The 94976-nt window shown below is 57.7% G+C and carries 87 protein-coding genes, 1 tRNA gene, 1 rRNA gene, 1 other RNA gene and 8 pseudogenes; 40 read left to right on the plus strand and 58 right to left on the minus strand.

The window, feature by feature from the left end:
- Positions 1 to 9 precede the first annotated feature (9 nt).
- Positions 10 to 1119: an S-type pyocin domain-containing protein gene (locus HBN68_RS20195; RefSeq protein ID WP_169964596.1), complete on the minus strand. Its 1110-nt coding sequence runs from the start codon at positions 1117 to 1119 to the stop codon at positions 10 to 12.
- A 120-nt stretch (positions 1120 to 1239) separates the two neighbouring features.
- Between HBN68_RS20195 and HBN68_RS20200 the strand changes: the two are divergent.
- A pseudogene (locus HBN68_RS20200) lies at positions 1240 to 1455 on the plus strand (YiiD C-terminal domain-containing protein); the annotation flags it as partial.
- Positions 1456 to 1566: 111 nt separating this feature from the next.
- Here the strand turns inward: HBN68_RS20200 and HBN68_RS20205 are convergent.
- The 3 genes and pseudogenes from HBN68_RS20205 to HBN68_RS22435 form a co-directional block, all read right to left on the minus strand.
- Complete coding sequence (locus tag HBN68_RS20205; RefSeq protein ID WP_346010223.1) at positions 1567 to 1884, minus strand: pyocin S6 family toxin immunity protein; 318 nt, start codon at positions 1882 to 1884, stop codon at positions 1567 to 1569.
- The gene (locus HBN68_RS22320) at positions 1835 to 2098 is read right to left on the minus strand and encodes a colicin E3/pyocin S6 family cytotoxin (RefSeq protein ID WP_346010224.1); all 264 of its coding nucleotides are present in this window, start codon (positions 2096 to 2098) and stop codon (positions 1835 to 1837) included. The genes HBN68_RS20205 and HBN68_RS22320 overlap by 50 nt, the downstream gene beginning before the upstream one ends.
- Before the next feature lie 6 nt (positions 2099 to 2104).
- A pseudogene (locus HBN68_RS22435) lies at positions 2105 to 2944 on the minus strand (S-type pyocin domain-containing protein); the annotation flags it as partial.
- A 120-nt stretch (positions 2945 to 3064) separates the two neighbouring features.
- On the opposite strand from HBN68_RS22435, the pseudogene HBN68_RS20215 reads away from it, so the two are divergent.
- A pseudogene (locus tag HBN68_RS20215) lies at positions 3065 to 3280 on the plus strand (YiiD C-terminal domain-containing protein); the annotation flags it as partial.
- A gap of 24 nt (positions 3281 to 3304) precedes the next feature.
- Here HBN68_RS20215 and cysQ read toward each other — a convergent pair.
- Together cysQ and nudE are read right to left on the minus strand one after the other, a co-directional pair.
- Positions 3305 to 4126, minus strand: coding sequence for a 3'(2'),5'-bisphosphate nucleotidase CysQ (cysQ, locus tag HBN68_RS20220; RefSeq protein ID WP_169964686.1), 822 nt, complete (start codon positions 4124 to 4126; stop codon positions 3305 to 3307).
- Between the two features lie 2 nt (positions 4127 to 4128).
- The gene (gene nudE / locus HBN68_RS20225; RefSeq protein WP_094993235.1) at positions 4129 to 4695 is read right to left on the minus strand and encodes an ADP compounds hydrolase NudE; all 567 of its coding nucleotides are present in this window, start codon (positions 4693 to 4695) and stop codon (positions 4129 to 4131) included.
- Between the two features lie 87 nt (positions 4696 to 4782).
- On the opposite strand from nudE, the gene yrfG reads away from it, so the two are divergent.
- On the plus strand, positions 4783 to 5445 hold the full coding sequence (yrfG, locus tag HBN68_RS20230) for a GMP/IMP nucleotidase (RefSeq protein ID WP_094993236.1): 663 nt from the start codon (positions 4783 to 4785) through the stop codon (positions 5443 to 5445).
- Positions 5446 to 5543: 98 nt separating this feature from the next.
- On the opposite strand, the gene lysM is transcribed toward yrfG, so the two are convergent.
- Positions 5544 to 5984 (minus strand): peptidoglycan-binding protein LysM, encoded by a 441-nt coding sequence (lysM, locus tag HBN68_RS20235; protein ID WP_169964598.1) that lies wholly within the window; start codon positions 5982 to 5984, stop codon positions 5544 to 5546.
- Between the two features lie 114 nt (positions 5985 to 6098).
- Here lysM and HBN68_RS20240 point away from each other — a divergent pair, with 114 nt between their 5' ends.
- From HBN68_RS20240 to HBN68_RS20255, 4 genes are all read left to right on the plus strand, one after another.
- Positions 6099 to 6986, plus strand: a complete 888-nt coding sequence (locus HBN68_RS20240; protein WP_169964600.1) for a LysR family transcriptional regulator — start codon at positions 6099 to 6101, stop codon at positions 6984 to 6986.
- A 94-nt stretch (positions 6987 to 7080) separates the two neighbouring features.
- A complete protein-coding gene (fdhD, locus tag HBN68_RS20245) occupies positions 7081 to 7920 on the plus strand; it encodes a formate dehydrogenase accessory sulfurtransferase FdhD (protein WP_169964602.1) in 840 nt (279 codons plus the stop codon).
- Positions 7917 to 10265 carry an FdhF/YdeP family oxidoreductase gene (locus HBN68_RS20250; protein WP_169964604.1) on the plus strand — a complete coding sequence of 783 codons (2349 nt, stop codon included), beginning with the start codon at positions 7917 to 7919 and terminating at the stop codon, positions 10263 to 10265. The genes fdhD and HBN68_RS20250 overlap by 4 nt, the downstream gene beginning before the upstream one ends.
- A gap of 438 nt (positions 10266 to 10703) precedes the next feature.
- Positions 10704 to 11744, plus strand: a complete 1041-nt coding sequence (locus HBN68_RS20255) for an RHS repeat-associated core domain-containing protein (protein WP_169964607.1) — start codon at positions 10704 to 10706, stop codon at positions 11742 to 11744.
- A 211-nt stretch (positions 11745 to 11955) separates the two neighbouring features.
- Here the strand turns inward: HBN68_RS20255 and HBN68_RS20260 are convergent.
- From HBN68_RS20260 to HBN68_RS20270, 3 genes and pseudogenes are all read right to left on the minus strand, one after another.
- A pseudogene (locus HBN68_RS20260) lies at positions 11956 to 12240 on the minus strand (transposase); the annotation flags it as partial.
- Between the two features lie 45 nt (positions 12241 to 12285).
- Positions 12286 to 12396: pseudogene (locus HBN68_RS22440) on the minus strand (transposase domain-containing protein); the annotation flags it as partial.
- Between the two features lie 82 nt (positions 12397 to 12478).
- On the minus strand, positions 12479 to 12919 hold the full coding sequence (locus HBN68_RS20270; RefSeq protein ID WP_262373529.1) for an S-type pyocin domain-containing protein: 441 nt from the start codon (positions 12917 to 12919) through the stop codon (positions 12479 to 12481).
- Positions 12920 to 13202: 283 nt separating this feature from the next.
- Here HBN68_RS20270 and HBN68_RS20275 point away from each other — a divergent pair, with 283 nt between their 5' ends.
- Together HBN68_RS20275 and HBN68_RS20280 are read left to right on the plus strand one after the other, a co-directional pair.
- The gene (locus tag HBN68_RS20275) at positions 13203 to 13679 is read left to right on the plus strand and encodes a glycine zipper domain-containing protein (protein ID WP_094993241.1); all 477 of its coding nucleotides are present in this window, start codon (positions 13203 to 13205) and stop codon (positions 13677 to 13679) included.
- Between the two features lie 257 nt (positions 13680 to 13936).
- A complete protein-coding gene (locus HBN68_RS20280) occupies positions 13937 to 14863 on the plus strand; it encodes a hypothetical protein (protein ID WP_094993242.1) in 927 nt (308 codons plus the stop codon).
- A gap of 136 nt (positions 14864 to 14999) precedes the next feature.
- Here the strand turns inward: HBN68_RS20280 and HBN68_RS20285 are convergent, their stop codons facing one another.
- A complete protein-coding gene (locus tag HBN68_RS20285; protein WP_094993243.1) occupies positions 15000 to 15464 on the minus strand; it encodes an Lrp/AsnC family transcriptional regulator in 465 nt (154 codons plus the stop codon).
- Between the two features lie 128 nt (positions 15465 to 15592).
- Here HBN68_RS20285 and HBN68_RS20290 point away from each other — a divergent pair, with 128 nt between their 5' ends.
- From HBN68_RS20290 to HBN68_RS20310, 6 genes and pseudogenes are all read left to right on the plus strand, one after another.
- On the plus strand, positions 15593 to 15928 hold the full coding sequence (locus tag HBN68_RS20290) for a hypothetical protein (RefSeq protein ID WP_094993244.1): 336 nt from the start codon (positions 15593 to 15595) through the stop codon (positions 15926 to 15928).
- Positions 15929 to 16031: 103 nt separating this feature from the next.
- A complete protein-coding gene (locus HBN68_RS20295; RefSeq protein WP_169964611.1) occupies positions 16032 to 17792 on the plus strand; it encodes a GspE/PulE family protein in 1761 nt (586 codons plus the stop codon).
- A gap of 95 nt (positions 17793 to 17887) precedes the next feature.
- Positions 17888 to 18374 (plus strand): annotated as a pseudogene (locus HBN68_RS20300) (stomatin-like protein); the annotation flags it as partial.
- A pseudogene (locus tag HBN68_RS22330) lies at positions 18354 to 18534 on the plus strand (hypothetical protein). The pseudogenes HBN68_RS20300 and HBN68_RS22330, both read left to right, overlap by 21 nt.
- A gap of 67 nt (positions 18535 to 18601) precedes the next feature.
- On the plus strand, positions 18602 to 18916 hold the full coding sequence (locus HBN68_RS20305; protein WP_094993246.1) for a DUF2388 domain-containing protein: 315 nt from the start codon (positions 18602 to 18604) through the stop codon (positions 18914 to 18916).
- A gap of 233 nt (positions 18917 to 19149) precedes the next feature.
- On the plus strand, positions 19150 to 20292 hold the full coding sequence (locus HBN68_RS20310; protein ID WP_094993247.1) for a DegT/DnrJ/EryC1/StrS aminotransferase family protein: 1143 nt from the start codon (positions 19150 to 19152) through the stop codon (positions 20290 to 20292).
- Between the two features lie 53 nt (positions 20293 to 20345).
- On the opposite strand, the gene gcvH is transcribed toward HBN68_RS20310, so the two are convergent.
- From gcvH to HBN68_RS20350, 8 genes are all read right to left on the minus strand, one after another.
- Positions 20346 to 20729 carry a glycine cleavage system protein GcvH gene (gcvH, locus tag HBN68_RS20315; protein WP_169964613.1) on the minus strand — a complete coding sequence of 128 codons (384 nt, stop codon included), beginning with the start codon at positions 20727 to 20729 and terminating at the stop codon, positions 20346 to 20348.
- 62 nt (positions 20730 to 20791) lie between these two features.
- Positions 20792 to 21874: a glycine cleavage system aminomethyltransferase GcvT gene (gene gcvT, locus HBN68_RS20320; protein ID WP_094993249.1), complete on the minus strand. Its 1083-nt coding sequence runs from the start codon at positions 21872 to 21874 to the stop codon at positions 20792 to 20794.
- Positions 21875 to 22030: 156 nt separating this feature from the next.
- Positions 22031 to 23647, minus strand: a complete 1617-nt coding sequence (locus HBN68_RS20325; RefSeq protein WP_169964615.1) for an iron ABC transporter permease — start codon at positions 23645 to 23647, stop codon at positions 22031 to 22033.
- Positions 23648 to 23778: 131 nt separating this feature from the next.
- Positions 23779 to 24780, minus strand: a complete 1002-nt coding sequence (locus HBN68_RS20330; protein ID WP_169964617.1) for an extracellular solute-binding protein — start codon at positions 24778 to 24780, stop codon at positions 23779 to 23781.
- A gap of 118 nt (positions 24781 to 24898) precedes the next feature.
- Complete coding sequence (locus HBN68_RS20335) at positions 24899 to 26116, minus strand: 2-octaprenyl-3-methyl-6-methoxy-1,4-benzoquinol hydroxylase (protein WP_169964688.1); 1218 nt, start codon at positions 26114 to 26116, stop codon at positions 24899 to 24901.
- An 85-nt stretch (positions 26117 to 26201) separates the two neighbouring features.
- Positions 26202 to 27389: a 2-octaprenyl-6-methoxyphenyl hydroxylase gene (gene ubiH / locus HBN68_RS20340; RefSeq protein WP_169964619.1), complete on the minus strand. Its 1188-nt coding sequence runs from the start codon at positions 27387 to 27389 to the stop codon at positions 26202 to 26204.
- Positions 27386 to 28720, minus strand: coding sequence for a Xaa-Pro aminopeptidase (pepP, locus tag HBN68_RS20345; RefSeq protein WP_169964621.1), 1335 nt, complete (start codon positions 28718 to 28720; stop codon positions 27386 to 27388). Before pepP ends, ubiH begins: the two co-directional genes overlap by 4 nt.
- A gap of 29 nt (positions 28721 to 28749) precedes the next feature.
- Complete coding sequence (locus tag HBN68_RS20350; protein WP_094993255.1) at positions 28750 to 29313, minus strand: YecA family protein; 564 nt, start codon at positions 29311 to 29313, stop codon at positions 28750 to 28752.
- A 134-nt stretch (positions 29314 to 29447) separates the two neighbouring features.
- Between HBN68_RS20350 and HBN68_RS20355 the strand changes: the two genes are divergently transcribed.
- From HBN68_RS20355 to HBN68_RS20370, 4 genes are all read left to right on the plus strand, one after another.
- A complete protein-coding gene (locus tag HBN68_RS20355) occupies positions 29448 to 29657 on the plus strand; it encodes a TIGR02449 family protein (RefSeq protein ID WP_094993256.1) in 210 nt (69 codons plus the stop codon).
- On the plus strand, positions 29654 to 29971 hold the full coding sequence (locus HBN68_RS20360) for a cell division protein ZapA (protein WP_047279798.1): 318 nt from the start codon (positions 29654 to 29656) through the stop codon (positions 29969 to 29971). Before HBN68_RS20355 ends, HBN68_RS20360 begins: the two co-directional genes overlap by 4 nt.
- Positions 29972 to 30002: 31 nt before the next feature.
- A non-coding RNA gene (gene ssrS, locus HBN68_RS20365) (6S RNA) lies at positions 30003 to 30180 on the plus strand.
- Between the two features lie 56 nt (positions 30181 to 30236).
- The gene (locus HBN68_RS20370) at positions 30237 to 30872 is read left to right on the plus strand and encodes a 5-formyltetrahydrofolate cyclo-ligase (protein WP_094993308.1); all 636 of its coding nucleotides are present in this window, start codon (positions 30237 to 30239) and stop codon (positions 30870 to 30872) included.
- A 22-nt stretch (positions 30873 to 30894) separates the two neighbouring features.
- Here the strand turns inward: HBN68_RS20370 and HBN68_RS20375 are convergent, their stop codons facing one another.
- Entirely contained in the window at positions 30895 to 31044 is a 150-nt protein-coding gene (locus HBN68_RS20375) for a hypothetical protein (RefSeq protein WP_088500203.1), read from the minus strand.
- 195 nt (positions 31045 to 31239) lie between these two features.
- Between HBN68_RS20375 and HBN68_RS20380 the strand changes: the two genes are divergently transcribed.
- The 4 genes from HBN68_RS20380 (at position 31240) to HBN68_RS20395 (ending at position 36665) form a co-directional block, all read left to right on the plus strand.
- Positions 31240 to 31689 (plus strand): EVE domain-containing protein, encoded by a 450-nt coding sequence (locus HBN68_RS20380; RefSeq protein WP_094993257.1) that lies wholly within the window; start codon positions 31240 to 31242, stop codon positions 31687 to 31689.
- Positions 31690 to 31855: 166 nt separating this feature from the next.
- Complete coding sequence (locus tag HBN68_RS20385; RefSeq protein ID WP_094993258.1) at positions 31856 to 32821, plus strand: HlyD family efflux transporter periplasmic adaptor subunit; 966 nt, start codon at positions 31856 to 31858, stop codon at positions 32819 to 32821.
- Positions 32818 to 35547, plus strand: a complete 2730-nt coding sequence (rbbA, locus tag HBN68_RS20390) for a ribosome-associated ATPase/putative transporter RbbA (RefSeq protein ID WP_169964623.1) — start codon at positions 32818 to 32820, stop codon at positions 35545 to 35547. The genes HBN68_RS20385 and rbbA overlap by 4 nt, the downstream gene beginning before the upstream one ends.
- Positions 35547 to 36665 (plus strand): ABC transporter permease, encoded by a 1119-nt coding sequence (locus HBN68_RS20395; RefSeq protein ID WP_169964625.1) that lies wholly within the window; start codon positions 35547 to 35549, stop codon positions 36663 to 36665. The genes rbbA and HBN68_RS20395 overlap by 1 nt, the downstream gene beginning before the upstream one ends.
- A gap of 96 nt (positions 36666 to 36761) precedes the next feature.
- Here the strand turns inward: HBN68_RS20395 and HBN68_RS20400 are convergent, their stop codons facing one another.
- The gene (locus HBN68_RS20400; protein ID WP_094993261.1) at positions 36762 to 37166 is read right to left on the minus strand and encodes a flagellar basal body-associated protein FliL; all 405 of its coding nucleotides are present in this window, start codon (positions 37164 to 37166) and stop codon (positions 36762 to 36764) included.
- Between the two features lie 185 nt (positions 37167 to 37351).
- On the opposite strand from HBN68_RS20400, the gene HBN68_RS20405 reads away from it, so the two are divergent.
- Positions 37352 to 37693: a bacteriocin immunity protein gene (locus tag HBN68_RS20405; RefSeq protein ID WP_094993262.1), complete on the plus strand. Its 342-nt coding sequence runs from the start codon at positions 37352 to 37354 to the stop codon at positions 37691 to 37693.
- Positions 37694 to 37754: 61 nt separating this feature from the next.
- Here HBN68_RS20405 and HBN68_RS20410 read toward each other — a convergent pair whose 3' ends face one another.
- The gene (locus HBN68_RS20410; protein WP_169964627.1) at positions 37755 to 38438 is read right to left on the minus strand and encodes an energy transducer TonB; all 684 of its coding nucleotides are present in this window, start codon (positions 38436 to 38438) and stop codon (positions 37755 to 37757) included.
- 363 nt (positions 38439 to 38801) lie between these two features.
- On the opposite strand from HBN68_RS20410, the gene glpT reads away from it, so the two are divergent.
- Positions 38802 to 40145, plus strand: a complete 1344-nt coding sequence (gene glpT / locus HBN68_RS20415; protein ID WP_094993264.1) for a glycerol-3-phosphate transporter — start codon at positions 38802 to 38804, stop codon at positions 40143 to 40145.
- Here the strand turns inward: glpT and HBN68_RS20420 are convergent.
- Positions 40142 to 40789: a gamma-glutamylcyclotransferase gene (locus HBN68_RS20420; protein WP_094993265.1), complete on the minus strand. Its 648-nt coding sequence runs from the start codon at positions 40787 to 40789 to the stop codon at positions 40142 to 40144. The genes glpT and HBN68_RS20420 overlap by 4 nt on opposite strands.
- A 240-nt stretch (positions 40790 to 41029) precedes the next feature.
- Here HBN68_RS20420 and HBN68_RS20425 point away from each other — a divergent pair, with 240 nt between their 5' ends.
- Positions 41030 to 41509: a sn-glycerol-3-phosphate transporter gene (locus tag HBN68_RS20425; protein ID WP_169964629.1), complete on the plus strand. Its 480-nt coding sequence runs from the start codon at positions 41030 to 41032 to the stop codon at positions 41507 to 41509.
- A gap of 92 nt (positions 41510 to 41601) precedes the next feature.
- Here the strand turns inward: HBN68_RS20425 and HBN68_RS20430 are convergent, their stop codons facing one another.
- The 5 genes from HBN68_RS20430 to trxA form a co-directional block, all read right to left on the minus strand.
- Complete coding sequence (locus HBN68_RS20430) at positions 41602 to 42570, minus strand: CDP-6-deoxy-delta-3,4-glucoseen reductase (RefSeq protein WP_094993266.1); 969 nt, start codon at positions 42568 to 42570, stop codon at positions 41602 to 41604.
- A complete protein-coding gene (gene ubiD / locus HBN68_RS20435; RefSeq protein ID WP_094993267.1) occupies positions 42570 to 44036 on the minus strand; it encodes a 4-hydroxy-3-polyprenylbenzoate decarboxylase in 1467 nt (488 codons plus the stop codon). Before ubiD ends, HBN68_RS20430 begins: the two co-directional genes overlap by 1 nt.
- Before the next feature lie 88 nt (positions 44037 to 44124).
- Positions 44125 to 46107 carry an acyltransferase family protein gene (locus HBN68_RS20440; protein WP_169964631.1) on the minus strand — a complete coding sequence of 661 codons (1983 nt, stop codon included), beginning with the start codon at positions 46105 to 46107 and terminating at the stop codon, positions 44125 to 44127.
- 122 nt (positions 46108 to 46229) lie between these two features.
- Complete coding sequence (rho, locus tag HBN68_RS20445; RefSeq protein WP_047291176.1) at positions 46230 to 47489, minus strand: transcription termination factor Rho; 1260 nt, start codon at positions 47487 to 47489, stop codon at positions 46230 to 46232.
- A gap of 234 nt (positions 47490 to 47723) precedes the next feature.
- Positions 47724 to 48053 carry a thioredoxin TrxA gene (gene trxA / locus HBN68_RS20450; RefSeq protein WP_016783018.1) on the minus strand — a complete coding sequence of 110 codons (330 nt, stop codon included), beginning with the start codon at positions 48051 to 48053 and terminating at the stop codon, positions 47724 to 47726.
- Positions 48054 to 48328: 275 nt separating this feature from the next.
- Between trxA and ppx the strand changes: the two genes are divergently transcribed.
- Complete coding sequence (ppx, locus tag HBN68_RS20455) at positions 48329 to 49831, plus strand: exopolyphosphatase (protein WP_094993269.1); 1503 nt, start codon at positions 48329 to 48331, stop codon at positions 49829 to 49831.
- A 52-nt stretch (positions 49832 to 49883) separates the two neighbouring features.
- Here ppx and ppk1 read toward each other — a convergent pair whose 3' ends face one another.
- Positions 49884 to 52121, minus strand: a complete 2238-nt coding sequence (gene ppk1 / locus HBN68_RS20460) for a polyphosphate kinase 1 (protein WP_169964633.1) — start codon at positions 52119 to 52121, stop codon at positions 49884 to 49886.
- A 450-nt stretch (positions 52122 to 52571) separates the two neighbouring features.
- On the opposite strand from ppk1, the gene HBN68_RS20465 reads away from it, so the two are divergent.
- Entirely contained in the window at positions 52572 to 53189 is a 618-nt protein-coding gene (locus tag HBN68_RS20465) for a DedA family protein (RefSeq protein WP_094993271.1), read from the plus strand.
- 201 nt (positions 53190 to 53390) lie between these two features.
- Positions 53391 to 54059 (plus strand): isoprenoid biosynthesis glyoxalase ElbB, encoded by a 669-nt coding sequence (elbB, locus tag HBN68_RS20470; protein WP_094993272.1) that lies wholly within the window; start codon positions 53391 to 53393, stop codon positions 54057 to 54059.
- Here elbB and HBN68_RS20475 read toward each other — a convergent pair whose 3' ends face one another.
- The 5 genes from HBN68_RS20475 to HBN68_RS20495 form a co-directional block, all read right to left on the minus strand.
- Positions 54060 to 54512: a YaiI/YqxD family protein gene (locus tag HBN68_RS20475; RefSeq protein ID WP_094993273.1), complete on the minus strand. Its 453-nt coding sequence runs from the start codon at positions 54510 to 54512 to the stop codon at positions 54060 to 54062. It abuts the gene before it with no gap.
- 65 nt (positions 54513 to 54577) lie between these two features.
- Complete coding sequence (locus HBN68_RS20480) at positions 54578 to 56473, minus strand: cytochrome c/FTR1 family iron permease (RefSeq protein ID WP_094993274.1); 1896 nt, start codon at positions 56471 to 56473, stop codon at positions 54578 to 54580.
- A 66-nt stretch (positions 56474 to 56539) separates the two neighbouring features.
- Entirely contained in the window at positions 56540 to 57172 is a 633-nt protein-coding gene (locus HBN68_RS20485; RefSeq protein WP_169964635.1) for a LysE family transporter, read from the minus strand.
- Positions 57173 to 57277: 105 nt separating this feature from the next.
- Positions 57278 to 57835, minus strand: a complete 558-nt coding sequence (locus tag HBN68_RS20490) for a mechanosensitive ion channel family protein (RefSeq protein ID WP_094993276.1) — start codon at positions 57833 to 57835, stop codon at positions 57278 to 57280.
- A complete protein-coding gene (locus HBN68_RS20495) occupies positions 57835 to 59745 on the minus strand; it encodes an ATP-binding cassette domain-containing protein (RefSeq protein WP_094993277.1) in 1911 nt (636 codons plus the stop codon). Before HBN68_RS20495 ends, HBN68_RS20490 begins: the two co-directional genes overlap by 1 nt.
- 50 nt (positions 59746 to 59795) lie before the next feature.
- Here HBN68_RS20495 and HBN68_RS20500 point away from each other — a divergent pair, with 50 nt between their 5' ends.
- Positions 59796 to 60260 (plus strand): TIGR02444 family protein, encoded by a 465-nt coding sequence (locus HBN68_RS20500; protein WP_169964637.1) that lies wholly within the window; start codon positions 59796 to 59798, stop codon positions 60258 to 60260.
- Here the strand turns inward: HBN68_RS20500 and HBN68_RS20505 are convergent.
- Positions 60257 to 61207: an AlgP family protein gene (locus tag HBN68_RS20505; RefSeq protein WP_169964639.1), complete on the minus strand. Its 951-nt coding sequence runs from the start codon at positions 61205 to 61207 to the stop codon at positions 60257 to 60259. The two genes, HBN68_RS20500 and HBN68_RS20505, sit on opposite strands and share 4 nt — an antisense overlap.
- Positions 61208 to 61466: 259 nt before the next feature.
- Between HBN68_RS20505 and HBN68_RS20510 the strand changes: the two genes are divergently transcribed.
- The gene (locus HBN68_RS20510) at positions 61467 to 62132 is read left to right on the plus strand and encodes an FKBP-type peptidyl-prolyl cis-trans isomerase (protein WP_169964641.1); all 666 of its coding nucleotides are present in this window, start codon (positions 61467 to 61469) and stop codon (positions 62130 to 62132) included.
- Between the two features lie 65 nt (positions 62133 to 62197).
- On the opposite strand, the gene rsd is transcribed toward HBN68_RS20510, so the two are convergent.
- The 8 genes and pseudogenes from rsd to HBN68_RS22065 form a co-directional block, all read right to left on the minus strand.
- The gene (gene rsd / locus HBN68_RS20515; RefSeq protein ID WP_169964643.1) at positions 62198 to 62689 is read right to left on the minus strand and encodes a sigma D regulator; all 492 of its coding nucleotides are present in this window, start codon (positions 62687 to 62689) and stop codon (positions 62198 to 62200) included.
- A 192-nt stretch (positions 62690 to 62881) separates the two neighbouring features.
- The gene (locus tag HBN68_RS20520; RefSeq protein ID WP_169964645.1) at positions 62882 to 63409 is read right to left on the minus strand and encodes a disulfide bond formation protein B; all 528 of its coding nucleotides are present in this window, start codon (positions 63407 to 63409) and stop codon (positions 62882 to 62884) included.
- Positions 63410 to 63629: 220 nt separating this feature from the next.
- Positions 63630 to 64871, minus strand: a complete 1242-nt coding sequence (locus HBN68_RS20525; RefSeq protein WP_169964646.1) for a heme biosynthesis protein HemY — start codon at positions 64869 to 64871, stop codon at positions 63630 to 63632.
- Positions 64868 to 65995 (minus strand): uroporphyrinogen-III C-methyltransferase, encoded by a 1128-nt coding sequence (locus HBN68_RS20530; RefSeq protein WP_094993284.1) that lies wholly within the window; start codon positions 65993 to 65995, stop codon positions 64868 to 64870. The genes HBN68_RS20525 and HBN68_RS20530 overlap by 4 nt, the downstream gene beginning before the upstream one ends.
- Positions 65996 to 66011: 16 nt before the next feature.
- Positions 66012 to 66779, minus strand: coding sequence for a uroporphyrinogen-III synthase (locus HBN68_RS20535; RefSeq protein ID WP_169964648.1), 768 nt, complete (start codon positions 66777 to 66779; stop codon positions 66012 to 66014).
- Positions 66776 to 67717, minus strand: coding sequence for a hydroxymethylbilane synthase (gene hemC, locus HBN68_RS20540; protein WP_094993286.1), 942 nt, complete (start codon positions 67715 to 67717; stop codon positions 66776 to 66778). The genes HBN68_RS20535 and hemC overlap by 4 nt, the downstream gene beginning before the upstream one ends.
- A gap of 125 nt (positions 67718 to 67842) precedes the next feature.
- Positions 67843 to 68589: a LytTR family DNA-binding domain-containing protein gene (locus HBN68_RS20545; protein WP_094993287.1), complete on the minus strand. Its 747-nt coding sequence runs from the start codon at positions 68587 to 68589 to the stop codon at positions 67843 to 67845.
- Positions 68586 to 68717, minus strand: a pseudogene (locus HBN68_RS22065) (sensor histidine kinase); the annotation flags it as partial. The gene HBN68_RS20545 and the pseudogene HBN68_RS22065, both read right to left, overlap by 4 nt.
- A 257-nt stretch (positions 68718 to 68974) precedes the next feature.
- Between HBN68_RS22065 and argH the strand changes: the two are divergent.
- Entirely contained in the window at positions 68975 to 70369 is a 1395-nt protein-coding gene (gene argH / locus HBN68_RS20550; protein WP_094993288.1) for an argininosuccinate lyase, read from the plus strand.
- Between the two features lie 94 nt (positions 70370 to 70463).
- Here the strand turns inward: argH and HBN68_RS20555 are convergent, their stop codons facing one another.
- Positions 70464 to 71123 (minus strand): glutathione S-transferase, encoded by a 660-nt coding sequence (locus HBN68_RS20555; RefSeq protein ID WP_169964650.1) that lies wholly within the window; start codon positions 71121 to 71123, stop codon positions 70464 to 70466.
- Between the two features lie 128 nt (positions 71124 to 71251).
- Here HBN68_RS20555 and HBN68_RS20560 point away from each other — a divergent pair, with 128 nt between their 5' ends.
- The gene (locus HBN68_RS20560) at positions 71252 to 71536 is read left to right on the plus strand and encodes a hypothetical protein (RefSeq protein ID WP_094993290.1); all 285 of its coding nucleotides are present in this window, start codon (positions 71252 to 71254) and stop codon (positions 71534 to 71536) included.
- Between the two features lie 8 nt (positions 71537 to 71544).
- Here HBN68_RS20560 and dibA read toward each other — a convergent pair whose 3' ends face one another.
- The gene (gene dibA, locus HBN68_RS20565; RefSeq protein WP_169964652.1) at positions 71545 to 73467 is read right to left on the minus strand and encodes a phosphodiesterase DibA; all 1923 of its coding nucleotides are present in this window, start codon (positions 73465 to 73467) and stop codon (positions 71545 to 71547) included.
- Between the two features lie 150 nt (positions 73468 to 73617).
- Between dibA and desA the strand changes: the two genes are divergently transcribed.
- Positions 73618 to 74802: a delta-9 fatty acid desaturase DesA gene (gene desA / locus HBN68_RS20570; RefSeq protein WP_169964654.1), complete on the plus strand. Its 1185-nt coding sequence runs from the start codon at positions 73618 to 73620 to the stop codon at positions 74800 to 74802.
- Positions 74803 to 74845: 43 nt separating this feature from the next.
- On the opposite strand, the gene HBN68_RS20575 is transcribed toward desA, so the two are convergent.
- The 4 genes from HBN68_RS20575 to gabD all read right to left on the minus strand — a co-directional run bounded on the left by HBN68_RS20575 (position 74846) and on the right by gabD (position 79107).
- Positions 74846 to 76060, minus strand: a complete 1215-nt coding sequence (locus HBN68_RS20575) for a response regulator (RefSeq protein WP_169964656.1) — start codon at positions 76058 to 76060, stop codon at positions 74846 to 74848.
- Positions 76061 to 76204: 144 nt separating this feature from the next.
- Positions 76205 to 77488 (minus strand): 4-aminobutyrate--2-oxoglutarate transaminase, encoded by a 1284-nt coding sequence (gabT, locus tag HBN68_RS20580; protein WP_094993294.1) that lies wholly within the window; start codon positions 77486 to 77488, stop codon positions 76205 to 76207.
- 8 nt (positions 77489 to 77496) lie between these two features.
- A complete protein-coding gene (locus HBN68_RS22335) occupies positions 77497 to 77628 on the minus strand; it encodes a hypothetical protein (protein WP_262373531.1) in 132 nt (43 codons plus the stop codon).
- A 36-nt stretch (positions 77629 to 77664) separates the two neighbouring features.
- Positions 77665 to 79107: an NADP-dependent succinate-semialdehyde dehydrogenase gene (gene gabD, locus HBN68_RS20585; RefSeq protein WP_169964658.1), complete on the minus strand. Its 1443-nt coding sequence runs from the start codon at positions 79105 to 79107 to the stop codon at positions 77665 to 77667.
- A 347-nt stretch (positions 79108 to 79454) separates the two neighbouring features.
- Here gabD and HBN68_RS20590 point away from each other — a divergent pair.
- From HBN68_RS20590 to HBN68_RS20605, 4 genes are all read left to right on the plus strand, one after another.
- A tRNA-Arg gene (locus tag HBN68_RS20590) sits at positions 79455 to 79531 on the plus strand.
- A 242-nt stretch (positions 79532 to 79773) separates the two neighbouring features.
- Positions 79774 to 80292, plus strand: coding sequence for an RNA polymerase sigma factor (locus tag HBN68_RS20595; protein WP_249275345.1), 519 nt, complete (start codon positions 79774 to 79776; stop codon positions 80290 to 80292).
- A gap of 10 nt (positions 80293 to 80302) precedes the next feature.
- On the plus strand, positions 80303 to 81235 hold the full coding sequence (locus HBN68_RS20600; RefSeq protein ID WP_094993310.1) for a FecR family protein: 933 nt from the start codon (positions 80303 to 80305) through the stop codon (positions 81233 to 81235).
- Positions 81236 to 81461: 226 nt separating this feature from the next.
- Positions 81462 to 83798 carry a TonB-dependent receptor gene (locus tag HBN68_RS20605; protein WP_262373540.1) on the plus strand — a complete coding sequence of 779 codons (2337 nt, stop codon included), beginning with the start codon at positions 81462 to 81464 and terminating at the stop codon, positions 83796 to 83798.
- Between the two features lie 70 nt (positions 83799 to 83868).
- Here HBN68_RS20605 and HBN68_RS20610 read toward each other — a convergent pair whose 3' ends face one another.
- The 7 genes from HBN68_RS20610 to HBN68_RS20640 form a co-directional block, all read right to left on the minus strand.
- Positions 83869 to 85347, minus strand: a complete 1479-nt coding sequence (locus HBN68_RS20610; RefSeq protein WP_169964660.1) for a YdgA family protein — start codon at positions 85345 to 85347, stop codon at positions 83869 to 83871.
- A gap of 137 nt (positions 85348 to 85484) precedes the next feature.
- The gene (locus HBN68_RS20615) at positions 85485 to 86129 is read right to left on the minus strand and encodes an NADH:ubiquinone oxidoreductase subunit N (protein ID WP_169964662.1); all 645 of its coding nucleotides are present in this window, start codon (positions 86127 to 86129) and stop codon (positions 85485 to 85487) included.
- A 107-nt stretch (positions 86130 to 86236) separates the two neighbouring features.
- On the minus strand, positions 86237 to 87682 hold the full coding sequence (locus HBN68_RS20620) for an efflux transporter outer membrane subunit (RefSeq protein ID WP_169964664.1): 1446 nt from the start codon (positions 87680 to 87682) through the stop codon (positions 86237 to 86239).
- The gene (locus HBN68_RS20625) at positions 87679 to 88581 is read right to left on the minus strand and encodes an HlyD family secretion protein (RefSeq protein WP_169964666.1); all 903 of its coding nucleotides are present in this window, start codon (positions 88579 to 88581) and stop codon (positions 87679 to 87681) included. Before HBN68_RS20625 ends, HBN68_RS20620 begins: the two co-directional genes overlap by 4 nt.
- Entirely contained in the window at positions 88578 to 88787 is a 210-nt protein-coding gene (locus tag HBN68_RS20630; protein ID WP_047272783.1) for a DUF1656 domain-containing protein, read from the minus strand. Before HBN68_RS20630 ends, HBN68_RS20625 begins: the two co-directional genes overlap by 4 nt.
- Entirely contained in the window at positions 88784 to 90874 is a 2091-nt protein-coding gene (locus HBN68_RS20635) for an FUSC family protein (protein ID WP_169964668.1), read from the minus strand. Before HBN68_RS20635 ends, HBN68_RS20630 begins: the two co-directional genes overlap by 4 nt.
- Positions 90871 to 91302, minus strand: a complete 432-nt coding sequence (locus tag HBN68_RS20640) for a MarR family transcriptional regulator (RefSeq protein WP_169964670.1) — start codon at positions 91300 to 91302, stop codon at positions 90871 to 90873. The genes HBN68_RS20635 and HBN68_RS20640 overlap by 4 nt, the downstream gene beginning before the upstream one ends.
- 441 nt (positions 91303 to 91743) lie before the next feature.
- Here HBN68_RS20640 and HBN68_RS20645 point away from each other — a divergent pair, with 441 nt between their 5' ends.
- Positions 91744 to 92442, plus strand: coding sequence for a GntR family transcriptional regulator (locus HBN68_RS20645; protein ID WP_169964672.1), 699 nt, complete (start codon positions 91744 to 91746; stop codon positions 92440 to 92442).
- A gap of 47 nt (positions 92443 to 92489) precedes the next feature.
- Here the strand turns inward: HBN68_RS20645 and HBN68_RS20650 are convergent, their stop codons facing one another.
- Positions 92490 to 94367, minus strand: coding sequence for a methyl-accepting chemotaxis protein (locus HBN68_RS20650; RefSeq protein ID WP_169964673.1), 1878 nt, complete (start codon positions 94365 to 94367; stop codon positions 92490 to 92492).
- On the opposite strand from HBN68_RS20650, the gene HBN68_RS20655 reads away from it, so the two are divergent.
- Entirely contained in the window at positions 94347 to 94577 is a 231-nt protein-coding gene (locus HBN68_RS20655; RefSeq protein WP_169964675.1) for a hypothetical protein, read from the plus strand. The two genes, HBN68_RS20650 and HBN68_RS20655, sit on opposite strands and share 21 nt — an antisense overlap.
- 100 nt (positions 94578 to 94677) lie before the next feature.
- On the opposite strand, the gene rrf is transcribed toward HBN68_RS20655, so the two are convergent.
- Positions 94678 to 94793: ribosomal RNA gene (gene rrf, locus HBN68_RS20660) — 5S ribosomal RNA — on the minus strand.
- Positions 94794 to 94976 lie beyond the last annotated feature (183 nt).

The raw sequence follows: 94976 nt of genomic DNA on the forward strand, positions 1-94976 counted from the left end.
ACTCCTAATTCACTTAGTTGTGATTCGTCTTTCAGGCTTGGCTTTTCCAGTTTGTTCACCAGTAGTCGCGTCGTACTCCCCTAAGTGGTTTCCTTGTTTGTCATACACTTCCACTGCTCCATGCTGATAATCCCATTCGTAAATTCGCTTTTTGCTTTCCCAGCGCCTGCGCTTTGCTTTGGGAAGGGCGCGGATAGCATCGGGGAAAGCAGGAAGAGTATTCGGTGCAGCGTGGTATTTGATATCACCACCAAAAGGCTTCGCATACACCACATACAGCGACTTCAGGCCCGTATCAGCAGGAAAGACCAGAATACAGTCGTCGAGTGTAATGTCTTCGCCGGGAAGCCCTTCAAGCTGACTGTCGGTGTTCTCCGGGATCGGGTGTACCAGGATGGTGCCCAGCTGCTTGCCGCTTTCGTCGGGGTAAGTCAGTGGCGGCATTCTTGAAGCGCTGTGGGGTGGCGTCCAGAGGAGGGTGATCCCGTTTAGTTCGGCCTCCAACGCCGTCTTGGTTGCGTTCCACTTCACCTGCACGGTGCGTACTGAGTCATCGCCCGACGCGCCGGTGTGAATACCGTAAATCTGCATGACCCCTTCGGCATCACGTCGGAATTGAAAGCGCACCCGTGTAGAGGCTTTGCTCATGCTGCGCAGTTGTTCGTCGGTATGGAGTGTGCCGTCGCCCATTTTGGCGGGGAGCATGCCCATTAGAAAAACGCTGACCGGGCCTCCCGCGCCACGTATTGCCCACGTCATGCGCTGTTGCATGATGCCGCCACCCGCTACACGGGCGAGTCCGGCATCTGCACCGATGGCCAATGCAATGGCCTCTGACGCGGAAGGCAAAAACATGGAGGCAACGACCATGACGTTGCCAAAGTTGGAGGCGGGCTCGGTGTCCGTACCTGCCTCCGTGCTGCACCAGTTTTCAGCAACACAGGATTTGGCGAAGACCACGTCAGTGCGTTGCTTGGGAGATGGCCATTGCTCTTTTGGGATATACACCGGTGCTGGCGCGGCCGGCGTTTGCCATGCAGCCCATGAGGCACCACCGTTTGGACGTTTCGGCTTCCAGAGGGGCTCGAAAAAAGGGTCGTCTTTACCGTCCTTCTTCATGGGACGCGCCTGTCAGCTCATTTGAAGCATGAAGGTTGCAGTCGAGTCCGAGGCCCGGTCAATTTAGCCTCGTAACCGTGTGTTTCTGAGGGCTACGCGAAGCAGGCATTGAAGGCGGGCATCGTGATTCAGGAGGGCCATATCAGCTACCCGCTGCCGGTCACGCAGGACGCGATTGTGCTGTGCGATGCGCCGAACGAGGCAGCATGGAACACGTTTTTGAGCATGTACACACGCCATAGCCGCGCGCGCCTGACACTGCAAACCCGGGTCATCAATACAGACGGCGAAGAAGACGCCGTCCGCTTCAGCGGCCAGTATGTGTTGCATCGTTGACCCTGGAACGAGGGTCAATGCCGGTTAGGTACGGGCAAGCTGCAACAGCGTCTCGCGTTCAACCTTGTAGGCGGTGACACGAAAAGTTGGCGGGGAGACGTTGGTACCCACCTAAAGCAGACTGCTGCGAAGTCCTAAGAAGTAAACCAACTCACTATTCAAGGGGTCACCCAGTATCGCCATAGCCGCGATCGATTGATCTGGCGTTAGTTCATGCTCTCCCTCAGGGACATCACCCAGGGTGGTCCAGCCCATTGCAGCGAGTATTGCTGGCTCTAACTCTTGTGGGACGCTTTTCTTGTACTGCAAAGAGTCGTCTGGGTTGGGCTCTGGATAAAAGCCACTGATTGCAATAAATACCATGGGTGAAACTCCTAATTCACTTAGTTGTGATTCGTCTTTCAGGCTTGGCTTTTCCAGTTTGTTCACCAGTAGTCGCGTCGTACTCCCCTAAGTGGTTTCCTTGTTTGTCATACACTTCCACTGCTCCATGCTGATAATCCCATTCGTAGATTCGTCTTTTGCTTTTCCAGCGCTGTCGATTTCCTTTGCTACGGACATCGACAGCATCGGGGAAAGCAGGAAGAGTATTCGGTGCAGCGTGGTATTTGATATCACCACCAAAAGGCTTCGCATACACCACATACAGCGACTTCAGGCCCGTATCCGCAGGAAAGACCAGAATACAGTCGTCGAGTGTAATGTCTTCGCCGGGAAGCCCTTCAAGCTAACTGTCAGTGTTCTCCGGGATCGGGTGTACCAGGATGGTGCCCAGCTGCTTGCCGCTTTCGTCGGGGTAAGTCAGTGGCGGCATTCTTGAAGCGCTGTGGGGTGGCGTCCAGAGGAGGGTGATCCCGTTTAGGTCGGCCTCCAACGCCGTCTTGGTTGCGTTCCACTTCACCTGCACGGTGCGTACTGAGTCATCGCCCGACGCGCCGGTGTGAATACCGTAAATCTGCATGACCCCTTCGGCATCACGTCGGAACTGAAAGCGCACCCGTGTAGAGGCTTTGCTCATGCTGCGCAGTTGTTCGTCGGTATGGAGTGTGCCGTCGCCCATTTTGGCGGGGAGCATGCCCATTAGAAAAACGCTGACCGGGCCTCCCGCGCCACGTATTGCCCACGTCATGCGCTGTTGCATGATGCCGCCACCCGCTACACGGGCGAGTCCGGCATCTGCACCGATGGCTAATGCAATGGCCTCTGACGCGGAAGGCAAAAGCATGGAAGCAACGACCATGACGTTGCCAAAGTTGGAGGCGGGCTCGGTGTCCGTACCTACCTCCGTGCTGCACCAGTTTTCAGCAACGCAGGACTTGGCGAAGACCACGTCAGTACGTTGCTTGGGAGAGGGCCATTGCTCTTTTGGGATATACACCGGCGCTGGCGCGGCCGACGTTTGCCATGCAGCCCATGAGGCACCACCGTTTGGGCGTTTCGGCTTCCAGAGGGGCTCGAAAAAAGGGTCGTCTTTACCGTCCTTGTGCATGGGACGCGCCTGTCAGCTCATTTGAAGCATGAAGGTTGCAGTCGAGTCCGAGGCCCGGTCAATTTAGCCTCGTAACCGTGTGTTTCTGAGGGCTACGCGAAGCAGGCATTGAAGGCGGGCATCGTGATTCAGGAGGGCCATATCAGCTACCCGCTGCCGGTCACGCAGGACGCGATTGTGCTGTGCGATGCGCCGAACGAGGCAGCATGAAACACGTTTTTGAGCATGTACACACGCCATGGCCGCGCGCGCCTGACACTGCAAACCCAGGTCATCAATACAGACGGCGAAGAAGACGCCGTCTGCTTCAGCGGCCAGTATGTGTTGCATCGTTGAGGGTGGAACGAGGGGCAATACCGGTTACTTATGGACAAGCTCCAACAGCATCTCGCGCCAGGGCGCTTTTTCCGGCAATGCCAAAAACGAGTCATTGAGCAGCGATGCCCGCGCCGGGTAGGTGAACGGCTGGCCATCCAGTTGCAACACCACGCCACCCGCACCTTCGAGCACGCCTTGCGCCGCTGCAGTATCCCACTGTGACGTCGGAGCCAGACGCGGGTAGCAATCGGCCGCACCTTCAGCCAGTAAACAAAATTTGAGCGAGCTGCCGACGCTGGTGAGCTTTAAATCACCCAGGTGTTCACTCAAACCCGCCAACAGTTGCTCTTGCGCCGGGCTGGAATGACGGCGGCTGGCGACGACGGTCAACGGCTCGCCCACAGGCGGGGCCGTGCGCACGTTGATACGCTCGACCTTGTCGCCTTCTGCACGCCATGCGCCGAGGTCCGCACCACCGTAATAGCAGCGGCCGCTGGTCGGCATCGATACCACACCAAACACCACACGGCCGTGCTCGATCAAGGCGACGTTGACGGTGAACTCTTCACTGCCGCAAATGAATTCCTTGGTGCCGTCCAACGGGTCTACCAACCACCAGCGAGACCACCCGGCACGCACGTCCTGGGCGATGTTGGCATCTTCTTCGGACAACACCGGGATGCTCGAGTCGAGCGCTGTCAGGCCGTCGAGCAGCACATGATGGGCTGCCAGATCAGCAGCCGTCACCGGAGAATCATCCGCCTTGGCAATGACCGCAACGTCGGCTCGCCAAAACGGCAAGATGGCGTCACCTGCCTGATGCACCAGTTGAATCACGCCTTGAAGCAGTTGAGGGACAGACAGGCTCACAGCGCAAATGCTCCGCGCTGCGTCAGCAGATCCCGCGCCAGATACAACGCCGCCAAGGCACGACCCTCGGTGAATTGCGGGTTTTGTACCAGCGCCGACAGCTCGCGCAAATTCACTTTCTCGACACGCATGGGCTCCGGCTCATCACCTTCCAGACGCGACTCATACAGGTCGGTGGCCAGCACCACTTGGATCTTCTGGCTCATGTAGCCCGGTGACAGTGACAGCTCGGTGAGGTGCTCCAACTGACGGGCGCCATAGCCCGCTTCTTCCTTCAACTCACGCTCGGCAGCCGCCAGTACGTCTTCGCCCGGCTCGATCAGCCCTTTGGGCAGGGACACTTCGTATTCGTCGGTGCCGCCGCAATACTCTTCGACCAACAGGGCATGCTCGGCATCGATCATCGCCACGATCATCACTGCGCCATAGCCATTGCCGCGCCCCACCAGCCGTTCATACGTACGCTCAACGCCGTTGGAAAAGCGCAGCTGCACTTCTTCAACACGAAACAATCGGCTACTGGCAACAATTTCACGGGCGAGTACGGTGGGTTTTTGGCGCATAGCGGCTCCTCAATATGAACGGGTTACTATACCCCGGCTTTTCCGATTGTCTTGGTCGGATGTTTTCAACTGCGGGAGAAGTTTTGCATGACAGCGTTACCTTGGCGCGACATTGATACCGTTCTGCTGGACATGGACGGCACGCTGCTCGACCTGCATTACGACAACCACTTCTGGCTCGAACACTTGCCCCAACGCTATGCCGAACTGCATGGCATCAGCCGGGCCATGGCTGAACTGGAGCTGATGCCGTTGTTTGAGCGCAATGCAGGCCAATTGCAATGGTACTGCCTGGACTTCTGGAGCGCCGAGCTGAAGATCCCGGTCCGCGAATTGAAACGCGAAACCGCTGACCTGATTGCCCTGCGCCCTGATGCCGATACGTTTTTAGCCGCCATCAAAGAAGCAGGCAAGCGGGTGATTATGATCACCAACGCGCACCGCGATTCGTTGTCCTTGAAATTGGAACGCATTGAACTGGCGCCCTACTTCGAAAGGCTGATCAGCTCCCACGACTACGGTTTCCCCAAGGAAAGCCCGCAGTTCTGGGATGCGCTGCACGCCGATATCGGTTTCGAGCCCGCGCGCAGCCTGTTTATCGACGACACCTTGCCAATTCTGCGCAGTGCACGGGATTTTGGCGTGAGACATCTGTTGGCGGTCAAGCAGCCGGACAGCAAAAAAGGCCCGAAAGACACCAAGGAGTTTGCCGCGCTGGGGGATTACCGCGAGTTACTGGAAGGGCTTTGAGCCAAGGCTAATGAAGCGGATGGGGAATCCCAGCCTCGTGCCTCGGCAGCGACACACGTGCGTGCACACCTGTCATCGCTGCCGAAAACCACCAGGGTTTACTCAGGGATGCGCAATGTCTGACCCGGGTAGATTTTGTTCGGGTCTTTAAGCATCGGTTTGTTGGCTTCAAAGATTTTTTGATACTTGTTCGCGTCGCCGTACACCGTGAGAGAGATTGCGCTGAGGGTGTCGCCCTTTTGCACAACCACAAAACGCGAAGCAGCAACCATCGGACCGGTTACAGTGATGTTGTCTTCAACGCTGGCAACACCTGCGATATTGCCCGCCGCGAGAATGATTTTTTCTTTCTCTTCTTGAGTCGCGACCTCGCCTGTGACGATCACTTTATCGCCCTCAACGGTGGCGCTGATGTTCGGATTGCCCAAACCTACTTTTTCTACGTGCTTCTTGAGTTCTTCCGAGGCGTTGGCTTTGTCCGGTGTCAGCAAGTCGATTACTTTTTCGCCTGCTTCCTTCATAAAGCTAAAAATACTCATCGTTCACGCTCCTAGGGTTGGAATATCCAGACACACAGCGTAGACCAACATTCGACAGGCAGGTTCAGGGATGGGCGCGTTAGAATCCCCCGACGATTTGCGCGTGGAGCGAGCATGGACATCAAACAACTGAAATTCCTGATCGCCCTCGATGAAACCCGTCACTTCGGTCAGGCGGCCGCCCGCTGCCATATCACCCAACCTACGCTGTCCATGCGCTTGCGCAGCCTTGAGCAGGAGTTGGGTTTGCAGTTGGTCAATCGCGGCCAGCGCTTTGAAAGCTTTACTGCCCCCGGTGAGCGCGTGCTGGCATGGGCCAGAACGGTGCTGTCCGCCTACGATGGCTTGCAGGCTGAAGCGGCTGCCTGCCGGGGCAATTTGATCGGCACGTTGCGCCTGGGCGTGGTGCCGTTGTCGAGTTTTGACCCGCTGCCGTTGTTGCAACAAATGCACAAGGCGCACCCCGAACTGCGCTTTGAATTGTCGGCGCTCAGCTCCGAACAGATCTTGGATCAATTGGCCCGCAATCAGCTGGATGTGGGCGTGTCTTACCTCGATCGGCTCGACCATGAGCGTTTCGACTCGCTCACCTTGAACGACACCCGCATGGGTCTTTTATACGACCAACGGCACTTCACGTTCGGTGAACAGCCGTTGAGTTGGGCAGCCTTGATTGAGTTGCCGTTGGCGCTGCTCAGTGGCGGCATGCATTTTCGTCAGTCCATCGATCACAATTTCCACAGCCGCGGGCTGACCCCACAACCCTTGCTGCAAACCGATGCAGTTCATCAGCTGTTGCAGGCCGTTCATGGCGGATTGTGCTGCGCGGTGATGCCGCTTGAAGGCGGCCTTGAAGCCCTGACCGACGACCTGCGCCTGCACCCGATTGCCGACGCGCAAACCCTCGCCCCTCTGGGTTTGATCATGCGCCGCGAAGCACCACGGTCGGCGCTGGCGGAGGCCTGCTTCTCGCTGTATCGGAAATCATCAGCAACTTCATGATCGACGGCATCTATCAATAGATCAGCACTAGCGATTAGACGCGACAGAGTGTCGCGCCTACCCTTATTGCTGAATATTCCGTCGGAACAGCCTTATGAACGCCAAGCGCCCTACGTGCGCGGCGCCCGCCCAGGATTCGCCCGCGCCCGCCGCCAGCCAGAATTATCACTACGTCACGCTGGACCACAGCAGCGGCGCTGAAACTGCCCTTGCCGAAGAGGTCGCGCTGGCGATTGCCTTCAATGGCATCAATCAAGCGGTGATGCTGGTCACGCCCACTGACCTTGAGGACTTCATCGTCGGTTTCAGCCTGGGTAGCGGGATCATTCAAGACCCGAGCGACATTTATGACCTCAAGCTCAGCGGCGCAGGCTCGGCGCAGTATGCGCACGTAGAAATCGCCAGCCGGGCGTTCTGGAACCTCAAACAGCAACGTCGCCAATTGGCAGGCACCAGCGGCTGCGGACTGTGCGGCGTCGAAGCCGTCGAGCAAGCGCTGCCCGACCTGAACGTACTGCCCGGTGCGCCCCTTCCGCCCGCGCAATGGCTGGACGGTCTACGCCAGCGCATCAGCGCGTTTCAACCGCTGGGCCAGCACTGCGGCGCCGTACATGCCGCCGTTTACATGGACGCCAAAGGCCAATTGCTGATGGGTCGCGAAGACATCGGCCGACATAACGCGCTCGACAAGTTGATCGGTGCATTGGCGCGCCAACACATCGACCTGAGCGGCGGCGCGGCGATTGTCACCAGCCGTTGCAGCCTCGAACTGATTCAAAAAGTGTTGCGCGCAGGCATTCAGACCCTGATCAGCCTGTCCTCGCCTACGGGCTTGGCGCTGCAATGGGCTCGCCGCCACAACCTCAACCTCATTCATCTGCCGCAAAAAAGCGCGCCGCGGGTCTATAGCCCGGCGCAGGAGAATCCAGCGTGAGCACTCATCATCAAGCCGACCAAACCCCGACCCCTCGCTACAAGCCCTATAAAGGCCCGGCAGGTGGCTGGGGCGCGCTGATCAGTGTGGCGCACGCCTGGTTGACCAGTGACAACGCCCTGAAAAACTTGCGCATGATGCTCAAGACCAACCAAAACGGCGGTTTCGACTGCCCCGGTTGTGCCTGGGGCGACTCGCCGGAAAGCGGGCTGGTCAAATTCTGCGAAAATGGCGCCAAAGCCGTTAACTGGGAAGCCACCAAACGGCGTGTCGATGCCAAATTCTTCGCCAAACACAGCGTGAGCGCGCTGCTGGAGCAAAGCGATTACTGGCTCGAATACCAGGGCCGCCTGACCGAGCCCATGCGTTACGACGCACCAACCGACCGGTATGTGCCCATCACATGGGATGCCGCATTCGCCCTGATAGCCAAGCACCTGCTGAACCTGACGAGCCCCAATCAGGCCGAGTTCTATACCTCGGGCCGCGCCAGCAACGAAGCGGCGTATTTGTATCAATTGTTTGTGCGTGCGTTTGGCACCAACAACTTCCCCGACTGCTCGAACATGTGCCATGAAGCCAGCGGTGTTGCACTTGCGCAAAGCGTCGGGGTGGGCAAGGGTACGGTCACGTTCGACGATTTTGAACATGCGGACGCCATTTTTGTGCTCGGGCAAAACCCCGGCACTAACCACCCGCGCATGCTTGAGCCCCTGCGTGAAGCCGTGAAACGCGGCGCGCAGGTGGTGTGCGTCAACCCGCTGAAAGAGCGCGGCCTTGAGCGCTTCCAGCACCCACAACACCCGCTGGAGATGCTCACCAACGGCGACCGTCCAACCAACACGGCTTACCTGCGCCCGGCGCTGGGTGGCGATATGGCGCTCTTGCGCGGCATGGCCAAGTTTCTGTTGCAGTGGGAGCGCGATGCCCAGGCGGCGGGCGAACCGGCAGTCTTCGATCACCCGTTTCTTAATGAACACACCACAGGCGTGCTGGACTACATCGCCAGCCTGGATGACACGTCATGGGAGCACCTGATCGAGCAATCCGGCCTGACGCTGGAAGACATCGAGCGTGCCGCGCGCATGTACCTCAAGGGCAAGAACGTCATCATGTGCTGGGCCATGGGCATTACCCAGCATCGTCACTCGGTGCAGACCATTCAGGAAATCGCCAACCTGATGCTGTTGCGCGGCAACATTGGCCGTCCCGGTGCAGGTCTGTGCCCGGTGCGCGGTCACAGTAACGTGCAAGGCGACCGCACCATGGGCATTAACGAACGCCCACCGGTGGCCTTTCTCGATGCCCTGGAGCGTCGTTTCAAATTCAATGTGCCGCGCGAGAACGGGCACAACGTGGTGGAAGCCATCCACGCCATGCTTGAAGGGCGCGCCAAGGTCTTCATCGGGCTGGGCGGCAACTTTGCCCAGGCTACGCCCGACAGCCCGCGCACGGCGCAGGCCCTGCGCAATTGCGACCTGACCGTGCAAATCAGCACCAAGCTCAACCGCAGCCATTTAATGCACGGCAAGGAAGCACTGATCTTGCCTTGTCTTGGCCGAACTGACATCGACATTCAGGCCGAAGGCCCGCAAGCGGTCACCGTGGAAGACTCGTTCAGCATGGTTCACGCGTCTAATGGCCAGTTGCAGCCCTTGTCGAATCAGATGCGTTCCGAACCGGCGATCATCGCCGGGATCGCAGCGGCGACCTTGGGTACGCACCCGATCGACTGGAGCTGGATCGTCGGGGATTACAGCCGCATCCGCGAGCTGATCGCTGACACTATCCCCGGCTTCAAAGACTTCAATACCCGTGTGCAGCACCCGGGCGGGTTCTATCTGGGCAACGCGGCGGGTGCGCGCCAGTGGAATACTCCCTCAGGCCGCGCCAACTTCAAGCCCAACGCTCTGCCTCGGGATCTGGTCGATGCACGCACCCGCGCGACGGGTCGCCTGCCGGACCTGATCCTGCAATCCATGCGCTCGCACGATCAGTACAACACCACCATTTACGGGCTGGATGACCGCTATCGCGGGGTAAAAGGCCAACGTAACGTGCTGTTTGTGAATGAGGCCGACATTATTCGACTGGGCTTCAAGCCGGGGCAATTGGTGGACATCGTGTCTATCTGGGATGACGAACACGAACGCCGGGTTAAAAATTTCACCTTGCTGGCATTTGATATCCCGGCAGGGCAAGCGGCCGCCTACTACCCCGAAGTAAACCCGTTGGTGCCACTGGAAAGCACCGGGGATGGCAGCCACACCCCGACGTCCAAGTTCGTGGCCATTTGCCTTGAGACAGCCACGCCGTCGAAGCTGATCATGGCCAAGGCGAGCTGAGGCATAACGCCTGCAATCTCTAAAGCCACCGCGTCACCGCGTGCAATGAGCACCCGCCAAGTGTCTTATTGCGACTTGAGGACAACCTTGGGGACGGTGACGCTAGAAGTTGGCGGGCAGACGTGGGTGCCCGCCTCGAACAGTTAGCAGCGAAGCCCTAGGAAGTAAACCAGCTCACTAGTGAAGAGGTCACCCAGGATCCCCATAACCGAGATAGATTGATCTTGCATTCAGCGCACTTTCAGGCTCGGATTAATTGCGACTGAAGCGGCCCCCGTGCTCACTTTATATGCGACTGGCGGACCGTCCATCAAACGCTGGTTTGGTGGATTCGACGAGTAGCTTGGGCCCCCGTACCTAACAGATCAACTAGCTATACATAGCTGATAAATGTGCAGATTCTTATGTGCCGATAACTATTTTCATTGAGAAAGGCACATGAGCACACCACGCAAAGCCATCGCCAACCTCTATCTGTATGACCCGTTGGACCGTTTGACAGGCGCTCATTCGGCTCAACGTTTTTATAACGGCACCCGTTTAGCGACCGAGATTCAGGGCCATAGGAGCACGTGTTTTTTCGAACATGATGCCACGCCTCTGGCTGAGTTACACTCCGACGATGCTGTCACTCTACTTGCCACGGATCTGCAAACATCGGTGCTGCACGGCGTCAGTCCTGCAATTAGCCAACCGCAGAGCTACGACCCTTATGGCCATCGTCCAACAACGAACGGCTTACTTAATTTACTGGGTTTTAACGGTGAACGGCCTGATCCTATGACCGGGCATTATTTGTTGGGTCAGGGCTATCGGGCATTTAACCTCATACTTATGCGTTTCAATAGTCCAGATAGCCTTAGTCCATTTGGTCGGGGGGGAGTGAATTGCTACGCCTATTGCCAAGGGAACCCCATAAATAATCAAGATCCTAGTGGACACATTAGCTTTAAAACCATGGCGTTGGTGCTTCTTGCCTCTCGCCGCTTTAAACGAAGTTTATTTACCAGAATCGAAGGCCCCATTACATGGCGTAAACTTCGAAATAGAAAAATTTTAGATCTGGAGCAAGAATTAGATTTTACCCGCAGGAAAATAAAAGATGAGACTGCCCAAGTCTCTGTGGTTACAGGTAAAGAAAGCTTGTCCGGAGTGAGTGATGAACGCACTCTGCATAAATTTGTATTAACTCAAGATCAAAAATTTATCATGGGCAGCTTTCCCGCGGCTGATCAACCCTATCCAAGTCACGCAAGTTTTGCGGAAATTGGCAGTCAGAACCCAGGTGCTAGCAACAATGTCATTGGGGCGGGTTATATTTTTAAAGATAAAGGCCATCTGTATATAAAGAATTATTCAGGGCATTATCGACCAAACTTCAATCAACTGAGGCCCGTCGAAGACCATTTGCAAGGCTTGGGGATTCAAGTAAAAAGTGTGCGCAATGATTACGTGGTTAAACCAAATGACCCACTGTGAAGCCTGTGCAACGTAGGATTTGGCTTCCACGGGAGGACGCAGAAAACGGAGTTTTTATATGCTAAGGATGCTCTGAAGTAGCCGGATTTTTTCCGACTATCGAGTCGTCGGCACTTTTCAAAAAACGACGCTTGTCGAAATTTGCTCAATCATCTTTGTTTTTCAGCCCTTTCGACCGCTGCAAAGTTCGTTGCAGCGGTCGTTTCCTGCATTACACACGCACCTTGCCTGCGTTCGCCAACAAATAACGGCGCGCCATCCACAGGTTTGACAGAGCGAACAACGTCACCATCTGCGCTGTATTCTTGGCCAAACCCCGAAAACGCACTTTTTCGTAACCAAACTGGCGTTTAATTACCCGAAACGGGTGTTCGACCTTGGCGCGAACCTGGGCCTTGGCCTTCTCGATCTTACGTATCGCTTTGTACAAAACACTGCGTTTTCCGTGCTTTTTGTAAGTGCTGCGTCAGGCGGAAATCTGCCAAACGACTTTGCGCATGCTCGACCTTTTTTGTACAAGGTGCCACTGCCAGAAATAACAGTATGCGTACGGATCATGTCCGTTGAATTTGCACGTTTGGATCAAGCTCATCAGCGCCGCTGCACCCTGACCGCTGCGCAGCGAACCTGCAAAGCGGCAGTTCTTACGTCCAGGCATGCAAGGCATCCATTAAGGATATGTGCATGCAATTGATTTCGCGTGCTCACTTTATGCACGTCCATCAAACGTTGGTTCAGGTGTACGGTCCCCACATGAGAGGGTGCGGATAGCATCGGGGGTAAGTCAGTGGCGGTATTCTTGAAGGGCTGTGGGGTGGCGTCCAGAGGAGGGTCATCCCGTTTAGTTCGGCCTCCAATGCAGTCTTGTTCGCGTTCCATTTCACCTGCGCGGTGCGTACTGAGTCATCACCTGACGCGCCGGTGTGAATGCCGTAAATCTGCATTACCCCTTCGGCATCACGTCGGAACTGAAAGCGCACCCGTGTTGCGGCCTTGCTCATGCAGCGCAGTTGTTCGTCGGTATGGAGTGTGCCGTCGCCCATTTTGGTCGGGAGTAAGCCCATTAAAAAAACACTGACCGGTCGCCCCGCACCCCGGATTGCCCAGGTCATACGCTGTTGCATGATGCCGCCACCTGCCACACGGGCGAGTCCGGCATCCGCACCGATGGCCATTGCAATAGCCTCTGACGCAGAAGGCAAAAGCATCGAGGCAGTCAGGTGGCCGGATCGCTATGCCCACATGACGCGGCGCTTTTCTTTTAGACACAAAAAAGGCCGCTTTCCTGAGAAAGCGGCCTGTCCGAACTAATGCTCAGACCGTGCAAAACCTATTAAGTTCCCGTTTAAAAACAATAACTTAGTAAATGGTGTACAACTCGTGTTACTGGTCGGATTTCGATTGTAACCAACCGCGTACAGCCTCAGGATCGCGCCGTCATCCCTTTGAGGCTCACTTATGAAGCTCACCTCGATTCTCTTGTTGTCCCTTGGCCTGGTCAGTGGCGTAGCCTCGGCCGGTGGCACCACCGAAGCCGGTGTAGGCGGCGCATTAGGCGGGGTTCTTGGCGCTGTGGTTGGTCAACAACTCGGCGGCTCGACCGGATCAGCCATTGGCGCAGGCGTAGGCGGCGCGGCCGGTAGTGCCGTAGGTGCCGATAAACGCAGCCGTGGCGAAGCCGCCATCGGTGGTGCACTCGGCGCAGCCGGCGGTAACGTATTGGGCCGCAGCATGGGCGGCAGCACCGGCGGACTGGTCGGCGCAGCAGCTGGCGGTGGTGCAGGCGGCGCGTTGGGCAACTATATGGGTAACAAAAGCGACGCTGATGATCGTCATTACCGTGATCGCGGCAATCGCCGCTATTACCGCGATGACCACCCAGGTCGCGGCCATGCCTATGGTCACCGCAAGAAGAACAAACACCGTCATCATTGATGACACCCATAAAAAACGGGAGCCCCTAACGGCTCCCGTTTTTTATGGGTGTCTTGAATGGCATCTCTCGTGAAATTGTTTCAATGCATTACGCCCGCCTCTTTGCCGCCAATCATGCAACCTGCATGACCAAGCAAATTAATCAGGTTTATAAGTTATTGATTTGTAGATATTTTTTATAAATCACGGCTTGGCACAACCCCTGCAATCACTGAAATGAAGGCTGCACTTCTCACCATTTCAGGAGCACAACAATAATGATCGGGACTACAGAACACTATCCCGCTGCCCTGCAAGACAGCTCTGGCCACTCCGGTGTGTCATGGGCCGCGATCTTTGCAGGTGCCGCCGCTGCCGCTGCACTCTCCCTCTTGCTGCTGATGCTGGGCGCAGGCTTGGGCTTTTCAGCCGTGTCGCCGTGGTCTGGCGAAGGCGTAGGCGCCAAAGGGTTGGGCATCACAGCCATTATCTGGCTGGCCGTGACACAAATTATTGCCTCGGGCATGGGCGGCTATCTGGCCGGTCGTCTGCGGGTCAAATGGGCAAACATGCATGGCGATGAAGTGTACTTCCGCGACACTGCCCATGGCTTCCTCGCGTGGGCTGTGGCTACGCTGGTCACTGCGACACTGGTTGCCGGTTCGGTCAGTAGCATGATTGGCAGCGGCGTACAGGCCGGTGCCAATGTCGCATCAGGTGCAGCCACCGCCATGAGCAGTGCCGCTGGTAACCACGCCAACCAGGGTACGGGCAACAGCTCGGATTACTTCATCGACACGCTGTTTCGCGATGATCGTGGCACCGCTGTCAGCGAAGACGCCGCCCACGGCATCGTGACCCGCATCTTCGTTCGCAGCCTGGGCAATGAAGGCCAACTGAGCGCTGACGACCGTACCTACCTGGCACAAATTGTCGCTCAGCGTACCAACCTGACTCAGCCAGAAGCCGAGCAACGGGTTGATCAGGTCTACGCCAAGGCCCATCAAGCTATTGAAGAAGCCAAAGTTAAAACCAAAGAAGCCGCTGACACAGCCGCCAAGGTCGCTGCCTGGACCACCCTGTGGATGTTCATCACCCTGCTGATCGGTGCGTTCTTCGCCAGCCTGTGTGCCACCTTTGGCGGTCGTCGTCGCGACGCTGTGACTTACATCGACCACACCACGACCACCACGGTTGTCCGTTAATTCTGGAGAATAAAAATGCGCTCATTACTGCTGTTTTTCCTCGGTATCCCAATCCCGATCATCATCCTGATTGCGCTGTTTGTTCACTGACAGCTCATCCACGGCCTTCCTTGTGAAGGCCGTTTTTATTTGTGCGCTACACCGGCAGGCACGTGGTCGATTTGATTTCGGACAGCGCCACAATCGAGTTCACTTCTTGAATGCCCGGCACCATCGACAGTTGCTCGAAGAAGAAACGTTCATAAGCCTCGATGTCCGGGGTCACGATCCGCAGCAAAAAATCCACCGACCCCATCAGCACATAGCACTCCAGTACTTGCGGGAAACCACGGATCGCATCGGTGAATTGGGTAAAGTTGGAGCGCCCGTGGGCATTGAGTTTTACCTCAGCAAAGATCTGCGTGTTCAGGCCGACCTTCTTGCGATCCAGCAAGGTCACTTGCCCCCGAATGATGCCTTCGTCTTTCATGCGCTGAATCCGGCGCCAGCAGGGTGACTGCGACAAGCCCACTTTTTCTGCGATCTGCGCGCTGGACAGTGACGCGTCTTCTTGCAGCAGTGCCAAAATCCTGCGGTCGTAAGCGTCCAGATCACCTTGCATAAAAATTCCCGATTGTTAGCGAAAGATGAATTGATCAAGTCTTAATTGATCAAATTCTGATCATCATAGATAAATAATTTCCTACAGTGCATGTGAATATTTCTCCAGCCGAAAACAGGAGTCATTGCATGCCACATCTTGAAGCCGTACCCGCCTCGACACGCGCCGATGTCTGGGCCGTGAACACGGCGCCTTGCACCGTGCGTTATCACATTGTGGCGGAGGCTGAAGCCGATGTGCTGTGCCGCGCACTGAACCTGTTTGCCTTACAGCAGTTAATTCCGCAGCACGTGGAAGTGATGCGCGAAGACGATGTGTTACGCATTGAAATCATCAGCAATGAGCAAAGCTGGCACCGCGCCCAGGTGATTGGCGAAAAGTTGCGCAACCTGGTGAGTGTCTGTGAACTGGTGATGCATGAGGTGGCGTGCGTCCCGTCCCGCCTGCTAACGCGCTCGCAATAACCCGTATTAATTGGTAGTCGCGCCGCCCAAGTGCGCGGCTAGGCTTGGGTATTCATGGCCAGACAAGGACCTGTCTGCGCTTGTGCATTACTAAGGAGTCTTCATGCACGCCCACCCTGCCGCCGATCGCCCGCTTGACCTTGAACAGCTCCTGCCGGGGCTTGTGGCTCAAGGTTTAATAGCCCGGCCACTGGCCGATCAGGCTTTGAATCGTTATCGCACAACCTGCCACGACCCCGTCCACCCGCTGGTGTACCTGGCGACACAGCAATTACCCGATCTCACCCGCCCCGGCAAAACCCTCACCCTTGAGCACCTCACGGCGTGGCTTGCGCAACAATGCGGGCAGCCCTACGTGCGCCTTGACCCCTTGAAAATTGATGCCGCCAGCATCACCGGGCTCATGTCCAGCGCGTTCGCTCAACGCCATCAAATACTTGCCATTGCAGCCGATCAAACCTCAATCACCGTTGCCAGCGCACAACCCAATGTGAAGGGCTGGGAGGCCGATTTGCGGCAAGCCCTCAATCGCCCAATCAAGCGGGTGATTGCCAACCCGCTTGAGATTGCCAGGCTGGGAACGGAACTGTTCCGTTTGGCCAAATCCGTGACCGGGGCAGCGCTCACTGATCAAAAAACCAGCTCCCTGCCCAACCTTGAGCAGTTGCTTAACCTTGGCGCAGGCAATCAGGAACCCGATGCCAACGATGCCCATATCGTTCATATCGTCGACTGGTTGTTTCAGCACGCGTTCGAACAGCGGGCCAGCGATATCCATATCGAACCCCGGCGCGAGCAAGGGGCCGTGCGATTGCGCATTGATGGCATTCTGCACAACGTTTATCACTTTCCGGTACACGTCACGACCGCAGTGGTCAGCCGCCTGAAAAGCCTGGGCCGTATGAATGTCGCTGAAAAACGCAAACCTCAAGACGGCCGCATCAAAACCAAAACCCCGGCAGGTGCCGAAGTCGAGCTGCGGCTCGCCACCCTGCCCACCGCTTTTGGCGAAAAAATGGTGCTGCGGATTTTCGACCCGCACGTTTTACTCAAGGGGTTTGACCAGCTCGGCTTCAGCGCTGAAGACATCCAGCGCTGGGACCATATGACCCGTCAGCCCAACGGCATTATTTTGATCACAGGCCCCACGGGGTCGGGTAAAACCAGCACGTTGTACGCAACGCTCAAGCAGTTGGCCACGCCGCAGAGCAACGTGTGCACGCTTGAAGATCCGATTGAAATGGTTGAGCCTGCCTTCAACCAGACACAGGTGCAGCCCAACATAGATCTAACCTTTGCCAACGGGGTGCGTGCGCTTATGCGACAAGACCCTGACATCATCATGCTCGGTGAAATACGCGACCTGGAAACCGCTGAAATGGCGATTCAAGCCGCACTGACCGGGCACTTGGTTTTGTCGACGTTGCACACCAACGATGCACCCGGGGCCATTAGCCGTTTACAGGAACTCGGCGTGGCGCCCTATTTGATCAAAGCCACCTTGCTGGGGGTGATGGCCCAACGATTGATACGAATCTTATGCCCGGACTGCAAAAGCGAGCACAGCGTGTCACCCGATGATTGGCACTACTTCGCACCCGACAGTCCCGCGCCCTCCAGCGTTTTTGATGCCACAGGCTGCGATCACTGTCGGGAGACTGGCTACAACGGCCGAGCTGGCATTTACGAAATCATGTTGATGACTGACACGCTCAAGACCTTTATTAGCCATGACACTGATATCAACGTGCTGCGCAGAGCGGCGTGCGCCGAAGGCATGCGCCACTTAAGACTGGCGGCGGCGCACAAAGTGGCGACAGGGGTAACTTCCATGCATGAAGCATTACGCGTCAGCACCGTTTAGTTGAATTATTTTGAACACTATTTAACCGATTCTGGTGTGTGCGCGAGGGATAAAAATTTTTCGAATTTATCTCGAGTCACCTCAAACTTAACGCCGCCCAGGCTGCCTATGAGGTCAACAACCTCGAGCATGCTATTCGCAACCTTCTGCAAACCAACATTCGAACAGTGCTTGGCTCAATGGAGCTGGATGCCATGCTCAGCCAGCGTGACGGTATCAATGAAAAACTGTTGCGCACGGTCGATGAAGCAACAGCTCCATGGGGGATCAAAATTACTCGAATCGAGATTAAAGACATCAGCCCGCCAGCAGATTTGATGGCCGCCATGTCAGGCCAAATGAAAGCCGAACGAATCAAGAGAGCTCTAATCCTTGAAGCCGAAGGTTTGTGCGCCTCTGCAATTTTGACGGCTGAGGGTAAAAAAAAGCCCAAATTCTGGAAGCTGAAGGCGGTCGTCAGGCAGCATTTCTCGCATCTGAAGCCCGTGAGCGTCAGGCGGAAGCAGAGGCGCGCGCCACGCCTCATTCGCTAAAACAAAGAGCTGAGGCATGTGGGAATTCATGCAAAGCCTCAACCACTGGGACTGGCTGGCACTCGCTGCAGTGCTGCTGACCTTAGAGGTGTTCGGTGCCTGGCTTGCCGCTTGTATGGATGGCTGAAGGGCCTGACGCCGAGGTGGGCACTGCCGTTCGGGTGATCGCTCAGAATGGGGTCGTGATTGTCGTGGAAATTGTGACGTAAGGTTACGGAACTCTCTAACACTGACTAGAATCAAAGTTGTTAGTTAATTTATCCGGAGTTTCCCATCATGCGTCTCAAATATGCTGTTGCCGCTGCCGCTTTGTTGACCCTTCCTGTTGGCTCAGCGATGGCCGACAGCTTCTGGCGCAACGTCCTGTCGTCCGGTGCGACCACCGGTTCCACCTACCTGACGTTCAAAAAAGACCGTAAGGTAATCGCCGCTCAAGATGACGCGGGCAGTTTTGTGGCCAGCAACGGCGAGATTCGTGGCCCGTACCTGGAATCCGCCATGCAGCAAGTGCGCGCTGAGAACCCGAACTTGAAAGTCAGTGACATGGACCTGGCCAATGCGATTCTGGCGAAAAATGCGACGGCTGAATAAATCCGGTCTGTAGTCGCTGAGGCACTGCATGCGGGGCTGCGATCACTGAGTAAGTGATTGCAGCCCCGTGCCTCGCCACCAACGTCAGCCGTTAACGCGATGCAATCCAGCGCTTCATTCAGCCTTCATACAGAAATTTCACCTGATGTGATTCATCCTCTGGGTATGATTTGAACCTTGTGCTATTGCTCTATGGTCACTCATTCCTCATTCACATCGGACGTCATGCCTTTATGAGCTCGCTGCCTTTCCTGCCTTTTTCCAAACCAACCATTGATGAAGCCACCATTGCTGCCGTGGGCGACGTGTTGCGCTCGGGCTGGATCACCAGCGGGCCAAAGGTTCAGGCATTCGAGGCGCAATTATCGGCGTACTTTGGCGGGCGCCCGGTGCGCACGTTCAATTCCGGAACCTGCACCATGGAAATCGCCCTGCGCATTGCCGGTATCGGGGCCGGTGACGAAGTCATTACGACACCGATTTCCTGGGTAGCCACGGCCAACGTAATTCTCGAAGTCGGCGCCACACCGGTGTTCGCCGATATTGATCCGATTACGCGCAATATCGACCTGAAAAAAGTCGAAGCCGCGATCACGCCGCGCACCAAAGCCATTATTCCGGTGTACCTCTCCGGCCTCCCAGTGGATATGGATGCGCTGTACGCCCTGGCCAAGAAACACAGCCTGCGTGTGGTCGAAGACGCGGCCCAGGCGCTGGGCTCCAGCTGGGACGGACAGCGAATCGGTGCACGCGGTGATTTTGTGTCTTTCAGTTTTCAGGCCAACAAGAACATCACCTCGTCTGAGGGTGGGTGCCTGGTGCTCAATAACGAAGACGAAGCACGACTGGCGGAAAAATACCGCCTGCAAGGTGTCACCCGTACCGGCTTCGATGGGCTGGATGTTGACGTACTGGGTGGCAAGTTCAACATGACTGACATTGCGGCTGCCATCGGTCTGGGGCAGTTCGCTCATATCGAGGCGATTACCGCGCACCGTCGCGAACTGGCCAGGCATTATTTCGAGTGTTTCGGCGCTGGCTTTGAAGCCGAATACGGCGCGCAATTGCCTGTGGCTGATTTCAGCAATACCAATTGGCATTTGTTCCAGCTGGTATTGCCTGAACGCAAGGACGGCCAACCGGCACGGGCAACGTTCATGAAAGAGATGCAGGCATTGGGAGTGGGCGTGGGCTATCACTACCCACCCATTCACTTGCTGAGCTTGTACCGCGCGCAAGGTTTCAAAGAAGGAATGTTCCCTGTCGCAGAACGCGTAGGGCGACTGATTGTGTCATTGCCGATGTTTACAGCCATGACCAAAGCCGATGTCGAACGGTCGGTTAATGCCGTAAAGACTGTGTTGCAAAACGCGTAACCGGTTTTCGCTGCCGGTAGAGATATCTGCCGGCAGCAAAGGTCCTGTCGGACTTACTCGCCGATGGCGGCTTTGTAACCAGCAGCATCCAGCAGTTTGTCCAACTCAGCGGTATTGCCTGGCTTGAGTTTGAAGATCCAGCTCCCGTAAGGTTCGCTGTTCAGGTATTCAGGACTGTTTGCCAGGTCTTCATTGACGGCTATCACTTCACCCGACACAGGCGCATAAATATCAGAGGCGGCCTTTACCGATTCAACAACGCCTGCCACGTCACCTGCGGAAAAGACTTTGCCCACTTCGGCCAACTCAACGAACACCACATCCCCCAACGCTTCCTGAGCGTGATCACTGATACCTACAGTGACAGTGCCGTCTGCTTCCAGACGGGCCCACTCGTGACTTTCAGCAAAGCGCAACTCAGCAGGGATCAGGCTCATATTCAGTGTCCTCAAGAAGAAATGTCAGCGGCCTGCACACAGCGCAAGCCTGCCGGTAAAGGTTAGATCAAGGCTTTGCCATGACGTACAAATGTGGGTTTCACCACGCGAACCGGGTACCACTTGCCACGAATTTCGACTTCAGCACGGTCAGCCGTAGCGATCGGAACGCGGGCCAAGGCTATCGATTTGCTTAGCGTAGGAGAGAAACTACCACTGGTTATCTCTCCTTCGCCAACATCAGCGATACGAACGACCTGATGAGCACGTAGGACGCCTCGCTCTTCCAATACCAAACCCACCAGTTTCAACTGCACGCCGCCTGCTTTTTCGGCCTCCAGCGCTTCGCGCCCGATGAACGCGCGCGAAGCGGGTTCCCAGGCAATGGTCCACGCCATGTTGGCGCACAGGGGCGAGACCGACAGGTGGATGTCCTGACCATACAGGTTCATGCCAGCCTCAAGCCGCAACGTGTCGCGCGCGCCGAGTCCGATTGGGGAGATACCTGCGCCGACCAGATCGTTGAAGAACGCGGGCGCTTGATCGGCGGGGAGCATGATTTCAAGCCCGTCTTCGCCGGTATACCCGGTGCGGGCAATGAACCAGTCGCCCACGTCCAGCCCTTCGAACGGTTTGAGCTGGTGAATCACCTCGCTGCGGGCCTGACTCACCAGTTCGGCAACCTTGTGCCGGGCCTGCGGGCCCTGAATCGCCAGTAACGCCAGCTCCGGGCGCTCCTGCACCTGCACGTCATAACCTCGGGATTGAGCCGTCATCCACGCCAGATCCTGATCGCGGGTCGCTGCGTTGACCACCAACCGGTAACCGTCGGCCCTGAGGTAAACGATCATATCGTCGACCACGCCGCCCTTTTCATTGAGCATCGCGCTGTACAGCGCACGGCCTGGTGTTTGAAGGCGTTCGACATCATTGGCCAGCAAGTACTGAAGCCATTCCCTGGCCTGCGCTCCGCCGACATCAATCACGGTCATGTGCGAGACATCAAATACTCCACAGTCCCGACGCACCTCGTGGTGTTCCTCCACCTGCGAGCCGTAATGCAAAGGCATGTCCCAACCGCCAAAATCGACCATCTTCGCGCCGAGGGCGAGATGCAGGTCATACATAGGCGTACGCTGTCCCATGGGTTCCTCCTTCCGGGATTGGCGAAGGTGCGGGCAGGCGTGCAAAGCGTTTCAAGCTAGTTAAGTCAGCTTTCTTACGCTGCGCAGGGAACCTGGCCTGATTGACAGACCGCACCGAATGCCGCGCATTGTAGCCGCATGCCGGTGCACTGACACCTAGCCGATTCGATGGGCCGAACGTCGAATCAACCCGATGACCGGCAACAAGCCCACCAGTACCAGTGTCAGGGCGGGCAAGGAGGCGCGAGCCCATTCGCCTTCACTGGTCATTTCGAAGATGCGCACGGCCAGTGTGTCCCAACCGAAGGGCCGCATTAGAAGGGTTGCGGGCATTTCCTTGAGCACGTCGACAAACACCAGCAGCGCCGCACTCAATGTCCCCGGCAATAACAGCGGTAGATACACTTTGAAAAACAGTCGCGGGCCACTTACACCCAAGCTGCGGGCAGCTTCGGGCAAAGACGGACGGATGCGCGCCAGGCTGTTTTCGAGCGGGCCATAAGCGACGGCGATAAAGCGCACCAGATAGGCCAACAACAAGGCTGACAGGCTGCCCAGTAGCAACGGCTTGCCCGCCCCGCCCAGCCAGCCCGAAAGTGGAATGACCAGTTCGCGGTCCAGATAACTGAATGCCAACATGATCGACACGGCCAATACCGAACCGGGCAGCGCGTAGCCCAGGTTGGCAAGGCTCACTCCGGCACGGATAGTCGGTGTCGGCGCCTGACGCCGGGCAAACGCCAGTACCAGAGCCACACAGACAGTGATGAGCGCCGCCATGCTACCCAAATACAAGGTGTGCAGAATCAGGCCTGTATAACGCTCATCGAGGTCAAACCGCCCGCGCAGCCAAAACCACACCATCAGTTGCAACATCGGGATCACAAATGCACAGGCAAACACCAATGAGCACCACCCGCTGGCCAGCCAAGCCTTAGGCCCGGAGAGGTGATAGAGGGCTTTGCCACGCGGACGCTCATTACTCGCACGGCTGGCGCCCCGGGCGCGGCGTTCGCCATAGAGCACGATCATAACCACCAATAGCAGCAGGCTGGCCAGTTGCGCGGCGGTTGAGAGACTGAAAAAACCGTACCAGGTTTTGTAGATCGCCGTGGTGAACGTGTCGAAATTGAACACCGACACGGCGCCAAAATCAGCCAGCGTCTCCATCAGCGCCAGCGCCACCCCCGCACCGATCGCCGGGCGCGCCATGGGCAACGCCACGCGCCAGAATGCCTGCCACGGGCTCTGACCTAAAACCCGCGCCGCCTCCATCAAGCCTTTGCCCTGGGCCAGAAAGGCCGTGCGCGCCAGCAAATAGACATACGGGTAAAACACCAGAATCAGCACGATGATCACGCCGCCGGTTGAGCGCACACGAGGCAGACGCAACCCCATGCCGAACCATTCGCGCAGGAGCGTTTGCACGGGCCCGGCGAAGTCCAGCAAGCCGACGAATACAAACGCCAGCACATAGGCCGGGATCGCAAACGGTAGCATCAGCGCCCAGTCCAGCCAGCGCCTGCCGGGGAATTCGCACAAACTGGTGAGCCACGCGAGGCTGACACCCAGCAGCGTGACGCCTACCCCTACCCCCGCAATCAGCGTCAGCGTGTTGCCCAGCAGACGCGGCATTTGCGTGTCCCACAAATGGCTCCAGATCTGTGTATCCACACTTTGCCAGGACAGCAGCAATACACTCAGGGGCAAAAGCACCAGAGCAGCAATGGTAAAAACCAGCGGATACCAGCGACGTTGGGCGGGATGTGCCACAAAGGACTCTCGGAAGATAGGAGGGACGAGGATTGTAGGTTGCGTTGCGACACGATGTGGAAGGGTTTAGCCCTCGCGCCAGCCCTCTTTCACGGTAGAGGGCCAGGGCGAAGGTGTGCGTTACATTCGACTCAATTCCAGCCTGCGCGGTCCATCATGCGGATAGCTTCAGCCTGACGCTTGCCCGCCACTTCAACCGGCAGGGCGTCTGCCTTGAACTCACCCCAACTGGCCACTTCAGCAGAAGGTGGAACGCTTGGGTTCGCCGGGAATTCCTGGTTGGTGCCTGCAAAGATCGACTGCGCCTCAGGCGTGGTCATCCACTCCACCAGTGCCTTGGCGGCTTCTGGATGCGGAGCGTATTGGGTCAAGCCAATACCCGACAGGTTGACGTGGACACCGCGATCAGCCTGATTGGGCCAAAACAACTTCACGGCCAGATCAGGTTTCTGCTTGTGCAGGCGGCCGTAGTAGTACGTGTTGACGATGCCTACGTCGCATTGACCGGCGTTGATCGCCTCCAGCACTGCGATGTCATCCGAGAACACGTCGGTGGACAGGTTGTTCACCCAGCCCTTGAGGATCTCTTCGGTTTTGTCGGCCCCATTCACTTCAATCATGGTGGCGGTCAGCGACTGGTTGTACACCTTTTTGGCCGTGCGCAGGCACAGGCGGCCTTCCCACTCTTTATTCGCCAAGGCTTCGTAGGTGGACAGTTCTTCAGGCTTAACGCGGTCAGTGGAATAGGCGATGGTGCGCGCGCGCAGGCTCAGGCCCGTCCATGCGTGGGAAGAAGACCGGTATTGCGGCGGGATGTTTTTGTCGATCACTGCGGAGGTGAACGGCTGCAGAATGCCCATTTGCTCGGCTTGCCACAGGTTGCCTGCGTCGACGGTCAACAACAGGTCAGCAGTAGCGTTCTGGTCTTCTGCCTTGATGCGCTGCATGAGCGGCGCTTCCTTGTCAGTGATGAACTTGACCTTGACCCCGGTTTTCGCGGTGTAGGCGTCAAATACCGGCTTGATCAACTCGTCAATACGCGAGGAGTAAACCACCACTTCGTCGGCAGCATAAACGCTGCTCGCAAAAACGGTCAGGGCCAGGGCAGTCAGTAGACGCTTGGGTGCCAACATGAGGGGCGGTCTCTCTAGATGCGAATCGGGCGTAAATGGTAGTGAATCACATTTGCCAGCTCAACCTAACTCGCCCCCGAGGCGTTACCAGATGTTGCAAGCGCAAGCAGGGAGGCGATCACGGCTTGGCCAATGGCGGCAAATCCCCGGTCAACCCTAGTGCTTGACGCACGAATACTGCTTTAGCCTCGGGCATTTGGTTAACCCATTTCAGGCCGCTGTTGCGCAGTAGGCGTGCGGTGAGTGAATCCGCCTGGAACAGTCGCTGAAAACCTTCCATCGCGGCCATCAACGCCAGATTGTGCGGCATGCGACGACGTTCGAAACGGCTTAATACTTTGATATCGGCAAGACACTCGCCACGATCCACGCCATGCAACAGCACGTGCGCCAACACCGCAGCGTCGAGGAAACCGAGGTTAACGCCCTGCCCGGCCAACGGGTGAATGGTGTGCGCGGCATCGCCAATCAGCGCCAGCCCATGCGCCACATAGCGTTTGGCGTGACGTTGACGCAATGGCACGCAGACCCGCGGGTCTGCGCTCAGTACCGACCCCAGTCGGCCTTCAAACGCCAGCTCCAGCTCATGGCAGAACCCGTCGTCATCCAGTGCCATCAGACGCTGAGCGTCTTCAGGCGTGGTGGACCAGACAATCGAGCACCAGTCCTGCTGGCCATCGCGCTCCAACGGTAAAAATGCCAAAGGCCCATGGTCAGTGAATCGCTGCCAGGCGGTTTGCTGATGCGGCTGGGCGCACCGCACACTGGTAACAATGGCGTGATGCATGTAGTCCCATTCACGGGTCTGACAGCCCGTCAGGCGGCGCACCGCCGAGTTGGCGCCATCAGCCGCGATCACCAGCGGAGCGCGCAAGGTGCGACCGTCCGCCAGTGTCAGCAGCCACTCGTCACCCGAGCGGCGCATTTGCTCCAGTCGCGCATTGGCCAGCAATTCGATATCGCTGCTCTGCAAACACGCCAGCAACGCATCCTGCACGACGCGATTTTCGACGATATGACCCAGTACGTCGGCATGCACGCTGGCTGCCGAGAAATGGATCTGGCCCGTTCCGCTGCCGTCCCACACGTGCATGTGCGAATACGGGCTGACCCGACGGCCGACAATCCCGTCCCACGCACCCAAGCGTTGCAGAATGCGCTGGCTGGCAGCCGACAAGGCGCTGACACGAGGCTCAAAGGTATCAGCCGGGCTGAACGGTGTAACGCTCAGCGGCCCGCCATCGAGCAGCAGGATTTTCAACCCACTGTCCTTGAGCGCCAGCGCCAAGGCGCTTCCGACCATTCCGGCCCCAACAATCAGCAGATCTGCGCGCATTTCCATGCTTTAAGCCTGTGTCGTGAGCGGCAAGCGCCGCACGTGAAAAAAGGATCGACAAGGAACGCGAACGCTCCCGCCATCGTCAAATGTCTGCGCGGGCGCCCAACCCCATGGCCTGACGGGCAAACCAGCGTTTGGCCGGAGGCAGCAAATCAAGACCCAGCAGGCCCAGGTTGCGACCGAACGACACCAGCGTCTGATCGCTGCCAAACAGGCGCGTCACCTGATCCGAGAAGCCAATCGTCAATTGCTGATCGCGTTGTTGGCGCTGTTGATAACTCAACAGCGTGGCAAGGTCACCGGGGTGTCTGTCGCTCGCCAGCAACGCTTCAGCCAAGGCTTGCGCATCGCGCAGCGACAGGTTGAAACCCTGACCAGCAATCGGATGCAGGCTGTGGGCGGCATTACCCAGCACGGCCAGGTGCGGGCGTACTTGCTCTTGCGCCTCGATCAGCGTCAGCGGGTACAAATGCCGCGCCCCCACTTGCTTGAGGGTGCCCAGACGATAACCGAACACGCCCTGCAACTCGCTGAGGAAGCTACGCTCATCCAGCGCGGCCAGACGCTCGGCGTCCATTCCCAAGCGGGTCCACACCAACGCGCAGCGGTTTTCCGGCAGCGGCAGCAAGGCCATTGGGCCTTCGTCCGTAAAGCGCTCAAAGGCCATCCCGCAATGGGCTTCGCTCGGGGTGATGTTGGCGATCAGCGCGCTTTGGTCATAAGGACGCTTACTGACATGAATCCCCAACTGCTCACGCAGGTTCGAACGCCCGCCGTCGGCCAGCACGGCCAGGTCGCAGTCGAGCGTGGTCTCATCGTTGAGGGTGAGGCGATAACCGTCTTCGAGAGGCTGCATGTGGATAACTTCGGCCGGGCAGCGCCAGGTGATGACGTCAGGGTCCAGGTGTTTCCACAGGCACTGGCCGAGCCAGGCGTTCTCGACCACGTAGCCAAGCGCCGGGACGCCTTCTTCAATGGCGGACAACCGCGCGGTCGAAAAACGCCCGCGGTCGGACACATGAATGTCTTTGATCGGTTCGGCGCGGCCAGCGATTGACTGCCACAGCCCCAGTCGTTCGTAGATCTGTCGGGCGCCATAGCTCAATGCCGAAGAACGGGCATCGTAGCTGGGCTGGTAGCTGTTGCCGGGCGCGAAAGGTTCGATCAGGACGATTTTCCAGCCCCGCGCTTTGGCCCCGGCCTGCAATGCCAGCGCCAGGCTCGCGCCCACCAGCCCGCCACCGATGATGGCCAGATTGACTCGACTCATGCTACGTTCACCTTGGCTGCGGCCATCAAGGCTTCGATATCGGCTACCGTTTTCGGCACGTCGCCCGTCAAAATCTCACACCCGTTTTTGGTGACCACTACGTCGTCCTCGATCCGCACACCGATGCCGCGCCATTTTTTGGCGACGGCTTGATTGTTCGGGCTGATGTAGATGCCGGGTTCAACGGTGAGGGTCATGCCGACTTCCAGCACGCGCCACTCTCCCCCGACCTTGTACTCACCCACGTCATGCACATCCAGCCCCAGCCAATGCCCGGCACGGTGCATGTAAAACGCTTTGTAGGCTTCGCTGGCGATCAGTTCCTCCACGTCGCCCTGCAATAACCCGAGCGCCACCAACCCCGCCGTTATCACTTTAACCGTGGCTTCGTGGGCTTGATTCCAGTGCTTATTCGGCGCGATCTCAGCGAACGCGGCTTCTTGCGCCGCCAGCACCACGCCATAAATCGCCTTTTGCTCGGGCGAAAATCTCCCGTTGACCGGGAAGGTACGGCTGATATCGCTGGCATAGCAGTCGATCTCGCAGCCCGCATCAATCAGCACCAGATCGCCGTCCTTGAGCAGGGCGTCGTTCTCTTGGTAGTGGAGGATGCAGCTGTTGTCACCCGAAGCGACAATCGAGCCATACGCTGGCATTTTTGCCCCGCTTTTCCGGAATTCATAATCCAGCTCTGCTTCCAGGCTGTATTCATGCAAACCAGGACGGCTGGCTTGCATGGCACGGACATGGGCACGGGCCGAAATCTGCGCCGCGTGGCGCATGACTTTTAATTCTGCCGCCGATTTATACAGGCGCATGTCATGCAGCAGATGATCCAGGGCAACAAATTCGTTGGGCGGCTGAGCGCCGAGGCTGGCCTTGGAGCGGATGGTATTGATCCACTCCATTACATGGCGATCGAATTCCGGGTTGCTGCCCATCGCCGAATACACACGGTCGCGTCCCTCAATCAGACCCGGCAGGATGTCGTCGATGTCGGTAATGGGGAATGCGTCGTGCGCACCAAAATCGCGCATGGCGCCTTCTTGCCCGGCCCGCAGGCCGTCCCACAGCTCGCGCTCTGGGTTGCGTTCGCGGCAAAACAGTACAAATTCGCCATGGGCTCGGCCGGGGATCAACACAATGACCGCTTCTGGCTCGGGGAAACCGCTCAGGTATTGGAAGTTACTTTCCTGACGGTACACGTGCTCAACGTCACGATTACGAATCGCCACAGGGGCCGCCGGCAATATTGCGATGCTGTTGGGCCCCATCTGCGCCATGAGCGCCTTGCGGCGGCGTGCGTATTCCGATTTCGGGATATGAATCATGGGCAGACGGGTTTCCTCTTGGCGATCGATCAGTGCAGCGAAGGCTTGGCGGCCGCAGGCTCTTCAGGCTTTTTAGTTTCGGTGTACAGCAACAGCGGCGCGACGCGCAGGTATTCCATCACTTCCATGTAATCGCTTTCGCCATCGTCAGATTCTTCAAGCGCATCTTGCACCTGCGCGATGGCCGCCAAGTCTTGCAGCACTTCGCGACCTTCATTGCTCAACGCGTTATCGCGGTAATTAAGACCGAAACCGGCCAGGAAGCCCTGACACCATTCGCCCAAAGCAATGGCGCGGTCAGTCAGTGGCGCGTCGTCTGTCGGCAGCAACAGCACAACGGTCATGTCGTCACTGGTCAGCTCACCCTTGACCATCTCTTGCAAACCAATCAAGGCATTGCGTACGTTGTCACTGATTTCAGTTTCGCTCTGGAACAGCTCAGCGGCATCAGCCAGCCAGCCATCATGGTCAAAGCCAACGCCGGCCGCACTGCGGCCCAGCAGCAGGCCATGCAACTCGGCAGGCGATACGTTATGGCCGCTGGTGCTCAGCAGGGTGGCAAAGGCTTGGTACGGGGAGTTCTGAATAGGCATGGTCAGCTAGGCGCCAAGCGGCGCTATGTCTAGAATGGAGGCCTTGTATCCTAGCATCGGCAGACGAGCCAGACCATCAAGGCGTCAACTCGCCTGATCGTCCCCACCCATCAGAAAATACACAGTAGGACACAATGGAAGACACCGACCTGCATGAACTGATGGCCAGGCTCGAACTCCTGATTAGCCGGGTCGAGCAACTTAAAAGTCAAAACGGACTCTTACTAGCTCAGGAAAAGACTTGGCGCGAGGAACGCGCGCACCTCATTGAAAAAAACGAAATCGCCCGACACAAGGTGGAATCGATGATTTCGCGCCTCAAAGCCCTGGAGCAAGACTCATGAGTTCAAGCAATAGCGTCACCGTGCATATCCTCGATAAAGAATATTCGATCATGTGCCCCCAGGAAGAACGGACCAACCTGGTGAGCGCCGCCCGTTATCTGGACGGCAAAATGCGCGAAATCCGCAGCAGCGGCAAAGTGATTGGCGCCGATCGCATCGCCGTAATGGCCGCGCTCAATATCACTCACGATCTGCTGCACAAGCAGGAGGTCGCTGAAGTTCAGACCAGCAGCTCAACCCGAGAACAAGTGCGCGACCTGCTGGAACGCGTTGATTTGGTGCTTGCCACTGATCCGAACGAACGTCAAAGCTGATTCAAAAGGTTTCTTTGGGGTATACTCGCGCCACTCCCTGGAGTATTCGCCAGTTAGCGATGTCCCTGAGCCGATTCGCATTACCCTGGAGCTTGCACGTTGGACCGGTGTGCATGTCCGCTCGACGGAAAGCCTTAAGGTCTACTGCAACTTCCACCTTGAACTTTCGGGTTCAAGGGCCAAGCCGACAGCGGTACGTCGGGGAGCCTGATTTTTCCAGTGCAATGCCAGCCCTCCGCTGGCATTGGCTTTCTCGGTGTCGACCTTGAACAGCACGCCACCTACCCGCCCGCAACTTCGCCGCCAACTGCGCAGCGCCCGCCGCGAACTTTCGCCTTGCGCGCAACGTCTGGCAGCCCGTGGCCTGTACCGGCAACTGGCGCAACATCCTCTGTTCCGCCGCGCCAAACACATTTCCCTTTATTTGCCCACCGACGGTGAAATCGACCCGCGCCTGCTGCTGCGTGAAGCGCAACGCCGGGGCAAGATCACGTACCTGCCTGTACTCAGCGCATGGCCCCGGACCAAAATGGTGTTTCAACGTATCGCCCCCGGCGAGAAGCTGATCCCCAACCGCTTCCGAATTCTCGAACCGCGCATCAATCATGCACGCCAACGCAAGGTCTGGACACTCGACCTGGTGTTGCTGCCATTGGTGGGATTCGATCCGAACGGTGGACGGCTGGGCATGGGCGGCGGGTTTTATGACCGCAGCCTTGCGTATCTGGCACGTCGACAATGCTGGCGCAAGCCGACACTGCTAGGCCTGGCCCACGAATGCCAAAAGGTCGAAAACCTGACTCAAGCCAGCTGGGACGTGCCGTTACAAGGCACCGTTTCGGACAAGCAGTGGTATGTCGCCCACACGTCACCAGGGCATCACGCGACGCGCGATGCCTGAAAAGTCGTTAACGCAAGAAAGTTTAGCGTTTGAAAGGTTGTACTTGCTGTTGAGCCAGTTCAATCGGCGCATCGGTCGAGTTGGACCACAAACTTTGCGCATACCCCGTTGTAACTACGCCCAAACCGAACAAAAAAGCCAAAACCCACAGTACATCCGGTTTGCGTTTCATCGATTGCCCCCCTTCAGGCAAATCAACACGATGACAGCAACGGTTTTTGTTATAGGCCGTGCAGCAGCGTCAAGCTTAAAATCCCGGCATTCTGCGACAACCGGTAACGACACGCAAACGATGGCGTCAACCGGCTGTCGGTTTAACAAGATGTTTCAAGAAAGATGATTCGCATCATGTTTCAGGAGAAGAAAAATGGCCTATTGGTTGATGAAATCCGAGCCTGACGAGTTCTCGATCAACGACTTGCAGAAAATCGGTGAAGCCCGCTGGGACGGGGTCCGTAACTACCAGGCGCGTAACTTCATGCGTGCGATGGCGGTGGGCGATGAGTTCTTTTTCTACCATTCCAGTTGCCCGCAGCCTGGCATTGCAGGGATTGGCCGCATCGTCGAAGCCGCTTACCCCGACCCAACCGCGCTCGACCCCGAAAGCCATTACTTCGACCCCAAAGCCAGTACCGAGAAAAACCCGTGGAGTGCGTTGCAAGTGGCCCACGTGCAAACCTTTCCTCAGGTGATCAAACTCGATTATCTAAAACAACAGACGGCGCTGGCCGAGATGCCCCTGGTCCAAAAAGGCAGCCGTCTTTCAGTCATGCCCGTCACAGCCGAACAATGGGCGACGGTACTGACACTGCTCTGACACACAGCCAACACCTGTAGGCACAAGCGTGCCCCGGCACACAGAAAAAATCACTTCGGCAATACCGTCCATTAGCGTCTAGGCTTTGGCCTTCCTTTGACTGGCATCAAACCGCCCCGGCAGTGAGACCGTCAAACTAGAGCGCTCTGTGAGACAGGATGTTGGCATGTCGAAGAACCACCGTGTATCCCATTATTTCGTTATTCCGTTGGTGATCCTGCTGGTGGCAGCAGGCGGGTTCGGTTACTGGAAATCCCAGCATGACCGCCTCCCCGAAGGCATCAGCATGGGCAACGGCCGACTCGAATCCACGGAAGTCCAAATCGCCGCCAAAATCCCCGGCCGCCTTGCCGAAGTGCTGGTCGACGAAGGTGATCGCGTGACCAAGGGCCAACTCCTGGCCCGCATGGACACACGCACCCTCGAGGCCTCGCGTAATCAGGCCGAGGCCGAGGTGCTGCGGGCCCGGCAAACCCTGGCTGCCAACGAGGCCAACGTACAACTGCGCCAAAGCGAAAAGCTGCTCGCCAGTCAGGAGCTCAAACGTTTCCGGCAACTGGCCCAGCGCGGCTTTGCCAGTGGCCAGCAACTGGATCAGCAACAGGCTCGTTTTGACACCAGCAACGCTGCCGTAGTCGCTGCACAAGCTCAAGTGGCCGCCGCCAGGGCCGCGATTCACGCCAGCGAAGCTCAAGTAGCGCAGCTCACCAGCGAAATCGACGACAGCAGCCTGCGCGCGCCCATCGACGGCGTGATCCAACTGCGCCTTGCCGAGCCCGGCGAAGTACTGGGCTCGGGCGGACGCGTGTTCATGATGATCGACCCCAGCGACCAGTACATGAACCTGTACTTGCCCGCCTCGGTGGTCGGCAAACTGACCGTCGGCGCGCAGGCACGCATCCTGCTCGACGCCCTGCCCGACAAGCCCCTACCCGCAAAAATCAGTTTCGTGGCGGCCAAATCGCAGTTCACCCCAAAAGAAGTCGAAACCCGCGACGAGCGTCAAAAACTGGTGTTCCGCGTCAAACTTCGCCTCACCGATCCGAGCGCCGTGCCGCAAGCCAAGCCCGGCATGCCGGGCGCCGGTTACGTGCGCACTGCCGACGTGGACTGGCCGGCTAATCTGCAATGAGCGACCTGGCCCTCAACGCCAGTGGCATCAGCCACCGTTACGGCAAGCAGCAGGCGCTGCTCGATATCACCTTCAGTTTGCCCAAAGGCACGCGCTGCGGGCTGATCGGCCCGGACGGTGCGGGCAAGTCGAGCTTGCTGGGGCTGATTGCCGGGGTCAAAAAGCTTCAGCAAGGCAGCCTTGAAGTGCTTGGCGGGCCGATTGACGATCGCCGCCATCGCAACACGCTCTACCCGTTGATTGCTTTCATGCCCCAAGGGTTGGGCGGCAACCTGTACCCGGAGTTGTCGATCAGCGAAAACATTCGCTTTTTCGGCACCTTGTTTGGTCTGTCCAAAGACGACTGCGAACAACGCATGGCCAACTTGCTCAAGGCCACGGACCTTGAGCGATTTGCCGAACGTCCGGCGGGTAAGTTGTCCGGGGGGATGAAGCAAAAGCTCGGGCTGTGTTGCGCGCTGATTCACGAGCCCGACCTGCTGATCCTTGACGAACCCACCACCGGCGTCGACCCGCTTTCCCGTCGGCGCTTCTGGGAACTGGTTGACGACGTACGCAGCCAGCGCCCGCAGCTGACTCTGCTGGTTGCCACGGCCTACATGGAAGAGGCGGAACAGTTCGAGCACTGCCTGATGCTCGACCGCGGCACATTGATTGCTACCGGGCTCACGCAGGAACTGGCGGCGATCACTGCCACCGGCAAACTGGACGAAGCGTTTACCCACTATCAGGGCGACACCGGCCACAGCAACGAACCGTTGGTGATTCCGCCACGGGTCAGCGACAACAGCGATATCGCCATCGAAGCCCATGACCTGACCCTCAAATTCGGCGATTTTACCGCCGTGAATAACGTCAGTTTCGCCATCGGACGCGGCGAAATCTTCGGTTTTCTGGGCTCCAACGGTTGTGGCAAAACCACCACCATGAAAGTGCTGACCGGACTTATGCCCGCCACCGAAGGCAGCGCCAAACTGCTCGGTAATCCGGTGGATGCCAAAGACCTGGCTACGCGCAAACGCGTGGGTTTCATGTCTCAGAGCTTCTCGCTGTATGGCGAGTTGAGCGTGCGGCAGAATCTGGTTTTACACGCACAGCTATTCGACTTGCCCAAGCAGGACAGTCGCGCGCGGATTCAAGAGCTGATCGAGCGTTTTGATCTGGCGGACATTGCCGAGCAACAGTCCGGCGAACTGCCACTGGGCTTGCGTCAACGCCTGTCGCTGGCAGTGGCGGTATTGCATCGCCCTGAAGTGCTGATCCTCGACGAGCCCACCTCAGGGGTTGATCCGGCCGCGCGCGACGATTTCTGGCGGTTGCTGATCGAGCTGTCGCGGGATCAGGGCGTGACGATCTTCTTGTCCACCCACTTCATGAACGAAGCCCAGCGCTGCGACCGCATTTCGTTGATGCACGCGGGCAAAGTATTGGCCTGCGACACCCCCGATGCATTGCAGCAACAGTTTCACGGCGAGACGCTGGAAGCCGCATTCGTTACCTGCTTGGAGCACGCGCAAAACGAGCAGGACGCTAGCACGGTACCCGCTCCCGAGACTGGCGCTGTGGTGGTCAACGCCCCGCCACCGCCCGGCAAAAGCGGCTTCAGCCTGACTCGGCTGATTGCCGTGGCCAGCCGCGAATCCAAAGAGCTGCTGCGCGACAAAGTTCGCATGGCATTCGCCTTGCTGGGGGCGGTGTTCATGATGGTAATTTTCGGCTACGGCATTTCGCTGGACGTGGAAAACCTGGCGTTCGCTGTTTACGACCAGGACCAAAGCCCGCAAAGCCGCGCGTACCTGGAAGCCTTCCGCAGCTCGCGTTACTTCGAAGAACACGCGCCCATCCACAGTGCAGAAGAACTGCACAAGCGTCTGCAACGCTCAGAAATCAAAATCGCACTGGAAATCCCGCCTGGCTTTGGGCGCGACCTGTACGCCGGCCGCCAGCCCACCGTCGCCGCGTGGCTGGATGGCGGCATGCCGTTTCGCGCAGAAACCAGCCGTAACTATGTTGAATCCGTGCATCAATCCAACCTTGAGCAACTGTCCGCCTTGAGCAGTCTGGCGCAGAACAAACAAGGGGCGGCCAAACTCGAAACACGCTTTCGCTACAACCAGGACGTGGTTAGCGTGAATGCAATCGGGCCGGGCGTGATGGCGCTGATCCTTGCCTTTATCCCCGCGATGCTGACAGCCCTGGGCATCGTGCGCGAAAAAGAGCTGGGCTCCATCACCAACTTTTACGCCACGCCACTGACCCGGCTTGAATTTCTGCTGGGCAAACAGATGCCCTATCTGGCCGTCAGTCTGGTCAATCTGGCCTTGCTGGTTGCCATGAACCGCTGGCTATTCGGGGTGCCGTTTAAAGGCAGCGCGCTGACATTGGCCCTCGGCGGGCTTTTGTATGTGCTGTCGACCACCAGCATGGGACTGCTGATATCGGCATTCACTCGCACCCAGATCGCAGCGATCCTCGGCACCATGATCATCACCAGCCTGCCGACCATCCAGTTCTCCGGCCTCATCGTGCCGCGCTCGTCACTGGACGGCTCTGCGGCGTTAATGGGCATGCTGTTCCCCGCCGGGCACTTTCTGGACATTGCCGTGGGGACCTTCACCAAAGCCCTGGATTTGCGCCAGCTGTGGCCGCAATGCTTGGCGCTGCTGGGCTTCTTCGTCGCCTTTACCGGCTTGAGTCTCATCATGCTCAAGAAGCAGGAGGTTTGATGCACAAGCTCTCGCATATCCTGCGCCTGGGGATCAAAGAACTCACCAGCCTGCGCCATGACAGCGTGCTGCTGCTGTTTTTGTTCTACGCCTTCACGGTGGCGATTTACATGCCGGCGGCGGGATCAATTATTGGCGTGCACAACGCCAGCGTCGCGATTGTCGATGAAGACCACAGCGCCTTGTCGCGCAAGCTCAGCGAGTCATTGCTGCCACCGGAATTCAAAACCCCGCAAGCACTGCCTTACGATCAGTTGGACGAGTCCATGGATGGCGGCCAATACACGTTTGTCATCAACGTACCGGCCAATTTTCAGGCGGACTTGCTGGCCGGGCGCGAACCGGGTCTGCAAGTAAACGTCGATGCAACAGCCATGAGCCAGGCGTTTATGGGGGCGGGTTACATCGGGCGTATCTTCCAGCGTGAACTGCTCAACTACACCGGTCAGGCCAATGCAGCGGCAAACACCCCAGCACTTATCAACGCACGGGCACTGTTCAACCCGAACCTGGAGGGCGGCTGGTTTTTGGCGGTGATTCAGATCGTCAACAACATCACCATTTTGGCCATTGTGTTAACCGGCACCGCGCTATTGCGCGAACGGGAACACGGCACCCTCGATCACCTGCTGGTGCTGCCCCTGACAGCGCTGGAAATCATGCTGGCAAAAATCTGGAGCAACATGCTGGTCGTGGTGCTCTGCACCTGGGTGTCGCTGGAGGTCATCGTCAAATGGGCGTTGGGCGTGCCGCTGGCCGGGTCACTCGCGTTGTTTTTGGGTGTGACGGCGCTTTATCTGTTTGCCAGTACCGCGCTGGGGATTTTCCTCGCCACCCTCGCCCGTTCAACACCGCAGTTCGGCTTGCTGGCCATCCCGGTCATCATCCCGATGCTCTTGCTCTCGGGCGGCAGCACGCCGCTGGACAGCATGCCTGAATGGCTGCAGTGGGTGATGCAGTGCTCGCCTTCAACTCACTTCGTGAGTTTGAGCGCGGCAATTCTGTTCAGGGGGGCGGGTGTGGACGTAGTGTGGCCGGATTTGTTGGCGCTGGCCGCCATCGGCCTGCTGTTCTTTGCGATTGCCCTGGCGCGGTTTCGAAAGAGCCTGGCGTCGTAACGTTTGCGCCGGGCATGACCCTTGGTCACCGGCTTTGTGCGCGACGCACTGTGCGCAAACAAAGCCGGTGCCTGCACGGCGAATCCAAAGGCTGGCTTACTGAACGATCAAGTTGTTGAACAACAGATCATCCACCTGCGGCTTGCCCGTCTCATCGGTCATGACCTGCTGGATCTGCTTCAGCGCTTCTTGGCGCAGCTTCTCTTTATTCTCGACATTGCCCAGGGTTTCACTGGTCTGCTGAGTAAACAGACCGACCAACTGATTGCGAATCAACGGATCGTTGGCCTTCACGACCTTGGCGGCTTCGTCGCCCGTAACACGTAAGGCGATATCGGCCTTGTAAACCTTGAGCTTCGGACTGCCATCCAGACCGTAATTCCCCACAAAGGGCGGCGTCAGGCTGATATAGCTGACTTTGGCTTCGCCCTCTTTCGCGTCTTCCGCCACCGCCGCCATCGGCAACAACAGGGCCAGCATCAACAGGATCCACGCTTTCACAATTCGCTCCTTTATACGGTTTGGGGCAAGCATACGGGTCGTTTCGCCTCAGCCCAAGGGTTATAGCTGAGTGGCAGATCACCGACAGTCGTACGTCGGCATCATCCTTTTCGTTATCGGCCGAGGTGAGCAAAGCAATAACGCGCTCATCAGAAACGAGCAATATTGAGGCAAGTGACATAACTATGTACCTCACCCGCTGTTTAAAGCGCACGTACGTTTGTGTCTTCCCAACAAAGGGAAAACACAAACGAATACGGCGGGAATTTAAAATCAAAACTAAATATGAAGACTACACAGCCCATGAACTCGTTGAACTGTTCACCCAGATTTGGGGCCTCAACTGCATCACTGAAGAAAAACACAGCGCCTTGGTTGAGCATTTTTTAACGATCACTGAACACCCGGATGGTTTGCAATTAACGGTGTACATCGAAGCCGGCATAGCCAAGGACCCCCGCGATGTCATTCGAATCGTGAACGAATGGCGACTGGCCCATGGCAAGCCGGGCTTCAAAACCCAATGACTCTCGGATGCCGCCTTGTGGCGGCATCAACCCTGAATCAGTCCGGCGGACTGGCCCGGGCTTACAAAGGTTTATCAGCCAGTTGCAACTGATCCTTGTGGCCGGTGACCACCAACCGCGCTTTTACACTTTCCGCAAGCGCGTCCAGAAAGAGGCTGCCAGGCTTGGCCTGGCAAGTCTTTATTGTTTGGGCCATACCCTGCGCGAGATCAAACAGCGTCTCGGACAATTGTTCGGTCGAGAGCTTTTTCGCGATATACAGGTCGATCAAGCGATTGCGCGTCACCATGAACAAGGTTAAACCGCCAGACAGCACGTTAAGGTTGCGCCAATTGAATCGGGAAACTTCGTTATTGAGTGTGCGGCAGGTGGCGCCCTTGAGGTCGAAATGGCGCATGTTGCCCAAGGCTTCACGGGTATCGCTCACCGTGAAAACCAAGGGTGAGAAAAATACCATGTGCTTGGGGCCACCCTCTTCTTGCTTCCAGGCCGAAAAACGCCATTCACTCATTGCTTTCAGCGCCGCGCCCGCAAATTCGGGGTGCGTGCTGTAAAGAATTTCGAGATCGGCCACTGAACCATCCGGGTTGACCTTGAACCGGGTTCGTACTTCGCCTGGCAAGCCGATACGTTGCAGTTCTTTGGGATAAACAGGCTTTACCTGGTACTGCAACGTAGGCGCGGAATCACCGGCCAACGCCTTCAGCGACATCATTAAGACGAACAACCCCACCAAACTCTTCATGCTTTCTCCCAAGCTGCGCGGTACACGCCTGCATCAGTGCAGAAAGAGCTGATGATAAAAATTTGTCGCCAATTCTTTCAGGTCTCGGTTTCCCAACGAAGCGTGGGAGCCGTCCGGTTTAACCGCCAGTGTCCATCCCTTAAACGTATCTGGAAGCCTTGATGGATAAGGAGGGCAGGCCTTTGCGTCACCGCAGTGACAACGGGACAGGTGCTTGAGGTATTACACCTGTGCGACATGTTCATAAGTGAACATGCCTTATGCGTTGTTAACTTTCGTTTCAGATGAGAAGACCTGTCATTTTCGGTAACGAAAATGTAACGTTCGGGCCCGCCGATATAACAAGAAATTTGGAGCTCTTGAATGTTTGCCTTTTTCCGACCTGCCGCACATCAGGCACCGCTGCCTGCCGAAAAAATAGACAGCACCTATCGACGCCTGCGATGGCAGATTTTCGCCGGTATCTTTTTTGGTTATGCAGGCTACTACCTGCTGCGTAAAAACTTCTCGCTGGCCATGCCGTACTTGATTGACGAGGGGTACACCCGGGGTCAACTGGGTGTGGCCATGTCGGCAATCGCCATCGCTTATGGCTTGTCGAAGTTCCTCATGGGCCTGGTGTCCGATCGCTCCAACCCGAGGTTCTTCCTGCCGTTTGGCCTAATGATTTCAGCGGCCGTGATGTTCATTTTCGGTTTCGCGCCTTGGGCAACGTCCAGCGTGACCATGATGTTCATTCTGTTGTTTATCAACGGTTGGGCGCAGGGCATGGGTTGGCCGCCCAGCGGCCGGACCATGGTGCACTGGTGGTCGCAGAAAGAGCGCGGCGGCGTGGTGTCTGTGTGGAACGTGGCGCACAACGTGGGCGGCGGCCTGATTGGCCCGCTGTTCTTGCTGGGCATGGCATGGTTTAACGATTGGCACGCCGCGTTTTACGTACCTGCTACCGTTGCATTGCTGGTGGCATTGTTTGCCTTTGTGACCATGCGCGATACGCCGCAATCCGTCGGTTTGCCGCCAATTGAGCAGTACAAAAACGATTACCCGGCCGGGTATGACGCCAGCCACGAAGACGAATTCAGCGCCAAAGAAATTTTCATCAAATACGTGCTGCGCAACAAAATGCTCTGGTACATCGCCATGGCTAACGTGTTCGTCTACCTGCTGCGCTACGGCGTGCTGGACTGGGCGCCAACCTACCTTAAGGAAGCCAAGCACTTCACCGTGGACACCACGTCGTGGGCATACTTTTTCTATGAGTGGGCGGGTATCCCGGGGACGCTGCTGTGCGGCTGGATGTCGGACAAAATCTTCCGGGGCAACCGTGGGCTGACCGGCATCGTGTTTATGGCACTGGTGACGGTCGCGACGCTGGTGTACTGGCTCAACCCGCCGGGCAACCCGAGCATCGACATGATCGCGCTGTTCTCCATTGGCTTCCTGATTTACGGGCCAGTGATGCTGATCGGTTTGCAGGCTCTGGAACTGGCACCCAAGAAAGCCGCAGGTACGGCAGCTGGCTTCACCGGGCTGTTCGGTTACTTGGGGGGGTCGGTGGCGGCCAGCGCAGCGATGGGTTATCTGGTTGACCACTTCGGCTGGGATGGCGGCTTCGTACTGTTGATCAGTGCGTGCCTGTTGGCGATCGCGTTCATGATCCCCACCCTGCGCCACAAGAAAGTAGCCAGCGAAGCGCGCAACGCTTAAGGCTTGATTGATCCACAGCGCTTGAGCCGCGCCTCCAGATTCCGGTCTGGCATGGCGTGGCTGCGCAGGGCGCTTACGGTCTGCTCCACATAATCGCGAGTGGTGCCGTAACGCCCGCAGGCGTTGGCCAACACCTGCCCCAGTACGTCATCTGGCAGATTGCCCGCATAGCTGGGCAGATGCCGCTCCAGCACAAAACCCAATGCCTGCACCTGAGAGCCATCTTCAAGACGGCAGGTGAGCCAGTGCGGCCGGTAAGACGGCACGGGCATCTCTCGTAGCCACAAGGCATAGAGTGCTGCATCGAGGTTTTCTTCCGGCAGCCGATAAGCAAACCCGCTGCACGACCCGCCCCGGTCCAGCCCGAACACCAGCCCCGGCAACTGCGGGGTACCACGGTGTTCGTGAGACCACACGTACAGCCCTCGATGGTAGCCATGCACACGGCCACGAACGCGCTCGACTGCTGAACATTCGGGGCGCCAGATCAGTGAGCCATAGGCAAATAACCACACCGGCCCGCCTTTGTGGCGCGCCATGGTACCGAGCAGCGAGCTGCGCAATTGTTCGGGAGTCAGCGGCGCCCCGAGATCAAGTCGCGGCGGATAGGCGAGGGTCAAGCAGGTCGGTTCAGTGACAGTCATAACGAATGGGTACAGGCCTTGCGCACTTGCAGGATGTCCACATCATAACGTGCTGAATCTTATAGCACTGAATGTGAAATGACGCGCTTGGCCTGACATATGGCTACCGGGTCACGAATCGGCGCTACGCTGAAACCCGAAGCCGTCGATCTGTTCCAGTCAGGTTCAGGTTTGCGGCCAACGACCTCTTTATAGTGACCCGCCACTGGCGCACGCCAAACTGCCAACAGAGGCCTATGCATGAAGAAATACGGAATCTGTGGCTTGTTGATGTTGGTCAACGCCAGCGCCGCGATGGCGCATGATGAAGCGCAACAGCAGGATCAGGACTTTTGGTACGTTCAAACCAGCGTCTACACCAGGCACTTTTCGCCCGACCCCGAGCACAACAACAACCAGGACCTGATCGGCCTTGAGTACCATCACCGCTCAGGCTGGCTGGCGGGTGGAGCGACGTTTCGTAACTCGTTCAGGCAACGGTCGTACTACGCCTACGCCGGAAAGCGCTTCGACAGCGAGACTTATCCCGTGTACTTGAAAGTAACGGGGGGGCTACTGGAGGGCTATCACGGGAAGTATCAGGACAAAATCCCACTCAATCGTTTTGGCGTAGCGCCCGTGATCATTCCGTCCGTGGGTGTTCACTATGGCCCGGTCGCCACCGAGCTGGTGTTGCTCGGTTTCAATGCCGCGATGGTGACAACGGGGTTACGTTTTTAATCGCTGAGAGGAACGCATTTCCGCCTCGCGCTATAGCCAACTTGTGCAGTCGCTGTCGAAGCACAAGGCTGCGACAGGCTGCACGAGACGTATCAAGGCCGTGGGCTGTATGCGAAGACGTCGGCACGCATTTGGTGGGCGTCCATCCCTGCCGCAACCAAGGCGTCGAGGGTGCCGTAAATCATCGCCGGAGAGCCGCTCGCATAGACGAAAACAGAGCGCAGATCGCGGATGTCTTCGCACACAGCTTCGTGCAACAACCCACAGCGCCCTTCCCATCCGCACAGATCACTCACGACCTTGTGCAAATGCAGGTTGGGGATCTGCTGCCACGCGTCCCACTCTTCCAGGGTGTAGAAGTCTTCAGGACGACGTACACCCCAGTAAAGATGCACGGGGTGCGGGAAACCTTTCTCACGGCAATGCTCGATCAGGCTGTGCATTTGCGCCATACCGGTGCCCGCAGCGATCAGTACCAGCGGGCCATCGGGCAACTGGGACAAGTGTGTATCACCGAACGGCATTTCAACCCGGATCATTTTGTTGCGTTGCAGTTGCTCAATCAGGCTGCGGGCGCTGTCTTCACGCACCAACACGTGCAGCTCAAGGTCACGTCCGGCATGTGGCGCGCTGGCCAGCGAGAACGCGGATTTCTCACCGTTCTCACGCTCCAGCATCACATATTGGCCCGCGTAATAACGCGGCGGCTTGCCGGCGGGCGCACGCAAGCGCACCCGCCACACATCGCCGCCCATTTCTACGCAATCAACCAACTGGCACGTCAGGCTGCGCACCGGCAACTCTCCCAAGGCAAGCACGCCATCCCACAACACGACGCAGTCTTCCTGCGGTTGCGCCAGGCAGGTGTAGATCTCGCCATGGTCACGTATCTCGCCCGCTTGCTGCACGCGCCCTTCAACCAGCAAGGCGGCGCACACATGGCAATTACCGTTGCGACAGCTTTGCGGGCATTCATAGCCCAGGCGCTGCGCCGCATTCAGAATCGGCTCGCCGGGCAAGGTATCCAACACCGCGCCTGACGGCTGCAAGGTTACTCGCATCAATCTATTCCCAATTGATTCCAGATGTCATCGACCCGGCGTGTCACTGCCTCGTCCTTGACGATGACCCGTCCCCATTCGCGCGTGGTCTCGCCCGGCCATTTATTGGTCGCATCGAGCCCCATCTTCGAACCCAGACCGGACACCGGCGAGGCGAAATCAAGGTAGTCGATTGGCGTGTTGTCGATCATCACCGTGTCGCGCTTGGGGTCCATGCGCGTGGTAATGGCCCAGATCACGTCGTTCCAGTCGCGGGCATTAATGTCGTCATCGGTCACGATCACGAACTTGGTGTACATAAACTGGCGCAAAAATGACCACACACCGAGCATCACCCGCTTGGCGTGCCCCGGGTACGATTTCTTCATGGTCACGATGGCCATGCGATACGAACAGCCTTCAGGCGGCAAGTAGAAGTCGGTGATTTCCGGGAACTGCTTTTGCAGGATCGGTACAAACACTTCGTTCAGGGCCACACCCAGAATCGCGGGCTCATCCGGTGGACGGCCTGTGTAGGTGCTGTGGTAAATCGGCTTGACCCGATGGGTGATGCGCTCAACGGTGAAGACAGGGAAGCTGTCCACTTCGTTGTAGTAACCGGTGTGGTCACCGTACGGGCCTTCCGGGGCCATTTCGCCGGGGTGAATCACGCCTTCAAGGATGATTTCAGCCGTGGCGGGGACTTGCAGGTCGTTGCCGCGGCATTTGACCAGCTCGGTCCGGTTGCCGCGCAATAACCCGGCAAAGGCGTATTCGGACAGGCTGTCAGGCACCGGTGTCACCGCGCCAAGAATGGTTGCCGGGTCGGCGCCCAATGCCACAGAAACAGGGAATGGCTGGCCGGGGTGTTTCTCGCACCATTCGCGGTAATCCAGCGCACCGCCACGGTGGCTCAGCCAGCGCATGATGACTTTATTACGGCCAATCACTTGCTGACGGTAGATGCCAAGGTTCTGGCGATCCTTGTTCGGTCCTTTGGTGACGGTCAGGCCCCAGGTAATCAACGGCGCCACATCGCCCGGCCAGCAGTGTTGAACCGGCAGCATGGCCAGATCGACATCATCGCCTTCAATCACCACTTCCTGGCACACCGCGTCTTTCACGACTTTCGGGGCCATGGAGATGATCTTGCGGAAGATCGGCAGTTTGGACCACGCGTCCTTCAGACCTTTCGGCGGCTCTGGCTCCTTAAGGAACGCCAGCAATTTGCCGATTTCACGCAGCTCGCTGACGGACTCAGCACCCATGCCCATGGCCACGCGCTCAGGCGTGCCGAACAGGTTACCGAGTACCGGGATCGTGTGGCCGGTCGGGTTTTCGAACAGCAACGCCGGGCCTTTGGCGCGCAGCGTGCGGTCGCAGATTTCGGTCATCTCCAGCACTGGAGAGACGGGAATCTGGATGCGTTTCAACTCTCCGCGCTGCTCTAGCTGCTGCACGAAATCCCGAAGATCCTTGAATTTCATTGACGTTGGCACCCTCAAAATAGGCGTACATCCTACCTGCAATGCCGCCCGCTGGCAGCTTATCGCTGCTGGGCGGGCGGATTTGAGCTCACTTCACCTCCAGTGCCTTGGCACCCGCCACCTCTTGGAACAGCGGAGCCAACACAGGCAGCAGTAACCGGGCGCCCACCTCGGACAGGTGATTGTCGTCGGTATACAACGAATGACCGTCTTGCTCGGCCCGGCATAAGCCCGTGTCGTCACACAATTGCGGCGTAGGGTCCAAAACCTTGACACCGGGGTCGTTGGCAGCGAGTTGAGCGAATAGCTGGTTGATAAACGCCTTCTGTTTAAGGTGCTCACTCAGCGCAAAACCGGTGCCCGCCGTCGGCTGGTGCAACATTGCCAGTCGACTTAAACGGTACGGAGGATTAAACGGCTGCAGCGGGGCTTCTTTCATCAACCACACGCGATGCCCGGCTGTGCGCAGCTCATTAATGCGCGTTCGCAAACCGTCCGCCAACCGTTGCTCGGCAACAGCCCGGTCGTAATGACCATCCGCCGCTTTGAGCGCATGGCCTTTGTCACCTTTGGCGTCGCCATCGAGGTACAGGCTCCAGCGTGCCACCAGCATTACGTCACCGACGGGTTCGCTATTGAGCGTCTGTTCCACGCGTCGATTGTACTGGGCGCAACGTTCGCCATGCTCCAGCCCTTGGAGCGGCAAACAGCCTGCCGAACTGGCCAACATGACAGTGACCCCGTACTGCTGGGCGCTTTCGTCCAGCGCAGGAATCAACGCCGTGGCGTGGCTATCACCCCATACCAACAACTGAGCGGGCCTGTCTAAGGCGCCATAGCGGCAAAAAGGCGTGTCGGCGGGACTTTTATCGTCAGTGATGCAGGCCATCAGCTCGGGCCGCCATTTACTGGCGTTGGCATATTGCAACGCCTGCTCTGACAAACGGGACGGCAAGCCGTCAGTCCAGCGCAGCGCTTGCCCTGCCAGCCCCAGCACCACAATGCCCACAGCGGCGGCGATCAGAATCTGACGACGCCCGGCCAGCAATCGACGTTCACGAAACGGGGTTTCCACAAATCGCCAGGACAAATAGCCCAGGATCAACGTCAGTGCGATCAGCGCAGCGGTCAACGCGGGGCTGAAGTCGTCCACGCTGGCATAACTGCCAAACACGAACACCGGCCAATGCCACAAGTACCAGGAATAAGAAATCAGCCCCAGACCGACCATCAAGCGGGTGCTTAAGAACTGCCCAACCCACGTACGGCGATGCTCGTTGGCCCAGATCAGCGCCACAACGCCCAGCACAGGCAATAATGCTGCCGCGCCGGGGAAAGGAGTGCTTTTGTCATAGCCGAAGACCGCCACCAATATCAGCGCCAGCCCCAAAAGGCTGAAGCATTGCGCCGCGGTTTGCGTGAGACGTTTTTTGCGCTCAGGGGCGATGGCCAGCATGGCACCGGCCAGTAATTCCCACGCACGCATCGGCAGCAGGAAAAACGCTTTCTCCGGGTGATGCGCCACGGCCCAGACGCTCAAGCCAAACGAGATCAGTAACAGGCTAAACAACGCCATGCGCCAGTGCCTGAAACGGCTTGAAAGCAACGTCAGTATCAACGGGAAGATGATGTAGAACTGCTCTTCAACCGCCAATGACCACGTATGAAGCAACGGCTTCAGGTCGCTGGCGGCATCGAAGTAACCCTCTTGGCGCATAAACAGCAGGTTGGACACGAACATCACTTGGTAGCGCACCGAGCGCCCCAGTTCTTCGTAGTCCTTGGGCGCCATCAGGAACCAGCCCGCCACCAATACCGCCGCCAGCAACACAAACAAAGCGGGCAAGATCCGGCGCGCACGACGTGCCCAGAACTCAACGAAGCTGAAACGTCCGGCTTCCCGCTGACGCCAAATGATTGAAGTAATCAGATAACCGGAAATGACGAAGAACACATCGACGCCAACAAAACCACCGGAAAAACCGGGCACACCAAAGTGAAACAGCACTACTGCAAGTACAGCCACTGCGCGCAGGCCATCAATATCCCTGCGATAAACAAGAGAAGTCATAACGCTCGAAACCCGCTAATACATTGTTTTTATTGACCGGAGTTAAGCATAAACCTCCCTTTTTTATGACTAAAAAAAATGGCGCCCGTGCAGGGCGCCATTTTTAGGGTCGAGAAACCGTGTTACTTGCGTTTCATCGACAGGAAGAACTCGTCGTTGGTCTTGGTCTGTTTCAGCTTGTCGATCAAGAACTCAATGGCGGCGACTTCGTCCATCGGGTGCAACAGCTTGCGCAGAATCCACATGCGTTGCAGCTCGTCGTCTGCGGTCAGCAACTCTTCACGGCGGGTGCCGGAGCGGTTGATGTTGATCGCAGGGAAGACGCGCTTTTCAGCGATCTTGCGGTCCAGGGGCAGCTCCATGTTGCCGGTGCCCTTGAACTCTTCGTAGATCACTTCATCCATCTTCGAGCCGGTTTCAACCAGCGCGGTGGCGATGATGGTCAGCGACCCGCCTTCTTCGATGTTACGTGCCGCACCGAAGAAACGCTTTGGCTTCTCAAGGGCGTGTGCATCAACACCACCGGTCAATACCTTGCCGGAGCTCGGGATCACAGTGTTGTAGGCGCGGGCCAGGCGGGTGATGGAGTCAAGCAGGATCACCACGTCCTTTTTGTGTTCAACAAGGCGCTTGGCCTTCTCGATCACCATTTCAGCCACCTGCACGTGGCGGGTTGGCGGTTCGTCGAACGTCGACGCAACCACTTCGCCGCGTACCGTACGCTGCATTTCGGTCACTTCCTCAGGACGCTCGTCGATCAACAGCACGATCAAGTGAACTTCAGGGTTGTTACGCGAAATGTTCGACGCGATGTTCTGCAGCATGAGGGTCTTGCCCGCTTTTGGCGGAGCAACGATCAGACCGCGCTGACCTTTACCGATTGGCGCGCAGAGGTCGATCACACGACCGGTCAGGTCTTCGGTGGAACCGTTACCGATTTCCATCTTCATGCGAACGTTCGGGAACAGCGGGGTCAGGTTCTCGAAGAGAATCTTGTTTTTCGCGTTCTCAGGACGATCGTAGTTGATCGTGTCGACCTTCAGCAGGGCGAAGTACCGCTCGCCTTCTTTTGGCGGGCGGATTTTACCGACGATGGTGTCGCCGGTGCGCAGGTTGAAGCGACGGATCTGGCTGGGCGAGACGTAAATATCGTCAGGGCCGGCAAGATAGGAAGCGTCAGCAGAGCGCAGGAAGCCGAAGCCGTCCTGGAGGATCTCCAGCACGCCATCACCGGAGATTTCCTCGCCGCTTTTCGCGTGCTTTTTCAGCAGGGAGAAAATCACGTCCTGCTTGCGCGAACGGGCCATATTTTCTATGCCCATTTGTTCGGCCAATTCGAGCAGTTCGGTAATCGGCTTTTGCTTGAGTTCAGTCAGGTTCATATAGGAATGACGTAATCATTTATGGAGGGGGGAAATTAAGCTTTTGGCTTAATGAGGCCGCGCCGCAGAGAAGGCGACAGGATCGCGTACTAATTCGATAAGGAGTGCGTCGGCGACGGCTTGCAGGGGGCAGTGGAGAAACCAGTGCGGGGCCGAATGTAACACTTGCTTTTCATAGCGTCTAGTCCTTGAGCCATGAAAAAGCCCCGCATTTTGCGGGGCTTTTATCGACACTTAGATGTTGGCGTCGAGGAATGCAGCCAATTGCGACTTCGACAGCGCACCCACCTTGGTGGCTTCGACATTGCCGTTCTTGAACAGCATCAGCGTCGGAATACCACGTACGCCATGCTTGGCCGGGGTTTCCTGGTTTTCATCAATGTTCAGCTTGGCAACGGTCAGCTTGCCTTTGTACGTCTCAGCGATCTCGTCCAGAACTGGCGCGATCATTTTGCAAGGGCCACACCATTCAGCCCAGTAGTCGACCAGTACGGCGCCTTCAGCCTTGAGAACATCGGCCTCAAAGCTAGCGTCGGTGACATGTTTAATAAGATCGCTGCTCATGGAAGTCTCCGTGGTGGTAAGCAAAAACGTAGCACATCATAGCCGTCATCACTGCGTTCAGGAAGCTGACGCTTGATTGACTATAACTATAGTCAGCCATGAGCCGACGTATGTAGACGGTTTTGAACAACTCGGCCGCCACTCAGCGGTCAGATAACCGGTGACACGCACTCAGAAAAAAATGTTGATCCCTATCAAGCCATCCAACATCACGCGTTGGCGCGAGCCTTTGATCGTGGCACGATGGCGACGTTATCGACCGAGACCCCTCAACCATGCCCCAATCCCAAGCCAAGAATCCATCCCTGATCGCCGCCATTGATCTGGGTTCTAACAGCTTTCACATGGTGGTGGCCAAGGCACAGAACGGTGAAATCCGTATCCTTGAACGTCTTGGTGAAAAGGTGCAGTTAGCTGCCGGCATCGACGAAGAACGCAAACTCAACGAAGAATCCATGCAGCGCGGGCTCGATTGCCTGAAACGTTTTGCCCAACTGATCAACGGTATGCCCCTGGGCGCCGTGCGGATTGTAGGCACCAACGCCTTGCGTGAAGCCCGTAACCGCAACGAGTTCATCGTGCGCGCCGAGGAGATTCTCGGGCACACCGTTGAAGTCATTTCCGGACGGGAAGAAGCACGCCTCATTTATCTGGGCGTATCGCACACCCTCGCCGACACGCCGGGCAAGCGCCTGGTGGCCGACATCGGCGGCGGCAGTACTGAATTCATCATCGGCCAACGCTTTGAGCCATTGCTGCGTGAAAGCCTGCAAATGGGTTGCGTCAGTTATACCCAACGGTACTTCCGCGACGGCAAGATCACCCCGGCACGTTATGCACAGGCTTACACCGCCGCGCGCCTGGAGATCATGAGCATCGAGCACGCCCTGCACCGCTTGGGCTGGGATGAAGCCATCGGCTCGTCCGGCACCATTCGCGCCATTGGTCTGGCCCTTAAGGCGGGCGGTCACGGCAATGGTGAGGTCAACGCCGAAGGCCTGGCTTGGCTCAAGCGCAAACTGTTCAAGCTGGGCGAAGTCGACAAGATCGACTTTGAAGGCATCAAGCCTGATCGCCGGACTATCTTCCCGGCCGGGCTGGCGATTCTGGAAGCGATCTTCGACGCCCTTGAACTGCAGCGCATGGACCACTGCGACGGTGCGCTGCGCGAAGGCGTGTTGTATGACCTGCTGGGCCGTCACCACCACGAAGACGTGCGTGAGCGCACACTCAGCTCGCTGATGGACCGTTACCATGTCGATCGCGAGCAGGCCGCGCGGGTTGAACGCAAAGCCCTGCGGGCCTTCGATCAAGTGGCCAAGTCATGGGACCTGAAAGACGGCGTATGGCGTGAACTGCTGAGCTGGGCGGCCAAGGTGCACGAAGTCGGTCTCGACATCGCTCACTATCATTTCCACAAACATGGCGCTTACCTGATCGAGCACTCCGATCTGGCCGGATTCTCACGTGAAGATCAGCAAATGCTGGCGCTGCTGGTACGCGGTCATCGCCGCAACATACCGAAAGACAAGTTTGCTGAATTCGGGGATGACGGCATCAAGCTGATTCGTCTGTGCGTATTGCTGCGCTTTGCGATTCTGTACCACCACATTCGTGGCGACCAGCAAGCGTCACAAGTCAAACTGCGCGCCGATGGCGATCACCTTGACGTGATATTCCCTGAAGGCTGGCTGGAACAGAACCCGCTGACCCAAGCCGATTTTGAGCAGGAAGCTCAATGGCTGACTCGGGTCGGAATTGTGTTGACGGTGTCCTGACGCTGCATATGCATACCGTCGCTGGCGCTCTGTGCGCCAGCGACTTGCAGGTTTACACCGACGGCCCGGTGCTGACAGTCAATACCGGCAGGCTCAAGCGCTCCAGCAACGTGGCCTGGGCGCTGCGCGGATTTTGGTTGCCGGTTGGCGTGTTGCGGATATAACGCCCGTCCGACTGCAAGCTCCAGCTGTGGGTGTTGTCTGTCAGGTAGCATTCCAGCTCTTTCTTGACCCGCAGAATCAACTTTTTGCCTTCAATCGGGAAGCACGTCTCGACGCGCTTATCGAGGTTGCGCTCCATCCAGTCCGCACTCGACAGGAACATCTGCTCTTCCCCGCCATTGAGGAAGTAGAACACCCGCGTGTGTTCCAGAAAGCGGCCGATGATTGAACGCACGTGAATGTTGTGCGACACGCCCGGTATACCCGGGCGCAGGCAGCACATCCCGCGCACGATCAGATCAATACGTACCCCGGACTGGCTGGCCTTGTACAACGCCCGAATGATTTTCGGGTCCGTCAGCGAGTTGAACTTGGCGATGATGTGCGCAGGCTTGCCTTCCAGTGCGAACTGGGTTTCCCGGGCAATCATGTCCAGCATGCCCTTCTTCAGGGTAAATGGCGCATGCAGCAGTTTCTTCATGCGCAGGGTTTTGCCCATGCCGATCAATTGGCTGAACAGCTTGCCGACGTCTTCGCACAGTGCATCATCCGACGTCAGCAAGCTGTAGTCGGTGTACAGACGTGCGTTACCGGCGTGGTAGTTGCCGGTGCCCAAATGCGCGTAACGCATGATTTCGCCGGCTTCACGACGCAAAATCAGCATCATCTTGGCGTGGGTCTTGAAACCCACCACCCCGTAGATCACCACCGCGCCCGCCGCTTGCAGACGGCTGGCCAGTTGCAGGTTGGACTCTTCGTCAAAACGCGCACGCAGCTCAACCACCGCCGTCACTTCCTTACCATTACGCGCCGCATCCACCAGCGCATCCACGATCTCGGAGTTGGCGCCGCTGCGGTAGAGCGTCTGGCGCACGGCCAGTACATGCGGGTCCTTGGCCGCCTGTCGTAGTAAGTCGACGACCGGGGTAAACGACTCAAACGGGTGCAGCAGCAAGATGTCCTGCTTGCTGACTACGCTGAAAATGTTTTCGCTGTTCTGCAACAGCTTCGGAATGGCCGGTGTAAACGGCGTGTATTGCAGCTCGGGATGGCTGTCCAGGCTGGTGATGCTGAACAGACGCGTAAGGTTCACCGGCCCATTGACCGTGTACAACTCGGTCTCGTGCAGGTTGAATTGCTTGAGCAGGTAATCGGACAGGTGCTTAGGGCACGTATCAGCCACTTCCAGACGCACCGCGTCACCGTAACGACGCGAGAACAACTCGCCACGCAATGCGCGGGCCAAGTCTTCTACATCTTCGGTGTCGACCGCCAGATCGGCGTTGCGGGTCAGACGGAATTGATAGCAGCCTTTTACTTTCATGCCCTGGAACAGGTCATCGGCATGGGCGTGAATCATCGACGACAGGAACACATAGTTGTCGCCCGGCCCGCCAACGTCTTCCGGCACTTTAATCACCCGCGGCAACAAGCGCGGGGCTGGAATGATCGCCAAACCCGAATCGCGGCCGAAGGCGTCAATGCCTTCAAGCTCGACGATGAAGTTAAGGCTCTTGTTTACCAGCAACGGAAACGGGTGCGTCGGGTCAAGACCGATCGGGGTAATGATTGGCGCAATTTCATCGCGGAAGAACTTGCGTACCCATGCCTTGATTTTAGTGTTCCAGTGACGCCGACGGATGAAGCGCACCTGATGCTTTTCAAGTTCGGGCAGCAGGATGTCGTTAAGGATTGCGTACTGGCGATCCACATGGCCATGCACCAGCTCACTGATCCGCGCCAGCGCTTGATGCGGCTGCAAGCCGTCAGCACCGGCCTGTTCGCGGGCGAACGTGATTTGTTTTTTCAGGCCCGCGACCCGGATCTCAAAGAATTCGTCGAGGTTGCTGGAAAAGATGAGCAGAAATTTCAGCCGCTCCAGCAACGGGTAGGACTCATCCAGCGCCTGCTCCAGCACGCGAATGTTGAACTGCAATTGCGACAACTCACGATGGATATACAGGCTGCTGTCATCCAGACCCGGAATGGCAATCACCGGGTGCGCCGCGCCATGGCTTTCGGCCGCTGCGGGGGCATGGGTTTCCGGCTCGGGCGGGGTTTGGGTGGCCTGCTCAACAATCGGTTGAGGTTCGGTGGCAACGAGTTCTGTCTGTCCTTCGGTATTCATTGAGTGTTCCTGATAAGAGCGGGTTTGACTCTCGTAACAGTTAAGCGGCGCGGCCAGTCAAATTGACAACCAGAATGCCACCAACGCCTGCGGGATTAAACCGCTCAGAGGCGCTTTATGCGGGCTGAGGCCTGGTTAGAGGGTGTTTTATTCAAATTGTTCTAAAGCTGTTGATACATCACTGCTGCCTGCCGCTTATCCACTGCGACTTTAGTAGCGTCTTCAGTGCGTAGCGACACATCGCCAACGACCGGCAAAACCAGAAATTCCCTCGGCCTTAACGCGCGCGACCTTTATAACTGCGCACCATGAACACCCGATGACAACACTGATGATGTAAGTCAAAACCATGTGCATTGTAGGATTTGTTCACGCCAAGACACATTTCGATACTTTCATACACGCGCTTGAAGGCGTAGGCTGCGCGTTCATTTCGCCAGCATCCAGACAATGCTCCAACAATTTCTTCAAGAATTCGGCTACTTCGCCCTGTTTCTAGGGACGTTCTTTGAAGGTGAGACCATTCTGGTACTCGCAGGCTTCTTGGCGTTCCGCGGATACATGGACCTCAAACTGGTCATGATCGTGGCGTTCCTCGGCAGTTACGCCGGCGACCAGCTGTGGTACTTCCTGGGGCGCAAGCACGGCCGCAAACTGCTAGCCCGAAAGCCGCGCTGGCAGCTGATGGGCGACAAGGCGCTGGAGCACATTCGCAAGCATCCGGACATCTGGGTCCTGAGCTTCCGCTTTGTCTATGGGCTGCGCACCGTCATGCCGGTCGCCATTGGCTTGTCCGGTTATCCGCCGGGCCGTTATTTACTGCTCAACGGCATTGGCGCCGCTATCTGGGCCATCGCCCTGGCCACCGCCGCGTATCACTTTGGCGCCGTGCTGGAAGGCTTGCTCGGCAGCGTTAAAAAATACGAATTGTGGGTATTGGGCGCCTTGCTGGTGCTGGGCATCTGCCTGTGGATTCGCCGTCGCTTCAAAAATGCGCGCATCGCCCGACAGACTGCGCTGGATGAAAAAAACAAAGCCGCCGAAGCCAACACCCCGCCCGCCGAGTAATACCGTGTGTGCGCTCGCACACACCCCTCCCGAGGCGTTGCCATCGCAGCGCCTGCCCGCTCTCTTCTAAACTGAACACTGACGCGTGAAAGCGATCCATGTAGTAAGCATTCAACGACGTGTGCCCGATCTGTCCACTCTGGCATCTGCTGCCAAATCAGGCGACATTAACGCCACGTATCACGTTTTAGGAGAACCCACATGACCCAGAAAAAAGTTGCCGTGATTCTGTCGGGCTGCGGCGTCTACGACGGTGCCGAGATCCACGAAAGCGTCATCACCCTGCTGCGCCTCGATCAGCGTGGCGCCCACGTTCAATGCTTCGCACCCAATATCGCGCAAATGCATGTCATCAATCACCTGACCGGCGAAGAGATGAACGAGTCGCGTAACGTGCTGGTTGAGTCCGCGCGCATCGCCCGTGGCGAGGTCAAGGATATTCGCGAGGCGAACGTTGAAGACTTCGACGCCTTAATCGTACCCGGCGGGTTTGGTGCCGCGAAAAATTTGTCTGATTTCGCCGTTAAAGGTGCTGAATGTACCGTGCAGCCTGACGTGCTAGCGCTGGCTGAAGCCTTTGCCGAAGCGAGCAAACCCGTGGGCTTGATGTGCATCTCACCTGCCATGGCCGCCAAAATCTATGGCCCTGGCGTGACCTGCACCATTGGTAATGATGCCGACACGGCCGCCGCCGTGAGCAAAATGGGCGCTACTCACCAAGAGTGCGAGGTCAGCGAGATCGTCGAAGACAAGGCCCGCAAGCTGGTAAGCACTCCCGCCTACATGCTGGCGAATTCAATCAGCGAAGCCGCCTCGGGCATCAACAAGATGGTCGACCGTGTACTGGAATTGACCCACGAAAACGATTAATCAGACCCGCGCCAGACGCGTCAAAATTCGATCCAGCGCATTGGCGAACGCCTGTTTCTCGCGTTCGCCATACGCGCCCTGCCCGCCACCCACCTGACCTTGCTCGCGCAGATCCGTGAACAGGTTACGCACCGCCAGCCGCTCGCCCATGTTGTGAGCATCGAACTCTTTACCACGCGGATCGAGTACGGCCACGCCCTTTTTCACTAAACGGTCTGCCAACGGCACGTCGCTGCAAATCACCAGCTCGCCGGGCACTGCGTGCTCAACCAGATAATCGTCGGCGGCATCAGGACCGCTGGGCACCACAATCAATTTGACTAACGCATACGTCGGCTTGACCTGGCTCTGCCCGGCAACCAGCACGACCTCAAACTGCCGCTTTAAAGCGAACTTGATGACTTGATCCTTCGCGGCCTTGGGGCAAGCGTCGGCGTCGATCCAGACACGCATGGGCACACTCTCCTGAACATTGGGTGTGGGCGCTGCCGGGCAGCGTCCACACTGTTGAGCGCTCGCTAGGCTGGCAGCCTGCGCTTTTCGGCCAGTTTGCTGCGGCCGTAAAGCACGATGATCGCCAGCAATGCAATGGCCTGAGCCCCCAGCGAGTAGGCATCAGCATGAATGCCCAGCCAGTCGAACTCGAAGAACGGCACAGGACGAGTGCCGAAAATCCCGGCTTCTTGCAGCGCTTTCACGCCATGCCCGGCGAACACAACCGACAGCGCGCACAGCAATGCCGCGTTGATGCCGAAGAACATCGCCAACGGCAACTTGGCCGACCCGCGCAGGATGACCCATGCCAGGCCGATCAACAGCACCAAGGCCGTGGCGCCGCCCGCCAACACCGCGTTATGCCCGGCCGGACCGGCTTGCAGCCACAGGGTTTCGTAAAACAGGATCACTTCAAACAATTCGCGGTATACCGAGAAAAAGGCCAGGATCGCAAAACCGAAGCGCCCGCCGCCACTGACCAGGCTGCTTTTGATGTAGTCCTGCCACGCTGCAGCATGTCGGCGGTCATGCATCCACACCCCGAGCCACAACACCATGACGCTGGCAAACAACGCGGTGCACCCTTCGAGCAGTTCGCGTTGCGCGCCGCTGACGTCGATCACATACGCGGCCAACGCCCACGTCGCGAGGCCTGCCAGCAGCGCCAGCCCCCAGCCGATGTTGACACTGCGAACGGCAGACTGTTGCCCGGTATTGCGCAAGAACGCGAGGATGGCCGCCAGCACCAGAATGGCTTCAAGCCCTTCGCGCAGCAGGATCAATAAGCCCGAAATGTAGCTCAGCGACCAACTCAAGCCATCGCTGCCCAGCAACCCGGCCGATTCTTTGAGCAGCGCTTTGGCGGCCTCCAGACGTTGCTCAACCTGCTCGACGGGCAAGCCATCCTGCAACGATTGACGGTACGCCATCAGGGCTTTCTCTGTGTTTTTCCGGACGTTGCTATCGACGTTATCCAGTGAGCTTTCAACCAGCTCGAAGCCTTCAAGATATGCGGCAACAGACAGGTCATAAGCTTGTTCACGGTCACCTGCGCGATACGCCGCAAGGCTTTTGTCGAGCGTGGCGCCGGTGTAATCGAGCAACTGGCCTGGCCCGCGCACGACCTGCGGCGGCTGTGCGCGCTGCGCACGGAAAGTCGCCGCCGCCTGCGGGCCATCAGCGGCCAGAATTTCATTGGGTGTTTGACGGGCAAGATCGGCCAAGTTGTAAGTTTTGTCTGCTTTGACTGCCTTCGGGTCAGCACTCAGGCCTGCGATATAGGTAGCCAGGTCCCAGCGCTGACGCTCGTCGAGCTGGTCCGCAAATGAAGGCATGTCCGTGCCTTCGACACCCAGCCCCAGCGTGTTGTAAATCGCGTAGAGACTCAGGCGATCCAGGCGTTCTGCGTCGCGCAGGTTGGCAGGCGGCGGCGCCATGCCCACCCCGGCCGGGCCGTCCCCGGCTCCCGTTTCGCCATGGCACACCGAGCAATGCTGTGCATACAGCGGCGCCCCACGGGTGGGATCCGGCGTAATCACAGGCGCCTGGCTCACCTCATAGGCCACTGCCAGTTTGGCACCCAATTGACGCGCTTCACGGGCTACGGCAACGCCGTCCTCGCGTTGCTCGATAGCGCGCTGCAAAGCCATCACACCCTGGGTCAGCTCCGCACGCTCCGGGCGTTCAGGCAAGTCGGCAATCAGCCCCTTGAGAACGGCCAGGAATTCCAGTTGCTCGCGGTATTCGGTCTCGTCGATGACCTTTCCATCTTCGACCGTGGGCGGGTAATCCGCGCCAATGTAATCAATGAGATGAAGTGCCTGCGAGGCACCTTCCGGGGAGTTGGCAGACACAACAAGGCTGCACAACGCGAGCATGGGCACCAGCAGCCATGCCAAGAAACGCGAGCGGGCGGTCATGGAAAAATCCGGGTGGAAATGAGAAGTAACACATTGTTCACTTCCCTTCGCAATGTCTCAAGGGCTTTACGTCGTTGCGCGGTGCAACGTCGCCAGAAAACCTGCTGCACCTACGAATAACCCGGCAAAAGTGCGATTCATGCGGCGCTGCTGTTTCGGGGTACGCAACAGCCGTAGCACCTTGGATGCCAGCCCGGTGTAACCCGCCATCACGATCAGGTCGACGCAGATCATGGTCGCGCCCAGGATCAAATATTGGGACAGCAAAGGAGCATGGGGATCAACGAACTGCGGCAGCACCGCCAGCATGAACACCAGCGCCTTGGGGTTGCTGACATTCACCAAAAAGCCGCGAAACACCAGCGCCAGCGGTTTGCCGATGGGGCGAACGGCGGCGTTGTCGCTAAGGTCGGCAGGCAAGGCGCGCCATTGCTTGACGGCAAGGTAGATGAGGTAGGCCACGCCGAACCACTTGATGGCGTAAAAGGCAGTTGAAGAAGCCGCGAGGATTGCACCGACACCGGCTGCCACAATGACGATTTGCAGGGCCAGCCCCAGTTGCAGGCCGATGGCATTCCAATAGCCCCGCCAGAAGCCGTACTGCAGGCCGCAAGACATTGAAGCAATTGCACCCGCGCCGGGCGACAGGCTGATGACCCATGACGCCGCAAAAAAGGCCAACCACGTTTCCAGCGACATCGCGCACCTCCCGGACAAAATCAGTAACAAGTCCTTAAAACTAATGCGCGGGCTGAAATTTAACCACTGGTTTTTTGCTCTAAAGCCTGTGGGAACGCAGACTGTTTACACATCACCTTCGCGCCAGCGGCGAACGGAACGCTGGAAGAACAGGCTGTTGGGCACTTGCACCATGCTGCTGCCACTGCCCGCTTCCGCAGGTTCGATCAGGGTGGTGTACAGCAAGTTGATTGCCACCACACGGCCTTTGACCCCCGGCTTGTCCAACGTGTCGAGTAACTCGACTACGTCGCCGATGCGGAACGGTCCGACGGTAAAAATGAGCACGGCACACAAGAGGTTGGACAGCACGCTCCACATCGCGAAGAAGGCAATGGCTGCTACCGCGACGAACCCTGAAAGCGCAGTCCACAAGACCGTGGCGGATACACCCAGACGCTCCAGCACGAAGATGACCGCGCTGCCCATGATGAACCAGCGCAAGCCGCCGCGAAGTGGCATCAGTAGCTGTGGCGGCAGCGGGTAGCGTTCACCCAGGCGTGTGAGGAAACGCGCAATCACGCGCTGCAGGAAATAACCCGCCAAGAGAATCAGCAGAATTTGGATGCCAATCCACAGCGGCGCGATCAACTCGGCCGGTAAAGGGAGGCCCAATGACTCCATCAGGACAAGGCCTCAAGCTCTGCCTGAAGGGTTTCCAGCACTTCCAGCGCTTCCATCCAGCGTTCTTCCAACTGACCTTCCAGCACCTTGAGTTTGGCCTGCTCAGCCAGCAGCTCACGCAACTCGTCCTTACGGGCAGCTTCGTACACCGCACTGTCGCCAAGGCTGACTTCAATGCTAGCCAGCTTTTCGTTGACCTTACCCAACTCGCTCTCAAGCTTGTCAGCTTCGCGCTTATGGGGGGCCAATTGCTGACGCAGTGCAGCGGCTGCCTGGCGTTGAGCCTTTTTGTCAGTCTTGTCCGGATTGACCGGCGTAGTGCTGACAGGGGCGTTGCGCAAACGGTAATCGGCCAGCCAACGTGCGTAGTCTTCAAGGTCGCCGTCGAACTCCTGCACCTTGCCGTCGGCCACCAGCAGAAACTCGTCGGTGGTGCTTTTGAGCAAATGCCGGTCGTGAGATACCACCAGCACCGCACCGCTGAACTCTTGCAAAGCCATGGTCAGCGCCAGACGCATTTCGAGATCAAGGTGGTTGGTCGGCTCGTCGAGCAGCAACAGATTAGGGCGGCCCCACGCGATCAAGGCCAGCGCAAGGCGGGCCTTTTCGCCGCCCGAAAAATTCAGCACAGGCTCATCGATGCGCGCACCACGGAAGTCGAAACCGCCGAGGAAGTCGCGCAGTGTTTGTTCGCGTTCAGTAGGCGCCAGTCGTTGCAGGTGCAGCAGCGGGCTGGCTTTGGCGTCCAGCGAATCAAGCTGGTGCTGGGCAAAGTAGCCTACGACCAGGTTCTCGCCGCGGGCCAAACGGCCAGCCAGCGGCTCCAGCTCGCCCGCGAGGTTTTTGATCAGGGTTGATTTACCGGCCCCGTTGGGGCCCAGCAAACCGATACGGGCACCCGGCACCAGTTGCAGCTTGACCTTCTCCAGGATGGTTTTGTCGCCATACCCCAAGCGGGCATCGGACAAATCCAGCAGCGGGCTGGAGAGCTTCACGGCTTCACGAAACACGAAGTCGAACGGCGAATCAACGTGGGCCGCGCTCAGTTCTTCCATGCGCTCAAGTGCCTTGATCCGGCTTTGTGCCTGACGCGCCTTGGTGGCTTGAGCCTTGAAGCGGGCGATGTAGCTTTCCATGTGCGCGCGTTGCGCCTGTTGCTTCTCGTAGGCCTGCTGTTGCTGGGCCAGACGCTCGGCACGGGCGCGCTCGAAGGCTGTGTAACCGCCGCGGTAGAGCGTGATTTTGCGCTGATCGACGTGGGCGATGTTGTCCACCACGGCATCGAGAAAATCCCGGTCGTGGGATATCAGCAGCAAGGTGCCCGGGTAGCTTTTGAGGAAGTCTTCGAGCCACAAAATGGCATCAAGGTCCAAGTGGTTGGTCGGTTCATCGAGCAACAACAAATCCGACGGACACATGAGGGCTTGCGCCAGGTTCAGGCGCATCCGCCAGCCACCGGAAAAGTCGGCGACCGGGCGATCCATTTGTTCGTTGGTGAACCCCAGACCGGCGAGCATTTTGCGCGCACGGGCGTCGGCAGTGTAGCCGTCGGCGCTGTCCAGCTCGGCATGCAGGCGTGCCTGAGCCGGGCCGTCTTCGTCCGCCTCGGCCTTGGCCAGATCGGCTTGCACCTGGCGCAGACGCTGGTCGCCATCGAGCACGTAATCGATCGCAATGCGGTCGAGGGTGTCGATTTCTTGCCGCATGTGGGCAATCCGCCAGTCGGCAGGGAGCAGACAATCACCCGAATCGGGGGTCAACTCACCCAGTAACAAGGCGAACAACGTGGATTTACCGGCGCCGTTGGCGCCGACCAGACCGGCTTTGTGGCCGGCGTGCAGCGTCAGCTCGGCGTCTTCTAGCAGACGTTGCGGGCCACGCTGTAAAGTCAGGTTCTGAAGTCGGATCATAATGGCGGCGGAGTCTACCAGCTTCCCTCTCAACTGGCGCTAATTGCACTATGCACACTGACCTGTGGAACTACTGTTTACACCTCTATGCGCGGCCCGGCGTCGAGCACGCCTGCCTTGAGCTGCAAAACCGGGGGATGGATGTGTGCCTGCTGCTGTGTGGGGCATGGTTGCAAACGCGCGGCGTGGCCTGCAATGAAGGCCGACTGACGCAACTACAGGCCTGCGCCGAGCCTTGGCAGCGCGACGTCGTACAGCCTTTACGCCAATTACGGATGCAATGGCGTGAAGCGTCTGAGCACGATGAGGCACTCGCCACTTTGCGCATGCAGGTCAAAACGTTGGAGTTAGAGGCGGAGCGCACATTGCTGTTGCGGTTGGAATCATTGACTCGCAAGTGGCTGCCTGGGCAATCAGCACAGAAATGCAACTGGTTGCGGGAGCTGGTCAGCCTTGTTGGCCAACCCGATTGCGACACGCTGCAAGCGCTGCGTGCCGCAATCAACCACGCTTAAGAAGCGCTGGTTGGCGTAACCGCGGGGGTTGTCGCAGGCGTTGGAGCGGGCGTTGCGGCTGGCGCAGAGGCCGGTGTTGCAGCAGGTGTTGCGGCTGGCTTGGCGGTTGTTGCCGGCTTGGTTGCCGCTGGCTTTCTGGCTGCAGGCTTAGCCGCTGGTTTGGCGACCGCAGGTTTTGCAGCGGGCTTAACTGCCGGTTTGGCGGCGGCAGGTTTGACAACTGCTGGTTTGGCGGCGGGTTTAGCGGCAGGCTTCGGCGCCGGTTTGGCGGCGGCGCGGGTGGCTGGCTTGGCGGCGGCTTTGACCGGCGCTTTAGCCGCAGGCTTGGCAGCAGCAGGTTTTGCGCTGGCTGCTTTCGTAGCAGGCTTAGCGGCTGGGGCTTTAGCAGCCACAGGTTTGACAGCGCGAGCGGTGGCCGGTTTTTGCGCCGCTGCTTTAACCGTTGGTTTCGCAGCCGCTTTTACAGGGGCCTTGGCAGGGGCTTTTGCGGCTGTTTTGGCGGGCGCTTTTGCAGCAGCCTTCTTGGCACTGGCAGCAGGCTTGGCGTCACGGGTGGTCAACGCTTTGGCAACAGCTTCCTTGACCCGGCCTACACCTTGAGCGAGCTTCAAGCTTTCTTGAGCGTCGCGCTTGAGTTGCAGGATGTAATCGCGGGTTTCTGTTTGACGTTCTTTCAGGGCATCAAGCAGTTGCTCAAGCTCTTTAACTGCAGACTTGGCTTTGGACTGAGCCTTGGACTTGCCGGAATTGGCCGCGTCTTGCAGTTTGGCGCGCGCTTTGTGCAGTTTTTCCTGAGCTTTGCCGCGCTGTTTTTCAAGCTTGGCGAGCAGTTTCTCAGCATCAGCCAACGCTTGGGAGCAAGCGTTTTCCAAATGCTCAAGCAAGCTGCCTGAGAGCTGTTGGAGCAGGTGCAACGGGGTATTAACGGGCTTCTTTTTGGCCGACATGGTTTACCTCCTGGCTGAAGTGAGTGCGGCTCATACTAGACCTCTGCATGAACCGCCGCTAGATCATGTTGACACTAACGATAGCTATGCGTTGCATGGCGTCGAGAAAGTTGTTCCGGATCAACCTTTAGTCCGCTGCGGTGTTTATTTAACGGAGGCTTTTACCGGTTCAAAACGTTCCGTTGTTCCGAGCAAATAAAACACGATGCCCTGCAACACGGCTGGCATAATCCCCGGCACTTTTGGCCGGAGAGTGACCATGGCTCGTTATCTTTTATGGACTTTTTTATGCCTTGCTCCATTGGCCCACGCAGCGCCGGAAACACAGACCGATGCCGCGCATGACCTGGCTTACAGCCTGGGCGCCAGTCTGGGAGAACGCCTGCGCGAAGAGGTGCCTGACCTGCAACTTGACGCCTTGATTGAAGGGTTGCGCGCAGCTTATCAGGGCAAGCCGTTAACCCTCAGCGATGCACGCATCGAGCAGGTGTTGACGGAACATCAGTCGCGGATCGACGCTGCCTCCACTCAGCCTGATATCGAGCGCGCCCTGTCGGCCGAGCACGCGTTTTTGGCAAAGGAAAAAGCGCTGCCACATACCCGTGAGCTGGCGGACGGCATTCTTCAAACAGAACTCAACCCCGGCACAGGTGCAAAGCCTGAGGCTCAAGGGTGGGTGAATGTGAACTATATGGGACGGCTGCCCGATGGCTCTGTGTTTGATCAAAGCACGCAGCCACAGTGGTTTCGTCTGGACAGTGTGATAGCGGGATGGCGTAGCGCGCTGACTCAAATGCCAGTCGGGGCTAAGTGGCGACTGGTAATACCGTCAAGTCAGGCGTATGGCGCTGACGGCGCCGGGGATTTGATCGCGCCTTACACACCGCTGGTGTTTGAAATCGAATTGCTCGACAGCAAAAAATAAAGCGCATCTCGCCTTCGATTGCAGGAGCGCAGGTGCTCCTGCAACGTCTACGCCGGGGTGGCATATCAGGCTTGGATGGCTTCAGCGTTGGGCATGACGTTTTGGTTGTGAGCGTTGTGCAGTACTTCGATCAGGCAGTCTTCCAATTCGAATCGTTCATGAAGCAAGGCACCCAGCTCTTTGAATTTGGCGGCCAGCTTTTCACAATCAGGACGATGATCCTTGCCGTCACAGCGGTCATTGAAGTCCAGAGCACGTTCAGTGATTTCTTGAATGCGCGGATAAAGTTGAATGGCGAGCTCAATGCCGCGCTCATCATCAAAGGCTTTAGCTTCTTGATGTAGCTGATCGTAAATCTCGAAGTGGCCAGCCGACACATAGTCGACCAACACCTGGCAAAACTCTTTTTGGGTTTTACGCTTGGGATTCGAGGAATTTTGCTCGATCTTGACGGCTTCGTAAGCCTTCACGAGCTCTGCGCGCTCATGCAGCCAGTTATCAATCAGCTTGTGGACGCCGTTGAAACGCTCCTGAGCATTCTTGCAACTCTCTAGCATGGTGATCTCTCTTCCCTTATGGGCTCATGCCACCCAGCGTTGGCCGGGCCTGTCTGAACCCAAAAGTGCGCTAGAGCGCAACGGCATTGGGCGGCATATTCCAGTAATGCGTGCGGGCCAGATTATGCCCGCACGGTGACTGCTTCAAGGTACGCACGAGAGAAAATTCATACAAGCGTTTAATGGGACCTGCTACGCCGGGTCGCAGGGAGGGCTATGCATGCGGGAAACGACTGTGCGAATGAGCTGCGTAATGCTTAGCAGGCACAGGCCGGTGAATGCCAGCAAACTCAATTCGGGGATGCTCAGGCCAAAAACTGTCCAACTGACGTGAACACACTCTTCGCTCCCTCTGAATAGCGCCGAAAGGGCAGTTTTCAAGGAAAAGTTGTGCAACATGCAAATGAAGTCGGGCTGGCAGAACATGAGTTGCTCAGGCGGCACCCTGAGTAATATCACTTGGCGCACTGCGCTCATTGCCCCGGCGAACGCCAGTACCAACGACACGATCGAATAACTCATTACACGTTTGGGGCGCGAGGCATGCGCATAAGCGATCAGATTCACGATACAAAAGGCCAGTAGAAAAAAACGCTGCACCCAACATAACGAACACGGTTTAAGTCCGGGCCCGTACTCCAGATACAAGGAGACGCTCAGCACAGTCGAACTGGCTAAAAACATCAGGAGAAATATGAAACGTGAGCCGGCCAAAAACATGGCTTTTCCGTAACAAAATAGACAGGTAATTACGGTAGTGGAAAGCCGTTGGCCCTTTCAAGATGGGGCCCGGGGGAAGCTTCCGTAAGGCTGTAAGGATTAACCGACAGGCTCTGAAAGATAGTTTGTTACATCTCGTAGGAATTTTACTTTCCGGAAATTAAGTATGAGATTTCTTTAAGGGAAGCCGACTTACGCCTATGCATAAGTCGGACTCTTCTTAGATACCACTCGCAGTGGCCGGTAAGGGTAACGCTAACAAACGCTCATCCAAAAGGTTCAAACCTTCTTGAAACAGTTGATTGCTACGATCGGTTTCACCCAGTTGAGCCAATAACCTGGCGAGTTCAGCGCAGGCTTCCGGGTTACGCTGAAGTTTGAGGCTGCTTTCCAGGTAATCACGGGCCTTGCCCCACAAGCTGTTCTGCAGGCACAAACGACCCAAGGTCAGCAGCAGACTCGGATCTGCCGGATGCGCCTTGAGCCAGCCTTCAGCCGTTTGCAATTGTTTGACCGGATCTTTGCCGCGCAACAAACCGTACAGACGCACCAGATGGCTGTCGTAGTTGCGTTTCAGAGCGCCCCGCAAGACTTCCTCAGCCTCACCTTGAGCCCCCAATTGACGCAATTGTTCGGCATAGGCCAAAACCAGCGCCGGCTCCTGACGCTGGGCCGAGGTCAGTTGCTGCCACGCGCGCTGCAACGATTGCAGGGCCGCTTCGCCTTCTGTCTCGCGTTGTGCTGCCAGATTGAGGTTTTGCCCCCATGCCCGGCTTTCCAGCTCTGCCAGTTCTTTGGCGGGCAACACTTTGTCTTTGCGTAGCTCCGGCAACAGGCGAATCAGCGCTGTCCAGTCGCCACGCTGTTGATGCAGACGCTGTAACTGACGCAGCACCTGCACGTTATGCGGATGACGCTCGTGCATGGCTTGAAGGGTATTCAGTGCGCCATCGGTGTCGGCGCGGTCTACTTGCAACTGCGCATGGCTCAAAGCAATCGCAAGTTCCGCTTGTGGCTGACGCTGCAACGCGCGCTCAAGCAGTTTGTCACTCTCTTCGTAATGACCCAGCTCGTTGGCCGCACGGGCCGCGCCAAGATAGAACAGCAGCGGCTGCCGCTCTGCTTCGGCTGCACGTGACAAGTGTTTTTGCGCACTGGCCCAGCGTCCTTCGGCAAGATCCATCTGGCCTTGCTCGATCGCTATTTGCACACGCCGGCTACGGTTGCGACGCGACCAGGGGTTAACCAGCCCGGTTGAGGCCGTCACCAGCTCGACCAACAGCTTGATGCCCCAGATCAAAAGCCACAGCACAACAATCAGCGCCAGCGTGGCCCACACACTGGACTCATAGCGAAAACTTTTATAAGCGATTAGCACGTAGCCCGTGTCTTCGGCAATGGCCAGGCCGATGCAGGCCGCCGCTGCGATCAACAAAAACACAATCACATAGAAGCGCTTCATGGACTGGTCTCCTGCGCCGGGTTGCCGGCTGCCTGGCCCGGCTCGTCAGCACTGACGTGACGTCGCTCGAGGTAAGCCTGCACCGCGCTCAACGTGCCGGCCAAGTCCGGGGTTTTGACAGTTACCGGTTGCTTGCTGAGCTCAACCACTTGCTCCAACAGCTTCTGGCTTTGCGGATTGTCCTGATTGAAGTTGCCTTTGAGCACCTCTTCAGCCTGCGCCAACGCCTGGGTGTACACCGGCGCCTGTCCATTGAGCGCCGCCCATTGCGCCTGCTCCAGTGCAAGGCTCAAGGCTAGACGTACTTGCGTCAGGCTTTGCCCGGCCAACAGTGGGCGGACGTTTTTATCCGCATTGAAATCAATGCGGATGTAATGGGAGATTTCGTCCCACCACTGCGCCCATCGGCTTGCGCCATCCCCGTCAGCCGTCAGGCCAAGCAATGAATCGCCTTGGTCCTGATAAGCCGGAGCCAACGCATTAAGCTGGGCGACTTGATCGCGCAAGGCTGCCAGACGCAGGAACAGGCCGGTGCGGTCTGGCTGTTCGACACTGCGCAAGGCCGCGAGGCTTTTGGCCAACTGTTCCCGCGCAGCGTACGAGCCCGGGTCATTCTGTTCACGCAAAATGGCATCTGCCCCCTCCACCAGCGCCTGCGCACTGGTGATGTCTTGCAGTGCAGAAAGGCGCAGGCTGGCCAGACGCAGCAAATGCTCGGCCTCCGCCAGGCGCCAATCCTTGCGACTGGCTCCAAGAACGGTTTCGAGGCGCTGATTCAAACGCTGCTGGTCGCCCTGCAACTGCACCACCAGTTGGCGCTGATCATCCAGGGCGCTGGCCGAAGGCAATTGGTTCAGACGCGTGAGCAACTGTTGCTCACCTTGCTTGATCGACAAGGTTTGCGCACCCAACGTTTGCACTTCGCTCAGTTGTTGCGCCGTCTCCGTTTGTAGATGACGGACCTGCCACACGCCCCAGCCGCCTACCGCGACACCGGCAGCACCGAGCAACAGGGCGACGACCGCCAGGCCATTGCCCCGGCGCTCAGGCTTGACGACAGGCTTTTCAGCCGGCGCTTGCGGCGCGGGCTGCACAGGTTCTTTGGTCAAGATTGTTTCGCTCACGTATCCATCCTTTGCATTAGAGGGCAGGTACGGGATGCTCCCGTAACGCCGCCAGCAAAGCCGCGGCACTGGCGCCACGACAATCCACAACATGTTGGGCCCCGGCGCTGCGCGCCATCTCAGCCACGCGGGGGCTTGGAACAAACAACGGTAACGCTGACAGCCGGGTCCAGGCATCGCCAGCCAACTGCCGTAAATGTTCGAATCCTTGTCCACTGCTGACCACCAGCGCGTTCAGGCGTTCCACTTGAACACGTTGGCAGAGCGCCTCTGGCGGGTAGGACGGCAATTCACGCGCATAGAGCTCAAGGTAGTCGACCTGCGCGCCCAACTGGCGCAAATGGTCGGCCAATCGCTCGCGCCCGCCCTGCCCGCGCATGATCAAGACCTTGCGTTTGGCCCCTTCGACAGCACGCTTGAACTCCTCAAGGGCCAGCAAGGCTTCACTGTCATCTGCCGATGGAGGGTAGCTAACATCCAGCCCATAGCCGCAGAGAATCTGCGCCGTGGCGGCCCCGACACTGAACCACTTCTGCCGGGGCGGCTGCGACCAATACTGACTGACCAGAGCCAGCCCCAGCCGGGCAGCGGGTTTACTGACGACTATGACCGCGCAATAACGATCCAGCCCGCTAATCAGTTCGCGCTGCGGATCGCTTAACTCCAGCGGCCGAATCGCCAACAGCGGCAAGCTGCTGCTGAACACCCCGGCAGCGGCCAACTCGGCGGCCAATGCCGCGGAGTCATCGGCTGGCCGGGTCAGCAACACACGCCAGCCTGTCACGCGTGACCTGCCTCACCGTAAACGGCTTTAAGGATGTCCCCCGCGCCTTGGGCCAACAAGGCCTCAGCGACCTGCTCACCCAACGCTTGGGCATCACTGCGGGGCGCACGGGCATCAGCGCTCAACAGTGTCCCGCCGCTAGGCTCGCCCACCAGACCGCGCAACCACAGTTGCTCACCCTCAAGCACGGCGTAGCACGCAATCGGAACCTGACATCCACCATTGAGGTGTTTGTTCAAGGCACGTTCGGCCGTAACGCGCACGGCCGTGTCGGCGTGATGCAAAGGCGCGAGCAACGCATGTATTTCGGTGTCGGCACTGCGGCATTCGATGCCCACAGCCCCTTGGCCGCCCGCGGGCAAGCTGTCTTCGATGCTGATGGCGGACGTGATGCGATCTTCAAAGCCAAGACGGATCAAACCTGCTGCCGCAAGAATGATGGCGTCGTATTCGCCAGCGTCGAGCTTGGCCAGACGGGTATTGACGTTGCCGCGCAGGAAACGGATTTCGAGATCCGGACGACGGGTTAGCAATTGAGCCTGACGGCGCAGGCTCGACGTACCCACCACGCTGCCCGTGGGCAAGGCGTCAAGGCTGGCATAGGTATTGGACACAAACGCGTCACGCGGGTCTTCGCGCTCACAGATGCAAAAAAGACCCAGGCCTTCTGGAAAGTCCATCGGCACGTCTTTCATCGAGTGCACGGCAATGTCGGCTTCGTTTTCGAGCAAGGCTGTTTCCAGTTCCTTGACGAACAGGCCCTTGCCGCCGATTTTCGACAGCGGCGAGTCCAGCAGCTTGTCACCACGGCTGACCATGGGCACCAGCGTCACCACAAGACCAGGGTGGGCCTGCTCCAGACGGGCTTTAACGAATTCGGCCTGCCACAGAGCCAGGGCGCTTTTACGGGTAGCGATGCGGATTTCGCGAGAGGACATGGATCAATCCGTACTGAAAAGATACGGCGGATAATAACAGCTCAGCCAAATCTGCTTTGACTTGTATCAGAAGTCAGCGGCCTCCCTGACCGAAAACGGGGCTCACGCGCCCTATTGGGCGCGTGCTACAGCTGCTGCATCATTTTTCGAACACCCGCTACATGGCGGCGACTGACAATCAATGCATCACCATTGAGCCCTTTGAGGAACAGCTGGAAGTGCCCCAGCGGCGTGCGCTGCAGGCGCTCGATACGATTACGCGCCACCAAGGCATTGCGGTGAATACGCACAAAGCGTTCGCCAAACTCGTCTTCCAACGCCTTGAGAGGCTCATCCAGCAAGACTTCGCCGCCTTCATGGCGCAAGGTCACGTATTTGTGGTCGGCAATAAAGTAGATCACCTGGTCGATAGGGATCAGCTCAATGCCTTTGCGGGTACGGGCGCTGATATGGCTGCGGGGGCCACTGCCCGATTGCGCTGCTGGACGGGTAAGCGCAGCCAGTTGAATGCGGTTGGGCCGGTGCGCCTCTTTCAGGGCGGCGCTGAGGTCCTGGGCATTCACCGGTTTGAGCACATAGCTGACGCCGCTGTCTTTCAGCGCCTGCTCGGGGAAGTCGTCAGGCGCCACGCAGAACACCACGGAAGGCGGCAGTTCGCGCTCGCACAATTTCGCAGCCACTTGCAGCCCGTCCAGACCCGGCATGCGGATGTCGAGCAACACAACGTCCGGTTTCTGGCTCTCGATCAGGTTCAATGCCTCTTCGCCATCAGTGGCGACGGGCTCCAGCAACGTATAGCCCTCAAGCGAGCCGAGCAATCGGCTCAAATGCTCGCGGGCCAGGGTTTCGTCATCAACGATCAGGACATTCATATAGCGCTGTATTCCTGCGTGAGTCTCGCACAAGGATAGCGTAGACAGGTGAAGTGACGGCTGTCACGGCGATCGATGCTAAGACTAGCGCGAAGGCCAAAAAGTGCCGTAAACCGCACAGCAATATTCACCTGTATCTGTGGCTCGTTTTAATTGCGGATCCGTCGAAGCACCAGCAAACATCTGTAACGACTTATCCATACGACCAACTGTAGACGGTTGCCAAGCCGAAGGTGCTCAATCGATACATTTCGTTTCGGTATTTTGTTTATACCTCAGATCAGGCAAAAACCAGCCGACCTGCGTCAACGCCTTGAAGGGCAACCCTGTTATGATTCGCGGTAACTTTTTGTGTAACTCCCCTCAGCCGATTACGAGCGAATCCATGAGCACCGACAAGACCAATCAGTCCTGGGGCGGCCGCTTCAGTGAACCCGTCGACGCCTTCGTTGCGCGCTTCACCGCCTCCGTCACCTTCGACCAGCGCCTTTATCGTCACGACATCATGGGCTCCGTGGCCCACGCCACCATGCTGGCCAAGGTCGGTGTACTGACCGATGCCGAACGCGACAGCATCATCGATGGCCTGAAGACCATCCAGAGCGAAATCGAAGCCGGTACGTTTGACTGGCGCATTGATCTGGAAGACGTGCACATGAACATCGAGGCGCGTCTGACCGACCGCATCGGCGTGACCGGTAAAAAACTGCACACAGGCCGTAGCCGCAACGATCAGGTGGCGACGGATATCCGCTTGTGGCTGCGCGATGAAATCGACCTCATCCTGGCTGAAATCACCCGTTTGCAAAAAGGGTTGCTGGAACAGGCCGAACGCGAAGCCGAGACCATCATGCCTGGCTTCACCCACCTGCAAACCGCCCAGCCCGTGACATTTGGTCACCACATGCTGGCGTGGTTTGAAATGCTCAGCCGCGACTACGAGCGCCTTGTAGACTGCCGCAAGCGCACTAACCGCATGCCGCTGGGCAGCGCCGCACTGGCGGGCACCACGTACCCGATCGACCGCGAATTTACCGCGCAACTGCTGGGCTTTGATGCCGTTGGCGGCAACTCGCTGGACAACGTGTCGGATCGCGATTTCGCCATCGAATTCTGCGCTGCCGCCAGCATCGCGATGATGCACCTGTCGCGTTTCTCCGAAGAGCTGGTGCTGTGGACCAGCGCGCAGTTCCAGTTCATCGACTTGCCTGACCGTTTCTGCACCGGCAGCTCGATCATGCCGCAAAAGAAAAACCCGGATGTTCCCGAACTGGTACGTGGCAAAAGCGGTCGCGTGTTCGGCGCGCTAATGGGCCTGTTGACCTTGATGAAGGGCCAGCCCCTGGCCTACAACAAGGACAATCAGGAAGACAAAGAGCCGCTGTTCGATGCCGCCGACACCCTGCGCGATTCGCTGCGGGCATTTGCCGACATGATTCCGGCGATCAAACCCAAGCACGCAATCATGCGCGAGGCTGCACTGCGCGGGTTCTCCACGGCGACCGATCTGGCGGACTATCTGGTACGCCGCGGCCTGCCGTTCCGCGACTGCCACGAAATCGTGGGTCACGCCGTGAAGTACGGTGTTGAAACAGGCAAGGACCTGGCAGAGATGAGCCTTGACGAACTGCGCCAGTTCAGCGATCAAATCGACGACGACGTATTTGCGGTGCTGACACTGGAAGGCTCGGTCAATGCGCGTAATCACATTGGCGGCACTGCTCCGGCCCAGGTAAAGGCAGCGGTTGCTCGCGGCAAAGCCTTGCTGGCCAGCCGCTAACAATCGGTAGTCGCTGTCCGGGCAATGGCAGCCGTCGGGGTCAACCCACGTGCAACTCGTCAGCGACTACATCCGGGCGCCCAAGGGCGCCCGATTATTTCTTGCTACTGATCCACGCCATAAATTGCGGCATGGCCGCGGTTTTGTCGGCGGCGATCTTCTGCGCATGCGGGGTTTGCTCAAGTTGCTTGAGTAAGGCTTTCGCCGCAGGCCACTCGGCCAACAAATCCAGTCCAAATACTTTATGCCCTACGGCACACGCCAGATCCACGCTGTAGAGGAAGAAAATGTCCGCCACACTCAAGGTTTCGCCTGCCACATACGGGGCGAATTTACCGTGCCTGCCGAGGGAAGAAATGCCTTGAATCAACTCGGCTTTAGCTCTTTCCTTAATCTCCTCCGACACTTTCATGCCAAAGAAAGCCTCGGGATAACACGCGCGGGCTGGCAACTCGATGTACAGCTCGATTTCCTTGGCCAGCGCCAGCACCTGAGCACGCTCGAACGGATCGGCTGGCAGCAGGGCGGCGCCCGGTTGAGTGTCTTCAATGTATTGCAGGATCACGCTGGTTTCGTTGATGAAGCCCTGCTCAACACCCAGCACCGGCACTTTGCCACGCGGGCTGATGGCCAGCGCTTCGGGGGTCTGGGCGGCAAAAAACGGCACTTCCTCAAACAGCACGCCTTTTTCCAGCAGCGCCATTTTGACCATGTTGTAGTAGTTGCTGACTGCAAATCCGTAAAGCTTGAGCATTGCGAAGCCTCCAGGCCGGGTTGAGGGGGTGGGCAGCGTTTGTTATAGAGGTTCACCACTCGACTGGCTAGCAGCATCACTGCGCTGAATGCAGTTAAACTGCCCGCCTTTACTTAAGGAGCCTGCCCATGAGCGAGCCAACAGACATCGATAGCGACGAAGAAGCGTTCGCCGAAAACACCCTGATCGAGGCCATCGAAAACCAAATCGAGGCCGACAACCCGCCTGCTGCCAAAGCCACATTCAACAAGCTGACGCTAGTGGGCTATGAGCGCGATGACATTTTGAACATGATGGCCCACGTGCTGGCTGTGGAAATTGACGCGATTCTCGAAGAAGACCGCGCCTTCAACACCGAGTGGTACGAAGCCGCGTTGCGCGCACTGCCTGAGCTGCCACCCGAGAAAAACTGAGCCGGCACTCAGGGGCGAATCGTCGGCGCCCGCTGCCAATCCAACGCGTGGGCGGGCACCGGACGACCAAACCAGTAGCCCTGCCCCAAGTCGCAATGGTGGTCGAGCAGGAATTGCGCCTGTTCGACATACTCGATCCCTTCAGCGTGCACCTGCATGCCCATGCTCTGCGCCAGCGCGATGACTGCGCGCACGATGGCCACATCGTCATCGTCACTCGGCAGCCCGGCGACAAAACCCTGATCGATCTTGAGCTTTTGCACCGGCAATCGCTTGAGCCGCAACAGCGACGAAAAACCGGTGCCGAAGTCATCAATCGCCAGTCGCAACCCCAGCTCGCGCAGGCGATGCATCTGCTCCAGCGCAACTTCAGAATTGTCCATGACCGCACTTTCGGTCACTTCCAGCTCCAGCAACGCGGGATTCAGCCCGGTGTCCGTCAAGACCGTAGACACCAACTGATACAGCTCGGGCCGCGCAAAGAGGCGGCTGGAAATGTTCACGGCGACAAACGACAACTCCACGCCCGCCGCTTGCCATTGGCACATCTGCCAGCAGGCCTGCTCCAGCACCCACGCATCAATCTCGGCAATCAACCCCGTACGCTCGGCAATCGGAATAAATTCGCCCGGCGCCACCAGACCGCGTTGCGGGTGCTGCCAACGTACCAACGCCTCAACGCCCACCATGCGGCTGGAGCTCAAGTCGTGAACCGGTTGGAAATAGACGCGCAGCTCATGCTGTTCCAGGGCGCGCCGTAAATCACTGGCCACTTCAATGCGGTATTGCGCATGGGCGGTCAGTTCTTCGGTGTACAAAGCGTAGCCTTCGCGGCCCGCGCTTTTGGCCTTGAACAACGCCGAGTCGGCATTGCGCAGCAATTGTTCGGCATTCAGGGCGTCATTGGGGTACAAGCTGATGCCCACACTGGCGCTGATGAACAGCTGGTGGGTTTCAATGATAAAGGCGCCCTTCATGACTTCGAGCACTTGCTGGGCAAAGCCGGCAGCCTGAGCAACCTGTGTGCAGGTTTCCACCAGCACGGCGAATTCATCGCCGCCCAGACGAGCCACGGTAAAGCCTTTACCGAACACCGCCGTCAGGCGCTCACCCACGGCCTTTAGCAACAGGTCACCGACGTTGTGGCCCATGCTGTCGTTGATGATTTTGAAATGATCGAGGTCGATCATCAGCAGCGCGCAACCCGATTTGTGCCGTTGCGCGTACGCCAGCGCCTGTTCGGCACGGTCAGTGAACAGCAAGCGGTTTGGCAGGTCAGTCAGTGGATCGTGATGCGCCAGACGCATCAATTCGGTTTGGGTGTTTTTGATTGCAGAAATGTCCGAAAACACTGCCACGTAATGGCTGACCCGGTCTTGGCTGTCGCGAACGGGGCGAATTGTCTGCCATTGAGGATAGATCTCGCCGCTTTTGCGACGATTCCAGATCTCACCGTGCCATTCGCCGGTTTTTTCCAGCGATTCGAACACGGCCTGATAAAATTCCGGCCCATGATGCCCAGACTTGAACATGCTGGGCCGTTGACCCAGTACCTCGTCAGGTGCATAGCCGGTGATTTTCACCAACGCCGGGTTCACGTGCACGATGACGCCATTGTGATCGCTGACCAGCACGCCCTCACGGGTGCAGTCGAACACCACCGCAGCCTGACGCAGGTGCTCTTGATCCTGACGCTGGCGTTTCAAGCGCGCGCCCATACCCAAAAAACTGAACAGGCGGGCACGTGCGACGAATATCAGCCCGGCACTGACACACACCCAAACATAGCTATTAACCAGCTGCCAGCGCGCCAATTGGGCTGAATCATCAAGAAAACTGTTCAATAAATGATCAGTGAGCAATAGCCACGAGACCGACAACAGCCCGTATAAAAGGGCTGCACGCATGGCATCACGATAAGAAACCGACATAAGACAGTTAAAACGCCTACAAAAAAAGAGGAATTATAGTGTAAGAAACATCCCGCGACTGTTATCTGAAAGGCCGACTGGTTTTATCTGCCTGCATAGTGATAATGCGTGTTGCAGTTTTTTTCATCTTCCCCGAGGGCCAAACAGCCTATGTGGTACAACGGTTTACTCGACTTGTCAGCCTGGCAACTGGTGGCAGTCACTCTGTTGATGACCCACGTGACCATTATTGGTGTCACGGTTTATCTCCATCGCTATTCAGCTCACCGCTCCCTGGAGCTCAATGGTGGCCTGAAACACTTCTTCCGCTTCTGGCTGTGGCTCACCACTGCACAGAACACGCGCGAATGGACTGCCATCCACCGCAAACACCACGCCAAATGCGAAACCACCGATGATCCGCACAGCCCGGTCATCAAAGGGTTATCGACCGTTTTGCGCAAAGGTGCAGAGCTTTATCGCGAAGAAGCACAAAATCCCGAAACCCTGCGCATCTATGGCAAGAACTGCCCTGAAGACTGGATTGAGCGCAATCTGTACTCGCGTTACAAACTGTTGGGCGTTGCGATCATGCTCGCCATCGACCTGCTGCTGTTCGGCGCCATCGGCCTGACCATCTGGGCGATCCAGATGATGTGGATTCCCGTCTGGGCCGCTGGCGTGGTAAACGGTCTGGGCCATGCGGTGGGTTATCGCAACTTCGAATGCCGCGACGCAGCGACCAATCTGGTGCCGTGGGGCATCATTATTGGCGGCGAAGAGCTGCACAACAATCACCACACCTACCCGAACTCGGCCAAGATGTCGGTGAAAAAGTGGGAGTTCGACCTCGGCTGGGCGTGGATCAAAGTGTTCAGCTTTTTGCGTCTTGCCAAAGTGCAGCGGGTTGCCCCCATCGCCCACCGGGTCGAAGGCAAAGGCAGCCTGGACATGGACACCGCCATGGCCATCTTGAACAACCGTTTTCAGATCATGGCGCAATACCGCAAGTTGGTAATTGCACCGCTGGTTCAGCAAGAGCTGGCCAAGGTCGATCATTCAGTGCGCCACCAGTTCCGCCGTGCCAAGCGCTTGCTGTCACGCGAGACCAGCTTGCTGGAAGACCGTCATCACCAACGTATCGAGACGTTGCTTGAGCACAGCCAGTCGCTGAAAGTGATTTACGAAAAGCGGCTGGCCTTGCAACAGATCTGGGTCAAGACCAGCTCCAACGGGCACGACATGTTGGCGGCAATCAAAGATTGGGTCCACGAAGCTGAAGCCAGCGGGATTCAATCACTGCGAGAGTTCGCCAAGCAGTTGAAGACGTACTCGCTGCGCCCGGCAGCGGTTTAAGGGAGAGCGTGCAACCGCTGCTACAGGCAGCAGTTGCACAAGCTCAAGACTTTTTAAGCAGACGCTCCAGCTCCGGCACGCCAACTTTCAACAGGCGTGCCGTTTTGCTTTTAGCCACCTCGTTCACCCCTTCGCCAGGCTGCAAGCTGGCCACCTGCCCCGCCAGATTCATCAGCAAGGCTTCCCGCGAATACACCCCGCCACCCAAGTGATAGATCGCCGCGATCAGCTCGCGCAGCTCCAGCGGTAAACGCCAACGGGTGCGCAACGCCGAACCATAGGCCGCGCCGAACTCAGCCAGCGACTCGTCAATGGCTTGAGTGTCCAGCGCGCCACCGGCCTGCTGCCACTCCTGCAAACAGCGTAATAACGCCAGATCTCCCAGCCGATGCAGTAACCCGGCGCAGTAGCAGCGCTCCTGATCCAGCATCAACAGGCGAGCCAACGTGCGCCCGTATTCAGCGGTGTGCAGCGACGCGTTCCAGTAATGTTCCGCGTAATCAGCCAGGCAAGGGTCGCTGAGACGAGCGCTGCGTTTGAGGGTCAACCCGAGCACCAGATTCATGCTTTGCGCCGGCCCGAGGCGTTGCAACGCCTGCGCCAGCGTCTGCACCGGACTGGCCTGATGCTGGGCTGCGCTGTTGGCGGCCGCAATCAGCACCGCCGTAATTTGCGGGTCGGTGCGCACCTCTTGCTCAAGCAGTTTCAGGTCCAGGCCACCCGGATTGAGGCTGCGCTTGACCGCCAACTGCACGTCGGCCAGCAAAGGCGCGCCATCCGATGAGGCACGCCGGTGTTCCAGAAACCGCGTGAGGGTCATACCGGGGGTCAACGCCGGAACGTCGCACGCCACCTCTTGCCCCGCGCTCAGCAGCAGGCCTTGCAATCGCTGTGTCAGACCGGGCATGTCCAGCGGTTTGGTCAGGTAAGCCGTGGGCACCAGTGGCAAGGCTTCCCGCACGCTGGCACTGTCGTTGCGATTACTCAACAAGATAAACGGCAAAACAGGGCTTCGCCGGCGCTGACGCACATGGCGCAACAGATCGAGACCGCTGACGCCAGAGAGGTCCCAGTCAGCGATCACCAGGTCGTAGCTCTTTTCGCCCAACAGTGCGATCGCCTGCTGACCTTCGCCACATACATCCAGTCGCGCGTCGCAACGCACACTCAGTACCACTTGTTTGAGCAGATCCCGAGACCACGGGTCGGTCTCGGCAATCAGCACGCTCGGCGCAGTGGACACATCAACAGCAGTCATGAATACGCTCCGGGGAATGTCCATGCACCTTAGTCAATGCCGCGCGTCGGATACAGGCCAAATGCCCTAATTGCGCTTTACAGACGCAAAAAAACCGCCGAAGCGGTTTTTTTGTGTCACGTATCACAACTTACACGCCAAGACTTACGCCAGTTCAGCGAAGCACTCTTCGATGATGGCCAGGCCTTTGTCCAGTTGTTCGTCAGGCGAGGTCAGCGGCACCAACACCCGCAATACGTTGCCGTAAGGACCGCACGACAACAGGATCAGACCTTTCTCACGCGCTTTGGCGACGACCTGTGCCACGGCCGCTGCGTTTGGTTTGTGGGAGTCGCCGCCTTCAAACAGCTCAACCGCGATCATGGCACCCAGTGCGCGAACATCACCGATGACCGGGTACTTGGCCTGGATAGCCTTGAGGCCGGTAACCAGACGCTCGCCCACCGCTTTGCAGCGGTCCAGCAAGTGTTCTTCTTCAAACACGTCCAGCACAGCCAACGCAGCCGCACAGGCAATCGGGCTACCGGCATACGTGCCACCCAGACCGCCCGGTGCGATGGCGTCCATCAGCTCGGCCTTGCCGCACACACCGGCCAGCGGGAAGCCGCCTGCGATGGATTTGGCAAACGTGGTCAAGTCGGCAGTTACGCCCATCTGCTCCATGGCGAAGAACGTACCGGTACGGCCTGCACCGGTCTGTACCTCATCCGCGATCAACAGGATGCCGTGCTTGTCACACAGCTCGCGCAGGCGCGCCATGAACGCTTTCGGCGCCACGTAGAAACCACCTTCGCCCTGTACCGGCTCGATGATGATGGCGGCGATGTCTTTCGGCTCGGCATCGTTTTTGAAGATACGCTCGATGCTGGCGATAGAGTCGTCAACGCTGATGCCATGCAGTTCGCACGGGTACAGCGCACGGAAGATCCCGCCCGGCATCAGGCCCATGCCTGCCGAGTAAGGCACGACCTTACCGGTCAGGCCCAGCGTCATCATGGTACGGCCGTGGTAGGCGCCGGTGAATGCAATCACACCCGCACGACCCGTGGCGGCGCGGGCGATTTTGACGGCGTTTTCCACGGCTTCAGAACCGGTGGTGACCAGCAAGGTTTTCTTGTCGAAATTGCCCGGCACCTTGGCGTTGATTTTTTCACACAGCTCAACGTAGGGCTCGTAGGCCAGTACCTGGAAGCAGGTATGGGTCAGTTTGGTCAGTTGCTCTTGAACAGCGGCAACGATTTTCGGGTGCAGGTGACCGGTGTTGAGTACGGCAATACCGCCTGCGAAGTCGATGAATTCACGACCTTCAACGTCAGTCACGGTCGCGTTCTTCGCAGACTCGGCGAAGATCGGGTGAATCTGGCCAACACCGCGGGGGACAGCGGCTTCACGGCGTTTCATCAGGGATGCGTTGGTCTTGTTGCTCATGGGTGTCCTCATTCGCCGCTCATCAAACGGCGTGGTTCAAGGCTGACGCGCCGGGGAGACAACCAGGCCAGCATGCGATGATCGACTGGCATGGCGCTCCCGGCCACAGGAATTAACACGTTGAAACGCAGAGGAAGCATCGCTCTCGTGCCCCCTCTGCTGAACCACCCGCCGGGTTAGATCCCCAGGCAGAGATATTTGATTTCCAGGTAGTCTTCAATGCCGTATTTGGAGCCTTCACGGCCCAGACCCGACGCCTTGATACCGCCGAACGGGGCGACTTCGTTGGAGATCAGACCGGTGTTCACCCCGACCATGCCGTATTCGAGGGCTTCCGCCACACGGAATACACGGCTCAGGTCGCGGGCATAGAAGTACGACGCGAGACCGAATTCGGTGTCATTGGCCATGGCGATCACTTCGGCTTCGTCTTTGAAGCGGAACAGTGGCGCCAGCGGGCCAAAGGTTTCTTCCTTCGCCACAGCAGCATTTTTTGGCACGTTTACCAGAATGGTCGGCTCAAAGAAGCTGCCTTCCAGACTGTTGCCACCAGTCAATAGCGTTGCGCCTTTGCTCACGGCGTCTGCAATGTGCTCTTTGACTTTGGCCACGGCCTTGTCATCGATCAGCGGCCCCGTGGTGGTGCCTTCTTCCAGACCGTTACCGATCTTCAGCTTGCCCACAGCCGCTTTGAGTTTTTCGGCAAACGCGTCGTACACCGAATCCTGAATGTACAAACGGTTGGCACAGACGCAGGTCTGGCCGTTGTTGCGGTATTTGGAAATGATTGCGCCTTCAACAGCCTTGTCCAGGTCTGCATCGTCGAACACGATAAAGGGCGCGTTACCCCCCAGTTCCAGCGAAACTTTTTTAATGTCCTTGGCACATTCAGCCATCAGTTGGCGACCGATCTCGGTCGAGCCGGTGAAGGACAATTTGCGCACGATCGGGTTGCTGGTCAGCTCGCCGCCGATGTCGCCAGCGCTGCCGGTAACCACGCTCAACACGCCCTTCGGAATGCCTGCACGGTGCGCCAGCTCAACCAGTGCCAACGCGGAAAAAGGTGTTTGCGAAGCAGGCTTGATGACCATGGTGCAACCGGCCGCCAGTGCCGGGCCTGCTTTACGCGTGATCATGGCAGCCGGGAAGTTCCACGGCGTGATCGCGGCGGTAACGCCAATGGGTTGCTTGATCACGATCAGGCGTTTGTCCGGCTGGTGACCCGGAATGACGTCGCCATAAATACGCTTGGCTTCTTCCGCGAACCACTCGATGAACGACGCGGCGTAAACAATCTCGCCTTTGGCTTCGGCCAGCGGCTTGCCTTGCTCCATGGTCATCAGGCGACCCAGGTCATCTTGATGTTCGATCAGCAACTCAAACCAACGGCGCAGTTTAGTGGCACGCTCTTTGGCAGTCAGGGCACGCCAGGCTGGCAGCGCCTTATCGGCCGCCTCAATGGCGCGGCGGGTTTCAGCGGCGCCCATCTTTGGCACAGTACCGAGAATTTCACCGGTGGCCGGGTTATTGACCTTGATCGTCTGGCCGCAGTCGGCGTCTACCCAAGCCCCGTCGATGTAGGCTTGCTGGCGGAACAACTGTGCGTCTTTGAGCTGCATGTGGGCTTTCCTTAACAGCACCGCGCGGACGCGGAGCAAATTATTGAGTGTAGAAAGGCGCCAGAGGTGGCTGCCGTCAGGAAGTCATTCACTGCCAAAGTGTTCAAAAAACGCACAACACACACGGCGTGCGGTTTAGCACTCAGACAAGAGCGTTTGAAATCTCAAACGAATCCTAGGAGCAAAGGGGGTAAAGGACAATAGGTTGTTCGAAAAAAAGAACAAGCGGCTATTAAACCCCCTTTCTCGCACGGCCCCCATTAATAGCCCATATCGGCGCAAGAAACACCCGCTCAATCAGCGGCATGGACGGGTGACACGCAGATGAGTATTATGGCGCCCGCGTCGCACCAGTAGCTCAGCTGGATAGAGTACTGCCCTCCGAAGGCAGGGGTCGTGGGTTCGAATCCCGCCTGGTGCACCATTCTTCTTTCCCTTGTTCAAGGGAACCGCTTTACCCCTCCGTTATTTATTCGCTCTCCTGCAAGTCATCGCTTGATGCATTGCCGCGACTGAGCTTGCCCCCTGACACGATTAGAAAGAAGGGTGTACTGCATTCTGGCGTCCTCCCTTTCAGTGGCGTACATGGCGGGTCATTGCGCCGGGGCGCGCAATCATGAATGATACGGCTTCTCATTCACGCCATTGCCGCTTGAGTCTCTGTTGATGCCCTCGCCTTCTCCTTCCCGTTTGCTGGCCAGTTTTCAGGAGCATTACGACGATCTGTTGTCGTTCCTGACCCGCCGCCTGCGAGACCGTCACCGGGCGGCGGATGTGGCGCAGGAAACGTGGATCAAATTGGCGAAGATCGATCCACACTCAATCACTGTGCAAAATGATCGGCACTTTATTTTCAAGGTCGCGGGCAATCTGGCCATTGATACGCTACGGATCGATCAGCGCCAGACCCGTAATTTGAGCGCCGAGCCTCCGTCGGTAGAACTTGTGGATCCGGGCTTGCCGCCTGAAGGGCTGCTGTTGGCCAAGGAACGCATCGGGATTCTCGACCAAGCATTGCAGCAGTTATCGCCCAACGCCCGGCAAGCGCTGCTCATGAGCCGCATCGACGGGATGACCCAAGCCCAGATCGCCGCTGAGCTGGGCGTGTCGCCAAGTATGGTGGCAAAATACATCGGCCAGGCGTTGCGCCACTGCCGTGACTGGCTCAAACACAACCATGCCTGAGCCCGCCGCAATGCCTCCTTGCCCCCCCTCCGACGATCTCGATGATCAGGCCATTGATTGGCAAACCCTGCTGCACTCGGGTGAAGCCACGGCGCGTCAGCGTCTGGCGTATGTTCAGTGGCAGCACACAAGCCCCGCCCACAAAGCGGCTGCTCAAGAGGCCGAAGCGCTGTGGGCAGACATCGGTTTGACCCCAACGGCTCACACTCACGTCGTCACACCTCGCCCGCGCCGCAGGGCTGCACGCTGGGCCAGCGGGGTGGCGGCCGGGCTGGTGCTGGCAGTGGTCGGTTATGGCGGCGCCGAGGCTGTGCCGGGCTGGTTCGACACCCATCACACCGGCGTTGGCCAGCGCCAGCAATGGGTATTGAGCGATGGCTCACGGGTCACGCTCAACAGCGCCAGCGCAATTACCGTCGACTTCAATGAACACCGCCGCACGCTCTCACTGCGCAAGGGCGAAGCCTTGATTGAAGTGGCTGAGGACCCGTCGCGGCCTTTTATCGTTGAGGCTGGCGCCGATCGGGTGCAAGCCAAAAGCGCTACCTTTAGCGTGCGACGCGAATCGGATCAAACAAGGGTGCTAGTGGCCACCGGCGCCGCGCAGGTCGAGCATCAGGCTCAAACACTGGAGCTGCGAACCAATCAGTTAGCGGTGTACCGAGCCGGGCAAGCGCTGGCCGAGCGCGATCAGGTGGACGCCCATGCGCTCACAGCCTGGCATCGCGGCAAACTGATCTTCAATCGTAAACCGTTGCAAGAGGTGCTGGCCGAGCTGGAGCGCTATCAATACGGGCGCATCGTCCTTCCTGATGCCAGCCTCGGCGCGTTGCAAATCAGCGGCGTGTTCGACCTCAACGACCCGCAAAACCTGCTGCATACCCTGGAGCAACGTTACGGGCTGAACATCACCTATTTGCCGTTTGTGGCGTGGGTGCGCTGAAAATAATTCTTCGCGGGCACTGCAAGATCCGCTCGGGCATATCGTCGTAGTAAGACTGAGAGCGAAATACGTTCTCATTTGCGACATAAAAACCCGAAGAAGGATTGAAAACGCGATGGTCGAGCACGTCAAAAAGCCGCGTAGTGCACAACGTAAAGAACAGCGACTGCGTCAGGTGTTGATCGCCACCACCTTGTTCGCCAGCTTGGGCGGCACCGTGCAGGCCATGGCTCAGACAGCGACGGCACAAGACACAGCCATCAGCACGCGTCAGGTCACTGTCAGCGTCCCGGCTCAAGACCTCGACCAAGCCCTTACCCAGTTCGCCGACCAGGCCGACTTGCACCTGCTGTTCACGTCTGCTGAAGTCGCCGGTCTGCACAGCCCGGCGTTGCAAGGCCAGATGAGTGTCGCGCAGGCGTTGCAGACCTTGCTGGCGGGCAGCGGCCTGAACTGGCAGTTCAGCGATGCACGGACGGTGACCCTGCACAAGCCCGAAGCGCCCGCCCAAAGCCTGCAACTCAAAGCACTGCAAGTCAGCGTCGGCGCGCGCACCAGCACAGCGATCAGCGAAATTCCGGGCACCGTGTGGGTGGTCGACCACGTGCAGTTGCAAGAGCAGCTCGACACCGGCGTCACCCTGAAGGAGGCCATCGGCAAGCTGGTACCGGGGCTGGACCTGGCCCCTGAAGGACGCAGTAACTACGGGCAAAACATGCGCGGGCGTAACGTGCTGGTGATGATCGACGGCGTCAGCCAGAACAGCTCGCGCGGGTTGTCGCGACAATTCGACAGCATCTCGCCGTTCAACGTGGAGCGGGTCGAAGTGTTATCTGGCGCCAGCGCGCTGTACGGCGGCGGTGCCACGGGTGGGATCATCAATATCGTGACCAAAAAAGGCACCCCCGGCCCGGCTCAATTCGAAACCGAACTGTCAGCCACCAGTGGCTTCAACAACAGCGATGACCTGTCCAGCCGCATCTCGCAATCGGTGAGCGGCGGCACGGAACGCATCTACGGCCGGCTGGGGATTTCCGGCGAGCAGAACGAAGCCTTTTACGATGGCAAAGGCGATCAGGTGTTTATCGACAACACCCAGACCGACCTGCAGTACAACCGCACCCTTGACCTGATGGGCAGCCTCGCGATCAAGCTCGACGATGAACAGGACCTTGACCTGCTGGCGCAGTATTACGACTCGGGCAACCACGGCAACGTGGGCATTTACTTCCCCAACCTGCACGACAAGGCCCCCTCCAACCTTGAAGATGCCGAGATCCGCAGCGGCTATGACACCGACCTTGAGCCGCGCTCCAAGCGCCTGCTGTTCAACGCCAACTACCATCACAGCGCCGTACTGGGTCAGGACTTCTACCTACAGGGTTCTTACCGCAAGGAGGACAACAACTTCTTCCCGTTTCCTTACTACAACACTGCCAAACCCCAAGGCTCAAAAGGCGTTTACTTTGCGGCATCGCAGCAAAACTTTGAAGTCACCAGCCTCAAGGCGCTGTTCGCCAAGCAGTGGGACCGCTTGAAGCTGACGTATGGCGTGGACCTGGATCGCGAGCGTTTCAACGCCGAGCAAAGCGTATTTGATTCGGCCATTTCCTCGCAAAGCGGCGGCCTTGAGCTGGTCACCCAGAGCAAAGCCCCGCGCTATCCCAGCTACCGCGTGGACGGGCATTCGGTGTATGCGCAACTGGACTGGAAACTCACTGACGCCCTGACCCTGTCCGGCGGCGCGCGGCGCCAGCAAATGGACGTGGAGGTGGGCGTATTCAAGAATGTACCGGGGGGCAGCAACGACTACGCGGTCAATCTGTTCAACCTGGGCACCATTTACGACTTCCAGAACGGCCACCAGACCTGGATCAACTACAGCGAAGGCTTCGACCTGCCGGATCCGGCCAAGTACTACGGCAAGCCGGGTTTGAGCGTTAAAGATAACCCGCTGGCCGGTATTAAAAGCCGTCAGGTTGAGACCGGGTGGCGTTTCGCGGATGTGGATTGGGATGCGCAGGCCGCGGTTTATTACATCTGGTCGGACAAGGTCATCACCACAGATGCCGCCACGCTGACGATTGATGTAACAGACAAGAAGAGCCGCGACTTTGGGTTCGAAGGCGCGTTGACCCGTCACTTCAGCGACGGCTGGGAGGTGGGTGGCACCTTGCACATGGTGCGTTCAGAGGAAGAAGACGCTAACGGCGACCGGATGAAGCGCGATGCGCGTTACGCATCATTGTCCAAATCCACCGCGTTCGTGGGCTGGCACGGAGATGGACGTAACGTACGCCTGCAAGGCAACCATGCATTCACCCTCAAGGACGATGCCGACCACACAATCAGCGGCTACACCACGTTCGATTTAATGGGCAGCCAAGAAACCGGATTTGGCACGTTCAGCGCGGGTATCCAGAACCTGCTCGACAAGGAATACAGCACCGTGTGGGGCCAGCGTGCAGCGCTGTTCTACTCGCCAACATACGGACCGGAATACTTGTACGACTATCAGGGCCGCGGTCGGACCTACAGCCTGACGTGGTCGATGGCGTATTGACGCATCGTGTTGCACGGCAGCGGCGACAGGTTTTCTGTCACCGCTGACGAGGCATGAGGCGCTGGGGTAATTACTGAATCGGCGCGTTGAAACGCAGAGTCATTTGGTTGATGAAGTCTTCAAGGCTCATTTTCTGGCCGTTGAAATCCACGTTGCCTGCCGCGTAGTCAAGCGACGCCACAATGTTGTCGCCTTCCACTTTTGCCAGCCCGGCACCCACAGCGATGTTGCTGACCATGTTGCTGGTCATGGTGCCAACCTGCGCCAGGGTCTGCGGGTCGGTTTGGCCTTCCAGTTGCGCCTGTACACCGGCGAGGTCGGCAATCATCGGCTTGGACAGCTGCAACTTGGCTACCAGCGAGGTCAGCAGTTGCTTGGTGATTTCCACCGGCGGCTGATCAAGGGCAGCAGGCTGAGCCAGTGCAACTGCCAGGTTGAACTCGCTTTCGCCATTCGGCGTTTTCACCGTCAGCGTCTCGACCGCCATGTGCGGTTTACCCGCCAGCAACGTATCAAGATTGGTTTGTAGCTGGGTTTGCTCGGCCGGGGTCAGCTCAGTCACGGGCAGTGTGCCATCAGGTTTAGGCTGAAATTTGGTCTGGTAAATCTGCAACATCGATTGCATCGCAGGGATGTCCAGGCTGCTGGCGCTCAAGACCAGTTGTGCACTGCCGACCGGGTTGTTGTTGAGCGAAACGTCACCGACTTTGTAGTCCAGTCGCCCTGACAACAACTTGCCTTTGGCCGAGGTGGAGCCGGCGTATTCAAAATTATTGACCTTGAGCACCGATTGGCGATTGCCGAAGGTAAACCGGGTTTCATTCAAATTGATAAAGTTCTGACCCAGAAAGAAGCCAAATTCACTTTTGTCCAGGTCACTGGCCACGGTCAGACCGTTCAGCTCAATCAACAAAGGCGGTTTGTTCAGCGACACGGCATGCAGTTTGAAGTGATCCATGTAGCCTTTGCCTTTGAGGTTTTGACCGTCGGCACCGGACGTCCCTTCCATGGTCATGCCCGAGAAGCTGAGGCTGGAGTTTGCGTCCAGGGCGGCTTCGAGCGGCAGAAATTCCATACGGCCTTCAACCGAACGGTTGTAATTCAGTGTGACCTGGCCTTGCAGCGGCGATTGGTCCTTGGCAGCAGCAAACCACTTTTCAGTGAACGGTGTTTTTTCCAGCGCATACGTGGTCGTTGCCATGACTGGCATCCACTTGAAGGTTTTGAGGCGCGACCACGGCAACGGACCATGCTCGATGTCGGCCACGAACAGCAACTCTACAGGCTGGGCATCCGGCCCGGCGGAGTCATCCTCAACCTTTACGCGGTAGTGGGCGGTGCTGTTGTAGAGGTGACGGTCAAGTGAGACCAGTTCGACCGAGCCGTGGGTTGGCGTACCTTTCAACTGAGACGCCAGTTCCTTGTTGGCCTCCTGAATCGACGTTTGCAACACGCCTTCCAGTTTAGTGCCGGTGTACCACGCCCCAGCGGTATTCAGAGCACCTGCAATAACAACAATCCCTACTAACACGCCTAATGGTTTATTCATCAGTTGACCCGTTCAATGTCCGTTGTGTTGAAAGTAAAAGCGGTCTTTGCCAAGCCCGTCATGGGCCGAAAAGTGGCAGCAGGGTATCACTGGCAACTTGCCACACGCTTCTTTCGGACATTTTCAGTCATGAAAATTCATGCTGGGCGGGCCAAGAGACGCTCTATTTCATCCAGGCGATGATCGAAATTCTTGAGGATGGCGCTCCAGGTGTACACCAACACTTCCAGGTCATGATCTACGCAGATTTCTCCCACGGAATTCACAGACGAATCTGAGTAATCCAGCTGATACCGCTCTCGGCCCATGGCAGCGGCTACGTCAGATAACTCGCGTGCGTTATCGAGCCACTGACGCTCTTCCGAGGGCAAGGCTTTATCGAGTTGCAGGCATTGAGATTTGAGGGCATCAAGGCTTTTTTCGAGTGGCGTTCCGGTCAGTTCTCCCATGAACGCTTCAAACGTGCGCCCCGGCTGCCAGTAGCTGCCCCAGAAGTAGCGATCGAAGACTGTTTCGACGCGGCGTAATGCGATTTTGGTGTCCCAGATCAGAACCCGGGTCTGACCGGCTTCAACCTGACGCTTCTTGATTTGCCGGGTTTGCACCAATGCCCAAGCCACCACAGCAATAGCCAATACCGCAATCAATGCACTGGCGCTGTCCAGGAAGAACAACGCCTTGTCGATCTGGTGCGCCAACATGATGCCGTAGAAGTACGTAGCAGACAGCAGCACCACCGCGACGACCGCACACCAGAAACCGGGAGCATAAGGGTTTTTCATTATTAGAATCCCCATCGAGCCATTTTGCGCGATGGGGAGGGGCTAAAAGTGTCTCGACGCCCTGAGCCATCGTTTTGATACCGACCTCTCAGAGCATAGCAACGCCATCAGGGTTTGGCGTGGGTCGCCGCTTGCGTTCGTCCGCTTTCCCAGCCACCACCGAGGGCCAGAAACAAGTCGATCTGGCTCATGGCAACCTGAGTGTTGGCCGCTGACAATTGCGCGCGCATATCCGTGTAAACCCGGGTCGCTTGCAGGTCCGCCAGGAACGACTCGCGCCCCGCCTGATAGAATTGGTGGGTTTGGTCGGCGGCTGTCTTGGCTGATGCTTCTGCTTCGGCCAAGGCATCGCGGCGCTGCAACAACGCGGTGTATTGCACCAGACTGGTCTGGGTTTCGCGGATCGCGTTTAGAACAACGCCGTCGAACTTGGCCAGCGCACCTTGGGTGGCGGCTTCGGCTTCACGGATACGCGCACGCGAGCCGTTTGTAGGAATAGTCCAACTTAACAGCGGGCCAAAGCCCCAACGATTGGTCGGCGCAGTGCCAAGGTTGTCGATGATGCCAACAGTGCCAATGCTCGCGCCGATGCTGATGTCGGGGTAAAGGGCGCCTGTGGCCACGCCGATCTCGGCGGTGGCTGCCGCCAGATGACGCTCGGCCTGACGCACATCGGGACGGCGCTTGAGCAGCGCGGCACCGTCACCCACGGGCAACAATTGCGCGATCTGCGGCAACTCGGCGCAAGTGGCTACGCCCGTGGGCAGTTGGTTCAGCGGTTTGGCCAGCAACATCGATAGACGAAACAGCCCGGACTGGCGCAAGGCTTCGTAGCGAGGCAGTTCGGCGCGCAACGATTTGAATTGAGTTTCAGACCGCGTGACCTGAGTTTCGTCGCCGCGCCCTGCATCGCGCAGTTGCTGGGTCAATCGCGTGCTTTGCGCCTGCAGCTGGAGTGACTCTTCAGCAATGTGATGCTCCTCGTTGGCCGCGCACACTTGGGTATACGCCCGTACCACGTCTGCCACCAAGGTGATACGAGCAGTGTCAGCGGCGGCCTGGGTGGCGTCAGCATTGGCCTGTGCCGCCTCGATACCGCGCTGCAAGGTGCCCCATAAATCGAACTGATACGAAGTGCTGATGCCAAGGTCGCCGACGTTGGCCACAGGCACCTTGTCGGCCAACAGGAACGCTTCGCCAGACTCCTGCAAGCGCTGGGCGCCCGCCTTGGCCGAACCGCTCCAGCCGCCCGCTGATTGCGCTTGCTCAACCTGAGCCCGTGCCCGCGACAGGTTAGCGGCTGCAACGCGCAGGTCCGTGTTGGAGGCGAGCGCCTGACGCACCAGCTCGTTAAGCTTCGGGTCCCGATAGAGCTTCCACCAATCGGCAGGCACGGGCGCCGACATCACGTTGGCCCCCTCGCCCGCAAACCCTCCCTGCAAATCGGGGCGCTGCAGCGCGGCGTCTTTGGGCAGGTGATAGTCCGGCCCCACCAGTTGGCAGCCGGACAGCAACAAACCCAGCCCCACGGCCGCCAGGTGAACCGCTTTCATTGCGCTTGCTCCTGCGCAGGCGTGGTTTTGGGTGAGTCTTCGATAATCGAAACCGTGGCGGTTCGCCCGGCGATCATACGGAAATCTTCCGGCACTTCGTCGAACACAATGCGCACCGGAATGCGTTGTGCTAGCCGTACCCAGCTGAACGCCGGGTTGACGTTTGGCAGCAGGTTCTGGCCGCTGCTGCGGTCACGGTCTTCAATACCCGCGACAATGCTCTCGACATGCCCGCGCAAACGCGCATTGTCACCCACCACACGGATATCCACGCTCTGGCCGACGTGAATACCAGCGAGTTTGGTTTCTTCGAAATAGCCATCAATATGAAATGAGCTGCTGTCGACAATGGATAACACCGGCCGCCCGGCTGTGACGAATTCGTTGACCCGCGGCGCCCGGTCGTTGACATACCCGTCCACCGGGCTGCGCACGACGGTGCGGTCAAGGTTGAGCTGAGCGCTATCCACCGCCACTTGGGCCTCGGTGAGCGCCGCTTGTGCACGCATTTCGCGGGACTGGCTTTCTTCCAGTTGCTCGCGGGCGACCAGATTGCCCAAGCCTTTGTTACGACGACTTTCACGCTGGGCCTGGGCCAGGGTTTCCTTGCGATCGGCCAGGGTGGCTTGGGCCTGGCGCAGCGCCAGCTTGAAGCGTTCCTGGTCGATCACAAACAACACCTGATCACGGGTGACCGGCTGGTTGTCACGCACCTCAACCTGTTTGATCAGGCCCGAGACATCGGGGGCAATCTGCACGATGTCGGCACGGATGTGGCCGTCCCGTGTCCACGGCGCAAACATGTAGTACATGGTCATGCGCCAGACTACGACGCAGGCAAACGCCACCACCAGCAAGGTGAGAACGACGCGGCCCAAGGTCAATAACGGTTTTTTCATGTCATCAAATATCGACTTAACGAATCCACAACGCCGAGAAGCAGAGCGTAGAGACCGACGTTGAACAAAGCCCGGTGCCAGACCAGGCGGTAAAAGTGCACACGCGTCAGAACCGCGTGTACCACCAAAAACAGTAAATAGGTGATGCCCATCAACACCAGAAAGGTAGGCAGGAACACGCCGCTGATATCCACATCCCCGATCATAGCGGTGCTCCATCAATACCTTGCACGTGCGGCTGGGGAAGGTCGTCGTTGTCAACGATAAATTCGACGCCGGGCAACAGGGCCAGCCGCAGACCGCTTAGCGCGTGCAACAAATGAACACGGGCATCACTTTCGTCCTGCAAATCATTGGCATTGAGGGCGCGGCGCGTTCGGTCCATGGTCATCTGTAACCCTGCAGGAACAGGCAGGCGTTCACCGGCCATCAGGCAGCTGCGAAAGTAATCCCCTACGTCACTGACCACTTGGCGCAGCAGCAGTTGCGGGCCGCCGGTCACACGAGGTGCATACGCAAGCAAGTCCAGCAGATTAAGCGCGACGCGCAACTCGCGTACCGCAATGCCGGTGTCTTGCCCGGTCATGGCCAGACGCGGCAAATGCTGCATCAGGCGATCAAGCATTTGCGCCCCCATTTGCCGGTGTTCGGCCAGCGTCGCGGGTTTGGTGAGCCGTACAATATCCCGCCAGCTAAAACGGGTTAGGCGCTTGGCCGCCAGCTCAGCACCGAACGGCCGGGCGATCAGCGTCCACACAAATGCAAACAGCAAGCCGATAGGGCCTGCAAGGTTGGCATTTATGAACACCATGAAGTCCGCGTCGTAGGCACCCTGAATGCTGATAAAAGACGCAGTGTTCACAATCGTCAGTAACGTGCCCAGGTAGAAACGCGGCTGCACGGTGAGGGTGCCGACGCAGATAAAGGGCACAGCGAACGCCAGAACCAACATGGGGAAATCATGCAGGTTGGGCAAGATCACAAAGAGGTACAAACTGGCAAACAGTACCGACAGCGAGGTCCAGAAAAAGAAGCGGTAGATTTGCGGGGCCGGATCGTCCATCGCAGCAAAGAAACTGCAGGCTACAGCGGCAAGAATCACGGCACTCGCCCCGTCTGTCCAGCCCAGCAAAATCCACAACACGCACGCCACCACGATGGCGGTCACAGTCGAGAACGCCGAATAGAGCATCAGGCCGCGGTCCAGAAACGGCGTCAGGCGACCCAGCCGCCAATGTCGATACACCGCACGCCAGACATCTTGATTTCCCGTCGTAATGGCCTGCTGCAAACTTCTGCAGTCTTGCCATAGATCGATCCACTCACCCAAGCGGTACAACACGTTGGACAACAGCAGCTGACGCCGATCATCCAGCGCCGCCGCGCTCGGTTGCAGGGCCTCAAGTTCGTGGCGCAGGGCCTTCCAGTGCTCAATAGGCGCGCCTTCGCGAGTGCTTTCAAGCCATTGTTGCGCGCGGTAGAGCAGTGGCGTGACTTGCTCTACCAGCTCGGGCGTGCGCCGCTCAAGGGCGTACAGCGCGTCGTCCAGTGCATCCACGACAGGCAGCAGGTGAATCATGCGCCCGCGCAATTCTTTGGTGTTACGCACGGTTTGCGGGTGCGCACCTTCATGGGGTAATTGGCCGATCATCAGTTCAAGGGTGTTGAACGTGGCCACCATCGAGGAACGCAGGCCGCTGACCTTATTGGGCTCTACATCTCGGGCCAGAAAGTGTTTGCTGTAGTTGGCCGCATCACCAAACCACTTGCCCGCCGCATCAATGAACACGGGGGTCAGGCGGCGCGGCCAGAACATGCTGCCCACGACGGCGGCGCAGACGATGCCGAGCATGATTTCTTCGGTCCGCGAAATGGCAATGTCGAAGACATTGAGCGGGTTATCCACAATCGGCAGTGCGATCATCGGCATGGTGTAGCCCGCCAACATGAACACGTAGCTGTTGGCGGTGCGCAGATGGAGCGACAGGAACAACAGAATGCCGGTCCAGAGCGCAATGACCAGTACCAGTAAAAACGGTGTCTGGACGAACAGCGGCACAAAGAACACGGCTGCCGATGCCCCCAGCAAAGTACCCAGGGCGCGGTACACGGCCTTGGAGCTGGTAGGGCCTACGAAGGGGCTGGAAACGATATAAACCGTTGCCATCGCCCAATACGGGCGCGGCATTTCCATGAGCAGGGCGATGTACAACGCGATCATCGATGCGGCGAATGTGCGTACGCCGTAAAACCAGTCGCGTGCAGGCGGCATGCTGCTGAAGAAGCCGTTCAAGAAGCAGCCCCATCAGGCAGTTGGCCAGCCGCTTCGAATGCCCGGATCACTCGCAACGCGGCTTCTTGATCGGCGACTGGCACATTGGCCAGCGCCGCACGGCGCAATTGAACCAACTGCGCCTCAATGGACTGCGCAAGAGCACGCCCGGAGTCTGTCAGGCTTAACGTTTTGGCGCGGCGGTCACTGGCGTCCTCGCAACGGCGGACGTAGCCGTCTTTGCACAACTGATCAAGCAAGCGCACCAACGATGGGCTTTCCATACCGGCTGCATGGGCCACAGTAACCTGCCGCACACCCTCGCCCAGGCGGCCGATAATCAGCAGCGGCATGGCGCAAGCTTCGGAAATTCCGTAATTGACCAGCGTGGTCTGGCACACGCGACGCCAATGGCGGGTCGCGACCACCATGCCAGTGCTGATGCTCATTTGAAGTGAATCAAGGGTGTCAGACAAGAGAAGCGTCACATAATGTTAGTTTGCTAACTATTAATTTTGCGCGGCGAGTGGGTTTCAGTCAAGAGTGTTGCAAATTAATTCTTAAACAGCGCGCTGACTGCACCTTTGCGCACGTGCCTGGCCGTGCCTAGGTGAATATAGTCGAGCCTGAGTGAACCGAAGCCCTGTTACTCAGCCTTGCTGCAAATGATCACCGGTCGTGGTGGTACCAAAAACAATGAAATGGCGAGTTATCCCGCGTGAAGGTCTTCTGACAGACAGTCTGTGAGACAGTTCTGAAATTCGATATGGATGGACTCACCTGTCGTTACGGTAAACTTGTTGTTACAGGATTTGACAAGGATTTGGTCTGTACCTACCTTCATTTGGATCCAAACAAGCAAGCTGAATGTCATACGCAGGTGCGCGAACGTGGCCGTAAAACGAAACCCTTTAAGCAGCATTGAAGTTCATGGCCCTGTAGCAGCTCATCAAGCTCGCGCGGTAATCGAAGAGTCATTGCGTAATGCCATCCTCGACGGGCGTCTGCCATGCGGTACGGCGATTCGCCAAGAGGCGCTGGCCGATCTGTTTGGTGTGAGCCGCATGCCGGTGCGCGAAGCATTGCGCCAACTGGAGTCCCAAGGCTTATTGCATGTAGTGCAGTACAAAGGTGCAGTGGTGGCGCCTTTGATTGAAGACAATTCACTGGAGTCCTACGAGCTGCGCTTGTTGTTGGAAGCCGAGGCATTGCGTCAGTCTGTTCCGTTACTGGATGACCAGGATCTGGCAGCCGCATCGGGGTTTATCGAGGCGATGGAAGCCGAAACTGACTTGAGCAAAGTCGGCACCTTGAATCGGCAGTTTCATCAGGCGCTCTATAACAAAGCATCTAACAAGAAGCTTTTGGCTTTGGTTGATGCCGGACTGATTGAGGAAGAGCGTTTTCTTCGCTTTAATCTTGAGCAAATGAATCTCGGCCCTCTGGCTCAAGACGATCACCGCACCCTTTTGCGTCTCGCCCGGGCCAAAGAGGTCGAAGCCTGTGTGGCCGAGTTGGGGCTGCATTTGCAGCGCGCGGTCAGCGCCATCACTGAGTATCTGGACCGCCGAAAAGCAAAACAGCCCTGACGTTTCAAACGACAGGGCTGTGGACAAAGCGATTGCCAGCTTGTGGGTCAGATTTTGAAACTGTCGACCAATTGCTTCAGTCGACTCGCTTGCTGCGACAGCGCATCACAGTCCTTGAGCGTTTCATTAAGATTGACCACGCCTTGTTGGTTCAACAGGTTGATCTGGTTGATATCAACGTTGAGGGTTTCAACTACGGCGGTTTGTTCTTCAGTGGCAGCGGCCACTGACTGGTTCATGCCGTCAATCTCTTCAATACGTTGAGTGACGCTGATCAAGCGTGCGCCCGCCTGGTTAGCCACTTCCACACTCTCCTCACTGGACACCTGACTGGCATTCATGGTGGTCACCGCTTCCCGCGAGCCCACTTGCAAGGAAGTGATCATTTTATGGATCTCTTCTGCCGACTCCTGCGTGCGATGTGCGAGGTTGCGCACCTCATCGGCCACAACGGCGAATCCGCGCCCAGCTTCACCTGCACGTGCCGCCTCAATCGCCGCGTTAAGGGCGAGCAAGTTGGTTTGCTGGGAGATACCTTTGATTACATCCAGGATATGACCAATGTTGTCAGTGCTAGCGTTCAGGGTTTCAATCTGGGCACACGACAAGCTGATTTTTTGCGACAACTCAGTCATCGCTTGAATGGTTTGCTCAACCACCTGACGGCCATCATCGGCCTGTTCGCTTGCTCCGCTGGCGTGTTGTGACGCATCAGCCGCGTTACGTGCAATTTCCTGGGTTGCAGCGCCCAGTTCGTTAATCGCCGCGGCCACGCTGTTGGTCCGTGCACTTTGTTCGTCAGAACCAATGATTGACGCGTTAGACGAAGCCATCACTCGTTGGGACAAATCATGGACTTGACGTGTTGCCGAAGAAACTTCCGAAATCGATGCGTGAATACGTTCTACAAACTGGTTGAAAGAACTGGCGAGCATCCCAAACTCATCCTTGCTTTCGATTACCAGACGACGAGTCAAGTCACCCTCGCCTTGTGCAATGTCTTGCATGGCTCGGCCCATGGTGGTCAAAGGGCGCATAAGGAACTGAATCAACAGGCTAAGCAGAACTGCAATCACAGCCACTGCGATAAACATGGCTATAAACGCAGAGGTGCGGAATTTAGAAAGTGGGGCGTAAGCTTTCTCTTTGTCCAGCGACTGACCGATATACCAATCAGCAGGTAAACCGGTTACCGGTGTGAAAGACATAATCCGCTCATGTCCATTCACGCTGACTTCCTGAATACCCTTCTCAATTCGCAACGAGCTGGATGGGTAGATGTCTTTCAGGTTTTTCATGACCTGATCTTTTTCCGGGCTTACGATGATCTGGCCATCGCCGCTCACCAGAAACGCGTAGCCAAGGCCGCCCGAATCCACGGAGTTGATAATTTTCACCAGGCTGTCGAGGCTCAAGTCCCCACCTACCACACCGAGTAACTCGCCATCTTTTTTCACAGGCATGGCGATAGTCACGATCAAGCCGCCTACCGCTGCCATGTAGGGCGGCGTAAGCATGGTCTTACCGGCACTTACACCTTGTTTGTACCAAGGACGTTCACGCGGGTCGTAATCGTCTGGCATCTTGGCGTCAGGGCGCTGTGTAAATACGCCGTTCGCTTGGCCAACGTAGGTGAACTGAAAATTCGACGTTAACGCAGGCTGATCCACCAATCCGGCCAAATCTGCTTGCTTGCCTTGGTGGGCTACGTTTTGTGCGAGGCTTTCGAGTACTAGAATTCGGCCACTCAGCCAATTCTGAACGCTGCTGGCAGTCAGGTTCCCAGCTTGTTGCACCGAGGACTCGATGTTTTGCTTGATGGTGTTTCGCTGCAGGTAGTCGTTGTACAAAGTGAACAACGCAAACGCCAGAACCACGACGCCTGAAGCGGCCAGAAGGATTTTATGGCTGAACTTGAGATTCATTTCATGGGACTTCTTATGCCGAGAGTGGGGATGCGTACGGGTGCAACCTTCCATGTAACAGCGCAGGCAGCCTTTTCAACCGGCAGCTCTACTAAGCACGCATTGCTCAAGAGGCTGTCGGCACCAATCGCGGAAAACTTAGCCATTTGTGATGGCATTTTGTTTAATCCGACGAAAGTCGATGGCAAGGTGTTTAGTCTGGGGTTTTGAGGAGGATCATAGAGAGGGGAAATATGCAGATTCGCCGCTTTTGCTACGCGCAAAAACAAAACCCCTGTCTGCGTGAGCAGACAGGGGTTTCGGAATTCAATCTTGACGATGACCTACTCTCACATGGGGAAACCCCACACTACCATCGGCGATGCATCGTTTCACTGCTGAGTTCGGGATGGGATCAGGTGGTTCCAATGCTCTATGGTCGTCAAGAAATTCTGTGACAGATCCGTTACTGCATAACGTGCCTGTGAAAACTTGGGACTTCTACAAAAACAAAATCCCTGTCTGCGTGAGCAGACAGGGATTCTGGAATTTAATCTTGACGATGACCTACTCTCACATGGGGAAACCCCACACTACCATCGGCGATGCATCGTTTCACTGCTGAGTTCG

This window comes from Pseudomonas sp. WS 5078, assembly GCF_012985745.1.
GTDB lineage: Bacteria > Pseudomonadota > Gammaproteobacteria > Pseudomonadales > Pseudomonadaceae > Aquipseudomonas > Aquipseudomonas lundensis_A.

Bases quoted from the DNA above. Each gene is read 5' to 3' on its own strand.
- HBN68_RS20310 (WP_094993247.1), top strand. From the start codon at position 19,150: ATGAGCTCGCTGCCTTTCCTGCCTTTTTCCAAACCAACCATTGATGAA.
- HBN68_RS20490 (WP_094993276.1), bottom strand. From the start codon at position 57,835: ATGGAGTCATTGGGCCTCCCTTTACCGGCCGAGTTGATCGCGCCGCTG.
- nudE (WP_094993235.1), bottom strand. From the start codon at position 4,695: ATGCGCCAAAAACCCACCGTACTCGCCCGTGAAATTGTTGCCAGTAGC.
- HBN68_RS20195 (WP_169964596.1), bottom strand. From the start codon at position 1,119: ATGAAGAAGGACGGTAAAGACGACCCTTTTTTCGAGCCCCTCTGGAAG.
- rho (WP_047291176.1), bottom strand. From the start codon at position 47,489: ATGAACCTGACTGAACTCAAGCAAAAGCCGATTACCGAACTGCTCGAA.
- HBN68_RS20360 (WP_047279798.1), top strand. From the start codon at position 29,654: ATGAGTTCAAGCAATAGCGTCACCGTGCATATCCTCGATAAAGAATAT.
- gabT (WP_094993294.1), bottom strand. From the start codon at position 77,488: ATGAGCAACAAGACCAACGCATCCCTGATGAAACGCCGTGAAGCCGCT.
- HBN68_RS20420 (WP_094993265.1), bottom strand. From the start codon at position 40,789: ATGACTGTCACTGAACCGACCTGCTTGACCCTCGCCTATCCGCCGCGA.
- fdhD (WP_169964602.1), top strand. From the start codon at position 7,081: ATGAACGCCAAGCGCCCTACGTGCGCGGCGCCCGCCCAGGATTCGCCC.
- HBN68_RS20425 (WP_169964629.1), top strand. From the start codon at position 41,030: ATGAAGAAATACGGAATCTGTGGCTTGTTGATGTTGGTCAACGCCAGC.
- HBN68_RS20505 (WP_169964639.1), bottom strand. From the start codon at position 61,207: ATGTCGGCCAAAAAGAAGCCCGTTAATACCCCGTTGCACCTGCTCCAA.
- HBN68_RS20480 (WP_094993274.1), bottom strand. From the start codon at position 56,473: ATGACCGCCCGCTCGCGTTTCTTGGCATGGCTGCTGGTGCCCATGCTC.
- rsd (WP_169964643.1), bottom strand. From the start codon at position 62,689: ATGCTAGAGAGTTGCAAGAATGCTCAGGAGCGTTTCAACGGCGTCCAC.
- HBN68_RS20600 (WP_094993310.1), top strand. From the start codon at position 80,303: ATGCCTCCTTGCCCCCCCTCCGACGATCTCGATGATCAGGCCATTGAT.
- pepP (WP_169964621.1), bottom strand. From the start codon at position 28,720: ATGATTCATATCCCGAAATCGGAATACGCACGCCGCCGCAAGGCGCTC.
- elbB (WP_094993272.1), top strand. From the start codon at position 53,391: ATGACCCAGAAAAAAGTTGCCGTGATTCTGTCGGGCTGCGGCGTCTAC.
- hemC (WP_094993286.1), bottom strand. From the start codon at position 67,717: ATGTCCTCTCGCGAAATCCGCATCGCTACCCGTAAAAGCGCCCTGGCT.
- HBN68_RS20430 (WP_094993266.1), bottom strand. From the start codon at position 42,570: ATGCGAGTAACCTTGCAGCCGTCAGGCGCGGTGTTGGATACCTTGCCC.
- yrfG (WP_094993236.1), top strand. From the start codon at position 4,783: ATGACAGCGTTACCTTGGCGCGACATTGATACCGTTCTGCTGGACATG.
- HBN68_RS20375 (WP_088500203.1), bottom strand. From the start codon at position 31,044: ATGAAACGCAAACCGGATGTACTGTGGGTTTTGGCTTTTTTGTTCGGT.
- HBN68_RS20335 (WP_169964688.1), bottom strand. From the start codon at position 26,116: ATGCGCGCAGATCTGCTGATTGTTGGGGCCGGAATGGTCGGAAGCGCC.
- HBN68_RS20395 (WP_169964625.1), top strand. From the start codon at position 35,547: ATGCACAAGCTCTCGCATATCCTGCGCCTGGGGATCAAAGAACTCACC.
- HBN68_RS20625 (WP_169964666.1), bottom strand. From the start codon at position 88,581: ATGAAAAAACCGTTATTGACCTTGGGCCGCGTCGTTCTCACCTTGCTG.
- rbbA (WP_169964623.1), top strand. From the start codon at position 32,818: ATGAGCGACCTGGCCCTCAACGCCAGTGGCATCAGCCACCGTTACGGC.
- HBN68_RS20620 (WP_169964664.1), bottom strand. From the start codon at position 87,682: ATGAAAGCGGTTCACCTGGCGGCCGTGGGGCTGGGTTTGTTGCTGTCC.
- ubiH (WP_169964619.1), bottom strand. From the start codon at position 27,389: ATGAGTCGAGTCAATCTGGCCATCATCGGTGGCGGGCTGGTGGGCGCG.
- HBN68_RS20630 (WP_047272783.1), bottom strand. From the start codon at position 88,787: ATGATCGGGGATGTGGATATCAGCGGCGTGTTCCTGCCTACCTTTCTG.
- HBN68_RS20440 (WP_169964631.1), bottom strand. From the start codon at position 46,107: ATGACTTCTCTTGTTTATCGCAGGGATATTGATGGCCTGCGCGCAGTG.
- glpT (WP_094993264.1), top strand. From the start codon at position 38,802: ATGTTTGCCTTTTTCCGACCTGCCGCACATCAGGCACCGCTGCCTGCC.
- HBN68_RS20510 (WP_169964641.1), top strand. From the start codon at position 61,467: ATGGCTCGTTATCTTTTATGGACTTTTTTATGCCTTGCTCCATTGGCC.
- HBN68_RS20500 (WP_169964637.1), top strand. From the start codon at position 59,796: ATGCACACTGACCTGTGGAACTACTGTTTACACCTCTATGCGCGGCCC.
- HBN68_RS20285 (WP_094993243.1), bottom strand. From the start codon at position 15,464: ATGCAAGGTGATCTGGACGCTTACGACCGCAGGATTTTGGCACTGCTG.
- HBN68_RS20640 (WP_169964670.1), bottom strand. From the start codon at position 91,302: ATGAGCATCAGCACTGGCATGGTGGTCGCGACCCGCCATTGGCGTCGC.
- HBN68_RS20520 (WP_169964645.1), bottom strand. From the start codon at position 63,409: ATGTTTTTGGCCGGCTCACGTTTCATATTTCTCCTGATGTTTTTAGCC.
- HBN68_RS20380 (WP_094993257.1), top strand. From the start codon at position 31,240: ATGGCCTATTGGTTGATGAAATCCGAGCCTGACGAGTTCTCGATCAAC.
- HBN68_RS20555 (WP_169964650.1), bottom strand. From the start codon at position 71,123: ATGCTCAAGCTTTACGGATTTGCAGTCAGCAACTACTACAACATGGTC.
- HBN68_RS20290 (WP_094993244.1), top strand. From the start codon at position 15,593: ATGCCACATCTTGAAGCCGTACCCGCCTCGACACGCGCCGATGTCTGG.
- HBN68_RS20650 (WP_169964673.1), bottom strand. From the start codon at position 94,367: ATGAATCTCAAGTTCAGCCATAAAATCCTTCTGGCCGCTTCAGGCGTC.
- ppk1 (WP_169964633.1), bottom strand. From the start codon at position 52,121: ATGAATACCGAAGGACAGACAGAACTCGTTGCCACCGAACCTCAACCG.
- HBN68_RS20545 (WP_094993287.1), bottom strand. From the start codon at position 68,589: ATGAATGTCCTGATCGTTGATGACGAAACCCTGGCCCGCGAGCATTTG.
- gabD (WP_169964658.1), bottom strand. From the start codon at position 79,107: ATGCAGCTCAAAGACGCACAGTTGTTCCGCCAGCAAGCCTACATCGAC.
- HBN68_RS20330 (WP_169964617.1), bottom strand. From the start codon at position 24,780: ATGTTGGCACCCAAGCGTCTACTGACTGCCCTGGCCCTGACCGTTTTT.
- ppx (WP_094993269.1), top strand. From the start codon at position 48,329: ATGCCCCAATCCCAAGCCAAGAATCCATCCCTGATCGCCGCCATTGAT.
- HBN68_RS20525 (WP_169964646.1), bottom strand. From the start codon at position 64,871: ATGAAGCGCTTCTATGTGATTGTGTTTTTGTTGATCGCAGCGGCGGCC.
- HBN68_RS20655 (WP_169964675.1), top strand. From the start codon at position 94,347: ATGGCTGAACTTGAGATTCATTTCATGGGACTTCTTATGCCGAGAGTG.
- HBN68_RS20275 (WP_094993241.1), top strand. From the start codon at position 13,203: ATGAAGCTCACCTCGATTCTCTTGTTGTCCCTTGGCCTGGTCAGTGGC.
- lysM (WP_169964598.1), bottom strand. From the start codon at position 5,984: ATGAGTATTTTTAGCTTTATGAAGGAAGCAGGCGAAAAAGTAATCGAC.
- HBN68_RS20240 (WP_169964600.1), top strand. From the start codon at position 6,099: ATGGACATCAAACAACTGAAATTCCTGATCGCCCTCGATGAAACCCGT.
- HBN68_RS20465 (WP_094993271.1), top strand. From the start codon at position 52,572: ATGCTCCAACAATTTCTTCAAGAATTCGGCTACTTCGCCCTGTTTCTA.
- HBN68_RS20605 (WP_262373540.1), top strand. From the start codon at position 81,462: ATGGCTCAGACAGCGACGGCACAAGACACAGCCATCAGCACGCGTCAG.
- HBN68_RS20410 (WP_169964627.1), bottom strand. From the start codon at position 38,438: ATGAAGAGTTTGGTGGGGTTGTTCGTCTTAATGATGTCGCTGAAGGCG.
- HBN68_RS20575 (WP_169964656.1), bottom strand. From the start codon at position 76,060: ATGACTGCTGTTGATGTGTCCACTGCGCCGAGCGTGCTGATTGCCGAG.
- HBN68_RS20385 (WP_094993258.1), top strand. From the start codon at position 31,856: ATGTCGAAGAACCACCGTGTATCCCATTATTTCGTTATTCCGTTGGTG.
- ubiD (WP_094993267.1), bottom strand. From the start codon at position 44,036: ATGAAATTCAAGGATCTTCGGGATTTCGTGCAGCAGCTAGAGCAGCGC.
- HBN68_RS20485 (WP_169964635.1), bottom strand. From the start codon at position 57,172: ATGTCGCTGGAAACGTGGTTGGCCTTTTTTGCGGCGTCATGGGTCATC.
- HBN68_RS20495 (WP_094993277.1), bottom strand. From the start codon at position 59,745: ATGATCCGACTTCAGAACCTGACTTTACAGCGTGGCCCGCAACGTCTG.
- HBN68_RS20350 (WP_094993255.1), bottom strand. From the start codon at position 29,313: ATGCCTATTCAGAACTCCCCGTACCAAGCCTTTGCCACCCTGCTGAGC.
- HBN68_RS20280 (WP_094993242.1), top strand. From the start codon at position 13,937: ATGATCGGGACTACAGAACACTATCCCGCTGCCCTGCAAGACAGCTCT.
- HBN68_RS20560 (WP_094993290.1), top strand. From the start codon at position 71,252: ATGAGCGAGCCAACAGACATCGATAGCGACGAAGAAGCGTTCGCCGAA.
- HBN68_RS20475 (WP_094993273.1), bottom strand. From the start codon at position 54,512: ATGCGTGTCTGGATCGACGCCGACGCTTGCCCCAAGGCCGCGAAGGAT.
- HBN68_RS20595 (WP_249275345.1), top strand. From the start codon at position 79,774: ATGCCCTCGCCTTCTCCTTCCCGTTTGCTGGCCAGTTTTCAGGAGCAT.
- HBN68_RS22335 (WP_262373531.1), bottom strand. From the start codon at position 77,628: ATGCTTCCTCTGCGTTTCAACGTGTTAATTCCTGTGGCCGGGAGCGCC.
- HBN68_RS20295 (WP_169964611.1), top strand. From the start codon at position 16,032: ATGCACGCCCACCCTGCCGCCGATCGCCCGCTTGACCTTGAACAGCTC.
- dibA (WP_169964652.1), bottom strand. From the start codon at position 73,467: ATGTCGGTTTCTTATCGTGATGCCATGCGTGCAGCCCTTTTATACGGG.
- HBN68_RS20255 (WP_169964607.1), top strand. From the start codon at position 10,704: ATGAGCACACCACGCAAAGCCATCGCCAACCTCTATCTGTATGACCCG.
- HBN68_RS20615 (WP_169964662.1), bottom strand. From the start codon at position 86,129: ATGAAAAACCCTTATGCTCCCGGTTTCTGGTGTGCGGTCGTCGCGGTG.
- desA (WP_169964654.1), top strand. From the start codon at position 73,618: ATGTGGTACAACGGTTTACTCGACTTGTCAGCCTGGCAACTGGTGGCA.
- HBN68_RS20355 (WP_094993256.1), top strand. From the start codon at position 29,448: ATGGAAGACACCGACCTGCATGAACTGATGGCCAGGCTCGAACTCCTG.
- HBN68_RS20305 (WP_094993246.1), top strand. From the start codon at position 18,602: ATGCGTCTCAAATATGCTGTTGCCGCTGCCGCTTTGTTGACCCTTCCT.
- HBN68_RS20270 (WP_262373529.1), bottom strand. From the start codon at position 12,919: ATGGCCATCGGTGCGGATGCCGGACTCGCCCGTGTGGCAGGTGGCGGC.
- HBN68_RS20405 (WP_094993262.1), top strand. From the start codon at position 37,352: ATGTACCTCACCCGCTGTTTAAAGCGCACGTACGTTTGTGTCTTCCCA.
- gcvH (WP_169964613.1), bottom strand. From the start codon at position 20,729: ATGAGCCTGATCCCTGCTGAGTTGCGCTTTGCTGAAAGTCACGAGTGG.
- HBN68_RS20610 (WP_169964660.1), bottom strand. From the start codon at position 85,347: ATGAATAAACCATTAGGCGTGTTAGTAGGGATTGTTGTTATTGCAGGT.
- trxA (WP_016783018.1), bottom strand. From the start codon at position 48,053: ATGAGCAGCGATCTTATTAAACATGTCACCGACGCTAGCTTTGAGGCC.
- argH (WP_094993288.1), top strand. From the start codon at position 68,975: ATGAGCACCGACAAGACCAATCAGTCCTGGGGCGGCCGCTTCAGTGAA.
- gcvT (WP_094993249.1), bottom strand. From the start codon at position 21,874: ATGGGACAGCGTACGCCTATGTATGACCTGCATCTCGCCCTCGGCGCG.